112 protein-coding genes and 2 riboswitches (2 of these 114 only partly in view) are annotated in these 111,168 nt (G+C 71.9%); of the genes, 62 read left to right on the forward strand and 50 right to left on the reverse strand.

Annotated elements, in window-relative coordinates:
- The 4 genes from hisA to hisB form a co-directional block, all read right to left on the reverse strand.
- Positions 1–441, reverse strand: the 5' portion of a protein-coding gene (hisA, locus tag KZ813_RS05480; protein WP_219753964.1) for a 1-(5-phosphoribosyl)-5-[(5-phosphoribosylamino)methylideneamino]imidazole-4-carboxamide isomerase. 294 nt of this gene lie to the left of the window's left edge; 441 of the gene's 735 nt are visible here — the first part of the coding sequence; the start codon lies at positions 439–441; the stop codon falls past the left edge of the window.
- A 235-nt stretch (positions 442–676) separates the two neighbouring features.
- Positions 677–1,282 carry an imidazole glycerol phosphate synthase subunit HisH gene (gene hisH, locus KZ813_RS05485; protein ID WP_219754248.1) on the reverse strand — a complete coding sequence of 202 codons (606 nt, stop codon included), beginning with the start codon at positions 1,280–1,282 and terminating at the stop codon, positions 677–679.
- A complete protein-coding gene (locus KZ813_RS05490; protein ID WP_308461791.1) occupies positions 1,279–1,590 on the reverse strand; it encodes a YciI family protein in 312 nt (103 codons plus the stop codon). Before KZ813_RS05490 ends, hisH begins: the two co-directional genes overlap by 4 nt.
- Positions 1,587–2,174, reverse strand: coding sequence for an imidazoleglycerol-phosphate dehydratase HisB (gene hisB / locus KZ813_RS05495; protein WP_219753965.1), 588 nt, complete (start codon positions 2,172–2,174; stop codon positions 1,587–1,589). The genes KZ813_RS05490 and hisB overlap by 4 nt, the downstream gene beginning before the upstream one ends.
- Before the next feature lie 73 nt (positions 2,175–2,247).
- Between hisB and KZ813_RS05500 the strand changes: the two genes are divergently transcribed.
- Positions 2,248–2,733 (forward strand): SspB family protein, encoded by a 486-nt coding sequence (locus KZ813_RS05500; RefSeq protein ID WP_219753966.1) that lies wholly within the window; start codon positions 2,248–2,250, stop codon positions 2,731–2,733.
- On the forward strand, positions 2,730–3,143 hold the full coding sequence (locus KZ813_RS05505; protein WP_219753967.1) for a GNAT family N-acetyltransferase: 414 nt from the start codon (positions 2,730–2,732) through the stop codon (positions 3,141–3,143). The genes KZ813_RS05500 and KZ813_RS05505 overlap by 4 nt, the downstream gene beginning before the upstream one ends.
- A 137-nt stretch (positions 3,144–3,280) precedes the next feature.
- Here the strand turns inward: KZ813_RS05505 and KZ813_RS05510 are convergent, their stop codons facing one another.
- From KZ813_RS05510 to KZ813_RS05520, 3 genes are read right to left on the reverse strand one after another with little or no spacing between them, the layout of a single operon-like run.
- Positions 3,281–4,531, reverse strand: a complete 1,251-nt coding sequence (locus tag KZ813_RS05510) for an adenosylmethionine--8-amino-7-oxononanoate transaminase (RefSeq protein WP_219753968.1) — start codon at positions 4,529–4,531, stop codon at positions 3,281–3,283.
- Positions 4,528–5,148 carry a dethiobiotin synthase gene (gene bioD, locus KZ813_RS05515; RefSeq protein WP_219753969.1) on the reverse strand — a complete coding sequence of 207 codons (621 nt, stop codon included), beginning with the start codon at positions 5,146–5,148 and terminating at the stop codon, positions 4,528–4,530. The genes KZ813_RS05510 and bioD overlap by 4 nt, the downstream gene beginning before the upstream one ends.
- On the reverse strand, positions 5,145–6,266 hold the full coding sequence (locus KZ813_RS05520) for an 8-amino-7-oxononanoate synthase (RefSeq protein WP_219753970.1): 1,122 nt from the start codon (positions 6,264–6,266) through the stop codon (positions 5,145–5,147). The genes bioD and KZ813_RS05520 overlap by 4 nt, the downstream gene beginning before the upstream one ends.
- A 105-nt stretch (positions 6,267–6,371) precedes the next feature.
- On the opposite strand from KZ813_RS05520, the gene KZ813_RS05525 reads away from it, so the two are divergent.
- A complete protein-coding gene (locus KZ813_RS05525) occupies positions 6,372–7,187 on the forward strand; it encodes a DUF4336 domain-containing protein (RefSeq protein WP_219753971.1) in 816 nt (271 codons plus the stop codon).
- Positions 7,188–7,195: 8 nt separating this feature from the next.
- On the opposite strand, the gene KZ813_RS05530 is transcribed toward KZ813_RS05525, so the two are convergent.
- Complete coding sequence (locus KZ813_RS05530) at positions 7,196–8,227, reverse strand: zinc-binding alcohol dehydrogenase family protein (RefSeq protein ID WP_258046449.1); 1,032 nt, start codon at positions 8,225–8,227, stop codon at positions 7,196–7,198.
- A gap of 52 nt (positions 8,228–8,279) precedes the next feature.
- Positions 8,280–9,056 carry an IclR family transcriptional regulator gene (locus KZ813_RS05535; protein WP_308461792.1) on the reverse strand — a complete coding sequence of 259 codons (777 nt, stop codon included), beginning with the start codon at positions 9,054–9,056 and terminating at the stop codon, positions 8,280–8,282.
- Between the two features lie 382 nt (positions 9,057–9,438).
- Here KZ813_RS05535 and KZ813_RS05540 point away from each other — a divergent pair, with 382 nt between their 5' ends.
- A complete protein-coding gene (locus KZ813_RS05540; protein WP_308461793.1) occupies positions 9,439–10,965 on the forward strand; it encodes an alpha-L-fucosidase in 1,527 nt (508 codons plus the stop codon).
- A 25-nt stretch (positions 10,966–10,990) separates the two neighbouring features.
- The gene (locus KZ813_RS05545; protein ID WP_258046450.1) at positions 10,991–13,069 is read left to right on the forward strand and encodes a beta-galactosidase; all 2,079 of its coding nucleotides are present in this window, start codon (positions 10,991–10,993) and stop codon (positions 13,067–13,069) included.
- Between the two features lie 58 nt (positions 13,070–13,127).
- Here the strand turns inward: KZ813_RS05545 and KZ813_RS05550 are convergent, their stop codons facing one another.
- Both KZ813_RS05550 and KZ813_RS05555 read right to left on the reverse strand, forming a co-directional pair.
- Complete coding sequence (locus KZ813_RS05550) at positions 13,128–14,660, reverse strand: aminoacyl--tRNA ligase-related protein (protein WP_219753974.1); 1,533 nt, start codon at positions 14,658–14,660, stop codon at positions 13,128–13,130.
- A gap of 52 nt (positions 14,661–14,712) precedes the next feature.
- Positions 14,713–16,065, reverse strand: coding sequence for a DUF6683 family protein (locus KZ813_RS05555; RefSeq protein ID WP_219753975.1), 1,353 nt, complete (start codon positions 16,063–16,065; stop codon positions 14,713–14,715).
- A gap of 216 nt (positions 16,066–16,281) precedes the next feature.
- Here KZ813_RS05555 and KZ813_RS05560 point away from each other — a divergent pair, with 216 nt between their 5' ends.
- Positions 16,282–17,187 (forward strand): DMT family transporter, encoded by a 906-nt coding sequence (locus KZ813_RS05560; RefSeq protein WP_219753976.1) that lies wholly within the window; start codon positions 16,282–16,284, stop codon positions 17,185–17,187.
- A 30-nt stretch (positions 17,188–17,217) separates the two neighbouring features.
- Here the strand turns inward: KZ813_RS05560 and KZ813_RS05565 are convergent, their stop codons facing one another.
- The 5 genes from KZ813_RS05565 to gcvT all read right to left on the reverse strand — a co-directional run bounded on the left by KZ813_RS05565 (position 17,218) and on the right by gcvT (position 23,847).
- On the reverse strand, positions 17,218–19,083 hold the full coding sequence (locus KZ813_RS05565; RefSeq protein WP_219753977.1) for a methyl-accepting chemotaxis protein: 1,866 nt from the start codon (positions 19,081–19,083) through the stop codon (positions 17,218–17,220).
- Positions 19,084–19,233: 150 nt separating this feature from the next.
- Complete coding sequence (gene gcvPB / locus KZ813_RS05570) at positions 19,234–20,928, reverse strand: aminomethyl-transferring glycine dehydrogenase subunit GcvPB (RefSeq protein ID WP_219753978.1); 1,695 nt, start codon at positions 20,926–20,928, stop codon at positions 19,234–19,236.
- Positions 20,925–22,283 (reverse strand): aminomethyl-transferring glycine dehydrogenase subunit GcvPA, encoded by a 1,359-nt coding sequence (gene gcvPA / locus KZ813_RS05575; protein ID WP_219753979.1) that lies wholly within the window; start codon positions 22,281–22,283, stop codon positions 20,925–20,927. Before gcvPA ends, gcvPB begins: the two co-directional genes overlap by 4 nt.
- Positions 22,284–22,328: 45 nt before the next feature.
- The gene (gcvH, locus tag KZ813_RS05580) at positions 22,329–22,700 is read right to left on the reverse strand and encodes a glycine cleavage system protein GcvH (RefSeq protein ID WP_219753980.1); all 372 of its coding nucleotides are present in this window, start codon (positions 22,698–22,700) and stop codon (positions 22,329–22,331) included.
- 1 nt (position 22,701) lies between these two features.
- The gene (gcvT, locus tag KZ813_RS05585) at positions 22,702–23,847 is read right to left on the reverse strand and encodes a glycine cleavage system aminomethyltransferase GcvT (protein WP_219753981.1); all 1,146 of its coding nucleotides are present in this window, start codon (positions 23,845–23,847) and stop codon (positions 22,702–22,704) included.
- Positions 23,848–23,899: 52 nt separating this feature from the next.
- Positions 23,900–24,012: riboswitch (glycine riboswitch) on the reverse strand.
- A riboswitch (glycine riboswitch) is annotated at positions 24,013–24,115 on the reverse strand. It lies immediately after the preceding riboswitch.
- 141 nt (positions 24,116–24,256) lie between these two features.
- Between gcvT and KZ813_RS05590 the strand changes: the two genes are divergently transcribed.
- Complete coding sequence (locus tag KZ813_RS05590; protein ID WP_219753982.1) at positions 24,257–24,520, forward strand: hypothetical protein; 264 nt, start codon at positions 24,257–24,259, stop codon at positions 24,518–24,520.
- A gap of 215 nt (positions 24,521–24,735) precedes the next feature.
- Positions 24,736–25,293 (forward strand): PEPxxWA-CTERM sorting domain-containing protein, encoded by a 558-nt coding sequence (locus tag KZ813_RS20345; protein WP_219753983.1) that lies wholly within the window; start codon positions 24,736–24,738, stop codon positions 25,291–25,293.
- A 51-nt stretch (positions 25,294–25,344) separates the two neighbouring features.
- Here the strand turns inward: KZ813_RS20345 and KZ813_RS05600 are convergent, their stop codons facing one another.
- Positions 25,345–26,556 carry an MFS transporter gene (locus KZ813_RS05600; RefSeq protein WP_219753984.1) on the reverse strand — a complete coding sequence of 404 codons (1,212 nt, stop codon included), beginning with the start codon at positions 26,554–26,556 and terminating at the stop codon, positions 25,345–25,347.
- A 118-nt stretch (positions 26,557–26,674) separates the two neighbouring features.
- Positions 26,675–27,820 carry a PQQ-dependent sugar dehydrogenase gene (locus KZ813_RS05605; RefSeq protein ID WP_219753985.1) on the reverse strand — a complete coding sequence of 382 codons (1,146 nt, stop codon included), beginning with the start codon at positions 27,818–27,820 and terminating at the stop codon, positions 26,675–26,677.
- A gap of 261 nt (positions 27,821–28,081) precedes the next feature.
- Between KZ813_RS05605 and rimP the strand changes: the two genes are divergently transcribed.
- Genes rimP through KZ813_RS05620 form a run of 3 tightly spaced genes read left to right on the forward strand, consistent with a single transcriptional unit; the run spans position 28,082 to position 30,575 of the window.
- Complete coding sequence (rimP, locus tag KZ813_RS05610) at positions 28,082–28,666, forward strand: ribosome maturation protein RimP (protein ID WP_219753986.1); 585 nt, start codon at positions 28,082–28,084, stop codon at positions 28,664–28,666.
- The gene (gene nusA / locus KZ813_RS05615; protein ID WP_219753987.1) at positions 28,666–30,327 is read left to right on the forward strand and encodes a transcription termination factor NusA; all 1,662 of its coding nucleotides are present in this window, start codon (positions 28,666–28,668) and stop codon (positions 30,325–30,327) included. The genes rimP and nusA overlap by 1 nt, the downstream gene beginning before the upstream one ends.
- Positions 30,327–30,575 (forward strand): tautomerase family protein, encoded by a 249-nt coding sequence (locus KZ813_RS05620; protein ID WP_219753988.1) that lies wholly within the window; start codon positions 30,327–30,329, stop codon positions 30,573–30,575. The genes nusA and KZ813_RS05620 overlap by 1 nt, the downstream gene beginning before the upstream one ends.
- Before the next feature lie 154 nt (positions 30,576–30,729).
- On the opposite strand, the gene KZ813_RS05625 is transcribed toward KZ813_RS05620, so the two are convergent.
- Entirely contained in the window at positions 30,730–31,041 is a 312-nt protein-coding gene (locus KZ813_RS05625; protein WP_183928178.1) for a GIY-YIG nuclease family protein, read from the reverse strand.
- Between the two features lie 38 nt (positions 31,042–31,079).
- Between KZ813_RS05625 and KZ813_RS05630 the strand changes: the two genes are divergently transcribed.
- The 6 genes from KZ813_RS05630 to KZ813_RS05655 are packed head-to-tail and all read left to right on the forward strand — an operon-like array spanning position 31,080 to position 36,246.
- Positions 31,080–31,787, forward strand: coding sequence for a DUF448 domain-containing protein (locus tag KZ813_RS05630; protein WP_219753989.1), 708 nt, complete (start codon positions 31,080–31,082; stop codon positions 31,785–31,787).
- Positions 31,784–34,522, forward strand: coding sequence for a translation initiation factor IF-2 (infB, locus tag KZ813_RS05635; protein ID WP_219753990.1), 2,739 nt, complete (start codon positions 31,784–31,786; stop codon positions 34,520–34,522). The genes KZ813_RS05630 and infB overlap by 4 nt, the downstream gene beginning before the upstream one ends.
- A gap of 48 nt (positions 34,523–34,570) precedes the next feature.
- Complete coding sequence (gene rbfA / locus KZ813_RS05640; protein WP_219753991.1) at positions 34,571–34,966, forward strand: 30S ribosome-binding factor RbfA; 396 nt, start codon at positions 34,571–34,573, stop codon at positions 34,964–34,966.
- A gap of 31 nt (positions 34,967–34,997) precedes the next feature.
- A complete protein-coding gene (locus KZ813_RS05645; RefSeq protein WP_219753992.1) occupies positions 34,998–35,273 on the forward strand; it encodes an AbrB/MazE/SpoVT family DNA-binding domain-containing protein in 276 nt (91 codons plus the stop codon).
- Entirely contained in the window at positions 35,270–35,665 is a 396-nt protein-coding gene (locus KZ813_RS05650; RefSeq protein WP_219753993.1) for a type II toxin-antitoxin system VapC family toxin, read from the forward strand. Before KZ813_RS05645 ends, KZ813_RS05650 begins: the two co-directional genes overlap by 4 nt.
- A complete protein-coding gene (locus tag KZ813_RS05655) occupies positions 35,665–36,246 on the forward strand; it encodes a thymidine kinase (RefSeq protein ID WP_219753994.1) in 582 nt (193 codons plus the stop codon). The genes KZ813_RS05650 and KZ813_RS05655 overlap by 1 nt, the downstream gene beginning before the upstream one ends.
- Positions 36,247–36,396: 150 nt before the next feature.
- Here the strand turns inward: KZ813_RS05655 and KZ813_RS05660 are convergent, their stop codons facing one another.
- Positions 36,397–36,876 (reverse strand): P-loop nucleotide/nucleoside kinase family protein, encoded by a 480-nt coding sequence (locus KZ813_RS05660; protein WP_219753995.1) that lies wholly within the window; start codon positions 36,874–36,876, stop codon positions 36,397–36,399.
- A 93-nt stretch (positions 36,877–36,969) separates the two neighbouring features.
- Between KZ813_RS05660 and KZ813_RS05665 the strand changes: the two genes are divergently transcribed.
- The 4 genes from KZ813_RS05665 to pnp all read left to right on the forward strand — a co-directional run bounded on the left by KZ813_RS05665 (position 36,970) and on the right by pnp (position 41,518).
- Positions 36,970–37,662 carry a site-2 protease family protein gene (locus KZ813_RS05665; RefSeq protein ID WP_219753996.1) on the forward strand — a complete coding sequence of 231 codons (693 nt, stop codon included), beginning with the start codon at positions 36,970–36,972 and terminating at the stop codon, positions 37,660–37,662.
- Between the two features lie 4 nt (positions 37,663–37,666).
- Entirely contained in the window at positions 37,667–38,671 is a 1,005-nt protein-coding gene (gene truB / locus KZ813_RS05670; protein WP_219753997.1) for a tRNA pseudouridine(55) synthase TruB, read from the forward strand.
- Positions 38,672–38,696: 25 nt separating this feature from the next.
- Positions 38,697–38,966, forward strand: a complete 270-nt coding sequence (rpsO, locus tag KZ813_RS05675; RefSeq protein ID WP_219753998.1) for a 30S ribosomal protein S15 — start codon at positions 38,697–38,699, stop codon at positions 38,964–38,966.
- Between the two features lie 197 nt (positions 38,967–39,163).
- Positions 39,164–41,518: a polyribonucleotide nucleotidyltransferase gene (pnp, locus tag KZ813_RS05680; RefSeq protein ID WP_219753999.1), complete on the forward strand. Its 2,355-nt coding sequence runs from the start codon at positions 39,164–39,166 to the stop codon at positions 41,516–41,518.
- A 184-nt stretch (positions 41,519–41,702) separates the two neighbouring features.
- Here pnp and egtD read toward each other — a convergent pair whose 3' ends face one another.
- From egtD to KZ813_RS05710, 6 genes are all read right to left on the reverse strand, one after another.
- Positions 41,703–42,680 (reverse strand): L-histidine N(alpha)-methyltransferase, encoded by a 978-nt coding sequence (gene egtD / locus KZ813_RS05685; protein WP_219754000.1) that lies wholly within the window; start codon positions 42,678–42,680, stop codon positions 41,703–41,705.
- 1 nt (position 42,681) lies between these two features.
- On the reverse strand, positions 42,682–43,941 hold the full coding sequence (gene egtB / locus KZ813_RS05690) for an ergothioneine biosynthesis protein EgtB (RefSeq protein WP_219754001.1): 1,260 nt from the start codon (positions 43,939–43,941) through the stop codon (positions 42,682–42,684).
- A gap of 67 nt (positions 43,942–44,008) precedes the next feature.
- Entirely contained in the window at positions 44,009–44,566 is a 558-nt protein-coding gene (locus tag KZ813_RS05695) for a cob(I)yrinic acid a,c-diamide adenosyltransferase (protein WP_219754002.1), read from the reverse strand.
- A 9-nt stretch (positions 44,567–44,575) separates the two neighbouring features.
- Positions 44,576–44,809 carry a twin transmembrane helix small protein gene (locus KZ813_RS05700; RefSeq protein ID WP_219754003.1) on the reverse strand — a complete coding sequence of 78 codons (234 nt, stop codon included), beginning with the start codon at positions 44,807–44,809 and terminating at the stop codon, positions 44,576–44,578.
- The gene (gene gluQRS / locus KZ813_RS05705) at positions 44,806–45,651 is read right to left on the reverse strand and encodes a tRNA glutamyl-Q(34) synthetase GluQRS (RefSeq protein ID WP_219754004.1); all 846 of its coding nucleotides are present in this window, start codon (positions 45,649–45,651) and stop codon (positions 44,806–44,808) included. Before gluQRS ends, KZ813_RS05700 begins: the two co-directional genes overlap by 4 nt.
- A 107-nt stretch (positions 45,652–45,758) precedes the next feature.
- A complete protein-coding gene (locus KZ813_RS05710; protein ID WP_219754005.1) occupies positions 45,759–48,902 on the reverse strand; it encodes a TonB-dependent receptor domain-containing protein in 3,144 nt (1,047 codons plus the stop codon).
- A gap of 220 nt (positions 48,903–49,122) precedes the next feature.
- On the opposite strand from KZ813_RS05710, the gene KZ813_RS05715 reads away from it, so the two are divergent.
- A complete protein-coding gene (locus KZ813_RS05715; protein WP_219754006.1) occupies positions 49,123–49,659 on the forward strand; it encodes a hypothetical protein in 537 nt (178 codons plus the stop codon).
- 1 nt (position 49,660) lies between these two features.
- Here the strand turns inward: KZ813_RS05715 and KZ813_RS05720 are convergent, their stop codons facing one another.
- From KZ813_RS05720 to xseA, 3 genes are read right to left on the reverse strand one after another with little or no spacing between them, the layout of a single operon-like run.
- Complete coding sequence (locus KZ813_RS05720) at positions 49,661–50,539, reverse strand: M23 family metallopeptidase (protein ID WP_219754007.1); 879 nt, start codon at positions 50,537–50,539, stop codon at positions 49,661–49,663.
- 56 nt (positions 50,540–50,595) lie between these two features.
- Complete coding sequence (locus KZ813_RS05725; protein ID WP_219754008.1) at positions 50,596–50,796, reverse strand: DUF2093 domain-containing protein; 201 nt, start codon at positions 50,794–50,796, stop codon at positions 50,596–50,598.
- A gap of 11 nt (positions 50,797–50,807) precedes the next feature.
- Positions 50,808–52,217, reverse strand: a complete 1,410-nt coding sequence (xseA, locus tag KZ813_RS05730; protein WP_219754009.1) for an exodeoxyribonuclease VII large subunit — start codon at positions 52,215–52,217, stop codon at positions 50,808–50,810.
- Here xseA and purD point away from each other — a divergent pair.
- From purD to KZ813_RS05745, 3 genes are read left to right on the forward strand one after another with little or no spacing between them, the layout of a single operon-like run.
- Positions 52,216–53,475: a phosphoribosylamine--glycine ligase gene (gene purD / locus KZ813_RS05735; RefSeq protein WP_219754010.1), complete on the forward strand. Its 1,260-nt coding sequence runs from the start codon at positions 52,216–52,218 to the stop codon at positions 53,473–53,475. The two genes, xseA and purD, sit on opposite strands and share 2 nt — an antisense overlap.
- Before the next feature lie 33 nt (positions 53,476–53,508).
- Positions 53,509–54,219 carry a helix-hairpin-helix domain-containing protein gene (locus KZ813_RS05740; RefSeq protein ID WP_219754011.1) on the forward strand — a complete coding sequence of 237 codons (711 nt, stop codon included), beginning with the start codon at positions 53,509–53,511 and terminating at the stop codon, positions 54,217–54,219.
- Positions 54,216–54,674, forward strand: coding sequence for a GreA/GreB family elongation factor (locus KZ813_RS05745; protein ID WP_219754012.1), 459 nt, complete (start codon positions 54,216–54,218; stop codon positions 54,672–54,674). Before KZ813_RS05740 ends, KZ813_RS05745 begins: the two co-directional genes overlap by 4 nt.
- A 41-nt stretch (positions 54,675–54,715) precedes the next feature.
- Here the strand turns inward: KZ813_RS05745 and KZ813_RS05750 are convergent, their stop codons facing one another.
- Positions 54,716–56,011: a hemolysin family protein gene (locus KZ813_RS05750; protein ID WP_219754013.1), complete on the reverse strand. Its 1,296-nt coding sequence runs from the start codon at positions 56,009–56,011 to the stop codon at positions 54,716–54,718.
- 162 nt (positions 56,012–56,173) lie between these two features.
- On the opposite strand from KZ813_RS05750, the gene KZ813_RS05755 reads away from it, so the two are divergent.
- Complete coding sequence (locus tag KZ813_RS05755; RefSeq protein ID WP_219754014.1) at positions 56,174–56,857, forward strand: YiaD family glycine zipper/OmpA-like lipoprotein; 684 nt, start codon at positions 56,174–56,176, stop codon at positions 56,855–56,857.
- Positions 56,858–57,045: 188 nt separating this feature from the next.
- Here the strand turns inward: KZ813_RS05755 and KZ813_RS05760 are convergent, their stop codons facing one another.
- On the reverse strand, positions 57,046–57,708 hold the full coding sequence (locus KZ813_RS05760; RefSeq protein WP_219754015.1) for a hypothetical protein: 663 nt from the start codon (positions 57,706–57,708) through the stop codon (positions 57,046–57,048).
- Between the two features lie 159 nt (positions 57,709–57,867).
- Here KZ813_RS05760 and KZ813_RS05765 point away from each other — a divergent pair, with 159 nt between their 5' ends.
- Positions 57,868–60,261, forward strand: a complete 2,394-nt coding sequence (locus KZ813_RS05765) for a TonB-dependent receptor (RefSeq protein ID WP_219754016.1) — start codon at positions 57,868–57,870, stop codon at positions 60,259–60,261.
- An 86-nt stretch (positions 60,262–60,347) separates the two neighbouring features.
- Positions 60,348–62,861 carry a beta-glucosidase family protein gene (locus KZ813_RS05770; RefSeq protein ID WP_219754017.1) on the forward strand — a complete coding sequence of 838 codons (2,514 nt, stop codon included), beginning with the start codon at positions 60,348–60,350 and terminating at the stop codon, positions 62,859–62,861.
- 86 nt (positions 62,862–62,947) lie between these two features.
- Here the strand turns inward: KZ813_RS05770 and KZ813_RS05775 are convergent, their stop codons facing one another.
- On the reverse strand, positions 62,948–63,499 hold the full coding sequence (locus tag KZ813_RS05775; RefSeq protein ID WP_219754018.1) for an FxDxF family PEP-CTERM protein: 552 nt from the start codon (positions 63,497–63,499) through the stop codon (positions 62,948–62,950).
- A 621-nt stretch (positions 63,500–64,120) separates the two neighbouring features.
- Here KZ813_RS05775 and KZ813_RS05780 point away from each other — a divergent pair.
- The 5 genes from KZ813_RS05780 (at position 64,121) to KZ813_RS05800 (ending at position 68,560) form a co-directional block, all read left to right on the forward strand.
- Positions 64,121–64,867, forward strand: coding sequence for an N-acyl amino acid synthase FeeM domain-containing protein (locus tag KZ813_RS05780; RefSeq protein ID WP_219754019.1), 747 nt, complete (start codon positions 64,121–64,123; stop codon positions 64,865–64,867).
- A gap of 145 nt (positions 64,868–65,012) precedes the next feature.
- On the forward strand, positions 65,013–65,642 hold the full coding sequence (locus KZ813_RS05785; RefSeq protein WP_219754020.1) for a LysE family translocator: 630 nt from the start codon (positions 65,013–65,015) through the stop codon (positions 65,640–65,642).
- A gap of 37 nt (positions 65,643–65,679) precedes the next feature.
- Positions 65,680–66,708 carry an oxidoreductase gene (locus KZ813_RS05790; protein WP_219754021.1) on the forward strand — a complete coding sequence of 343 codons (1,029 nt, stop codon included), beginning with the start codon at positions 65,680–65,682 and terminating at the stop codon, positions 66,706–66,708.
- 62 nt (positions 66,709–66,770) lie between these two features.
- A complete protein-coding gene (locus KZ813_RS05795; protein ID WP_258046451.1) occupies positions 66,771–67,703 on the forward strand; it encodes an alpha/beta hydrolase in 933 nt (310 codons plus the stop codon).
- Positions 67,704–67,786: 83 nt separating this feature from the next.
- Entirely contained in the window at positions 67,787–68,560 is a 774-nt protein-coding gene (locus KZ813_RS05800) for an SDR family oxidoreductase (protein WP_219754022.1), read from the forward strand.
- Positions 68,561–68,588: 28 nt separating this feature from the next.
- Here KZ813_RS05800 and KZ813_RS05805 read toward each other — a convergent pair whose 3' ends face one another.
- Genes KZ813_RS05805 through KZ813_RS20055 form a run of 3 tightly spaced genes read right to left on the reverse strand, consistent with a single transcriptional unit; the run spans position 68,589 to position 71,184 of the window.
- Positions 68,589–69,083, reverse strand: a complete 495-nt coding sequence (locus tag KZ813_RS05805; protein WP_219754023.1) for a DUF427 domain-containing protein — start codon at positions 69,081–69,083, stop codon at positions 68,589–68,591.
- Positions 69,080–69,436 carry a thiol-disulfide oxidoreductase DCC family protein gene (locus KZ813_RS05810; RefSeq protein WP_219754024.1) on the reverse strand — a complete coding sequence of 119 codons (357 nt, stop codon included), beginning with the start codon at positions 69,434–69,436 and terminating at the stop codon, positions 69,080–69,082. The genes KZ813_RS05805 and KZ813_RS05810 overlap by 4 nt, the downstream gene beginning before the upstream one ends.
- A complete protein-coding gene (locus KZ813_RS20055) occupies positions 69,433–71,184 on the reverse strand; it encodes a tryptophan-rich sensory protein (protein WP_308461794.1) in 1,752 nt (583 codons plus the stop codon). The genes KZ813_RS05810 and KZ813_RS20055 overlap by 4 nt, the downstream gene beginning before the upstream one ends.
- 136 nt (positions 71,185–71,320) lie before the next feature.
- On the opposite strand from KZ813_RS20055, the gene KZ813_RS05825 reads away from it, so the two are divergent.
- Positions 71,321–71,629 carry a hypothetical protein gene (locus KZ813_RS05825; RefSeq protein WP_219754025.1) on the forward strand — a complete coding sequence of 103 codons (309 nt, stop codon included), beginning with the start codon at positions 71,321–71,323 and terminating at the stop codon, positions 71,627–71,629.
- A gap of 15 nt (positions 71,630–71,644) precedes the next feature.
- On the opposite strand, the gene KZ813_RS05830 is transcribed toward KZ813_RS05825, so the two are convergent.
- The 4 genes from KZ813_RS05830 to KZ813_RS05845 form a co-directional block, all read right to left on the reverse strand.
- Positions 71,645–73,309, reverse strand: coding sequence for an inorganic phosphate transporter (locus KZ813_RS05830; protein WP_219754026.1), 1,665 nt, complete (start codon positions 73,307–73,309; stop codon positions 71,645–71,647).
- A 60-nt stretch (positions 73,310–73,369) separates the two neighbouring features.
- Positions 73,370–74,779, reverse strand: coding sequence for an alginate export family protein (locus KZ813_RS05835; protein WP_219754027.1), 1,410 nt, complete (start codon positions 74,777–74,779; stop codon positions 73,370–73,372).
- A 100-nt stretch (positions 74,780–74,879) separates the two neighbouring features.
- Complete coding sequence (locus tag KZ813_RS05840) at positions 74,880–76,271, reverse strand: sensor histidine kinase (protein WP_219754028.1); 1,392 nt, start codon at positions 76,269–76,271, stop codon at positions 74,880–74,882.
- Entirely contained in the window at positions 76,261–76,926 is a 666-nt protein-coding gene (locus KZ813_RS05845; RefSeq protein WP_219754029.1) for a response regulator, read from the reverse strand. The genes KZ813_RS05840 and KZ813_RS05845 overlap by 11 nt, the downstream gene beginning before the upstream one ends.
- A gap of 101 nt (positions 76,927–77,027) precedes the next feature.
- Here KZ813_RS05845 and KZ813_RS05850 point away from each other — a divergent pair, with 101 nt between their 5' ends.
- From KZ813_RS05850 to KZ813_RS05865, 4 genes are read left to right on the forward strand one after another with little or no spacing between them, the layout of a single operon-like run.
- Positions 77,028–78,095, forward strand: a complete 1,068-nt coding sequence (locus tag KZ813_RS05850; RefSeq protein ID WP_219754030.1) for an ABC transporter substrate-binding protein — start codon at positions 77,028–77,030, stop codon at positions 78,093–78,095.
- Positions 78,092–79,663: an OprO/OprP family phosphate-selective porin gene (locus KZ813_RS05855; protein ID WP_219754031.1), complete on the forward strand. Its 1,572-nt coding sequence runs from the start codon at positions 78,092–78,094 to the stop codon at positions 79,661–79,663. Before KZ813_RS05850 ends, KZ813_RS05855 begins: the two co-directional genes overlap by 4 nt.
- Positions 79,664–79,690: 27 nt before the next feature.
- Complete coding sequence (locus tag KZ813_RS05860; RefSeq protein WP_219754032.1) at positions 79,691–80,992, forward strand: CitMHS family transporter; 1,302 nt, start codon at positions 79,691–79,693, stop codon at positions 80,990–80,992.
- 49 nt (positions 80,993–81,041) lie between these two features.
- Positions 81,042–81,698, forward strand: a complete 657-nt coding sequence (locus KZ813_RS05865; RefSeq protein WP_219754033.1) for an alpha/beta fold hydrolase — start codon at positions 81,042–81,044, stop codon at positions 81,696–81,698.
- Here the strand turns inward: KZ813_RS05865 and KZ813_RS05870 are convergent.
- The 3 genes from KZ813_RS05870 to KZ813_RS05880 all read right to left on the reverse strand — a co-directional run bounded on the left by KZ813_RS05870 (position 81,695) and on the right by KZ813_RS05880 (position 82,877).
- The gene (locus tag KZ813_RS05870; RefSeq protein WP_219754034.1) at positions 81,695–81,979 is read right to left on the reverse strand and encodes a helix-turn-helix domain-containing protein; all 285 of its coding nucleotides are present in this window, start codon (positions 81,977–81,979) and stop codon (positions 81,695–81,697) included. The genes KZ813_RS05865 and KZ813_RS05870 overlap by 4 nt on opposite strands.
- A gap of 83 nt (positions 81,980–82,062) precedes the next feature.
- Positions 82,063–82,590 carry a hypothetical protein gene (locus KZ813_RS05875; RefSeq protein WP_219754035.1) on the reverse strand — a complete coding sequence of 176 codons (528 nt, stop codon included), beginning with the start codon at positions 82,588–82,590 and terminating at the stop codon, positions 82,063–82,065.
- A 17-nt stretch (positions 82,591–82,607) separates the two neighbouring features.
- Positions 82,608–82,877, reverse strand: a complete 270-nt coding sequence (locus tag KZ813_RS05880) for a GlsB/YeaQ/YmgE family stress response membrane protein (protein ID WP_219754036.1) — start codon at positions 82,875–82,877, stop codon at positions 82,608–82,610.
- Between the two features lie 158 nt (positions 82,878–83,035).
- Here KZ813_RS05880 and KZ813_RS05885 point away from each other — a divergent pair, with 158 nt between their 5' ends.
- The 3 genes from KZ813_RS05885 to KZ813_RS05895 all read left to right on the forward strand — a co-directional run bounded on the left by KZ813_RS05885 (position 83,036) and on the right by KZ813_RS05895 (position 85,047).
- Positions 83,036–84,502: a PAS domain S-box protein gene (locus KZ813_RS05885; RefSeq protein WP_219754037.1), complete on the forward strand. Its 1,467-nt coding sequence runs from the start codon at positions 83,036–83,038 to the stop codon at positions 84,500–84,502.
- Positions 84,499–84,837, forward strand: coding sequence for a hypothetical protein (locus tag KZ813_RS05890; protein WP_219754038.1), 339 nt, complete (start codon positions 84,499–84,501; stop codon positions 84,835–84,837). Before KZ813_RS05885 ends, KZ813_RS05890 begins: the two co-directional genes overlap by 4 nt.
- Positions 84,838–84,903: 66 nt before the next feature.
- A complete protein-coding gene (locus KZ813_RS05895) occupies positions 84,904–85,047 on the forward strand; it encodes a hypothetical protein (protein ID WP_219754039.1) in 144 nt (47 codons plus the stop codon).
- Between the two features lie 88 nt (positions 85,048–85,135).
- Here KZ813_RS05895 and KZ813_RS05900 read toward each other — a convergent pair whose 3' ends face one another.
- Positions 85,136–85,990, reverse strand: a complete 855-nt coding sequence (locus KZ813_RS05900) for an exonuclease domain-containing protein (protein WP_219754040.1) — start codon at positions 85,988–85,990, stop codon at positions 85,136–85,138.
- Between the two features lie 228 nt (positions 85,991–86,218).
- Here KZ813_RS05900 and KZ813_RS05905 point away from each other — a divergent pair, with 228 nt between their 5' ends.
- The 15 genes from KZ813_RS05905 (at position 86,219) to KZ813_RS05975 (ending at position 96,414) form a co-directional block, all read left to right on the forward strand.
- Entirely contained in the window at positions 86,219–87,448 is a 1,230-nt protein-coding gene (locus KZ813_RS05905) for a DUF2254 domain-containing protein (protein WP_219754041.1), read from the forward strand.
- A gap of 111 nt (positions 87,449–87,559) precedes the next feature.
- Positions 87,560–87,994, forward strand: a complete 435-nt coding sequence (locus tag KZ813_RS05910; RefSeq protein ID WP_219754042.1) for a pyridoxamine 5'-phosphate oxidase family protein — start codon at positions 87,560–87,562, stop codon at positions 87,992–87,994.
- On the forward strand, positions 87,991–89,040 hold the full coding sequence (locus tag KZ813_RS05915) for a glycosyltransferase family 2 protein (protein ID WP_258046452.1): 1,050 nt from the start codon (positions 87,991–87,993) through the stop codon (positions 89,038–89,040). Before KZ813_RS05910 ends, KZ813_RS05915 begins: the two co-directional genes overlap by 4 nt.
- A complete protein-coding gene (locus KZ813_RS05920; RefSeq protein WP_219754043.1) occupies positions 89,037–90,011 on the forward strand; it encodes an acyl-CoA dehydrogenase family protein in 975 nt (324 codons plus the stop codon). Before KZ813_RS05915 ends, KZ813_RS05920 begins: the two co-directional genes overlap by 4 nt.
- Positions 90,008–90,661, forward strand: coding sequence for a PIG-L family deacetylase (locus KZ813_RS05925; protein ID WP_219754044.1), 654 nt, complete (start codon positions 90,008–90,010; stop codon positions 90,659–90,661). Before KZ813_RS05920 ends, KZ813_RS05925 begins: the two co-directional genes overlap by 4 nt.
- Positions 90,658–91,236, forward strand: coding sequence for a class I SAM-dependent methyltransferase (locus KZ813_RS05930; protein ID WP_219754045.1), 579 nt, complete (start codon positions 90,658–90,660; stop codon positions 91,234–91,236). Before KZ813_RS05925 ends, KZ813_RS05930 begins: the two co-directional genes overlap by 4 nt.
- Positions 91,237–91,529: 293 nt before the next feature.
- Positions 91,530–93,023, forward strand: coding sequence for a diguanylate cyclase domain-containing protein (locus KZ813_RS05935; protein WP_219754046.1), 1,494 nt, complete (start codon positions 91,530–91,532; stop codon positions 93,021–93,023).
- 198 nt (positions 93,024–93,221) lie between these two features.
- Positions 93,222–93,446, forward strand: coding sequence for a GCG_CRPN prefix-to-repeats domain-containing protein (locus KZ813_RS05940; RefSeq protein ID WP_219754047.1), 225 nt, complete (start codon positions 93,222–93,224; stop codon positions 93,444–93,446).
- Between the two features lie 64 nt (positions 93,447–93,510).
- Complete coding sequence (locus tag KZ813_RS05945) at positions 93,511–93,774, forward strand: hypothetical protein (protein ID WP_219754048.1); 264 nt, start codon at positions 93,511–93,513, stop codon at positions 93,772–93,774.
- A complete protein-coding gene (locus KZ813_RS05950; protein WP_219754049.1) occupies positions 93,768–94,037 on the forward strand; it encodes a hypothetical protein in 270 nt (89 codons plus the stop codon). The genes KZ813_RS05945 and KZ813_RS05950 overlap by 7 nt, the downstream gene beginning before the upstream one ends.
- A 31-nt stretch (positions 94,038–94,068) precedes the next feature.
- The gene (locus KZ813_RS05955; protein WP_219754050.1) at positions 94,069–94,626 is read left to right on the forward strand and encodes an RNA polymerase sigma factor; all 558 of its coding nucleotides are present in this window, start codon (positions 94,069–94,071) and stop codon (positions 94,624–94,626) included.
- Positions 94,619–95,023 (forward strand): hypothetical protein, encoded by a 405-nt coding sequence (locus KZ813_RS05960; protein ID WP_219754051.1) that lies wholly within the window; start codon positions 94,619–94,621, stop codon positions 95,021–95,023. The genes KZ813_RS05955 and KZ813_RS05960 overlap by 8 nt, the downstream gene beginning before the upstream one ends.
- Positions 95,020–95,457, forward strand: a complete 438-nt coding sequence (locus KZ813_RS05965) for a periplasmic heavy metal sensor (protein ID WP_219754052.1) — start codon at positions 95,020–95,022, stop codon at positions 95,455–95,457. Before KZ813_RS05960 ends, KZ813_RS05965 begins: the two co-directional genes overlap by 4 nt.
- A 126-nt stretch (positions 95,458–95,583) precedes the next feature.
- The gene (locus tag KZ813_RS05970; RefSeq protein ID WP_373369263.1) at positions 95,584–95,979 is read left to right on the forward strand and encodes a ribbon-helix-helix domain-containing protein; all 396 of its coding nucleotides are present in this window, start codon (positions 95,584–95,586) and stop codon (positions 95,977–95,979) included.
- Between the two features lie 171 nt (positions 95,980–96,150).
- Positions 96,151–96,414, forward strand: a complete 264-nt coding sequence (locus tag KZ813_RS05975; protein WP_219754054.1) for a glutathione S-transferase family protein — start codon at positions 96,151–96,153, stop codon at positions 96,412–96,414.
- A gap of 37 nt (positions 96,415–96,451) precedes the next feature.
- On the opposite strand, the gene KZ813_RS05980 is transcribed toward KZ813_RS05975, so the two are convergent.
- The 5 genes from KZ813_RS05980 to KZ813_RS06000 form a co-directional block, all read right to left on the reverse strand.
- A complete protein-coding gene (locus KZ813_RS05980; protein ID WP_219754055.1) occupies positions 96,452–96,715 on the reverse strand; it encodes a hypothetical protein in 264 nt (87 codons plus the stop codon).
- Positions 96,712–97,203, reverse strand: a complete 492-nt coding sequence (locus tag KZ813_RS05985) for a methyltransferase domain-containing protein (protein WP_219754056.1) — start codon at positions 97,201–97,203, stop codon at positions 96,712–96,714. Before KZ813_RS05985 ends, KZ813_RS05980 begins: the two co-directional genes overlap by 4 nt.
- 38 nt (positions 97,204–97,241) lie before the next feature.
- Positions 97,242–97,475: a hypothetical protein gene (locus tag KZ813_RS05990; protein ID WP_219754057.1), complete on the reverse strand. Its 234-nt coding sequence runs from the start codon at positions 97,473–97,475 to the stop codon at positions 97,242–97,244.
- Positions 97,476–98,249: 774 nt separating this feature from the next.
- Complete coding sequence (locus KZ813_RS05995; protein ID WP_219754058.1) at positions 98,250–100,544, reverse strand: putative bifunctional diguanylate cyclase/phosphodiesterase; 2,295 nt, start codon at positions 100,542–100,544, stop codon at positions 98,250–98,252.
- 256 nt (positions 100,545–100,800) lie between these two features.
- A complete protein-coding gene (locus KZ813_RS06000; protein ID WP_219754059.1) occupies positions 100,801–102,459 on the reverse strand; it encodes a ShlB/FhaC/HecB family hemolysin secretion/activation protein in 1,659 nt (552 codons plus the stop codon).
- A 158-nt stretch (positions 102,460–102,617) separates the two neighbouring features.
- Here KZ813_RS06000 and KZ813_RS06005 point away from each other — a divergent pair, with 158 nt between their 5' ends.
- The 5 genes from KZ813_RS06005 (at position 102,618) to KZ813_RS06025 (ending at position 108,511) form a co-directional block, all read left to right on the forward strand.
- Positions 102,618–104,630: a FecR domain-containing protein gene (locus KZ813_RS06005; protein WP_219754060.1), complete on the forward strand. Its 2,013-nt coding sequence runs from the start codon at positions 102,618–102,620 to the stop codon at positions 104,628–104,630.
- 548 nt (positions 104,631–105,178) lie between these two features.
- Positions 105,179–106,156 carry a ferritin-like domain-containing protein gene (locus KZ813_RS06010; protein WP_219754061.1) on the forward strand — a complete coding sequence of 326 codons (978 nt, stop codon included), beginning with the start codon at positions 105,179–105,181 and terminating at the stop codon, positions 106,154–106,156.
- A gap of 55 nt (positions 106,157–106,211) precedes the next feature.
- Entirely contained in the window at positions 106,212–107,222 is a 1,011-nt protein-coding gene (locus tag KZ813_RS06015; protein WP_219754062.1) for a ferritin-like domain-containing protein, read from the forward strand.
- Positions 107,223–107,309: 87 nt separating this feature from the next.
- Entirely contained in the window at positions 107,310–108,155 is an 846-nt protein-coding gene (locus KZ813_RS06020) for an outer membrane protein (protein ID WP_219754063.1), read from the forward strand.
- 80 nt (positions 108,156–108,235) lie between these two features.
- Positions 108,236–108,511, forward strand: coding sequence for a hypothetical protein (locus KZ813_RS06025; RefSeq protein ID WP_219754064.1), 276 nt, complete (start codon positions 108,236–108,238; stop codon positions 108,509–108,511).
- 101 nt (positions 108,512–108,612) lie between these two features.
- Here the strand turns inward: KZ813_RS06025 and KZ813_RS06030 are convergent, their stop codons facing one another.
- Positions 108,613–108,768 (reverse strand): hypothetical protein, encoded by a 156-nt coding sequence (locus KZ813_RS06030; RefSeq protein ID WP_219754065.1) that lies wholly within the window; start codon positions 108,766–108,768, stop codon positions 108,613–108,615.
- A gap of 377 nt (positions 108,769–109,145) precedes the next feature.
- On the opposite strand from KZ813_RS06030, the gene KZ813_RS06035 reads away from it, so the two are divergent.
- Complete coding sequence (locus tag KZ813_RS06035; RefSeq protein ID WP_219754066.1) at positions 109,146–109,424, forward strand: hypothetical protein; 279 nt, start codon at positions 109,146–109,148, stop codon at positions 109,422–109,424.
- Between the two features lie 133 nt (positions 109,425–109,557).
- On the opposite strand, the gene KZ813_RS06040 is transcribed toward KZ813_RS06035, so the two are convergent.
- Positions 109,558–111,168: the 3' portion of a putative bifunctional diguanylate cyclase/phosphodiesterase gene (locus KZ813_RS06040; protein WP_308461795.1), read on the reverse strand. 414 nt of this gene lie beyond the right edge of the window; 1,611 of the gene's 2,025 nt are visible here — the last part of the coding sequence; the start codon falls outside the window, past its right edge — the gene reads right to left on this strand; its stop codon occupies positions 109,558–109,560.

The following is a 111,168-nucleotide window of genomic DNA, read 5'->3' on the forward strand; positions in this document are numbered from 1 at the left end:
GGTGGAGACGTCCGCCCATCCCTTGGTCGCGACCAGGCCGTCGCGCGCGTCCACCGCCACGACGACGCCGCCGGGGAAGTCGCGCGCGGCGGCGCGCACGAAGTCCGGATCCTCCAGCGCGGCGGTGCCGATCACGACGCGCGACACGCCGAGATCGAACCAGCGCTCGACGCTCTCCCGCGTGCGGATGCCGCCGCCGAGCTGGACGTGGCCGGGGAAGCGCTCCACGATCGCGCGCACCGCCTCGCCGTTGACGCTCGCGCCGGCGAAGGCGCCGTCGAGGTCGACGACGTGGAGGTGCCCCGCGCCCGCCTCGGCGAACAGCATCGCCTGCGCGGCGGGGTCGTCGCCGTAGACGGTGGCGCGCGCCATGTCGCCCTCCGCGAGGCGGACCACCTGGCCCTGTTTCAGGTCGATCGCGGGGAAGACGATGAGGGTCATGCGGGGGTACTCGGCGAGGGAATGTGACGGGCAGGTAGCGCGAGGGGCGTGCGCGGGATCGGAGACGCCGCCCCATCATCGCCGTCCTCCCGGACTTGGTCCGGGATCCATCGTGCCGCAGACCGAGCGGCCGGCGAGTGCGCGGAGGGGTGGATCCCGGACCAAGTCCGGGAGGACGAAAGGGAGAGGCGAGCGCGGCCCGACCAGCAGTGGGGTTCCCGCGCTGCCTCCCCCCTCACGGCCGCCACGCCAGGAAGCGTTCGAGCAGCGCCAGGCCGTAGCGCTGGCTCTTCTCGGGGTGGAACTGCACGCCCATCACATTGTCGCGCGCCACCGCGGCGGTGACCGGGCCGGCGTGGTCGGTCGTCGCCACCACGCACGCGCCGGCGAAGGCGTAACTGTGGAGGAAATAGGCCTCGCCCGGCACGATCAGCGCGTGCTCCACCCGCGGCACCACGTCGTTCCAGCCCATGTGCGGCACCTTGGCGTCGGATCCGGCGACGTCGATGCGGCGCACCGCACCGTCGATCCAGCCGAGCCCGGCGTGGTGCCCGAGCTCTTCCCCGGCGGTCGCGAGCAGCTGCATGCCGACGCAGATGCCGAGGAAGGGCGCGCCCTGCTCCAGCACGCGGCGCTCGAGCGCGGGCACCAGCCCCTCGACCGCGCGCAGCGCCGCGGCGCAGGCGCCGAAGGCGCCGACGCCGGGCAGCACGACCCGGTCGGCGCGCGCCACCGCGTCGGGGTCGGCGGTGACGACGAGGTCGTCGCACCCCGCGGCGCGCAGCGCGTTGGCGACCGAGTGCAGGTTGCCCGCCTGATAGTCGATCAGCGCCAGCGTCATGCCAGCCACGCGCGCACCGCGTCGGCGGCGAAGCTGGCGTGGAACGGCACCACCTCGGCGGTCGCGGCGCCGGCGGTGACGAACGGGTCGGTCGCGGCGATCGCCTCGGCCGCGGCGCGGTCGCCGCGCACCACGACCACCCCGCCGGTGCGCGGCGCGCGCCGCCCGGCAACGAGGAACGCACCCTGCGCGAACCCAGCGTCGAGCCAGGCGACATGCGCCGCCATCAGCGAGTCGATCTCCTCGAGCGGGCGCACGTAGCTGAGCAGGATCAGGCTCAGATCGCCGGCCGCGCGGTGCCGACTCACAGCGTGCCCTTGGTCGAGGGGATCACGCCGACCTTGCGCGGGTCGATCTCGATCGCCTCGCGCAGCGCGCGCGCCAGGCCCTTGAAGGCGCTCTCGGCGATGTGATGGTTGTTGTCGCCGTACAAAGTCTCGACGTGGAGCGTGATCCCGGCGGTCTGCGCGAAGCTGTGGAACCAGTGCTGGAACAGCTCGGTGTCCATCTCGCCCAGCCGGGTCTGCGTGAAGGCGGTCTTCCACACCAGCCACGGCCGCCCCGAGATGTCGAGCGCGACTCGGGTGAGCGTCTCGTCCATCGGCGACAGCGCGTCGGCGTAGCGGCGGATACCGCGCTTCTCTCCGAGCGCCTGCGCCACCGCACTGCCGAGCGCCAGCGCGCTGTCCTCCACCGTATGGTGCTGGTCGATGTGGAGGTCGCCGTCGCAGTGGAGGGTGACGTCGATCAGCGAGTGTCGCGCGAGCTGCTCCAGCATATGATCGAAGAACCCGACCCCGGTATGGATGTCATATCGGCCGGTGCCGTCGAGGTTGACCGAGACGCTGATACGGGTCTCGCTGGTGTCGCGGCGGAGCGTGGCGGTGCGCATGGCGTCGGTCCATAACGCGCTGGCCGGTCCAAGCAACCTTGACCGCTCGGCGCACCGCGCTACCCATAAGCGCATGAATGACATGCTGCCCGACAGCCAGATCCCCTATGACGAGATCGTGCAGGAAGCGCTGCGCGCGGTCGTGGGCCGCGTGCTGGGCGTGGTCGCCGAGACCGGCGGCCTGCCGGGCCAGCACCATTTCTACATCACCTTCAAGACCCAGGCGCCCGGCGTCGACATCCCGTCGCGGCTGGTCGAGCGCTTCCCCGACGAGATGACGATCGTGCTCCAGAACCGTTTCTGGGACCTGACCGTCGACGAGGAGCGCTTCTCGGTCGGGCTCAGCTTCAACCAGGTGCCGTCCAAGCTGGTGATCCCTTACTCGGCGATCACGGGCTTCCACGACCCCGCGGTCAACTTCGAGCTGCGCTTCCAGGCGCAGGAGGGGCCGGGCGACGGCCCGGGCGGGCACGACCCTGCCGAGAACGACGGCCCGCCCGCGAGCGGCGCGGGTGACGGCTCGAACGTCGTCGCGGTGGACTTCAAGCGCAAGAAGTGATCGAGCGAGTCGCCGCACCCGACGAGGCGGTGCGCGCCGCGATCCTGGCGCCGCTGGTCGCGCACAACGACTCGGCGGTGGGGCGCACCGCGCGCGAGGAGATCGCGCTGGTGATCCGCGACGAGGCCGGCGCGATCGTCGGCGGGCTGTGGGGCGTGGCGAGCTACCGCTGGCTGTTCGTGCAATATCTCGCGCTGCCGCCGGAGCGGCGCGGCCGCGGCGAGGGCCGCGCGCTGATGCGGGCGGCGGAGGCCGAGGCGGCGCGGCTCGGCTGCGTCGGCGTGTGGCTCGATACGTTCAGCTTCCAGGCGAGGGGCTTCTACGAGAAGCTGGGCTACGCGCTATTCGGCGCGATCGACGACTATCCGCCCGGCGAGTCGCGCTACTTCCTGGCGAAGCGGATCGGCTGAGGGGCGAGCGCGATGATCCTGGAGGGTGCTGCGCCGGGTGTCGGGACGACAGCGGTGTCACCATCTCAGCCGCCATCCGATCCTGGGGGCGCGGGCGTAGCGGTACACCCTAGCTTCCACCGAGGAACGGCCTGCGCTCACCCGAACGCGGCCACCGCCTCCGCGATCACCGCGTAGACCCGGTCGAGGTCGTCCGCGCCGATGCAATAAGGCGGCATGACGTAGAGCGTGTCGCCGAGCGGGCGCAGCAGCACGTCGCGCTCGCGGAAGAAGGCCATCAGCCGCGGCGCGCGATCGGAGAGATAGCCCGCCCCCTCGCCCAGCTCGAGCGCCGCGATCGTGCCGAGCGAGCGGGTCGCGCTCACCCCCGGCAGCGCGGCGAGCGCCGCCACGCGCTCGGCCTGCGCCGCCGCCAGCGCCGCGACGCGCTCGCGCACCGGCTCGTCGCGCCAGATCGCGAGATTGGCGCAGGCGGCGGCGCAGGCGACCGGGTTGGCGGTGTAGCTCGACGAGTGGAAGAACATGCGCGCACGATCGGTGCTGCGATGCGCCTCGAACAGCGGCTCGCGCGCCATCGTCACCGCCAGTGGCACCGCCCCGCCGGTGAGCCCCTTGGAGAGGCAGAGGATGTCAGGGACCACCCCGGCCTGCTCGCACGCCAGCAACGTGCCGGTGCGGCCCCAGCCCGTCATCACCTCGTCGGCGATGAAGAGCACGCCGTGCCGCGCGCAGATCGCGCGCATCTCGGCGAGCACCGCCGCCGGGTAGAACAGCATCCCCCCGGCGCCGAGCACCAGCGGCTCGACGATGAACGCCGCCGCCCCGCTCGCGCACGCCTGCTCGAGCGACTCGAGCGCCGTCCGCTCCGCGCCGGGTGCCGGGAAGGGGATGGTGCCGACGTCGAACAGCAGCGGCGCGTACGGCCGGTTGAACACGCCGCGCGCGCCGACCGACATCGCCCCGATCGTGTCGCCGTGGTAGCTGTGCGCCATCACCAGGATGCGGGTGCGCGGCGCGCCGCGCGCGTGCCAATAGCCCAGCGCCATCTTGAGCGCGACCTCGACGCTGGTCGACCCCGAGTCGGAGAAGAAGACCCGGGTCAGCTCCGCCGGCATGATCGCGGTGAGCCCGCGCGCCAGTTCCTCGGCGGGCTCGTGCGTCCAGCCGGCGAAGATGATCTGGTCGAGCCGCTCGGCCTGGTCGCGGATCGCGGCGACGATGCGGGGGTGGTTGTGGCCGTGCGTCGTCACCCACCAGGACGAGATCGCGTCGATCACTCGGCGCCCGTCGGCGGTGTGCAGCGCCGCGCCGTCGCCGCGTGTCACGAGGGGGATGGGCTCGCCGAGACCGTGCTGGGTGAAGGGATGCCAGATCGGCGAGTCGCTCATCGGAACGCCGCCGTGTCGAAGGAGGCGGCGAAGGCCGCCGCCAGCGCGGCCGCGTCGAGCCGCGGCAGCAAGGGCAGCCGACCGAGCCGGCGCACGCCGCCGACCGCGGCGATCGTCGCCTCGCTGTCCTCCTGCGCGTCGCCGACGAAGGCGACGCCGAGCAGCGACACGCCGCGCGCGCGCAGCGCCTCGATCGAGAGCAGGCTGTGATTGATCGTGCCGAGCGCGGTGCGCGCGACCAGCACGGTGGGGCAGGCCCAGCGCGCGATCTGGTCGGCGAACAGCCAGTCGCGCGTCAGCGGCACCAGCGCGCCGCCGGCGCCCTCCACCACCAGGTAGCCGTCCATCCGAGGCAGCGCCAGCCGCGCCGGGTCGATCGCGACGCCGTCGAGCTCGGCGGCGCGGTGCGGCGAGCAGGGCGTGGTGAGCCGATAGGCCTCGGGCACGATCCGCGCGCGCGGCACGCCGAGCGTCTCGACGCTCGCCGCATCGCTGCCGTCCTCCAGCCCCGCCTGCACCGGCTTCCAGTAGGACGCGCCGAGCGCGACGGTCAGCGCCGCCGCGAACACGGTCTTGCCGACGCCGGTGTCGGTCCCGGTGACCGCGATCGCGCTCATCGCCGCGCCTCGGCCAGCGCGTCGGCGAGCGAGTCGATCTCGGCCGCGCCGACATGGAGCGTCAGCGACAGCCGCAATCGCGCACTGCCCGCGGGGACCGTCGGCGGCCGGATCGCGCGCACGTCGAAGCCCCTCTGCTGCATCGCCGCGGCTAGGTCGAGCGCGGCGCGGTCGTCGCCGATCAGCAGCGGCATGACCTGCGTGCCCGTCACGGTCGCACCGAGCGCGTGAAGTCGCGCGCCCGCGTGCGCCACCAGCGCGTGGAGCCGCGCGCGGCGCTCGGGCTCGTCGGCGAGGATCGCCAGCGCGGCGCGCGCCACCGCGGCGGCGAGCGGGGCGGGCGCGGTCGAGAAGATGAAGGGCCGCGCGCGCGCCACCAGGAAGTCGCGCACCAGCCGCGATGAACAGACCAGCGCGCCCTCGCAGCCGAGCGCCTTGCCGAAGGTCTTGAGCGTGATGACGTTGTCGCGCCCGTCGAGCGACTCGGCGAGGCCACGCCCCCGGTCGCCCCACACGCCGGTGGCGTGCGCCTCGTCGATCACGAGGATCGCGTCGTGTTGCTCGGCGACGGCGGCGAGATCGGCGAGCGGGGCGCGGTCGCCGTCCATGCTGTACAGGCTCTCCACCGCGATCCAGGGCGTGCCGGTGCCGCCGCGCGCGCGCCACCCCGCGATCGTCGCCGCTACCGCACCCGCGTCATTGTGCGCGGCCGCTACCGTCTCCGCGCGGCCCAGTCGCATCCCGTCGTGCGCGCTGGCATGGACGAGCGTGTCGTACACCACTAGGTCGCCCGCCTGCGGCAGCGCCGCGAACAGCGCGCAATTGGCGGCATAGCCGCTGCCGAAGAACAGCGCGGCGGCGCTGCCGAAGAAGCGTGCGCCCTCCTGCTCCAGTGCCTCGTGCTCGGGATCGTTGCCGCGCAGCAGCCGCGAGCCGCCCGAGCCGAGCGCCACGCCGCGCTCCAACGCCGCCGCCGCCGCCTCGCGCAGGCGCGGCGAGGAGGCGAGCGCGAGATAGTCGTTCGAGGAAAAGTCGATGCCGCGGCGCGGCGCGAGCGTGCGGAGGCGGTCGCGCGCGGCGAGGTCGGCGAGATGGTCACGGTGCGAAGCGAGCTGCATCGCGGCGCCTATAGGTCGCCGCGGCGGGCAAAGGCCAGCCGGCGCGGCGAGCCGAGGCTGCGGCGGGGCGCGGCACGACGACGCGCGCGCGACGTTCTGTCCGACATGACACGACGCTCTTATTCCGCCGCCGCGCCGGCGCTCGCCGCGGTCGCCGTCGCGGGTGCGCTGGCCGGCTATGTCTACGCCAGCCGGCGCCCCGCTGCCGCGACCTATCCGCCGCTCGACGTACCCAAGCCCTTCGCGGACGATGTCTGGCTGGTCGACAGCGGGCCCATCCACGCCGGCGGCCTGACGCTGCCCGTGCGCATGACGGTGATCCGGCTCGCCGACGGTGCGCTGCTGCTCCACTCGCCCACGCCCTACACCCCCGCGCTGGCGGCGGCGCTGGAGGCGCTCGGGCCGATACAGCACCTGGTCGCACCCAATGTGGCGCACTGGACCTATCTGCCGCGCTGGCAGCGCGCTTTCCCACGCGCCACCCTGTGGGCGGCGCCCGGCCTCGCCGAGCGCGCCCAGGTGCGCCGCGCCGGGCTGCGGATCGACGCGGTGCTCGGCGCGGCGCCGCCGGCCGCATGGGCCGGCGCGATCGACCAGGGCGTGGTCGAGGGCGGCGCCGGCTTCCGCGAGGTCTGGTTCGTCCACCGCGCGAGCCGCACCCTGGTGCTGACCGACCTGCTGCAGAACCTCGCGGCCGAGCGGCTGCCCGCGATCACCGCGCTGGTGGCGCGGGCCACTCGCGGCACCGCCGGCACCACTCCGCTCTACCTCCGCGCGGCGCTGCGGCTCGGCGGCGAGCCGATGCGCGCGGCGATCCGCGCGATGGTGGCGCTGGCGCCCGAGCGCGTGGTGATGGCGCACGGCGCGCCCTTCGACAGCGGCGGTGCGGCGCGGCTGCGACGCGCCTTCGCCTGGGTCTGAGCGGCCGATCAGTCGAAGCGGACGATCGCCTTGAGCACCGCGTCGGCCGCGTCGATCAGTTCGGGCAGGCGCCGCGGCAGGTCCGGCGCGTCGATGCTGTGGGTGTGGAGCGCCCCGGTCGCGATCGTGCCGTCGCGGATCGCCGCGATGACGCGCGCGAAATCGGCGGCGAGCGCGTTGCGGCTGGCGATCAGGGTCGTCTCGCGCTTGTGGAACTCGGGGTCGGCGAAGACCAGGTCGCCTTTGACCACGCTCACCAGCACGTAGCTGCCGCCGTGCGCGACCTGCTGGAGCCCGTCGCGCATCGCGGCGAGATTGCCGGTCGCGTCGAACACGGTCTCGAAGAAGTCGCCGCCGGTCATCGCCGCGAAGCGCGCCTGCGCGTCGTCGTCGGCGAGCACCAGCGAGTCGAAGCCGAAATCGCGCGCGGCGCGATCCAGCCGCGGCTGACGCGAGTCGCACAGCGTCACCGCGGCGCCGTCGAGCCGGGCGAAGAGCGCGGTACCGAGCCCGATCGGCCCCGCGCCCTTCACCAGCGCCCGGCTGCCCGGCCGGAGCCGCGCGCGCGCCACCGCGTGCGCGCCGATCGCGAGGAACTCGACCATCGCCGCCTGCTCGGGCGTGAGGCCGGTGGCGTCGATCGCGGCGCGCTCGGGCACCGCGATCAGCTCGGCCATGCCGCCGTCGGTATGGACGCCGAGCACCGCCACGTTGGCGCAGCAATTGGGCTTGTCGGCGCGACAGGCGACGCAGTGGCCGCAGGCGAGATAGGGGTTGATCGTCACCGCCTGTCCGGGATGGAAGGCCGAGCCTGCCGGCGCCTCGACGATCTCGCCGGCCAGCTCATGCCCCATCACGCGCGGGTAGCTGAGGAAGGGCTGATCGCCCGCGTAGATGTGGTAGTCGGTGCCGCATAGGCCGACGCGCCGGATCCGGACCAGCAGCTCGTCGCCCGCGCGTGCCGGCGGGTCACGCTCGGCGACGCGCAGCGCGAGCGGTTCGTCGCAGATGATCGTCAGCACGGCGCCAGTCTTCCTCATAGGGCCACGGTCTTGCACCTATGAAATACTGCTCACGCTCATGCAATCGCTATCATGTGCCGGACGATCCGAGCGTCGCCGAGATGTCGCCGGCGGCCGTCTGGAGCAGCGCGCGCGCCGCATCTAGGTCGACCGTCTGCGACCCGTCGATCAGCCGCAGGAAGGGGATCGTCAGCGCGGCGGCGACCAGACCGTCGAAGCCGAACACCGGATAGCTGATGTCGGTCACCCCCAGCGTGATCGGGCTCTTGCGCTGTGCGTGCCCGGCCTTGCGGATCAGTCCCAGCTGGCGGTCGAGTCCGGCGCGATCGAGCGGCGCGCCATCCTCCGCCGCGCGGGCGATCGCGGCCAGCCGCACCTCCTCGGGGCTGAAGGCCAGCAGGACCTTGCCCGAGCAGCTGCCGATCAGCTCCACGGCAGCGCCGAGCCGGAGCGCGAACCCGCGTGTGCCGGGATTATGCTCCCGCGCGATGACGAGGCCGCTGCCCTCGTTGAGGACCACGAGATGGCACGACTGGCCGGTGTCGACCGCCAGGCGCCGCATCACCGGGCGCGCCGCGTCGACGAGGTTCTCCGCCGGGGTGGAACGATAGGCCAGGTCGAGCAGCTTGTACGCCACCGAGTAGCGGTCGTCCTTGGGCGACTTACGAAGGTACCCGAGCTGCTCGACGACGACGACGATGCGGAAGAGCTCCCCCACCGACCGCTCCAGCAGGACCGCCATCTCGCTCACCAGCAGCCCGCCCGGATAGGATTCGAGCAGTTCCAGGACCTCGAACGCTTTCTCGACCGCCGGCGCCGCGTAGGTCGTCTTTGTCCCCGATGCCACTCGCCCACCCTCGCCCAGACTCTCGGCGTCATGAGAAAGCGCGATGCGGCTGTCAAATGCGACCATGGGCACGCGCCGGGGCGGCGAGGAACTGGTCGTGGCGGGGCAGCGTCGCCACGCCGCGTTCGATCACCGCGCGCATCCTCGCCAGCGACTCACGCGCGACGTCATCAACGGGATTTCATCCCCGTCGCGAGCCACACCTGGCTCCGCACCTGCGGCGATCCTTCCCGCAAAGCACCAGCGAAGCAAAGTTCGTCGGCCAGAATGGCCTTGCTCACTCCCGTCGATCGGGGTTGCCAAATGAAAGCTCGCTTGCAAGTATGATAACATAACGGGTGCCGGGGAGAGCGAGATGATCGGACTGAGCAGGCGAGATCTGGTGACGGCCTCGTTGGGGGCGACGGTCGCGGCGAGCACCGCGCGGGCGACACCGCCCGCGGATCCGCCGCCGCACCCCGATCTCGCGCCGATCACTCCCGGCCGATTCCAGCCGACGGTCGAGTCACTGCTCGGCTATCAGGCGCCCGACTGGTTCCGCGACGCGAAGTTCGGTATCTGGGCGCACTGGGGCCCGCAGGCGGTGCCGCGCCAGGGCGACTGGTACGCGCGCTTCATGTACTGCCCCGGCCACCCGCATTACGCGCATCATCTGAAGACCTACGGCCACCCATCCGAGTTCGGTTACAAGGACATCATCCCGCTGTGGACCGCGGACAAGTTCGATCCCGAGGCGCTGATGACCCGCTACGCCGCGGCGGGCGCGCGATATTTCGTGTCGATGGGCGTCCACCACGATAATTTCGACCTCTGGCGCTCGAAGCACCAGCGCTGGAACGCCACGATGATGGGACCGAAGCGCGACATCGTCGGCGCCTGGCGCGACGCGGCGCGGCGCCGCGGGCTGCGGTTCGGCGTCTCCGAGCATCTCGGCGCCAGCTACAATTGGTGGTACCCCAACCATCTATACGACCAGTTCTGGCCCAAGCTCGGCGTCAGCTACGACGGCGCCGACCCGCGCTACGCCGACCTCTACCACGACAATCGCGACGAGCCGTTCCTCGACAAGCCCGGCACCTGGTACACCAAGAACCCCGCCTATCACGCGCACTGGTACAAGCGGATCCGCGACCTCGTCGACAGCTACCAGCCCGACCTGCTCTATTCCGACGGCGGCCTGCCGTTCGGCACGGTGGGGCGATCGCTGGTGGCGCACCTCTACAACAGCAGCATCGCGCGCCATGGCCGGCTCGACGCGGTCTACGCCTCGAAGGATCTCGGCTCGGGCGAGTTCCACCGCGAATGGGGCGTGCAGGACGTCGAGCGCGGCGTGCTCAAGGGGATCAATCCCTTCCCGTGGCAGACCGACACGTCGAACGGCGACTGGTTCGAGAAGGAGGACGATCGCTACAAGACCCCCGCACAGGTGATCGCGATGCTGGCCGACATCGTCAGCAAGAACGGCAACCTGCTGCTCAACGTCGCGCTGCGCGCCGACGGCAGCCTGCCGCCTGCGTCGTCCGAGCTGCTCGACGAGCTCGCCGCCTGGATGCCGATCAACGGCGAGGCGATCCACGCCACGCGACCGTGGAAGATCTACGGCGAGGGACCGACCGAGGCCGCGGCGGGCAATTTCAAGGAGAGCGGCGACTATGTCGCGCAGGACATCCGCTTCACCGCGCGGCGCGACCGGCTCTACGCGATCACCCTGGGCGCACCGCGCGGCGAGGTGGCGATCGCCTCGCTCGCAGCGGGCAACCCGCACGAGCCGCGCCGCGTGCGCCGGGTGCGGCTCCTCGGCGGCCCGGGGAGCCTCGCGTTCCGCCAGACCGACGCGGCGCTGCTGATCACCTGCCCCGAGCGACTGCCGACGCGTCACGCCAGCGCGTTCGAGATCAGCTTCGCCTGATCGTCCGAATAGCTACCGTCACTGGATGTCGCCGCTCATGCCGCTGAAGCATATCGCCGCGCTCGCGCTCGTCTCCGCCCTGGTAGCGCCGGCCGGCGTCGCCCACGCGCAGCGCGAGGCCGCCTCCCCCGCCGCGGTGCGCACGCCCGAGCTGGACCGGCGGCTGTTCGTCGGCGCCTGCTACCAGCCGATCGACCGCTCGCCCGCGCAGATCGCCGCGGACATCGCGGTCATGAAGCGCGCCGGCTTCAATATGGTGCGGATGGGCGACCTCTCCTGGGACTCGTTCGAGCCGGCCGAGGGCCAGTATCGCCTCGAGTGGTTCGATCGCGTGCTCGACCAGATGCACGCCGCGGGGATCAAGGTGATCCTCGACGTGCCCGGCCTGCCCGCCCCCGGCTGGCTGCACCAGCGCTACCCCGGGGTCGACATCATCTCGCAGGACGGCGCGCGGCGACACGCCGCGACGCGCTACTGGGACGATCTCAGCGACCCCGATTACCGTCGCCGCGTCACCGCGCTGGCGGAAGCGATGCTGACGCGCTGGGGCAAGCACCCGGCGGTGGTGGCGGTGGGCTATGACAATGAGGTGGGCAGCTCGCCGATGTCCTACTCGCCCGGGGTCAAGCAGCGCTTCACCGCCTGGCTGAAGCAGCGCTACGGCACGATCGAGGCGCTCAACGCCGCCTGGGCGACGCAGCGCTGGTCGCGCCGCATCGCCGACTGGGACTCGATCGACCTGCCCTACGGCGAGGGCCCCGGTCCGAACGAGCGCAACCTCGACCTGCACCGCTTCTGGTCCGAGCAGACGATCGCGGCGCTGAGCGAGATCGACGCGGTGCGCGCGCGCGTCGCGCCGCAGCTGCCCGCCATCTCCAACCTGTGGCCCGAGGCGGGCGACAAGGGCTTCGACTATCTGCGCAGTTGGGAACGTTACGCCACGTTCGGCGCGCTCGGCTTCTATCCCGGCGACCCGCTGGGGGCGGCGTTTCAGGTCATGATGATGCGCGCGGGCAGTCCGCGGCCGGTGTGGTTCAACGAGTTCACCGCGGGCGGCGGCGGCGACTATGGCACGCCGGGGCGCTCGCGCATGTGGGCCTATTTCGGGCTGCTCACCTACGCCCAGACGTTCCTCGCCTGGACCTTCAACTCGCATCTCGGCGGCGAGGAGCAGTCGCTGTTCGGGCTGCTCGACCATGACGATCGGCCGTCGTGGAAAGTCGACGAGTTCGCGCGCGTCGCGACCGAGTTCCGCAAGGTGCAGACGCTCGGCTTTCCGCGCCAGGACACGCCACCGGTGGCGATCGGCTACTCCTTCCAGACCAACTGGCTGCTCACCCCGCCGCCGGGGCCGAACACGATGAAGCAGTATTTCGTCGGCAACTATCAGGAGCAGGCGAAAGCGGCGTTCCAGCCTCTGTTCGAGGACAATATCGACGCCGCGGTGATCGACGTCGCGCACGACCCGATCGATCGCTACAAGCTCGTCGTCCTACCCAGCGCCTATGTCATGGACGCGCCCACCGCGGACGCGGTGCGCCGCTACGTCGAGCGCGGCGGCACCGTGGTGATGACCGGCTATTCCGCCAAGGCCGACGTCACCGGCCAGTGGTTCGGCACGCCGCTGCCCGGCCGGCTGAGCGACGTCTTCGGGCTGCGCACCAACGCTTTCTACCGCGCCGCCGCGCCGCTTCGCGTCGCGTTCGCGGGACAGGAACTGACCGGCACGGACCCCTATTACGAGGTGCTCGAGCCGGGCAGCGCGCGCGTGCTGGCGCGTTTCAGCGGCGTGCCGGGCGACCCGGCGGCGATCACCGTCAACCGCTTCGGCAAGGGGCGCGCGATCTACCTGGCCACCGCTCCCCAGGCCACGCTGCTCGGGCCGCTGCTTCGGTCACTCTACGCCGAGCTGGGGATCGCGCGCGGCCCGGTCACGCCACCCGGCGTGGTGGCACGTGCCGTCGGCGGTCGCACCTTATACGTGAACACGCGCGACGAACCGACCACCGTGTCGCTGCCGCGAGCGGGTCGCGACCTGCTGACGGGAGAGACCGTGAGTGGAACGCACACACTCCCCGGCTACGCGGTGGCGCTGGTCGAATGAGCGACCGGCCGGTCGGGCTCGACCGTCCTGTCGAAGGCGCGCGGGGGCGCGCTCGCGTTCAATAGGCGCGACCGACCAGCACGCGCTCCGCCGCCGCCGCGCCGGTGAAGACACAGATACCGTCCGCCGGCGCCTGATCGCTCGGGGCGTTGCGCAGCGTCAGCTTGAGAGCCTTCAGTTTCTCCACCACCGCCTCGAGCGCGGCGCCGGTGGGGCGCGCCCATTGCACCTCGAGCCAGCCCGGGTTGCGCGCGTCGGCCGAGAAATGCGCCTCGACCGCGGCCCAGTCGGCCGCCGGGGTGATCCCCGCGCGCAGCCGCGCGGCCGCCTCGTCGTACAGCGCGCGCTGGATCGTCTCGAGCAGCGCGGGCGCCTCGGCGGCGAAGGCGTCACGCGCGGTACCGACACTGTCGAGCTTGCCGTCGGCGCGATACAGCCGGTCGCGCCGGATCACCGACACGGCACCCGCGGCCATGTCGCGCCCGCCCACCTCGATCACCAGCGGCGCGCCCTTCTTCACCCAGCCCCAGCGCTTGGTGGTGGACTTCACCGGCTTCAGGTCGAGCAGCGCGCGCAGCGGCTCGCCGAACGCGCTCCGGCGCGCGAGCGCCTGCTGCAGCTCACGGCAATAGGCCACCAGCGCCTCGTCCTCGGGCGAGTCGCGCAGCATCGGCACGATCACCACCTGCCAGGGCGCGACGCGCGGCGGCACGCGCATCCCATCGTCGTCGCCGTGCACCATGATCAGCGCGCCGATCGTACGGGTCGACACGCCCCAGCTGGTCGTGTTGGCGAGTTCGAGCTCGCCCGCGTTGTTCTGAAAGCGGATGTTCTGCGCGCTGGCGAAATTCGTGCCGAGGAAATGCGAGGTGCCCGCCTGGAGCGCCTTGCCGTCCTGCATCATCGCCTCGATGGAATAGGTCGCGACCGCGCCGGGAAAACGCTCGTTCTCGGGCTTCTCGCCCGCCACCACGGGCAGCGCGAGGTCGCTCTCGGCGAAGTCGCGATAGACCTCGAGCATGCGCAGCGTCTCCTCGCGCGCCTCGGCGGCCGAGGCATGCGCGGTATGCCCCTCCTGCCACAGGAACTCGGCGGTGCGCAGGAACATGCGCGTGCGCATCTCCCAGCGGACGACATTCGCCCATTGGTTGATCAGCACCGGCAGGTCGCGCCACGATTGCACCCAGCGCGCGAAGGCGTGGCCGATCACCGTCTCCGAGGTGGGACGAACCACCAGCGGTTCCTCCAACTTCGCCTCGGGATCGGGCACCAGCCCGCCCTTGCCGTCGGCGATCAGGCGGTGGTGGGTGACGACCGCCATCTCCTTGGCGAAGCCCTCGACGTGCGCCGCCTCCTGCTCGAAATAGGAGAGCGGGATGAACACGGGGAAATAGCAGTTCTCGTGGCCGGTCGCCTTGATGCGATCGTCGAGCAGGCGCTGGATCCGCTCCCAGATGCCATAGCCCCACGGCCGGATCACCATGCAGCCGCGCACGCCCGATTCCTCGGCCATGTCCGCCTCGGCGATGACGGACTGGTACCAGGCGGCGAAATCGGCCTCGCGCGTGACGGAGAGAGCGTGCTTGATCATGCGGCGGCCGTACACGCGAAGCCGGCCGCCCGTAAACCGTCGCGACGCGCGCTCAATCGTCCTTCACGAAGACGCGGTCGCCGATGAAGATCATGTCGGTGTCGAGTCGCGCCGGCGCGGCCTGGGAACCCAGAGCGAAGAACGCGCGCCGCGTCCTGCCGGCCGCGTCGGTGAAGCTGATCGTGTGGCGCGCGACGCGGTAGCGCCCGCCCGCGACGGGGCGGCGACTGTAGGCGGCGACGTTGGCCCCCGAGGCGCCCGCGCTCGAGCTGTCGCTGAAGCGACCGTCGCGGGTGAAGGCGATGTTGGTCTGCGCGGCGATCGCCATCGTGCCGCCCAGCGCCGAATCGCCTCCGCCCGACACGCGCTTGTACGGCCGCTCCAGCGCACCGCCCGCGGCCTCGGCGGGAAAGGCCTTGAAGAAGCTGCCCTGCTGCAGTCGATGATCGCTGGTGCGCCCGCGCTCGTCGGTAAGCAGGAACGTGTGTGCCTCGCGCTTCCACTGGCCCCAGGCGCGCGGCGCGCGCGCGCGGCTGGCGGCGAGGTCCACGTCCTCCAGCGCCGGCCCCTCGATCGCATAATAGCGCCCGTCGCGGAACAGCACGATCGGCTCGAAATCCTGGATCACCATGCCGCCCACGCCGAAGCTGGTATAGGATCTGAAGTACACCCCCTCCACCTGCGCCCAGTTGGCGGCGTGCGCCCCCGGCGTCTCGGGCGCGGCGGGCGCGGAGGCGACGGACGCGTCCGGCCCAGCCGCACTCCCGCCGGCGGCCGCGCCAGCGCGCGGGGTGAAGCCCGCCGCGCCCAATTCGACTTGGCGCAGGTCGACGCGCAGCAACTGCGCCGCCTCCGCGGCGATCGCGTCGCTCATCCGCCGCCGTGCCGCCGCGCCGCCGCTCGCCACCGCCTTCATCCGCGCGTCGACCACGAGCGTCTGGAGCAGCATCGTGTCGGCCAGGTCCTGCTTCTCGGCGTCGCTCAGCCGCGCGACGCTCGGGCCGAGCTTGCCCGCGATCTGCCGCGCCGCGCCTTGCACCAGCGCGGGATCGGTCTGGCGCCCGACAATGTCGTGCGCCGCCTCCCAGGCGGTGACCCAGTAAGCCGCGGTCATGTCCGCGACGTCGTCCGGGCGGATCGCCAGCCGTCGGAACTCGGGCGCGAGCAGCGTCAGCAGGTCCTGCGCGAAGGCCTTCTCGAGCGCGGTGCCGAGCGCTGGCGACCGGCGGCGATAGGCCGCGATCAGCTTGCGCTTGTTGTCCTCGAACCGCGCAGGGTCGCGCGCGAAACGAGTGGCGACGGTCGAAGCGGCGGCGATGGCCGCCGGCGGCGGCGCCACGCCGGCCAGGATCAGCGCCATCGCCGTCAAGCGCATCGCCCGTCCGGCGCCCAGTGCGATCCGCATCCGCCCCGCTCCCGTCCGTCGCCCCGCGATGCCCGTCCCCGGCGTGGCGTAGCGCGAGGGCCTTTGATAGCGCGCGGCCGGCGCGACGCGGCGCGCGGTTCGCCCGCCGCGACCGGCCGAGCCGCGCGCGACGGCACCGACCGCCGGCTGCCGCCTTTCGTCGCGACGTCGCACGCTTCCGGCCCACAGGCCGCGAATTCTCGCTAAGGCACGCGCGTGGCATCCGATCGCATCCTGCTCGCCGTGGCGCTGCGGCTCACCTCGGTGGCGCTGTTCGCGCTGATGAACACGTGCATCAAGCTCGCCGAGGCGGGCGGCGCGCATCTCGCCGAGATCCTGTTCTGGCGCCAGTGCGGCGCCGCGCTCCTGGTCACCGCGGTGGTGGGCGTCGGCCCCGGTTTCGCGACGCTGCCGACGCGGCGCTTCGGCGCGCACCTCGCGCGCGCGACGGTGGGTCTGATCTCGATGGCATTCACCTTCTACGCGCTCACCGTGTTGCCGCTGGCGAAGGCCACCACGATCGGCTTCTCGATGCCGATCTTCGCCACCGTGCTCGGCGCGCTGGTGCTGCACGAGCCGACCGGCTGGCGCCGCTGGGCGGCGGTGGCGGTGGGCTTCACCGGCGTGGTGATCGTGGCGCAGCCCGGCGGGCGCGAGATACCGCTCCACGGCGCGCTCAGCGGGCTGCTCGCGGCGGTGCTGACCGCGGTGGTGACGATCCTGCTGCGCACGATCGGGCGTACCGAGAGGCCGCTGACGACGGTGTTCTGGTTCTCGACCCTGTCGCTGGTGCCGCTCGGCATCGCCTATGCGATCTGGGCGCAGCCGCACACGCCGTGGCTGTGGGTGGTGCTGGTGTCGTGCGGGCTGCTCGGCGGCGCGGCGCAGGTGGCGATGACGAGCTCGCTCGCCTTCGGGCCAGTGTCGGCGGTGGTGCCGATGGACTATACCTCGCTGCTGTGGGCGACGCTGCTCGGCTGGCTGGTGTTCGGCCACCTGCCCGATCGCGCCACCTGGGTCGGCGCGCCGGTGATCGTCGCGGCGGGCCTGTACATCGTCTGGCGCGAGCATGTCCGCCGCCGCGAGGAGACGCGGCAGGCCACGGCGCAGGGGATCGCGTGAGCGGGCGCGGCCCGCTGCCGCGGGCCGGTCCTATCCCGCGCTTTGGCGCAAGCGCCCGGTGAAGAGCGAGGCGCTCTGCCGCAGCGTATCCGCGCGCTGATTCAGCTCGTGCGCCGCCCGGTTGACCGCGCGCGCCATGGTCTCCGACGAGCCGACCAGGCGCGTGAGGTCCGCGATCGCCACGTCGGCCTCGGCCACCTCGGCCTCGGCCGCCGAGGCGATGCGGCTGATCGCGCGGACGATCGCCGCCTGCGCGTCGAGCGCGCGGTGCGACGAGCCGGTGGCCGCGGCGGAGGCGCACATCATCTCGCCGATCGTCTCGGCGCCCGTCGCGGCGATGTCGCCCTGTCCCTTGATCTCGCGCAGCACGCCCGCGATCTGCGCCACCTGCCGCGCGGTCGACTCCGCCAGCTGCTTGACCTCGTCGGCCAGCACCGCGAAGCCCAGCCCGGCGGCACCCGCCCGGCTCGCCTCGATCCGGGCGTTGAGCGCGAGCAGGTTGATCCGCGCCGCGATCTCCGCCACCGAGGCGATCACGTCCTCGACCCCGCTGGCGTGCCCGGCGAGCTGCTGGAGACGTGCCACCAGCTCGGTGCCGACCTGCTGCGCGCGCTGCGTCACCTCCGCGGCGCGGTGGATGTCCGACTCGAGGCTGTGGGTGGCGATCTCCAGCTGCGCGCTGTCGGCGACGACGCGGCCGACCACCGCCGCGGTGGAGCGCGCGCGCTCCGAGGCGATCGCGGCGGCGCGGTCGCCCGCGACGGCCTCGCGCTCGAGCGCCGACGCCTGGCGGTCGAGCGTGTCGGCGATGGCGACGATCGGGCTCAGCACCGAGCTGAACTCGCGCTCGAACAGCGTCAGCGTGCGCGACGATTGTTCCTGCACCTCGCGCCTGTGCGAGCGCTGTTCGCGGTCGCGCTCGTCGGACAGTCGCGCCACCGCCCGCTCCTTCTCGCCCAGGCGCTGGATCAGCGACTCGGCCGCGGCCTGGGCGCTGACTGCCGCCTCGGTCGCCGCGCGACTCTTCTGCGCCTCGCGCACGGCGGCGCGCCGTTCGGCGCGCAGCAGCCGTGCCAGGTGGCGGGCGCGACCATATTGCACCACGCCGATCACCAGCGTCATCGTGACGAGCAGCAGCGTCGGCAGCGTCGCCGCGCGCAGCATGGCGCGTCCCGGGCGCGCCGCGCGCCACGTCAGCCGCCCGCGCGCGCCGGGGCGACGGAGCACGTCGACCTGCGGCGCCGCGCCCCCCGTCGCGTCGCGCACCCAGCGCAGCGCGTCGACGCTCATCGCGGCGCCGATCTCGGCGGTGACACCGCCCGCGATCGGCTGGAGCAGGATCAGGTAGCGTCCCTCTACCGTCGCTCTCTCCAGCGCGGCGGTCGTCGGCCGGATCCGCGCCACGCCGAAGAAAAAGGGATCGCCGCCGAGCTCGACCCGCGCGACCTGCGGCAGGTCGCTGCGGTCCGCCCGCGCGATCTCGCGCGCCAGGTCGATACCCGCGACGTCGCGCAGCGCGGGGGACCGTCCCTTCGACCAATAAGCGTATCGCTGCCGCTGGGCACGATCGACGATGAAGACGCCGCTCATCGGGACCGTGAAGGTCTCCCACACACCCGAGCCGAGATTGGCCTCGAGCCAGTCCATGTCGGTGCCGAGCGCGGCGTGGCGGTACAGGTCGTCCCACAGCGCATAGCCCTTGAGCCAGCTGCGGAACGCCACCGCCTTGGCACCGAGCGCCTGTTCGATCGCGCGGGTGGTGGCGGCGGTCTGCGCGCGGTCCTGGTCGCGTGCCTGGACGAGACCGAAGCCGCAGAGCGCGGCGATCAGGATGACGGCGGCGACGGCGTAGCTGAGGACGATCTGCCCCTCGAACGAGAGCTGGCGACCGCGCAACGGCCATGATCTAGCCAATGCTCGGCCTCCCCGGTCACCTCGTCGCGTGCCGGTGTACCCGCTATTGCCTAAGGAAGCTTTTACCCACCGGGGCCTGAGCACCGGGACCGCGCGCGATGGGGCGGGGCGACCGGGGCCGCCCCGGCTCCCTTATTCCGCCGCCTGCGCCTCGGCGACCGGTGGCTTCCACACCAGCACCGGCTTGCGCGCGGCGAGCGTCTCGTCGAGCCGCGCGCGCGGGGCGAAATGCGGCGCGGTCTTGAGCGCCGCGTCGCCCGCCTTGGCGCGCTCCGCCACCGAGCGCAGCGCGCCGATGAACTGGTCGAGCGCCGCCTTGCTCTCCGTCTCGGTCGGCTCCACCAGCATGGCGCCGTGGACGACCAGGGGGAAATACATGGTCATCGGGTGATAGCCCTCGTCGATCAGCGCCTTGGCGATGTCGATCGTGGAGAAGCCGGGCGCCAGCCCGCGGTCCGAGAAGATCGCCTCGTGCATGCAGGGCCCCGAGCCGGCGAACGGCGCGTCCAGCGTGTCCTCCAGCCGGCGCAGCACGTAATTGGCGTTGAGCACCGCGTCCTCGGCGACCTGCTGGAGCCCGTCCGCGCCGTGGCTGAGGATATAGGTCAGCGCGCGCGTGAACATCCCCATCTGGCCGTGGAAGGCCGTCATCCGGCCGAACGTGTCGGGGTGATCGTCGCCGGCGGTCTCCTCCTCGATCAGCGCGATATGGCCATCCGCCATCCGCGCGGTGAACGGCAGCGGGCCGAACGGCGCGAGCGCCTCGGACAGCACCACCGGCCCCGAGCCCGGACCGCCGCCGCCGTGCGGCGTGGAGAAGGTCTTGTGCAGGTTGATGTGCATCGCGTCGACGCCGAGGTCACCCGGGCGCACCTTGCCGACGATCGCGTTGAAGTTGGCGCCGTCGCAGTAGACGTAGCCGCCCGCGGCGTGGACCGCGTCCGAGATCGCCTTGAGATCGCGCTCGAACAACCCGCAGGTGTTGGGGTTGGTGATCATCACCGCCGCGATGTCGGGGCCGAGCCGCGCCCGGAGCGCGGCGAGGTCGACGCGGCCGTCGACGGTGGCGGGGATATCCTCCACCGTGAAGCCGGCGAAGGCGGCGGTGGCGGGATTGGTGCCGTGCGCGCTCTCGGGCACGAGCACGACCTTGCGATGCCCCTCCCCGCGCTTCTCCAGCGCGGCCTTGATGCACAGGATGCCGCACAGCTCGCCGTGCGCGCCCGCCTTGGGGCTCATGGCGACCCCGTACATGCCGGTCAGCTTGATCAGCCACACCGCCAGCTCGTTGATCACCGCCAGCGCTCCCTGCACCGTGTCGACCGGCTGGAGCGGGTGCACGTCGGCGAAGCCGGGCAGCCGCGCGACCTTCTCGTTGAGCCGCGGATTGTGCTTCATCGTGCACGAGCCGAGCGGGAAGAGGCCGAGGTCGATCGCGTAATTCTGCCGGCTGAGGCGGGTATAATGCCGCACCGTCTCGGGCTCGGACAGACCCGGGAGTCCGATCGACGCGGTGCGCGCGAGCCCACCCAGACGATCCTCCCCGGCACGGGGAGCGGCACCGCCCGGCGCAGCCGGGTGGTGGAGGGGGGCCTCCGCGGACGCTGCGCCATGAGGCGAGCCCCCTCCACCACCGGCCTGCGGCCGGCGGTCCCCCTCCCCGCGAGCGGGGAGGATGAAGTCGACACCCGTGGTCTGGTCGTCGCCGATCTCGAAGATCAGCGGCTCCTCCAGCATCAGGGCCTTGTTGCCGGTGAAGGTCGTGCCCGCCGCGTCGCCGCGACCCGCGGGCGCGGTCGGCTTCCAGCCGCTCTGGTTGATCGTCATGCCAGCACCTCCGTCAGCGCCGTCGCCAGCGCCTCCACATCCTCGTCGGTCACCGTCTCGGTCACCGCCACCACCAGGCCGTTCTCGAGCGCCGCCTCGCCGGGGTAGAGCCGCCCGAGCGACACGCCCGCGAGCACGCCGCGCTCCGCCAGCGTGCGCACGATCGGCCGCGCCTCCTGCCCGAGGTCGAGCGTGAACTCGTTGAAGAACGCCCGGTTGATCACGCGCACGCCCGGCACCTGCGCGAGCCGGTCGGCGGCGCGACACGCCGCCGCATGGTTGATCGCGGCGAGCCCGCGAAGCCCCTTCTCGCCCAGCAGGGTCATGTGGATCGAGAAGGCCAGCGCGCACAGCCCCGAGTTGGTGCAGATGTTGCTGGTCGCCTTCTCGCGCCGGATATGCTGCTCGCGCGTGGAGAGCGTCAGAACGAAGCCGCGGCGGCCGTCCGCGTCCACCGTCTCGCCGCACAGCCGCCCGGGCATCTGGCGGACATATTTGTCCTTGCAGCCGAACAGGCCGACATAGGGCCCCCCGAACTGGAGTCCGACGCCGATCGACTGGCCCTCGCCGACGACGATGTCGGCGCCCATCTCGCCCGGCGCGCGCAGCGCGCCCAGCGCGACCGGCTCGGTCACCACCGCGATCAGCAGCGCCTTGTTGGCCTGGCACGCCTCGGCGAGCGGCGTCAGATCGGCGACGCGGCCGAGGATGTCGGGATATTGCACCACCACGCACGACGTGTCGGCGTCGATCGCGGCGATCAGCCGATCGAGGTCGGTGTCGGCGGTCAGCGCGGGTGCGCCGGTCTCGAGCAGGTCGCCGGTGTAGCGCGCCATCGTCCTGGCGACCGAGACGTAGTGCGGGTGCAGCCCGGACGAGAGGATCGCCTTGCCGCGCCGGGTGATCCGCCGCGCCATGCCGATCGCCTCCCAGCAGGCGGTCGAGCCGTCGTACATGCTGGCGTTGGCCACGTCGGTCCCGAGCAGGCGCGCGACCTGCGTCTGGAACTCGAACAGCATCTGCAGCGTGCCCTGCGCGATCTCGGGCTGATAGGGCGTGTAGGCGGTGAGGAACTCGCCGCGCTGGATCAGATGATCGACCGTGGCCGGCACATGGTGGCGATAGGCGCCGGCGCCGAGGAAGAAGGGCACCTCGCCCGCCACGGTGTTCTGGCGCGCCAGCGCGGTCATGTGGCGCTCGACCGCCAGCTCGCTGGCGTGGAGCGGCAGGTCGTGGACCGGGCCGTCGAGCCGCGCCGCCTCGGGCACGTCGACGAACAGGTCGTCGATCGAGGAGGCGCCGATCACCGCCAGCATCTCGCTGCGATCGGCCGGGGTGAGCGGTAGGTAGCGCATGATCGGGTCTCTCCCCCTCCCCTCCCGTCCGGGAGGGGAGTCACATCACAGTTTGGCGACGAAGGCGGCGTAGGCGGTCTCGTCCATCAGCGACTCGAGCTCGCTCGGGTCGCTGAGCGTCAGCTTGAAGAACCAGCCCTCGCCCTCGGGATCCGAGTTGACCAGCGACGGCTCGTCGGCGAGCGCGGGATTGCCCTCGGTCACCGTGCCCGAGACCGGCGCGTAGACGTCCGAGGCGGCCTTGACGCTCTCGACCACCGCGGCCTCGTCGCCCTTGCCCAAGCTGCGCCCTGAGTCAGGCGCCTCGACGAAGACGATGTCGCCGAGCTGCCCCTGCGCATAGTCGCTGATGCCGACGGTGCCGGTCTGGCCCTCGACCTCGATCCACTCGTGATCCTCGGTGAAATAGCGGCTCATCTCACTTCACTCCTCGGAAGTAACGGTGGGGAACGAACGGCATCGGCGCGACGGTGGCGCGGTGCGGCTTGCCGCGCTGCGACAACGTCACCGCCGTGCCGGGTGCGGCGAGCGCCGCCGGAACATAGGCCATCGCGATCGGCGCGCCGACGCTCGGCGCGAAACCGCCGCTGGTGACGCGACCGACGGCCGCGCCCGACTCGTCGACCACGCTCGCGCCCTCGCGCACCGGCTGGCGCCCCTCGACCAGGAGGCCGACGCGGCGCAGCGCGGCACCCGCCTCGCGCTCGGCGAGCACGCGCGCGGCACCCGGGAAATCCGCCGCCTCGCGCCGCCGCTTCGCGAGCGCGAAGCCGAGATCGGCCATCACCGGCGTGGTCGTGGGATCGAGGTCGTGCCCGTAGAGCGGCAGCCCCGCCTCGAGCCGCAGCGAGTCGCGCGCGCCCAGACCGATCGGCCTCACCTCGGGCTGCGCCACGAGGGCGTCCGCCAGCGCCACCGCGGCCTCGGCGGGGACCGAGATCTCGACGCCGTCCTCGCCGGTGTAGCCCGAACGGCTGATCCACAGCGGATGCCCCTGCCACTCGAACGCGCCCGCCTGCATGAACACCAGCGCGTCGACGCCAGGGACCAACCGCGCGACCGCGGCGACCGCCTCGGGACCCTGCACCGCGAGCAGCGCGTGCTCCTCCATCAGGTTGAGCGTGATCTCGTCGGGCAGGCGCTCGATCATGTGAGCGACGTCGTCGTACTTGGTCGCGCCGTTGACGACCATGTAGACGCGGTCCGCCGCCTGGGGAGTCAGCATCAGGTCGTCGAGCACGCCGCCCTGATCGTCGAGCAGCAGCGAGTAGCGCGCCTTGTCGAGCGGCGCGTCGCCGATCGCGGCGGGCATCAGCGCCTCCAGCGCGGTCGCCACGCCCGGGCCGGTGATGCTGAGCTGGCCCATGTGGCTGACGTCGAACAGCCCGGCGTGCTCGCGCGTCCAGAGATGCTCGGCCATGATGCCCTCGTACTGGACGGGCATGTGATAGCCGGCGAACTCGACCATGCGCGCGCCTTGCCGGCGGTGCCAGGCGTCGAGCGGGAGGGTGAGGATCTCGATCGGCTCGAGGTCGTCGTCGGTGTCCAGGACCGGGTCGCTCATGATCATGTCCGTACGTGCGAGGGCGTATCGCGCCGGCTGCCCGACACCGATCCGTTCCCCCTCTGTCACGGGACCTGAGAGCTTTCCCCGGTCAACACCGGGTTACCCCTTCGGTGGGTGGCGCGACCTCACGGGAGCGCGCCGCCGCTTTCCAGAGCGTCGATACAGGCCGGCGCGGTCCCTGCTGCCTGAGAGATTCCGGGGTGGTTGCTCCTTCGGCGGCGGCTCGCGGCCTCGAAGGCCAGCCGCACTCTCCCGCGCCTGCCCATGCCGGTCGCCCGGCATCGACGTCCCGCTGCTCTACGGCAAGCGCGGGCTGTGTCAATCGCGTTCGCGGCGCGACGGCGACCGCGCGGCGGGGCCGTGCTCGTGCTACGGTGTTTGCACAACAGGAGAAGGAGCAGCTCGCATGGACACCGCCACCTCGCCCGCCGTCGATCGCATCGCGCGCGTGCTCGCCGGGCAGCATCTCAGCGCCAACGGCCACGGCGAGTCCGAGTCGGCCTCGGCGCAGGTAGCGGCCACGTGGCGGGACTATCGCGACGACGCCATCGCGGTGCTGCACACGCTGCGCGCGCCCAGCCCGGCGATGGCGGCGGCGGGCGATGTCGCCGTGTGGGAGCGGATGGTGCTCGCCGCGATCGCCGAGGCGAAACCCGGTATCGTCATGTGACACCGACTTCCCGGATCCGCCACCAAGGATAACATCAGGATAGAATGCTCATCAAAGCATCGATCGCAGATCCGCCGACAATTAACTGAATAGGCGAGCCGAAATACAATAAGTCCCGGCCGCCTCTCGCCTACCCTCCATCCGCTCTACATTGGAGCGCGTCGATCCGACGTGCGTCAACGGAGGATGAAGTGGGAAGAAGAAGGCGTTCTTACGTGGTCGCGGCATTCGCAATCGTGGCGACACCGGCTTGTGCGACGGATATCAAATTCTCATTCGAGGGCACCCAGCTGACAGGCGTGTTGTATGGCCTGACCGACGGCGGCACGTCGACGCCGACAAACGTCGTCTTCACCTCGGCGCCCTACAACATCACGCTCGACAAGCAGCTTAAGTTATACAACGGCCGTCCCACCGCCAAATTTCCCGGGGTCACGCTCAGCGGCGGGGCTGTCACCGCTGCCCAGGTGAAATTGAGCATGAGTGACGAGAATCAGTCCAGGGTGACCTTGCTGATGAAATCGACGACGACGCCCGGAGAGATCATGGGCGATCTGGACTTCAGCGAGCATTATAGTGACGGCACCGACGGCGGCTGGAAGATGGTTCATGCCCCGGTTCACTTCACCGTGCTCGGCTCCTCGGGCACTCAACCGCTCCGGTCGGCTGTTCCCGAGCCGTCGAGCTGGACCCTCATGATCCTCGGCTTCGGGATCATCGGTTACACGAGCCGCTACCGCGGCCAGCGCCGTCGCGGTACGCAGCTGGCCTGAGGGAACCGGTCGTCGAGGGAGAGGAACCGACGACGGGGCGAGAGGAGCGCGCTACGACGCCGGGCAGGCGCGGGAGCCGCGCGCCGCGCCACGTCGCTCCACCGCCGCCGAGAGCCCCAGGACTGCCAGCCCGCATACCGCCAGCAGCGCGCCGACCCAGCCGGTCGAGGTCCAACCGTAACCGGCGGCGATGACGATGCCGCCGAGCCACGGCCCCAGTGCGTTGGCCGTGTTGAACGCCGAGTGGTTGAGCGCGGCCGCCAGCGCCTGCGCGTCGCCCGCCACGTCCATCAGCCGGGTCTGCAGCACGCTGCCGAGCGAACCGCCCACGCCGATCGCGAACATCACGACCAGCACCGCCCAGAGATGCGGCGCGGCGAGCGGCCAGAGCAGCAGCGCGACCAGGCTCCACACCAGCACCGCCGCGGCGGTGGGCAGCAGCGCGCGATCGGCGAAGCGCGGGACGACGATGTTGCCCAGCGTCATGCCGACGCCGAAGGTCATCAGCGCGAGCGGCACCAACCGCGGCCCGACCTGGGTCACCGCCGCCATCGTGTCGGCCAGATAGGTGTAGACCGCGAACAGGCCGCCGAAGCCGATCGCGCCGATGCCGAGCGTCAGCCACACCTGAGGGCGACGCAGCGCGCCCAGCTCGCGCAGCGGGCTCGCCGCCGGGTCGCCGCGGTCGCGCGGCGCGAAGGCGGCGACCAACCCCGCGGTCAGCCCCGCCAGCGCGGCGACGACGATGAAGCAGGAGCGCCAGCCGATCACCTGCCCCATCAGGTTGGCGAGCGGGACGCCGACGATCGTCGCCACCGTCAGGCCGAGCATCACCCGCGCCACCGCCTGGGTTCGCTTGCCCTGCTCCACCAGCGAGGCGGCGACCAGCATGGCGATGCCGAAATAGGCGCCGTGCGGCAGCCCGGCGAGGAAGCGCGCGACCATCATGGTCGAGTAGCTCGGGGCGATCGCCGACAGCGCGTTGCCGAGTGCGAACAGCGTCATCAGCGCGATCAGCAGCGTGCGCCGCGCCAGCCGCGCGCCCAGCACCGCGAGCGTCGGCGCGCCCACCACCACACCCAAAGCGTAAGCGCTGATGACGTGACCGGCGGTCGGCGCGTCGACGTGGAGGCTGCGCGCCATGTCGGGCAACAGGCTCATCGTCGCGAACTCGGTCGTGCCGATCGCGAACCCGCCGACCGCGAGCGACAGATGGATCAGGCCGACGGGCGCGCGGCGCACATCGGTGATGGCGGTCGCCATGTAGAGTCCCCGGTTGATGATGCTGTGTCCGGGTCAGCTGGCGATTGTGCAGTGCAGCGTCAAGAGCGATGAGCGATCGCCGGGTCGACGCGGCCGCGGCGGCGCTTCTCGCCAAACGTCACCCCTCTCTTTCCTTCGGCGTGAGCTTCAGCAGCCGCCCCTCACCTTTGTCGCCGCCGTCCTCAAGCACCCAGATCGCGCCGTCCGGCCCCTGCTCCACCTCGCGGATCCGCGCGCCCATGCGCCACTGGTCGCCCTTGCGCGCGGCGGTGCCGTCCACGTCGACGCGCACCAGCGACTGGGACGAGAGCCCGCCGATGAAGGCGTCGCCGCGCCACTGCGGGAACAGCGCGCCCGAGTAGATCATCAGCCCGCCCGGCGAGATCACCGGGTTCCACCAGACCTTGGGCGCCTCATAGCCGTCGCCGGCGCGATGGTCGGGGATGTCGCGCCCGTCATAGTGCGAGCCGTTCGAGGCATGAGGCCAACCGTAATTGCGCCCCGGCAGCACCAGATTGACCTCGTCGCCGCCCTTGGGGCCCATCTCCTGCTGCCACAGGTTGCCGGCGCGATCGAACGCGAGGCCGAGCAGGTTGCGATGGCCGTAGCTCCACACCTCCGGCAGGAAGCCCTGCGCCGCGAGCGGGTTGCCCGGCGCGGGCGCGCCATCCGGTGTGAGCCGCAGCACCTTGCCGAGCGAGGCGCGCTTGTCCTGCGCGGGTGTGAACTTCTGTCGGTCGCCCGCGGTGAAGAACAGATAGCGGCCGTCGGGCGAGAAGGCGATCCGACCCGAGAAATGCCCGTCGCCCTCGACCAGCGGCGTGGCGCGGTAGAGCGTCTCGATGCGGGTCAGCTGCTCCGCGCCCGCGGCGCCCGACAGCGTGCCGCGCGCGAGCACCACGCCCTTGCCGCCCGCGCCCACGGCGGAATAGCTGAGGTAGACGCGGCGGCTGCGCGCGAAGTCGGGCGCGAGCACCACGTCCATGAGGCCGCCCTGCCCCGCGGAACTGACCGGCAGCGTCGCGATCGTCCGGCGCGCCGCGCCGTCGGCGGCGACCAGCAGGAGCTGCCCCGCTTTCTCGGTCACCAGCATCCGCCCGTCGGGCAGGAAGGTCATCGCCCAGGGCGAGTCGAAGTCGGCCACCGGCGTGACCGTGAAGGGCGGCGTGTCCTGCGCCGCGGCGGACGCGGCGCTCGCCGGCAGCGCGAGGGCGAGGGCCAGGACGGTGAGGGCGGGGGCGGGGGCGGGGCAACTTCTGGTCATCTGAGATCTCCCGGTTCACCGGCGAGAGCGGCGCCCGCGGCGAGAAGCGGACGTAGCCGAGTGCACGGCGCCACTTAAGCGGCCGGTGCGCCTGGCCACGCTTCGTTACAGGAGGGCGGGATTTTACCGGCGTGTCACCCTCGTGCTTGCGACACGGCGGAGACGCCGCTATATCCGTCGTGCTTTCTCTTACATCGTGAGGTGCAAGGGGCTGCGGGGCTCGCTCCGCGGCGGCGAACAACGCATGTCCGGCAGGTGCACTTGAGCGACAACGACGCCCTCTACCGACTGATCGAGCCCGAGGCGCAGACGCTGGGCTTCGCGCTGGTGCGCGTGCGGCTGTTCGGCAGGGACGACGAGCGCACGCTCCAGGTGATGGCCGAGCGCCCCGACACGCGCCAGCTGACGATCGACGACTGCGCCGAGTTGTCGCGGCGACTATCAGACAAGCTCGACGAGCTTGAGGCGGAGGAGCGCGATCCGATCGAGGGCGCGTATCGGCTGGAGGTGTCATCCCCCGGCATCGACCGGCCGCTGACCCGTCGCCAGGACTTCGCCGACTGGTCGGGCCATGAGGCACGGATCGTGCTCACCGAGGCGGTCGACGGGCAGAAGCAGTTCAAGGGCGAGCTGGAAGGCATCGACGTCGACGGCTCGATCGCGATCCGCCACCCGCGCACCGGCGAGGTGGCGCAGGTGCCCTTCGCGCTGATCGCCGACGCCAAGCTGGTGCTCACCGACCGGCTGATCGCCGCGACCGTGCCGCTCTCGATGGAGGGCGCCGACGAAGAGATAGAGGACATGTCCGCGGACGCGGACACCGTGGAAGAAGAGGAATCGAACTGATGGCCACCGGGGTCACCGCCAACCGTGCCGAGCTGATCGCGATCGCCAACTCGGTCGCGTCGGAGAAGATGATCGACAAGGCGATCGTCATCGAGGCGATGGAGGACGCGATCCAACGCGCCGCGCGGACGCGCTACGGCCAGGAGATGGACATCCGCGCCAAGCTCGATCCCAACAACGGCGACCTGCGACTGTGGCGCGTCGTCGAGGTGGTCGAGCTGGTCGACGACATCTACAAGCAGGTCGACGTCGCCGGCGCGCAGAAGCTGCAGCCGGGCGCGAGCGTCGGCGACTATCTGGTCGACCCGCTGCCGCCGATCGAGTTCGGCCGCATCCAGGCGCAGGCCGCCAAGCAGACGATCTTCCAGAAGGTGCGCGACGCTGAGCGCGAGCGCCAATACGAGGAGTTCAAGGACCGCGCCGGCGAGATCATCACCGGCGTCGTCAAGCGGGTCGAGTTCGGCCATATCGTCGTCGACCTCGGCCGCGCCGAGGGCGTGATCCGCCGCGACGCGCAGATCCCGCGCGAGGTGGTGCGCGTCAACGACCGCATCCGCTCGCTGATCCTGAAGGTGGTGCGCGAGAACCGCGGTCCGCAGATCTTCCTCAGCCGCGCGCACCCGGACTTCATGAAGAAGCTGTTCGCGCAGGAAGTGCCCGAGATCTACGACGGCATCATCGAGATCAAGGCCGCCGCGCGCGATCCGGGCAGCCGCGCCAAGATCGGCGTGATCTCGCACGATTCGAGCATCGACCCGGTCGGCGCGTGCGTCGGCATGAAGGGCAGCCGCGTGCAGGCGGTGGTGCAGGAGATGCAGGGCGAGAAGATCGACATCATCCCCTGGTCGCCGGATACCGCCACGTTCGTCGTCAACGCGCTCCAGCCGGCCAACGTCGCGCGCGTGGTGATCGACGAGGAGGAGGACCGCATCGAGGTGGTCGTGCCCGACGATCAGCTGAGCCTCGCGATCGGCCGCCGCGGCCAGAACGTTCGGCTCGCCTCGCAGCTCACCGCCAAGGCGATCGACATCCTCACCGAGACCGACGCCAGCGAGAAGCGCCAGCAGGAGTTCGTGAAGAATTCCGAGCTGTTCCAGAACGAGCTCGACGTCGACGAGACGCTGGCGCAGCTGCTGGTGGCCGAGGGCTTCGGCGCGCTGGAAGAGGTCGCCTATGTCGAGCTCGACGAGCTCGCCGGGATCGAGGGCTTCGACGAGGATCTCGCGCAGGAGTTGCAAAGCCGCGCGCAGGAGGCGCTCGACCGTCGCGAGCAGGCCGCGCGCGAGGAGCGCCAGGCGCTGGGCGTCGAGGACGCGCTGGCCGAGCTGCCGTATCTCACCGAGGCGATGCTGGTCACGCTCGGCAAGGCCGGCATCAAGACGCTCGACGACCTGGCGGACCTCGCCACCGACGAGCTGGTCGAGAAGAAGCGCGCCGAGCCGCGCCGGCGCAACGACGAGGCGCCGCGCCGCGACTCGCGCAACGACGGCCGCGGCAACGGCGGCGTGCTGGGCGAATATGGGCTGAGCGACGAGCAGGGCAATGAGATCATCATGGCCGCGCGCGCGCATTGGTTCGAGGACGAGGGCGGCGCGGCGGATGGGTCGGCCGACGCCGACGCCGCCGGCGACGAGCATGCCGAGCAGGAGACGGAGGCCTGATGCCGTTCGTCTCGATCCGATTGGCGGGAAGCGCGACGCGCGAGCAGAAGGCGGGGATCGTGGCCGATGTCACGTCCTCGCTGGTGACGCGGCTGGGCAAGAACCCGGCCGCGGTGCAGGTCGTGATCGAGGAAGTGTCGACCGAGAATTACGGCGCGGGCGGGCAGCTGCTCGCCGACCGCGACGCGGGCGCGGCACCTGCCGCGTCTTCCAACCAGGGAGACGCGCATGCGGCACCCGGGCAATGAGACTCTAGGCGGTCTCGCGCAGTCGCTGGCTCACCCGTCATCCCGGCCTTGTGCCGGGATCTACCGTGCCGCGCGCCCGCCGGCGGAGGCGCACGCGGACAAGTGGGCCCCGGAACAAGTCCGGGGTGACGGCGCGAGTTGGGCTGACCGACTCTCACCCACGCAGCGGCGGCAAACCCAGACCGGCTGCCAAATCATCCCAATGCGGATTGTCGCGCTCGATGAGGTTGAACTTCCACTGACGTGGCCATCGTTTGATGCGCTTCTCGGCGGCGATCGCGTCGACCATCATCTCGGCCGTCTCATACCAGACGAGCCGCGTCACTTCGTGTCGCTTGGTGAAGCTGTCAGCGTTTCCGCAACGATGCTGCGCGACCCGCGCCGCCAACGCCGCCGTCACGCCGACGTACAGAGTGCCATGACGCGCGCTCGCCAGCAGGTACACGCAGGGCACGCGTTCGCGCATCGATGGGCCTCCCTCTTCATTATGGAGGAGGCGCTCGCATGAGCGAACCCGTCCGCTCCTGCGTGCTCACGCGCGAGCGCGCCGACCCGGCGCGGCTGATCCGCCTCGCGCTCGCGCCGGACGGGCGCGTGCTGCCCGACGTGCGCGCCAAGGCACCCGGCCGCGGCGCCTGGATCGGCGTGGCGCGTCCCGCACTCGAGCAGGCGATCGCCAAGGGCAAGCTGCGCGGCGCGCTCGCGCGCGCGTTCAAGACCGGCGACCTCACCCTGCCCGACGACCTGCCGGACCTGATCGCCGCCGCGCTGGAGCGCAACGCGCTCGACCGACTCGGGCTCGAGGCGCGCGCCGGCACGATCGCCACGGGCGCGGAGCGGATCGAGACCGCGGCACGTTCGGGCAAACTCCACGCTCTGTACCACGCCGCCGACGCGAGCGAGGACGGCCGCCGCAAGCTGGCCCAGGCGTGGCGCGTCGGCAGCGAACGCGAAGGAAGTGACCTCAAGGGCTTGGCGTTGCCGGTCGCGCGCCCCATATTGTCGTTGGCGCTGGGCCGCGAGAATGTGGTACATATAGGCGTCATTGACCGCACCGCGGCCGGACGATTGGGCGAGGCGCTCGATCGCTGGCTGCACTTTATCGGCCCTGAACTGACCCCCGCACCTTGCGCTACGGCCGCGCAAGGCGCATCGGCGCCCGGCACTGCCGGGCCCGTTTCGGCCGTGAGATTGCACGAGGAATTTGAGTGAGCGAGACCGACAACGACAAGCCGAAACTCGGGATGCGCGCGCCGCTGGGGCTGAAGCGCACGGTCGAGACCGGCAAGGTGAAGCAGAGCTTCAGTCACGGCCGTAGCAACACGGTGGTGGTCGAGGTGAAGCGTCGCCGCGTGCTCGGTCCGCAGGGCACGCCCGAGCCGACCTCGGCGCCGGCCCCCGAGCCGGTCGCGGCCACGCCGCCCCCCGCCCCGGCGCGCCCCGCGCCGCGCCCGCCGGTCTCCAACGAGACCGCGCAGGAGCGTCAGGCGCGCCTGCTGCGCGAGGCCGAGGACCAGCGCATGCACGCGCTGGAGGAGGCCCGTCGCCGCGAGGAGGCCGAGCGCCAGCGCGCCGTCGAGGACGAGCGACGCCGCGTCGAGGAGCGCGCGCGCGTCGAGGCGGAAGCGCGCGCCCTCGCGGCCGAGCCGACGCCCGAGCCGGCGCCTACGCCCGCGGCAGCGCCCGCGGCGGCGGAGCCGTCGCCGGCGCCTGAGCCCACCCCGGCGGCGCCGAGCACCGAGGCGCCGACGCCGGTGCCCGTCTCACGCGCGACGCCCGAGCCTGCGCCCGCGGCGCCGTCGACGCTCGAGCTGGCGCGCGACCCGGCGATGCCGGCGCCGCGGCGCTTCTCGCCGGTCGCCCGGCCCGAGATCCCCAAGCCGCAGCCCAAGCCCGAGCCGAAGCCGGTCGCCGCCCAGGCGCCCGCGGCGGGGGCACCCGCCCCTGCCGGTGGTGCGGCGAGCGGCCCCGCGCGCGCCCTGCCCAGCGGCCAGTCGACGCCGCGCAACGCCGCTCCGGCGCGTCCGCAGCAGCGCGACCGCAAGGGCGACGAGCGCCGCGGCGGCAAGCTGACCGTCACCCGCGCGCTCAACGAGGACGGCGCGCGCGCGCGCAGCCTCGCCGCGCTGAAGCGCGCGCGCGAGAAGGAGAAGCGCGGCTTCTCCGGTCCGCGCGAGCCGCAGGCCAAGCAGGTCCGCGACGTGCAGGTGCCCGAGGCGATCACCGTGCAGGAGCTCGCCAACCGCATGGCCGAGCGCGGCGCCGACCTGGTCAAGACGCTGTTCAAGATGGGCATGCCCGTCACCATGACGCAGACGATCGACCAGGACACCGCCGAGCTGCTGGTGACCGAGTTCGGTCACAACATCGTTCGCGTGTCCGATTCGGACGTCGATCTCGCGCTCGACACCACCGAGGATTCGTCGGACCAGCTCCAGCCGCGTCCCCCGGTCGTCACGATCATGGGCCATGTCGACCACGGCAAGACCAGCCTGCTCGACGCGCTGCGCGGCACCGACGTCGCCAAGGGCGAGGCCGGCGGCATCACGCAGCATATCGGCGCCTATCAGGTGACGTTGAAGGACAAGTCGAAGGTCACCTTCCTCGACACGCCGGGCCACGAGGCATTCACCGCGATGCGCGCGCGCGGCGCCGACGTGACCGACATCGTGGTGCTGGTGGTCGCCGCCGACGACGGGCTGATGCCGCAGACGATCGAGGCGATCAACCACACCAAGGCGGCGGGCAAGCCGATGATCGTGGCGATCAACAAGATCGACAAGCACGACGCCAACCCGCAGCGGGTGCGCGAGCGCCTGCTCGAGCACGACGTCCAGGTCGAGATGATGGGCGGCGAGACGCAGGACGTCGAGGTCTCGGCGCTCAAGCGCACGGGGCTGGACGAGCTGATCGAGAAGATCCAGCTCCAGGCCGAGCTGCTCGACCTCACCGCCAACCCCGATCGCGCCGCCGAGGGCAGCGTGATCGAGGCCAAGCTCGACAAGGGCCGCGGCCCGGTCGCGACCGTGCTCGTCACGCGCGGCACGCTCAAGGTCGGCGACGTCTTCGTCGTCGGTGCCGAGAGCGGCAAGGTGCGCGCGCTGGTCGACGACAAGGGGCGCCAGCTCAAGGAAGCGGGTCCGTCAACCCCGGTCGAGGTGCTCGGCCTGTCCGGCACGCCGTCGGCGGGTGACCAGCTCCAGGTCGTCGAGAACGAGGCGCGCGCGCGCGAGGTGGCGGAATATCGCCAGGGCGTCCTGCTCCAGAAGCGCACCACCGCGGCACCGACCAGCCTCGAGAACATGTTCTCCGCACTGCGCGCCAATGCCGCGATCGAGTATCCGCTCGTGGTGAAGGCCGACACGCAGGGCACGGTCGAGGCGATCGTCGCGTCGATCAACAAGATCTCGACCGATCTCATCAAGGCGCGGGTGCTGCACTCGGGCGTGGGCGGGATCACCGAGAGCGACGTGACGCTCGCGGGGGCGTCGGGGGCGCCGATCATCGGCTTCCACGTCCGCGCCAACGCCAAGGCGCGCGAGATCGCCGAGCGGCAGAAGGTGGCGCTGAAATATTATGACGTCATCTACGACCTGATCGACGAGATCCGCGCCGGCATGGCGGGCGAGCTCGGTCCGGAGGCGTTCGAGACGGTGGTCGGCCGCGCCGAGATCCGCGAGGTCTTCTCCGCGGGCAAGCACGGCAAGGCGGCGGGTCTGCTCGTCACCGAGGGCGTCATCCGCAAGGCGCTCAAGGCACGCATCACGCGCAACGACGTCATCATCTACCAGGGTGAGATCGCGTCGCTGCGCCGCTTCAAGGACGACGTCGCCGAGGTGCGCGCCGGCCTGGAGTGCGGCGTGACGTTCACGCAGAACTTCGTGGACATCAAGGCGGGCGACTATCTCGAGACGTACGAGGTCGAGCTGCGCGAGCGCACGCTGTAACGAGCGACAGAGGGCCCTCTTCCCGGCGGGGAGAGGGTCAGGGACGAGATGAACCAGCCCCAGGAAAAATCGGTCCGCACGCTGCGCGTCGGCGAGCAGGTGCGCCACGTGCTGTCGGAGATCCTCCAGCGCGGCGACGTGCACGACGACACGCTCACGTCGCACATGGTGAGCATCACCGAGGTGCGCATGTCGCCCGATCTGCGCCATGCCACCGTGTTCGTGAAGCCGCTGCTCGGGCGCGACGAGGACGCGGTGCTCAAGGCGTTGCGTACCAACACCGCCTATCTCCAGCGCGAGGTGGCGCACCGCGTGCGGACCAAATATGCCGCCAAGCTCAAGTTTCTGGCGGACGAGAGCTTCGACGAGGGCAGCCACATCGACTCGCTGCTGCGCCGCCCTGAGGTGGCGCGCGACCTGCCCGCCGAGGGCGAGGACGATTGACGCTCGCGCGGGTAAGACGCATCTTACCGGCATGAACGCGACCACGCGACTCTCCGACAAGGGCCAGGTCGTCGTCCCCAAGGCGATCCGCGACCTGAAGGGCTGGGCGCCGGGGCTCGACCTCGAGGTGGTCGACGCCGGTGACGGGGTGCTGCTGCGGCCGCGACGTCGGATCAAGACGGTGACGCCGTCCGAGGCGGTGGCGCGCTTCAAGGAAATCTACCAGCACCAGGGTCCGCCCGTCACGCTCGAGGAGATGGACGAGGCGATCGCCGAGGAAGCCGCCCGCCGCGCCGAGCGACGGTGACCACTGCGGTCGACACGAACGTGGTCCTGCGATGGATCACGCGCGACGATCCGGTGCAGTCCCCGCTCGCCGATCCCATCTTCGACAAGCCTGTCGTGATCACGACGACGGTATTGCTTGAGACCGAGTGGGTCTTACGCGGGCGACGATACGCGATGCGGCGCGACACCATCGCGACCCTGCTCGAGCAGATCGCCGACACGACGACGGTGACGATCGAGCACGAGGAAGGGGTGCGTTGGGCGATCGGGCGATATCGCCTGGGCGCCGACCTCGCCGACATGATCCACCTCGTCGTGCCGATGGACGCCACACGTTTCGTCACCTTTGACCGCCGCCTCGCGCAGCACGCCGGCAGCGACGCGCCGCTCGCGATCGAGACGCTCGCCTGATGGCCAAGCTGTATTTCTACTACGCCAGCATGAACGCGGGGAAGTCGACCAACCTGCTCCAGGCCGACTTCAACTATCGCGAGCGCGGCATGCGCACGATGCTGTTCACGGCCGCGGTGGACGATCGCTTCGCCGCGGGGACGATCACCTCGAGGATCGGCCTCTCGGCGACCGCGACGATGTTCGACGCGGCGACCGACCTCGCCGCGCTGGTCGCCTCCGAGCACGCGCGCGCGCCGGTGGCGTGCGTGCTGGTGGACGAGGCGCAGTTCCTCACCGCCGCACAGGTCGACCAGCTCGCCTGGCTCGCCGACACCGCCGACGTGCCCGTGCTCGCCTACGGCCTGCGCACCGACTTCCTGGGCGAGCTCTTCGCCGGCTCGGCGCGGCTGCTCGCGCTCGCCGACTCGCTGGAGGAGATCAAGTCGGTGTGCGCGTGCGGGCGCAAGGCGACGATGAACCTGCGCGTCGACGCCGAGGGCCGCCCGGTCGCGGCGGGCCGCCAGACCGAGATCGGCGGCAACGATCGCTATGTCGCGCTGTGCCGCCGCCATTTCAGCGCGGCGCTGGCGGAGGGGTGAGCGCCCTCCCTACCGCGCAGTGAGAACCGCCAACGCCGCGCCCGTGCTCCGGCGAACGCCGGAGCCCAGGGTCGCGCGAATGACGTTCGTGGCCCTGGGCTCCTGCGTTCGCAGAGGCATGCTGGCGGTGACAACATGCTGAGCCGGATCTTAGATTGAGACCTCCACATGCGGCTCGTCGTCGCCGAGCGGCTCGAAGCGGACGTACAGCGTGTCGTACGTCGTGGGTGAGATGGAGAGACCGTCGGTCTCGCATCGAGCCCGCCGTGCCAACCGCGCTCGTGCGACCTCGTCGGGACAGGAGAGGCGATACAGGATCGCCTTGCCCCCGCATTCGGCGACGCGCGCCGCGGCAGCGGCACGCTCGGCCCTCGACCAGAAGCCATAGTCGAGCACCACGCTCGTCCCGACGATCAGGCAGCGCGTCCAGGTCTCCTCCATGGTCGCTGTCACGCGCGCGGCCAGTTCCGGGAAGAGTGCCGCGGGTGGATCCTGACCGTAGAGACGCACCATCCACTCGTCGTGCGTGAAGCGCACCGCTCGCTCGCGTTGGGCGAGCTCCCGCGCGAACGTCGTCTTGCCGACGCCGAGAAAGCCGTGAAGCAGATGAGCGGTGGGCGTGGTCGGCACCGCTGCGACACAACACAGGCGGCACGCCCCGGCAAGCACGGGATCGCTCCCCCCACCTAGCCGAACCGTCTGCCCTCGCCTATCTCGCGCACCATGGACCCCACCGGCATCATCTGGCGGGCGGCAGTGTGGATCATCCCGCTGGTGCTCGCGATCGTCTTCCACGAGGTGAGCCACGGCCTCGCCGCGCGCGCGCTCGGCGACCCCACTGCCGCCGAGCAGCGCCGGCTGTCGCTCAACCCGCTCCGCCACGTCGACCCGGTCGGCACCGTGATCCTGCCGCTGCTGCTCGCGCTCGCCAAGGCGCCGGTGTTCGGCTGGGCCAAGCCGGTGCCGGTCGACTCGCGCCGCCTGCCGCACCCGCGCCGTGACATGATGCTGGTCGCGCTCGCCGGGCCGGGGTCGAACCTGGTGCTGGCGCTGGTCGGCGCGGTGCTGCTCGGCGCGCTGACCCCCAGCCTCTACGGCATCGCGCCCGGCAGCCTCACCGCCTTCGTCGCGGCCAACCTGCTCAACTTCGTCATCATCAACGTTTTCCTCGCGATCTTCAACCTGATCCCGCTGCCGCCGTTCGACGGCGGGCACGTCGTCGCCGGGCTGCTGCCGGAGCGGCTGGCGCAGCGCTGGGATCAGCTGGCGCGCTACGGGCTGCTGCTGTTCATCCTGCTACTGCTGGTGTTGCCGTCGATCGTGCCCGGCGCCAATGTCGTCCAGCGGCTGGTGGCACCGCCGGCGCAGGCGCTGACCGAATGGTACCTCGGCCTCGCCCAGTTGATCGCGGGCTGAGCGCGTGCACGGCTGGCTGATCCTCGACAAGCCGCTCGGACTCGGCTCGACCCAGGGGGTCGCCGCGGTGAAGCGCGCGCTGCGCACCGCCGGCGCGCCGAAGCTGAAGGTCGGGCACGGCGGGACGCTCGACCCGCTCGCCACCGGCGTGCTGCCGATCGCGATCGGCGAGGCGACCAAGCTCGCCGGGCGGATGCTCGACGGCGACAAGGTGTACGACTTCACGATCCGCTTCGGCGAGCAGACCGACACGCTCGACGCCGAGGGCGCGGTAGTCGCGACGAGCGACGTGCGCCCGACGCTGCCGGCGGTGGCGGCGGTGCTGGCGCGCTTCACCGGTCCGATCGCGCAGGTGCCGCCGGCCTATTCGGCGCTCAAGGTGGACGGCGCGCGCGCCTATGACCTGGCGCGCGCGGGCGAGGAGGTGGTGCTCGCCACACGCGACGTGACGGTGCATGGGCTCGACGTCCTTAAATCCTCCTCGGCACCGGGAGGGAGACCATCGCGCAGCGATGGTGGAGGGAGGCCCGCCACGAGCGGCCCGCGCGCGGAGAGCCCCCTCCACCGGCCTGCGGCCGGTCCCCCTCCCCGTCCCGGGGAGGAGCTAGCCCACGTCACCCTCACCGCGCACGTCTCCAAGGGCACCTACATCCGCAGCCTGGCGCGCGACATCGCGCTGGCGCTCGGCACGGTCGGCCACGTCACCTATCTGCGCCGCACGCGCGCCGGCCCGTTCACGCTCGCCGAGGCGATATCGCTGGACAAACTCGACGAACTCGCTAAGGCGCGCGGTCTTGAACACTCCCTTCTGCCGCTGGGCGCGGGGCTGGACGACATCCCGGCTCTATCGCTCACTCCCGACCAGGCAGGGGCGCTCCGTCAGGGGCGAGTGCTGGCCGGGATCGCCGCCGACGACGGCCAGGCTTTCGCGCTGCTGGGTGAGACACCCGTCGCGCTGGTCGAGATGGAGAGCGGGCTCGCCCGCGTCGTCCGCGGCTTCAACCTGTAACACATAGATGTCGCTAGGAAATGTAATGACGATCACCGCTGAGCGCCGCCAGGAAGTCATCAAGGATCACGCCCGCGCCGATGGCGACACCGGGTCGGTCGAGGTCCAGGTCGCGATCCTGACCGAGCGGATCAAGAATCTGACCGAGCATTTCAAGGGCCATGCGAAGGACAACCACTCCCGCCGCGGCCTGCTGATGATGGTCAACAAGCGGCGCTCGCTGCTCGACTATCTCCGCAAGCGCGACGGCGACCGCTACGTCGCCCTGATCGCGAAGCTCGGTCTTCGTAAGTGAGATAAAGGCGCCGCGAGGCGCCTTTATTTCATCCCGGACGCCGATCCGGGATCCAGCAAGAAGGGGCGCGGGAGCGCCCGGCCGGTCCGCTGGAGCCGGCGTGGGAGGACGGACAATAAGGTCCGCCCTTCCCTGGGCCGCTACTGGCCCACTCGCAGGCCCCCCGGTGATCCGCATCGGGGAGTGAAGGAAACCATATGTTCGATACCAAGAAAGTGGAAATCCAGTGGGGCGGCAAGACGCTGACCCTGGAGACCGGCCGCGTCGCGCGCCAGGCCGACGGCGCCGTGATCGCGACGCTGGGCGAGACGGTCGTGCTCTGCGCGGTGACCGCCGCCAAGACGGTCAAGGAGGGGCAGGACTTCTTCCCGCTCACCGTCCACTATCAGGAGAAATTCTCCGCCAGCGGCCGCATCCCCGGCGGCTTCTTCAAGCGCGAGCGCGGCGCGACCGAGCGCGAGACGCTGATCAGCCGTCTCATCGACCGCCCGATCCGCCCGCTGTTCCCCGAGGGCTTCTACAACGAAATCAACTGCATCGCGCAGGTGCTCTCGTATGACGGCGAGAATGAGCCCGACATCGTCGCGATGGTCGCGGCCTCGGCCGCGCTGACCATCTCGGGCGTGCCCTTCATGGGCCCGATCGGCTGCGCGCGCGTCGGCTACAAGGACGGCGAGTATCAGCTCAACCCGACCGACGGCGAAGTCGCCGAGGGCGAGCTCGACCTGGTCGTCGCCGCGACGCACGACGCGGTGATGATGGTCGAGTCCGAGGCCAAGGAGCTGTCGGAAGAGGTGATGCTGGGCGCGGTGATGTTCGCGCACAAGGCGTCGCAGCAGGTGATCGACGCGATCATCGACCTCGCCGAGCAGTCGGCCAAGGACCCGTGGGAGCTCGCCCCGGTCGACGACAAGTCGGCGACCATGGCCAAGCTGAAGAAGGCGATCGGCAAGGACGTCGAGGCGGCCTACAAGCTGACCGACAAGCAGGCGCGCCAGAACGCGCTGAACGCCGCGCGCACCAAGGCGCGCGAGGCCTTCGCCGACCTCAAGGAGAGCGACCCGGCGCAGTATCTCGGCACGCTCAAGCTGGTGAAGAAGCTCGAGGCCGACATCGTCCGCGGCGCGATCCTCAAGAGCGGCCGCCGCATCGACGGGCGCGACACCAAGACGGTGCGCCCGATCGCGGCGGAGGTCCACTTCCTGCCGCGCGCGCACGGCTCGGCGCTGTTCACCCGCGGCGAGACCCAGACGATCGCCACCACGACGCTGGGCACGCGCGACGCCGAGCAGATGATCGACGGGCTCAACGGCCTGTCGTACCAGCACTTCATGCTGCACTATAACTTCCCGCCCTATTCGGTCGGCGAAGTGGGCCGCTTCGGCGCGCCGGGCCGTCGCGAGATCGGTCATGGCAAGCTGGCGTGGCGCGCGCTGCACCCGGTGCTGCCGACGAAGGAGGAGTTCCCCTACACGATCCGCGTCACCAGCGACATCACCGAGAGCAACGGCTCCTCATCGATGGCGACGGTGTGCGGCGGCAGCCTGGCGCTGATGGACGCCGGCGTGCCGCTCAAGCGCCCGGTCTCGGGCATCGCGATGGGCCTCATCCTCGAGGGCAAGGACTATGCGGTTCTCAGCGACATCCTCGGCGACGAGGATCACCTCGGCGACATGGACTTCAAGGTGGCGGGCACGTCCGAGGGCATCACCAGCCTGCAGATGGACATCAAGATCGCCGGCATCACCGAGGAGATCATGAAGGTCGCGCTGGCGCAGGCCAAGGACGGCCGCGCGCACATCCTCGCCGAGATGAACAAAGCGCTGGGTGAGACCCGCACCGAGCTGTCGGCGCACGCGCCGCGGATCGAGACGATGCAGATCGACAAGTCGAAAATCCGCGACGTCATCGGCACCGGCGGCAAGGTGATCCGCGAGATCGTCGCCACCACCGGCGCCAAGGTCGACATCGACGACGAGGGCGTGATCAAGATCAGCTCGTCGGACGGCGCGCAGATCGAGGCGGCGATGAACTGGATCAAGGGCATCGTCGAGGAAGCCGAGGTCGGCAAGATCTACAACGGCAAGGTCGTCAACATCGTCGACTTCGGCGCCTTCGTGAACTTCATGGGTGGCAAGGACGGTCTCGTCCACGTCTCCGAGATGAAGAACGAGCGCGTCGAGAAGCCGGGCGACGTCGTGTCCGAGGGCCAGGAAGTGAAGGTCAAGGTCCTCGAGATCGACCCGCGCGGCAAGGTCCGCCTGTCGATGCGCGTCGTCGACCAGGAGACCGGCGCCGAGCTGGAGGACACCCGCCCGGCGCGCGAGCCGCGCGGCGAGCGCAGCGACCGCGGCCCGCGCCGCGAGGGCGGTGGGCGTGACGGCGGCCGCGGCGGTGACCGGGGCGGCGATCGCGGTGGTGACCGGGGTGGTGACCGGGGCCCGCGCCGCGAGGGCCGTGGGCCGCGCCGCGAGGGTGGCGCCAAGGAAGGCGGCGACGAGGGCGACGCCCCCGCGTTCGCCCCGGCCTTCCTGACGGGCGATCGCGACTGAGCGACCGTCGTGCTCCTGCGGACGCAGGAGCCCGGGGCCAGGGGCGTCCGCGCTCGTCGCCCTGGGCTCCGGCCTTCGCCGGAGCACGGTCCCACTTGACGAGCGACCGCTACGTCACGAACCAGAACGGCCCCGGCAGCGATGCCGGGGCCGTTATCGTGTCACCGTCGCGGCGATCACCGCCTCACGGCGCCGGCCGCTCGGGCTGGGCCTCGGCCAGGATCACCGCGAAGAGCCCCTTGTCGTCGGTCCACTCGCGCACCGGGGTCCAGCCGCCGCTACGAAGCAGGATACGCGCGTCGCGCTCGCCGTATTTGTGGCTGTTCTCGGTGTGGATCGTCTCGCCCTCGGCCATGTCGAAGGCACGCTCGTCGACCTCGAACGCCACGTCGCGCCGCGCCTCCAGGTGCATCTCGACTCGCGCGCGATCGTCGTTCCACACCGCGCAGTGGCGGAAAGCGTCGATCGGGATCGTGCCGTCGAGCTCCCGGTTGATCCGCTCGAGCAGGTTGAGGTTGAACGCCGCGGTGACGCCCTGCGCGTCGTCATAGGCGGGCAGCAGCACGTCGGCGCGCTTGATCCGGTCCATCCCGATCAGCAGCATCGCCCCCTCGCCCAGCGAGGCGCGCATCGCGCGCAGCAGATCGACCGCGGCGAGCGGGATCAGGTTGCCGATCGTCGATCCCGGGAAGAAGCCGAGCTTCGGTAGGTCGGCCACCTGCGCGGGCAGCGTCAGCGGGCGCGTGAAATCACCCTCGAACGGCAGCACCGGCAGCCCGGGGAAGGCCTGCGCCAGCGCCTGCGCCGACTCGCGGAGGAAGTCGCCCGAGATGTCGATCGGCACATAAGCGGCGGGCTCGACGCAGCGCAGCACCGTGGGCGTCTTGGTCGACGAGCCCGAGCCGAACTCGACCACCGCGCGACCCGGTCCGGCGAGCCGGCGCAGCTCGGGGCAGAGGTCGTGGAGCAGCGCCGTCTCGGTGCGCGTGGGATAATATTCGGGCAGCTCGGTGATCTGCTCGAACAGCTGCGAGCCGCGATGGTCGTAGAACCAGCGCGCCGGGATCGCGCGCGGGCGGCGCGCCAGCCCCGCGAGCACGTCGGCGCGGAACTGGGGATCGGCGAGGCTGGCCTGGCCGTCGTCGATCTCGGGCTTGAGCATGTCAGAGGTCCTTCGCGAGACGAACGCCGGTGAACTGCCAGCGCTGATGGGGGTAGAAGAAGTTGCGGTAGCTGGCGCGGACGTGGCCGCGCGGCGTGGCGCAGCTGCCGCCGCGCAGCACGAACTGCCCACTCATGAACTTGCCGTTATACTCGCCGACCGCGCCCGCGACCGGACGGAAGCCGGGATAGGGTCGGTAGGCCGAGCCGGTCCACTCCCACACGTCGCCGAAGAAGGCGGGGCCGTCCCCCGCGGGACGCGGCTCGAGCGCACCCGCGCGGTCGAGCTGGTTGCCACCCGCGGGGTCATAGGACGCGGCCGCCGCCTCCCACTCGAACTCGGTCGGCAACCGCGCGCCGGCCCAGCTGGCGTAGGCGTCGGCCTCGTAGAAACTGACATGGGTCACAGGCGCGGCGGGATCGAGCGCGCGGCGGCCGTCCAGCCCCAGGCGGGTCCACACGCCGTCGCGCTGCTCCCAGTAGAGCGGCGCGTCGACGCCCTCGCGCTGCACCCAGGCCCAGCCGTCCGCCAGCCACCAGCGCGGGTCACGGTAGCCGCCGTCCGCGACGAAGGCGGCCCATTCGTCATTGGTGACGGTGCGGTCGGCGAGCGCGTGCGGCGCGAGCAGCGCGCAATGGCGCGGTCCCTCGCAGTCGAAGGCGAAGCCCTCGCCGCCGTGACCGATCTCGACCACGCCCTCGCCGCGCTCGATCCAGCCGATCGGCGCGGGCATCGCCACGGGCACCTTGCGCGCCGCCGGCCATATCGCGGGCTCGAGCGGGTTCTCGCCGAAGAGGTGGAGCATGTCGGTGACCAGCAGTTCCTGGTGCTGCTCCTCGTGGTGGCAGCCGAGCGCGATCAGCTCGCGCGCGGTCACCGGCAGCCGCGGCAGCGCGGCGAGCAGCGCGCGATCGACCGCGGCGCGATAGCCGCGCACCTCGTCGAGCGTCGGGCGCGTGATCATGCCGCGCCGCGCGCGCGCGTGGCGTCGCCCCTCGGCCTCGTAATAGCTGTTGAACAGGAAGGGGAAGCGCTCGTCGTGGCGCTGATAGCCGGCGACATGGTCGCGCAGCACGAAGGTCTCGAAGAACCAGGTGGTGTGCGCCAGGTGCCATTTGGCCGGGCTGGCGTCGTCCATCGACTGGACCGTCGCGTCGGCGTCGGAGAGCGGCGCTACCAGCGCCTCGCTCAGCGCGCGGACGCGGCCGTAGCGCTCGGCCAGCGGCTCGCCGCCGGTCAGCAGGTCAGGCAGCGCTGCCATCGGATCGTCTCCCACCCGTCGCGCCCGACCCCACGCCCGCGCGACGTTCGCCAGGGACTATCCTAAGTTAGCGATTGGCCCCCGCGACCCACAGAACGTCGCCACCCGCGCTTTTGTTCACCGCGCGACACAGGACGAAGAGGAAATCGGACAAGCGGTTCAGATACATGACCGCAGCGGGGTTGGCGTGGGGCAGCAGCGCCACGGCGGCGCGCTCGGCGCGACGGACGATCGCCCGCGCGAGGTGCAGCGACGCCGCGGCCCCGCCGGGCAGCACGAAGCTGGTCAGCGGCGGCAGGTCGGCGTTGATCGAGTCGATCTCGCGCTCCAGCCGCTCCACCTGCGCCGGCACGATCCGCAGCACCATCTCGGACGGGGTGAAATCGTCGCCGGGCGTCGCGAGATCGGCGCCGAGGTCGAACAGATCGTTCTGGACCCGGCGCAGCGCCGCCACGAACAGGGCGTCGGGGAGCGTCTCGGCAGCCACGCCGATCGCGCTGTTGGCCTCGTCGACGTCGCCGATCGCGGCCATCCGCGCGTCGTCCTTGCGCACGCGGCTGCCGTCGACCAGCCCGGTCGTGCCCGCGTCACCGGTGCGCGTGTAGATTCGGTTGAGCTTGACCAAGGCGGCGGATCAGGTCCGACCGGCGGCGAAGAGCAACACCACCACGATCAGCACCGCCAGCGCCTGGAACAGGATGCGCTGCTGCATCATCCGGTTGCTCTTGAGCTGCGCCGCGGTCGGCCCGCCGCCCTCGCCGCGCGCGTCGGCCGACGCCTCCTGGAGGAAGGAGATGATGCCGCGCACCAGTGCGACCACGGTGGCGATCATCGCCGCCACCAGCAGGATCACGAGGAAGGTGTTCATGAGGTGAAGGTAGGGACTGCGACCGCCTTTGGGAAGTCGCCCGTGCGCAGCCGCTCGGCCAGCTCGCGCCCGTCCTCGCCGCGCTCGCGCAGCGCCGCCAGGGCGGGCGCGCCGTGGCGCTTGGCCAGCCGCTCGCCGTCGGCGCCGGCGAGCAGCGCGTGATGGTGCCAGCGCGGCACCGGCAGGTCGAGCAGCGCTTGGAGCAGGCGGTGGACGTGGGTGGCCTCGAACAGGTCGACGCCGCGCACCACGTCGGTGACGCCCTGCGCGGCGTCGTCGACCGTCACCGCGAGATGGTAGCTGGCGGGCGCGTCCTTGCGCGCGAGCACGACGTCGCCCTGCGCGAGCGGGTCGGCGGGAACGGGGCGGCCCGCGTCGCTCCACTCGAGCGCGCCGGCGCGTGCCACCGCCGCCGTCATGTCGAGCCGCCAGCAATGCGGGTGCGCGAGGTCGGGGGCCTCGATAGACCGGCAGGTGCCGGGATAGACCGGGGTCGCGCCGTGGGGCGCGGCCATCGCCCCGGCGATCTCGGCGCGCGTGCAGAAACAGGGGTATAGAAGCCCCATCGCGCGCAGCCGATCGAGCGCGGCGGCGTAAAGGTCGAGCCGCTGCGACTGGTGGACCACGTCACCGTCCCATGTCAGCCCGAGCCAGGCGAGGTCGGCGAGGATCGTGGCGACATGCTCGGGGCGGCTGCGCGTCCCGTCGATGTCCTCGATCCGCAGCAGGAAGCGCCCGCCGCGCGCGCGCGCGTGATCGTGCGCGCGGATCGCCGAGTAAGCGTGGCCGAGATGGAGCCGCCCCGTCGGCGAGGGCGCGAAGCGGGTGACCACCGGGTCCATGCGCGGTGATGTGCGCGCCGGCGCGCCGCCGCGCAAGGATGACGCTCATGGACAAAAAAAGGGGCGGGCCGAAGCCCACCCCTTCGCTGTCTCGTCGACGGGCGCGATCAGAACTTGAAGCGCGCACCCACGGTGAAGCGGCGGCCGAGCGCGTCATAGGTCGACGGATAGGTGTTGCCGCTGTTGAACGACACCGATCCGATCGACCCGCCGACGAGCGGCGGCTGCTTGTCGAACAGGTTCGTCACGGTCAGTGTCAGGTCGACCTGCTCGCCCACGCCGACCCGCGTCGCCAGGTCGAAATAGTTGAACGCCTTGATCTTGCTGAAGTCGACCGCGACGCCGTCGAGCGCACCACCCGACAGGTTGCCGACGAAGCGCGCCGGCTGATCGTCGCCCGGCTCCGCCTCCAGCCCGCTGAGGTGACGCCACAGCAGCGAGATGTCGGCCGGCCCGAACGAGAACGTCGTGCGCTGGTTCCAGGTGAACTCCGGCTGGAGCGAGCCCGGCGCCGAGCTCGGACCCGCCGAACCCGGCGAGCCGCAGTTGACGCTGTAATAGCCGATGCACTCGCGGTTGACCGAGGTCGGCGTCGCCTGGAACTCGGCGCGGTTGGTCCAGTTGCCCTGGAAGCTCAGGTTGATCTTGGCGAAGCCAAGATCGCGGCGGTAGTTGACGTTGAGGTCAATACCGTCGGTCTTGATCGTGCCCAGGTTGGACGCCGCGAGCAGCAGGCCGGGCGTGGTCGCCGGGCTGCCGTCGAGACCGCCCGTGTCCGGATTACGCCGGATCTGAGTGCACGCGGCGCTCGCCGCACTGGCGGAGGTGATGTTGCCGAAGCAGGCGGCGATCGCGTCGCTCACGGTCGGCTGCGAGATCGCGTCCTGGATCTTGATGTTATAGTAATCGACCGTGATCGACAGACCCGGGACGAAGCGCGGCTGCAGCACCAGGCCGATCGTGTAGCTGTCCGACTTCTCGGGCTTCAGGTTGAGGTTGCCGCCCGTGGTCGCGTTGATCTGCGAGGCGCTCGGCTGCTCGATGATGCCGATCGTGCCCGCGGGCGCGCCCTGAGCGATGCAGATCGCCCGCAGGTTGGCGTTGGAGCTAGGTGCGGTGCCAGCGCACGGATCGGCCGAGAGGCTGGTCAGGCCGGTGTTCTGCGGCGAGAACAGCTCCGAGATATTCGGGGCACGCACCGCGCGCTGGTAGTTGCCGCGCAGCTTGATGCCGTCGACCGGCTCCCAGCTGCCGCCGCCCTTGTAGGTCGTCGAGTTGTACGAGGGCGAACCGGCCGCGAAGACCTTGTAGTCGGAGTAGCGGATACCGCCCTCGACCGTCAGGCTCTTGAAGAAGGGCGCGTCGGCGACGAGCGGCGCGATGAGCTCGCCGTACGCCTCCTTGACCTCATAGCCGCCCGACACGTTCGGCGTCGCGCCGCCGGTGCCGCTGAGCTCGCCGGCCTGCTGCGAGAGGATGTCGGCGGTCTGCGAGGCACGATACTTGCGGTACTCGGCACCGGCCGCGAAACCGATCGGCTCCGACGCCCAGGGCAGCGTCGCGCCAAAATCGCCCGAGAGCAGCGCACGCGCCTGCGCCAGCGACGTCTTCGTCGTCACCTGGCTATCCGCGGTGACGAAGCCGAGCATGTCGGAGTTGATGCTGCCTTCCGGTCCGAACAGGTTGATCGGCACGCAGTTGTTCGACGCATCGATGCACGCGGTGGTGCTATTCGCCAGCAGCGCCTGCTGAATACGCGAGCGACGCAGGTAGCCAGTGATGACCTGGTCGTTCTGGCTCTCGCCGTACGCGCCGGTGAGGTCGAGGCCGATCTTCTCGGTCAGCCCGATCTTCACGCCGGCGCGATAGTCGAAGATCTGAGTGGTATAGTCCGTGATGCGCGAGCCGGCCTCGGTGGTGCGGCGCGCGACCGTGCTGTTGACGGTGCGGTAGTTCGGGTCGTTCGGCCCGGTCGCGGTCGCCGCCGCGGCGCACTCGGCCGGCGTGAAGCGCGGGGTGTAGGCGCTACGCGTGCCGTCCGCGCCGACCGGAGCGACGTTGAGCGCGCAGAACTGCTGGCGCACGGTCGAGGGCAAATACGGGTTGTTGAGGTTGATCGTCAGCGACTCACCGAACAGGCCAGCGGGCGCGAGCACGGTGGTGACGGTGTTCTTGGAGAACAGCCCGCGCGAGTAGACCTGAATGCTGTCCGAGATGTCGTAATGACCCGCACCGTACATGTTGAAACGCTCGAACGGCGTCTGGAAGATGTTGTACGGGTTGAAGTTAAACGCGTCACGCGAGGCGGTGTAGCCCCGCAGCGCGCCCGTGGTCGGGTTGTAAATGCGGTTCGCCGACAGATAGTTGGGATCGTCGAAATTGGTCGGTGTGCCGGTCCCCAGCGCCGCGCCGGTGAAGCGCGACGGGATGGTCGTGCCGGAGCCGCCGATGCCGCCGGAGGTCGACGTGTAGTTGTTGCGCGAGAAATCGCGCGCGCCCTGGTAGACCGGGTCGGCCTGCTGGTAGCCGATCGAGAAGACCGCGTTGCCGCGCCCGTCGTCGAAGTTGGCGCCCACGGTCAGATCGGCGCGGAAATAGGCGCCGTCACCGCGCTCGGTGATCGAGTTCGACACCGACGCCTCGACGCCCGAGAAGTCCGAGCGGGTGATGAAGTTGACCACGCCAGACACCGCGTCGGCACCGTAGGTCACCGCGGCGCCGCCGGTCAGGCTGTCGACTCGCTCGACCAGCGCGAGCGGGATGTTGTTGAGGTCGACGCGGCCGACCAGCCCCGAGGGGGCGATGCGCGCGCCGTCGAGCAGCACCACGTTGCGGAAATTGCCGAGGCCGCGAAGGTCGACGTAGGAGGCGCCGCCGTTGCCGTTGTTGACGGCCGAGCCGATGCTCGGGGTCAGGCCGGGCAGGTCGCGCAGCAGCTCCTCCGCCGTGTTCTTCTGGCGCAGCGTGATCTCCTCCTGGCCGACCACGGTGACCGGGCTGGACGAGACCAGGTTGGGGTTGCGGATCAGCGTGCCGGTGACGACGATGTCGCCGGAGCTGGTCTCACCCGCGGGCGGGGCGGCCTCCTGGCTCGAGACGCCGGCGGCGGGCGCGTTGGGATCGGTGCTCTGCACGCCCGTCTTGGGCTGGCTGGCGGGATCGGCGGTCTGCGCGGTCGCCGGAGCGGCGATCACCGCCGCACTGATCAGCAGCGTCGAGGTGAGCAGGCGCGAACGATAGGCGTTCAGCATTGAGTCAGTCCCCTTTTGTGGCCGGTTTTCCAGCATTCACAACATGTGCTCCGGCCGGCGCGGCCGCCCGGGATGCCGATGGCTACCGTGAAGCCACGCTGCACAGCAACATGGCACGCCTGTTACATCGCGTTTTTGAAAGAGTGTAACTTCAACGACACAGATTGAAGAATCAGCCCGCGCCTGCTTGGGCTTGGGCTCGAGCAGCGCGGGTGTGATGATGCGGCAGCAGTGGATGGCGATGGGGATGGTGGCGGCACTGGCCGCCGCGCCCGCGAGCGCGCAGCAGGGAAGCGGTGCGCAACGCGTGCTCGACGGCTTCGCGGCCTGTCGCGCGATCGCCGACGGTGCCGAGCGGCTCGCCTGCTACGACAGGGCGAGTGCCGCGCTCGAGCAGGCCGTCAAGCAGAACGACCTGCGGATCGTCGACCGCGCCGAGGTGCGGCGCGCGCGGCGCTCGCTGTTCGGGCTCAACCTGCCCGACCTCGGCCTCCTGGGCGGCGGGGCCGACCGTGGCGAGCCCGACCAGCGCGAGACGTTCAGCGAGATCAACACGACCGTGCGTAGCGCGCGCGCCGGCGCCAACGGCCGCGGCGAGATCACGCTGGCGGACGAGGGCAGCCCGGTGTGGCAGACCACCGACCCGATGCCGTTCCCGCCGAGGGCCGGCACCAAGGTGCGCATCCGCAAGGGCGCGATGGGCGCGTTCTTCCTCAACGTCGACGGCCGCAGCTATCGCGCGCTGCGGCTGCGCTGAGTCACCCCGCCGGCATCGACCCGGCGAGCGGCTGCGGGTCGATCCGTGCGCCGCGCCACGTCATCGCCCAGTGCAGGTGCGGCCCCGAGGCACGACCGGTGCGGCCGACCAGCCCGATCGGCTCGCCCTGGCGCACGTGCTGGCCCACGCGCACGTCGATCCGTGAGAGATGGAGGAAGGCGCTGGTCAGCCCTGCGCCATGGTCGAGGATCAGCAGCCTCCCCTCCAGCGTGAAGGGCGGGTCGGCGGCGAGCGTCACCACGCCGTCGGCGGGGGCGACCACCGGCGTGCCCTCGCCGCGCGCGAGGTCGACTCCGCCGTGATAGCTGCCCGGCTCGCCGCGATAGATCCGCTGCGCGCCGAACAGCCCCGAGATGCGCCCCGTCACCGGCCAGCGGAAGCGCTGGCGCCAGCCGTCCGCGGCGGCGTCGACGGCGCGCGCGGCGGCGATCTGCCTCAGCTCGGCGGGGCGCCGACGCGCGAAGTCGGCGTCGGGCACGGGCACCTTGGCGACCTGGTCGAGCCGCTCGATCCGCCACGCGCGCGGAGTCACCGGCAGCGACGCGGTGAGCGTGCGCGCGCCGGGCAGTGCGGCGGTGAGCGTCATCGGGCCGCCGGCGTCGCGATCGGCCGCGACCAGGAACCGCCCGTCGGACGCGAGCACGACGGGCGCACCGTCGAGCGTCAGCCGGGTCGTTCCCGCGGGCGCGGTGCCGAGCGCCACACCACCTTGCGCGATCGTCGCGGGCAGACCGAGCCGAGCGGGCGCGACCAGTTCGGGGGGCGGCGGCAGCGCCGGTCGCGGCGCCGCGACCGGTGCGGGCGCGGGCGCGGGCGCGGCGCGCGGCACGGCCGGCGCGGCGGGGCGGGCCGCGGGCACGCAGCCGACAACGGCGAGCGCCCCCGCCCCCACCAGCGCTGCCCTCCGCGTGACGCTCACCGCGGTGCCAGCGCCTCGGTCGCGATCGCTGCGGTCGCGAAAGGGCGCTGCGTCGCCGCGTCCCAGTAGCGCAGGTCCTCGAGCGGGATGCGCGCGCCGGACACCGCGCACACCACGTGGTCGCCCGGCACCAGCACGCGGAAGCCGTTGGCGAGATAGTGGAGCTTGGCGGGTCGGTCGGTGTGGCTCATCAGCATCGGGGCAACTCTCAGAACAGGCGCGGCTGGTCGGGCTTCTCAGGATAGGCACGCGACGGCCGGGCCTCAAGCTTGGCCGCGCGCGGGGCGAGCGCCGCCTCCCCCACCTGCGCCGGCAGCGCGCCGTCGCGGAAGTGGAGCAGCAGCGCCCCCGCGGCGCGCGCGGCGTCCGCGCTGGTCACCGTGCCACCCGCCGCGGCCTCCACCCGTACATAGCCGCGGTCCAGCAGCTTGTCGGGGTTGAGGCTCTCCACCAGCCGGCCCAGATCGGTGAGCCGGGCGCGCCCCGCCTCCAGCCGGCGCTCCAGCGCGGCGGGGCGGATCGCGCCGGCGGTGCGGTCGAGCTGCGCGCGCGCGCGCGTGACGCGCCGCTCCAGCCCGAGATCGAGACGCGCGCCCAGCTCGTCGAGCCGCTGGCGCTGCGGGCCGAGCAGCCGGTCGCGCGCCGGCATCACGCGCGCCAGCGCGTCGAGCCGCTCGCGCCCGCGCTCGACATGGCGGCGCGCGCAGCGCTCGGAACGCTGGCGCATCGCGTCGAGCGACAGCCGCAGCTCGGCGAGCACCGGTACGGCGAGCTCGGCCGCCGCCGTCGGGGTGGGCGCGCGCAGGTCGGCGGCATGGTCGCACAGGCTGGTGTCGGTCTCGTGCCCGACCGCGGAGATGATCGGGATCGAGCAGTCGGCGACCGCGCGCACCACGACCTCCTCGTTGAAGGCCCACAGGTCCTCGATCGAGCCCCCGCCGCGCGCGACGATCACCAGGTCGGGGCGGCGCACCGGGCCGTCGTCGGGCAGCGAGTCGAAGCCGCGCACCGCCGCCGCCACCTCGTCCGCGGCACCCGCGCCCTGCACCTTGACCGGCCAGACGATGACGTGGGTGGGGCAGCGGTCCTCCAGCCGGTGGAGGATGTCGCGGATCACCGCGCCGGTCGGCGAGGTGACGACGCCGATGGTGCGCGGCATGAACGGCAGCGGCTTCTTGCGCTCGCGGTCGAACAGCCCCTCGCCCGCCAGCTTGAGGCGAAGCTTCTCGAGCAGTGCCATCAGCGCGCCCGCGCCCGCCAGCTCCATCCGCTCTATCACGATCTGGTATTTGGAACGTCCCGGATAGGTCGTCAGCCGCCCGGTCGCGACCACCTCGATCCCGTCCTCGGGGCGGAAGGCGAGCCCGGCGGCGCTGCCCTTCCACATCACGCCGTCGATCACCGCGGCATCGTCCTTGAGGCACAGATAGGCGTGGCCCGAGGCGGCGCGCTTGTAGCCCGAGATCTCGCCGCGCAGCCGGACATGGCCGAACTCACCCTCGACCATCCGCTTCAGCCGCCCCGACAGCTCGCTGACGCTGACCGCCATCGCATTGTCGCCGGGCGTGGCCTCGGCTACCAGCCGGCCCGCCTGAGTATCGTAGAGGGGGTCGGCCATGAACATCCTGCTGGTGGGATCGGGGGGACGCGAGCACGCACTCGCGTGGAAACTGGCGCAATCTCCCCGTCTCGATACGCTCTTCGCCGCGCCGGGCAACCCCGGGATCGCGCGCCACGCCAGGATCGCAGAGCTCGATGTCGACGACCATCGCGCGGTGATCGACTTCGTCCGCCGCCATCAGATCGGGCTGGTCGTGGTCGGTCCCGAGGTGCCGCTGGTGCGCGGACTCGCCGACAATATCCGCGCGATCGGCGTGCCGGTGTTCGGCCCCGGGCGCGAGGCGGCGAAGCTGGAGGGCTCGAAGGGCTTCACCAAGGACCTGTGCGCGCGCGTCGGCATCCCCACCGCGCGCTATTTCAAGGTGACCACGCGCGACGGCGCGCTCGCCTGCCTCGACGATTTCGGCGCGACCTGCGTGATCAAGGCCGACGGGCTCGCCGCGGGCAAGGGCGTGGTGGTCGCGATGTCGCGCGACGAGGCCGAGGCGGCGATCCGGGATCTTTACGCGCAGGGGCCGATCGAGGCGGTGATCGAGGAGCGGCTCGAGGGACCGGAGGCCAGCCTCTTCGTGCTGAGCGACGGCACCACCACCGCCTCGTTCGGCTCGGCGCAGGACCACAAGCGCGTCGGCGAGGGCGACACCGGCCCCAATACCGGCGGCATGGGCGCCTATAGCCCGGCACTGGTGCTCACCCCCGCGCTGGAGGAGCAGGCGCTCGGCGAGATCGTGCGGCCGACGATCGACGCGCTCGCCGCGGCGGGAACGCCCTATGTCGGCGTGCTCTACGCCGGGCTGATGCTCACCGCGGACGGGCCCAAGCTGATCGAGTATAACGTCCGTTTCGGCGATCCCGAGTGCCAGGTGCTGATGGCACGCTTCGCCGGCGACCTGGTCGAGGTGCTGCTCGCAGTGGCCGAGGGTCGGCTCGCCGACCTCCCCGCGCCCGCCTTCGCCGACGACGCCGCGCTGACGGTGGTGATGGCGGCCGAGGGCTATCCCGGCGCACCGCGCACCGGCGGCACGATCGGCGGCATCGACGCCGCCGAGTCGACCGGCGCGACCGTCTTCCAGGCGGGCACGCGGCGGGACGGCGAGGCGCTGGTGGCGAGCGGCGGGCGCGTGCTCGCGGTGACCGCGACCGGCGCCGACGTCGCCGCCGCGCGCGCCGCCGCCTATCGCGCGGTCGAGGCGATCGACTTCCCCACCGGCTTCTTCCGGCGCGACATCGGAGCGAAGGCGCACGCCGATGGTTGATCCGTCGATGCTGCCCGACGCTAGGACTCGCCGATGAACTCTTCCAGCTACGCCCTGGAACCGATCTCGCAGGATCAGGTGCTCGTCACGATCGCGCTCGCGCTGGTGGCGGTGCTGGCGGTGCTCACCGTGATCGCCATGCTGTGGGGCGCGCGGCTCAAGGCCAAGCGCCGCGCCGCCGAGGCGGAGGAACAGCAGCGGATCGAGGAGCTGAAGGCCGACGGCGTCGAGGCGACCAACACCGCCGACGGGACGTCGTCGCTGCTGCGCGACGCCGGACCGCCGCGTGAGGATCGGCACGACGGCGCCCGCGTCGAGGAGGCAGGGCCAAGCTCGCAGCCGACGCCCCGACCCGCCGCCGCCCCGGCCGAGCCTCGCGTCGACGAGGCGCCACCCGAGCCGCCGCTCGCCGACGAGCCGATCGTTGCCGCGGCGCCGCTCGACGCCTCGCCGGCCAGCGCCGCGGCGGACGCGCCGCGCGCGGGAGAGGACACCGCGCCCGGCGCGCAGCCGATCACGCTGCTCAAGGGCCTCGGCCCCAAGATCGCGACGCAGCTCGGCGAGCTCGGCATCACGCGGGTCGACCAGCTCGCCTGGCTCGACGACGCCGAGGCGGCGCAGCTCGACGCGCGGCTCGGCGTGTTCACCGGGCGGATGGAGCGCGACCGCTGGCGCGAGCAGGCGCGACTGCTCGCGCAGGGCGACCGGGCCGGCTACGAGGCGCAGTTCGGGAAGCTCGGATGAGCGTCGCCTTCCGCCGCGAGAGCGACGACGAGCATCTCGAGCCGCGGTTCGAGCTGCCGATCCCGCCGGGCCCCAATCTGGTGACCGCGCGCGGGCGCACGCTGATCGACGAGCGCGTCGCCGCGCTCGAGGCGTCGTTCGCCGCCGCCGTCGACGAGGAGGTGCGCAAGGCGGTGGCGCGCGACCTACGCTATTGGAAGACGCGGCGCGCCACCGCGATCGAGACCGCCGCGCGCGCGGACGGCGTGGTGGGTTTCGGCACCACCGTGACCTTCGCGCTCGACGGGCGCGAGCGACGCGTCACGATCGTGGGCGACGACGAGGCCGATCCCGCCGCCGGGCTGCTCGCGCTATCGGCGCCGCTCGCGCGCGCGCTGCTCGGCGCGAGCGAGGGCGAACTGCTCGCCTTCAACGACCGCGAGGACGCGATCGAGGTGCTCCGGACGGGCGACTGAGACGCGGCGTGGCGGCTCGTGCCTGCCCGCTCAGACGTCGCTCACGCCTCGCTGACGAGCAATTTGTCGATGCGGCGGCCGTCGAGGTCGACCACCTCGAACTTCCAGCCCTGCTCCTCGAAGCTCTCGCCCTCGGCGGGAAGCTTGCGGAACACCGCCAGCGCCAGCCCGGCCACGGTGGCATAGTCGCGGTCCTCGGGCAGGTCGATGCCGAGCCGCTCCGCCAGCGCGTCGGCCGCCATCGTGCCGGCCACCAGCAGCGAGCCGTCGTCGCGCTCGACCACGTTGGGGGCCTCGTCGGGGTCGGCGTCGGAGACGAACTCACCCGCGATCGCGGCGAGCAGGTCGGCCGGGGTGACGATCCCCTCGAAATGGCCGTATTCGTCGTGGATCAGCGCCATCGGCACCTCGGCGCGGCGCAGCGCGTCCAGCGCGTCCATCGCGTCGATCTGGTCGACCACCACCGGCGCGCGGCGCATCAGCCGCGTCACGTCGAGCGTCTCGCCGCGGAAGAGCGCCATCGCCACGTCGCGCGCCTGCACCACGCCGATGACCGAGTCGATCGACCCTTCCGCCACCGGTAGCCGACTATGCGCGGTGTCGAGCAGCTTGGCGCGGATCGCGGCGTCGTCGAGCGACACGTCGATCCATTCAACCTCGGTGCGCGGCGTCATCACCTCCCGGACCGGCCGGTCGGCGAGCCGCACCACGCCCGAGATGATCGAGCGCTCATGCTCCTCGATCACCCCCGACTTGCTCGCCTCGGCGACGATGAGGTGCAGCTCCTCGGCGGTGACCTGGTCCTCGTTCTCGCGCGTCAGACCGAGCAGCTTGAAGGCGAGCGCACTGGTCGAGTCGAGCAGCCACACGATCGGCTTGGTGAAGCGCGCCAGATACGCCATCGGCAGCGCGACCAGCGCCGCCACGGTCTCGGGCTTGCGCAGGGCGAACTGCTTGGGGACGAGCTCGCCGATGATCAGCGAGGCGTAGGTGGTGAGCCCGATCACCAGGATATAGCCGAGCCGCTCGGCCGCGGCATGGCCGAGCCCGAGCGCCTCGAGCCGCGCCGCGGTGGGCGTGCCGAGGCTCGCGCCCGAGTACGCGCCGGCGACGATGCCGATCAGCGTGATGCCGATCTGGACGGCGGAGAGGAACTTGCCCGGGTCGGCGGCGAGCTCGATCGCGGTGGCGGCGCCGCGACGGCCGCTCCGCGCCATCGCCTCCAGCCGCGCCTTGCGCGCCGACACGATCGCCAGCTCGCTCATCGCGAACACGCCGTTGAGCGCGACCAGCGCCAGGATGATGACGACGTCGATCCAGGGGAACGGCGGTAGCATGTTCGTGGCGCCCCTCTTGGCGGCAAAGCGCGCGCGCGACAATCCGCAAAGTGGCGCGCGGCCGCGTCATCGCGCATTCAGCGCCGCCGCGCCATGAGCGCGCCAGGAACAATGGTCGCCGGCGTCGGGTTGTCCGGCATCGATCTGGGGAAAGGGAACATCATGAAGCTCTCGTCGAAGCTGGTCGCGGCCGCGTCCGCGCTGTCGCTGGTATCGGTCGCGGCCTGCACCACCGATCCGGAGACGGGCGAGCGACGCGTGTCGAAGACCGCGATCGGCGGGCTGGGCGGCGCGCTCGGCGGCTATCTGCTCGGCGACCTCGTCGGTGGGCGACGCGACCGCACCGAGAAGATCCTGGGCGCGGGCATCGGCGGCCTCGCCGGCGCGGGGATCGGCGCGTACATGGACAAGCAGGAGCGCGAGATGCGCGAGCGCACCCGCGGCACCGACGTGCAGGTGACTCGCCAGGGTGACGACCTGCTGCTCAACATCCCGTCGGGGATCAACTTCGCGTACAATTCGGCGAACGTGCAGCCGCAGTTCCGCGGCACGCTCGACAAGGTGGCGAGCGTGCTGGCGGATTACCCGCAGACCTATATCGACGTGTACGGCCACACCGACTCGACCGGCAGCGACTCGTACAACCAGGACCTGTCGGAGCGGCGCGCGACCTCGGTGGCGGATTATCTGTCGAGCCACGGGGTGCAGGCGGCACGGATCGCCACGCGCGGCTTCGGCGAGACCCAGCCGATCGAGACCAACGACACCGAGCAGGGCCGCGCCGCCAACCGCCGCGTGGAGATCAAGGTGGTGCCGATCTCGCAGAACGACGTGCCGCCGCGCTGAGGCGCGCGGGCCCGAGCGACGCGATCGGTGCGGTCGGCGCGCGCGGCGGGGCCCGACGGGTGAGCGACGCGCCGCGACCGCGTCCTCCCGCATAGGCGAGAGCCCAGGGTGACAGCGCACGGCGCGCGAGGCCCCGGGCTCCGGCATGCGGCGGATCACGCCGTCCGCCAACGGCGCGGGACGGCACGTCAGCGCGCGGGCAGCAGCCTCGCCCATCGCGCGTCGAGCCGCGCCTGCGCGCTCGCGCGCGGCACGCGCGTCACGAGCGAGAGCCCGCGCAGGCTGATGCTGTGGCCGCTGAACAGATGGCCGCTGATCGAATAGCCGATGTCGTAGAGCGCGACGTCCTCGTGCGACGCGCCGTCGACGAGGTAGCGGGTGACGATCGCGACCGGCATCTGCTCGTCGCCGCGGCTGTCGTCGGGGCGGTGCGCGGCCGAGCGCGCCTTCTTCAGCGCGCCCTCGAACCAGTCGCCCTCGACCCGCGGCTCGCCCGTGGTCTCGACCGGGTCGAGCCCCAACCCTGAGGGGAACAGCAATGTCTGGCTCTGCACCGACTGCGCGTCCGAGGCCGGCCGCAGCGTGATACGGTCCTTCGACGCGGCCGAGGCCACCAGCGTCAGCGTGGTGGCGCGCGAGGAGGCGCGGGTCGATTCCTCGGCCTTGGCGACCTTGTCGTCCTGACGGTCGCTCCAGTTGCTCCACAGCGTCAGCGCCGAGATCACCACCGCGACCAGCGCGAGCACCTCACCCAATGTGATCCAGCGGCGCCGGATCGCCGCCGCCTCGACCGCGCGCTTCTCGGCGCGGGTGCCGGCGTCACTGTTCTCGTTCGATGGAAGCTCGCTCATGCCCGCCTTCGATCATCGCGCACGGCTCTGGTCAAGACGCTGCGGCGCGACGGGCGACCCGTGCCGGCTCGTCGGCCATGCTATATACGGCCGTATATAGCCGCGCTATGGCCGCGCGGGCGGACGGGGCGAAACCCGCCGCCGAAAGGGTGCTACTCCATGTCGATCCGTCTCTCCGCCCTGCTCCTCACCGCGGCGGCGCCGCTGCTGGCGCCCTCCGCCGGCGCCCAGTCGCTGCCCGCGCCCGCCGGTCCTGCCGCCGGCGCCGAGGACGATGCCGACGGCCTGCCCGACGTCACCGTCACCGCGCGACGGCGCGCCGAGAACGCACAGCGCGTGCCCGCGGCGCTGTCGGTGGTGGGCGGCGCGCTGCTCGACCAGAGCTACACGGTGAACACCCAGGGGCTGACGACGCTGATCCCGAGCCTGAACTATTCCTCCGCCAACCCGCGCAACACCGCCTTCACGATCCGCGGGCTCGGCTCCAGCGTGGTCGCGGTGAGCCAGGCCAATGACGGGCTGGAGCCCGGCGTCGGCTTCTACGTCGACCAGGTCTATCACGCGCGTCCCGCCACCGCCGCGTTCGATTTCGCCGACATCGAGCAGGTCGAGGAGTTGCGCGGGCCGCAGGGCACGCTCTTCGGCAAGAACACGACCGCGGGCGCGCTCAACGTCACCACGCGCGCGCCCAGCTTCACGCAGGAGGGCTTCGCCGAGCTGTCCTATGGCAGCTACGATCTCGTCCAGGCCAAGGGCTGGGTCTCGGGGCCGATCAACGACAGCATCGCCTATCGCCTCTCCGCCGTCGCGACCCGACGCGACGGCGTGCTCGACAACGTGCGTAGCGGGCGGGACGCCAACACGCTCGGCACCCAGGCGGTGCGGGGACAGCTGCTGTTCAGGCCCGACGACACGATCCAGATGCGCCTGATCGCCGATTTCACCAACTTCCAGGCCTATTGCTGTACCCAGGTCTACCTGCGCACGGGGCAGAGCCTCCGCGCCGCCGCCCGCCAGTTCGGTGGCGCAAATGGCCTCGCCGCGCAGTTCGGCTATGCCCCCGCCAGCACCAACCCCTATGATCGCAGGACCGACATCGACGGGCCGCTCGGCGTCGACACCAACGAGGGCGGCGTGAGCGCGATCACCGACTGGAACCTCGGTTTCGCCACGCTCACCTCGGTCACCGCTTGGCGCTTCTGGAACTGGGACGCGGAGAACGACCGCGACTATACCGGCCTGGCGGTGCAGCTGTCGCAGCACATCCCCTCGCGCCAGGACCAGTACAGCCAGGAGCTGCGGCTCGCCTCGAGCGGCGACGGGCCACTGTCCTACGTCGCCGGTCTCTACGGCTTCCGCCAGCGGCTGACCGGCCGGCCGATCAGCATCTACGGGCCCGCCGCCGCGCGCTACCTGATCGGCACCACCACCGGCGCCAACAACACGCCGGTGCCGTCCAACCTGCTCGACGGCTACGGTCAGGACGGGCGCACCGACTTCCGCAGTCTCAGCTACGCCGCCTTCGGCGAGGTCAACTACCGGATCGTCCCCGCGGTCACCGCCACGCTCGGTCTACGCTACACGCAGGAGGAGAAGGACGGTTACTACACCACCACCGTCTCCGGCGGTCCCGCGACCAGCAGCACCGCGCTGATCAACGCGCGGCTCGGCGTGCTGCGGCCGCAACGTTACGAGGCCCACGACAGCGACGGCAGCCTCTCGGGCCGCGGCAATCTCGCCTGGCAGGTGACCGAGCGGACCATGGCCTATGCGAGCTACGCGCGCGGCTTCAAATCGGGCGGGATCAACATGTCGGGTCTGCCGCTCGACAACAGCAATCAGCCGGTGCTCGCCACCGCGGTGGTGCGCCCCGAGCGCAACGAGACCTATGAGGTCGGCGTCAAGAACACGCTGTTCGACCGCCGGCTGATCCTCAACGTCGACGCCTTCTACACGAAGGTTCACGACTTCCAGGCGACCGTGGTGGAGAACTCGCTGACCCAGACGGTGCAGCTGCGCGGCTATCTCTCGAACATCCCGGAGGTGACCGTGAAGGGCGTCGAGGCCGATCTCACCGCGCTGATCCTGCCCGGGCTGAGCGCGCGCACCAGCGCGGCCTATTCGGAGGGCCGCTACAGCGACTATCCCGCCGGCCCCTGCCCGCTCGAGGCGCAGAGCGCGGCGACGACGCAGTGCAGCCTGACCGGGCGCCGCCTCGCCTCGCTCCCGCGCCTCGCGATCACCGCGGGGCTCGATTATGTCCGCCCGATCGGTGCCGGCGCGCTGACGTTGCACGTCGATACCGCCTCGCGCAGCGGCTATAACGGTGACCCGAGCCTGTCGCGTTACACCTACATACGCGGCTACAATCTCACCAACGCCAACATCGGCTACCGCTTCGCCGATGGGCTGGAGCTGCTCGTCTGGGCACGCAACCTGCTCGACGCCGACTATATCCAGAACCTGACGATCCAGGCGGGAAACTCGGGGCTGATCCTGGGCACGCCGAGCGACCCGCGCACGATCGGCGGCACGCTGCGCCTCCGTCTCTGATCGCGCCGCGGACGCTGGGCAACCTCCCTGACATCTGGTAAGGCCAATACCGATCGGCATAGCCGACGGTGACAGGGAGGATGAGGATGGCGGCATGGTCTCGTCGCGGCGCGCTGGCGCTGCTGGTCTCGTCGGCGCTCTCGGGGCCGATCGCGGCGCAGGCGCCGGCCTCGCTCGCCTGGATGGCGCCCGCACTCGTCGAGCAGCAGCGCGCGGGCCAGTCCGACGACGCGCGCGAGGCGGTGGCGCGCGAGCGTGCCCGCGCGCTGGTGGGCGCGATGACGCTGCCGCAGAAGATGCAGCAGCTCACCGGCAGCCCGCCCTCGGTGCTGCCCGAGCTGCCGACCTGCTTCGGCGCGCGCCACGTCGACGGCATCGCCGCGCTGGCGATCCCCACGTTCCGCATCACCAACGGTCCGGTCGGCGTCGGCCAGAACGACTGCGTGTCGCTGGCGGTGCGCGACTCGATGACCTCGGATCGGCGATCCATGTTCCGCGCCTACACCGATCCCAGCTCGGCCAAGGCGACCGCCCTGCCCTCGGCGATGGCGGTCGCCGCCTCGTTCGACCCGCGGGTCGCGAGCGATTTCGGCGCGGTGATCGCGCGCGAGATGAACGATCTGGCGCTCCACGTCTTCGAGGCGCCGGGCATGAACCTGGCCAGGCTGCCGATCCTGGGCCGCAACTTCGAGTATTTCGGCGAGGACCCTTATCTCGCCGGCACGATGGCGGTGGCCGAGATCCGCGCCGTCCAGGCCGGCAACATCATCGCCATGGCCAAGCATTTCGTCGCCAACGAGCAGGAGACGAACCGCATGACGATCCAGGAGAGCGTCGACGAGCAGGTGCTGCGCGAGCTGTACCTGATCCCGTTCGAGATGAGCGTGAGGGACGCCAAGGTCGCCGCGGTCATGTGCTCGTACAATTTCCTCAACGGGCTGCAGGCCTGCGCCAACAAGCCGATGCTGACCGGCGTGCTGCGCGACGACTGGGGCTTCACCGGCTACGTCCAGACCGACTTCTTCGCGCAGAAGAGCACCGCGCCCGCGCTCGACGCCGGGCTCGACCATGAGATGCCGACCCCGATCCACTGGGCGCCCGAGAAGCTGACCGCGGCGCTCGCCGAGAATGCGATCGCGCCGGCGCAGATCGACCGTGCGCTGGAGCGCCGCTACACGCAGGTGTTCAAGGCGGGCATCTTCGACCGACCCCTGCGCCAGACGCCGATCGACTATGCCGCGGGCGGCCGCGCCGCGCGCTCGATCGGCGCGCGCGCCGCGGTGCTGCTGCAGAACAACGGCGCGCTGCCGCTGGCGCCCACCGCGCGCACGATCGCGCTGGTCGGCAAGGCGACCCAGCCCTACGCGCAGCAGGCGATCGCGGGCGGCGCGATCCTGGGCAGGCCGATGGGCGCGGGCGGCGGCAGCTCCGACGTGGTGCCCGACTATACGGTGACGCCGCTCGACGGCCTGCGCGCCGGATTGCGCGCGGCGGGGCGCGCCGACGCCGCCGTCAGCCTGATCCTGGTCGACGACGCCAACCGCACCGCGACGATCGACGGCGCCACGGCCTCCTTCGACGAGGCGCTCGCGCGGATCGCCGCGGCGGACGCGGTGGTGGTGATGGCGGGGACCAACGCCGAGGAGGGCGCCGATCGCGCCAGCTTCACCGGCAAGGACGGCCACCGGCTCGCCCAGCCCGCGTCGGCCGGCCTGTCACTCGACTGGTATGTCGCCAAGCCGAGCGCGATCGCCACCGCCGACGGCGAGCAACCCAACCCGGCGCGGTCGAGCGGCACGGGGGCGATGCTGTCCGCCATCCTCGCGGCGCGCTCCACCACCGCCGCGGCGATGCCGGCGAAGACGGTGCTGGTGCTCAAGGACAATGCCAGCGTCGCGCTCGATCCCGCGCTGCTCGGCGCGCGCGGCCCGTCCATCCTCGAGGTCTGGTTCCCCGGCCAGGAGGACGGCAACATCGTCGCCGACCTGCTGCTCGGCCGCGCCGAGCCGACCGGGCGGCTGCCCGTCACCTTCCCGCTCGCCGGGCGCGGCTTCCTCGACTCGATCGCGCCAGCACAATTTCCCGGGATCCCGGCGGGCGACGGTCGGACGCAGACGGTCACCTACAGCGAGGGGCTGGCGATCGGCTATCGCTGGTACGATTCGCGTTGCAAGTCGACGCTTTGTGTCGCCTTCCCGTTCGGGCATGGCCTGTCGTACACGCGCTTCAGTGCGAGCGCGCCGCGGCTCGAACCTGCCGGCGCGGACGGCACGCTGCGCGCGAGCGTCACGGTGCGCAACACCGGCGCACGCGCGGGGACCGAGGTGGTGCAGGCCTATCTCACGCTGCCGCCGAGCGCGGACGCGCTGGGCCTGTCGCAGCCGCCACGGCGGCTGGTCGGTTTCGAGCGAGTCACGCTCGCACCCGGCGAGACGCGACGGGTGACGATCGCGGTCGATCCGGCGGCCAGCCACCACCCGATGAGCGTGTGGAGCAAGACGCAGCACGCCTGGATCACGCCGCGCGGCCGCTACGTGCTGCGGCTCGGCACCTCGTCGGCGCTGGGCGACCTCGTCGAGGCGGGTAGCGTCACGCGCTGAGCCGCCCTTAACGCAGAAGGAGGACGGCGCCGCGCGGCGTCGTCCTCCCTCGCTTCAGCTATCGGCGGGGTTACCGCCGACGCCGATCAGATGGCCTGGCTGAAGCGCACCGCGGTGCGGCGGCGACGCATCGCGTAGCCGACCACGCCGAAGCCCATGATCATCATCGCCCAGGTGGCGGGCTCAGGCACCGCCGCCGGGGTGAAGGTCGCCTGGCCGCCGTACGCGCCGTTGCCGCGCGACAGGCCGTTGACGACGAGGCGGTTCAGCTGACCCGCGACGATCGGCACGTTGTTGACGAAAGCGACCTCGAAGCGGCCCTCTTCCGTCTTCGTGATCTTGGCGGCAGAGCCGTTGATCGTCACGGAGGTGAAATCGAGGTCGTTGACCGAACCGAGGTCGGTGACGCTGGTGGTCACCGTGCCGCTGCCCAGACCGTCGGACGGCAGCGTGAAGGTGAAGGTGTCCGAGAACTCGCCGGCGGCGATGCCGGTGTTCTTGAACGCACCCGAGAAGGTGCCGCCGGCGCCGGCGGTCGCGGTGAAGTTCGGCGAGCCGACCGGGAAGGTGGCCGCCTCGGCCGAGACGGCACCCAGCGCCGCAGCGGCCGCCATGGTGATGGCAACGAGCTTTTTCATAGGAACTCCCTTTGCTTCGAGTCGGCTGATGTCATGTGCCTAGCGTCGCTATGACACAGCCCCCCCGAAGGGATGAACAAAAAATTAACGATAGCTGCTCCCATTCGGGGCAATCGCATTGCAACAAAAAAGCATTGCATCGCGGAACTTTGGTGGAGGCGATCGCAGCGTCCATCCGAGAAATCGCACGACTCACCTTTCGCCGCCTCGGACCGACTAGGACCTGTTAACTAAATCTGCTCTAGCGAGGATGCCGTTACGAACTCGCTCAACGTGCTGATGAAACACGAACGATAAAACTAGGGGTCCAAGTTAGTTCAGACGCGGATCAGTCGCGCGCCAGTCCTGGTGCCGGTTGAGAGGATTAGCCTGTCAGTGATGTACGTGCGGTATCTGGCATGACTGCTGGATTCCGAGCGGGATAATGTGTCTGCGGCGATCATCGCGGCCGCGGCGGTGATCGCACGTGTCCAAAATCCGACTGTCGAAAACGGTTCCTCGATCCAAAGGTGATGTATGCCGCCACGCTCCCTTGACCTGGGCCGACACATGGACGGCTCATCTTCTGCTCTGCTTGAGAACGCCCTGGCTCCACTGCGTCAGGCGTTCCATTTCTCGACCATGATCCCCGGCAACGACGGCCAGAAGCACGCGCTGGTGATCAAGGTCGCCGCCGGCGAGGCCGACCGCGCTGCAGCACGATCGCTGCTCAACAAGCGTTACGGCTGGCGCGGGTACGGCGAGACTCACAGCATCCCGACCAGCGCGACCCATTCGACCTTCACCGCCTTCATCGACGGTGAACTGGTCGGCACGCTGACGCTCGGGGTGGACTCGCCCGCCGGGATGGAGATCGACCACACCTTCCGCAACGAGCTCAACACCTACCGCCGCGTGCCGGGCGCGCAGTTGTGCGAGCTCACCAAATTCGCCTTCGAGACGTCGGTGCAGTCGAAGGCGATCCTCGCCGCCTTCTTCCACTTCATCTTCATCTACGGTGAGTGCCGCTACGACTGCACCGACCTGTTCATCGAGGTGAACCCGCGTCACCGCCGCTTCTACGAGGCGATGCTCGGCTTCGATCGCGTGGGCGGGCTGAAGGAGAACGCCGACGTCGGCGCGCCGTCGCAGCTGATGCACCTCGAGGTCGCGCAGATCCGCGCGCAGGTCGACGAGTACACGCGCTCGGCCAGCGGCGTCAGCGAGCGGTCGCTCTACCCCTTCTTCCTCTCGGGCGAGATCGAGAGCGACGTGCGGCTGAAGATGGAGCGCGGCGGCCTCTCCGCCGCACAGGCGCACCGCGCCGCGGTCGCGAGCCAGCGCCAGCCCAACGCGATCGACGCCGGCGTCGCGCTCGGCCACGCCTGATCCGCGGCCGGCGGCGGGTGCGATGAAGCGGGGCGTTCGCCCCGCCGCGCCGACGGGGCGACGGAGATGAGGCGGGACAAGGACCTCGATCTCGACGCGATCGCGCGCTAGGCCGCGACGGTCGGGTGACGGGGAAGGACGAGGGTTGGCGCTTCACACCTGGTGGCTCTTCGTCGGGGCGGTGTTCCTGCTCTCCGGTACCCCCGGGCCGAACATGCTCCACGTGATGACGCGCTCGCTGCAGTTCGGGCTGCGGCGCAGCGTCGCGGCGATGGCGGGATGCCTCGCCGCGGTCGTGTCGGTGCTGGCCGCCTCCGCAGCCGGGCTCACCACGCTGCTGCTCGCGGTGCCCGGGGCGTTCGCGGCGCTGCGCTACGCCGGCGCCGCCTATCTGGTGTATCTCGGGATCAGGGCGTGGCGCGCCGAGGCGGCGCCGCTCGACGTCGGCGCGGGCGAGCTGGCGCCGCGGTGGTCGCGCGCGGCGCTCTTCCGCGGCGGCTTCGCGATCGGCATCAGCAACCCCAAGCTGATCCTGTTCGCCGCCGCGTTCCTGCCGCAGTTCATCGATCCGGCGCGGGCCAAGCCGCCGCAGTTCCTCGTCCTCGTACTGAGCTTCGCGGCGGTCGAGGCGGGGTGGTACGCGGCCTATGCGCTCGGCGGACGGTCGCTGGCACGTCATCTGACGCGCCCGGCGATCCGCCGCGGCTTCGACCGCCTCACCGGCACGATCTTCATCGGCTTCGGCCTCGCACTGCTGAGCGTGAAGCCGGCCTGATCGGGACGAATCATCCACGGTACTCGGAGCGACGCGCATGGCGGACATGATCGGGGTCGGACTGGTCGGCTACGGCCTCGGCGGGCGCGCCTTCCACGCGCCCTATGTCACGACCACGCCGGGGCTGGCACTGCGCGGCATCGTCTCGCGCGACCCCGCCAAGGTCCACGCCGACCTGCCCGAGGCGCGCGTCCTGCCCAGCGTCGAGGCGCTGCTCGCCGACGACGCGATCGCGCTGGTGATCGTCTCCAGCCCCGATTCGCTCCATGCCGCGCACGCGCGCGCCGCGCTGGCGGGGGGCAAGCACGTGCTGGTCGATAAGCCGTTCGCGACCGCGCTCACCGACGCGCGCGCGCTCGTCGCGGCCGCGGAGAGCGCCGGGCGCCTGCTCACCGTCTTCCACAACCGTCGCTGGGACGCGGACTTCCTCACGCTGCGCGGGCTGATCGCGGCGGGCACGCTGGGCGAGGTGGTGAGCTACGAGAGCCGCTTCGATCGCTGGCGCCCGATCCCGGCGACGACCTGGAAGGAAGCGCGCGCGGGGGGATCGTGGCTCGATCTCGGTCCTCACCTGGTCGATCAGGCGCTGCTGCTGTTCGGCCGCCCGTGCGCGATCGCCGCTGACATCGCGACGCTGCGCCGCGACGCGCCAGCCCCCGACTATTTCCAGGCCACGCTGCGCTATCCCGACCGGCGCGTGACGCTTCACTCGAGCAAGCTCGCCGCCGACCACGGCCTGCGCCTGGCGGTCCACGGCACGCGCGGCAGCTGGGTCAAGCACGGGCTCGACCCGCAGGAGGCGGCGACGGTCGCCGGGCGGCGCCCGGGCGGCGACGACTGGGGCCACGACCCGGTCGAGGGGCTGCTCACGCCCGGCGCGGCGGGGGTCGCCGCCACGCGCGTGCCCAACCGGCGCGGCGACTATCGGCTGTTCTGGTCGGCGCTGGCGGCGGCGATCCGCGGCGAGGGACCGAACCCGGTGCCGCCGCACGAGGCACTCGCGGTGATGGAAGTGCTCGACGCCGGGCTGCGCAGCGCGGCGGAGCGGCGCGAGATCACGCTCTAGCGCGGCGCCGTCGCTTCCTTCCCCCGGTCACTCTGCTAGGCTGCAGCGGACCAGGAGGGGCGATGCGCACGATCCGGATCACGGCGATGCTGGCGATGGCGGCGGGGAGCCTCGCCGCCTCTGCCGCCCCCGCTCCTCTCCCCACCGGCGCGGTCAGGCTGGAGGGGCCGTTCGAGCTCCACTCGCGCGTCTATCCGGGCACCGTGCGGCGGTACTGGGTCTATGTTCCGCCCGGTTACGATCCGGCGCGCCCGCCCAACCTGCTGCTCTTCCAGGATGGTCAGCGCGCGACCAACCCGACCGGCTCGCTCAAGGTCCCGGCGGTGCTCGACACGCTGATCCGCGGCGGTGCGCTGCCGCCGACGCTCGGCGTCTTCGTCACCCCCGGACACCGCGCCGCCACCTACCCGACCGACCTGGGCATGCAGAACCCCGACCATCGCGTCGAGGAATATGACGCCCTCTCGGACGATTACGCGCGGATGACGCTCGACGAGCTGCTGCCGGCGGTCTCACGCCGCTGGCGCTTCACCGCGGAACCCCGTCGCCGCGCGATCGGCGGCACCTCGAGCGGCGCGATCGCCGCCTGGACGGTGGCGTGGCGGCATCCCGAGGCGTTCGGCGACGTCATCAGCTTCATCGGCAGCTATACGTCGATCGGCCTCCGTCTCGGTCCGGACGGCACGCCGGTGACGCTCGGCGGGGACGTCTATCCCGGGCTGATCCGCAAGTCGCCGATCCGCCCGCTCCGCGTCTTCTTCCAGGACGGCAGCGCCGACCTCGACAACGAGCACGGCAACTGGTTCCTCGCGAACCAGCAGATGGTCAAGGCGCTCGCCTGGGCCAACGGCCATGCCGACGCGCAGCGCCAGCCCGGCCCGCGCTACGACGTCCGCTACCGGTGGACGGCGGGCGGCCACTCGGACGCGGACGGCGGCGCGCTGCTGCCCGCGGCGCTCCGGTGGATCTGGCGGGACCAGCCGGTCGCGCGATGAGCGTCGCCGCCCCGCCGTGAACGATCCGCCGCGCCGATCATTGTGCGGCGGTCCTTCCCCTCGCGATCCGGAGCGAACCCACCATGAAGAGCAGCGGCAACACGATCCTGATGACCGGCGGCGGCAGCGGCATCGGCGAGGCGCTCGCGCATCGTTTCCACGACCGCGGCGACACCGTCATCATCGCGGGGCGTCGGCGTGACGCGCTCGAGCAGGCCGCGGCGGGGCGCGAGCGGATCCACGTCGTCACGCTCGACGTCGAGGACCCCGGCGCGATCGACGCCTTCGCGCGCCAGGTCGTCGCCGATTTCCCCGCGCTCAACGTGCTGTTCAACAACGCCGGGATCATGAAGTTCGAGGACCTCACCGCGCGCCGCGACCTCGCCGACGCCGAGGCGACGGTCGCGATCAACCTGCTCGGCCCGATCCGGCTGACCGACGCGCTGGTCGAGCATCTCAGCGCGCAGCCCGACGCCGCGATCGTCACCGTCACCTCGGGCCTCGCCTATGTGCCGCTGGTGGCGGCGCCGACCTATTCGGCGACCAAGGCGGCGATCCACTCCTACACGGTCTCGCTGCGCACGCAGCTGGCCGGCAAGGTGGAGGTGATCGAGCTGGCGCCGCCCGGGGTGCGGACCGACCTCACGCCGGGCCAGGCCAATCGACCCGGCTATATGCCGCTCGAGGCCTTCGCCGACGCGGTCGCGGCGCAGTTCGCGCAGCAGCCGACGCCGCGCGAGATCCTGGTCGACGAGGTGCAGTTTTTGCGTCAGGCCGAGCGCGAGGGCCGCTTCGACGAGACGCTGAAGACGCTGACCGAGCGCGCCGCGCAGCAGCGCGCCGCGGGCGGCTCCTGATCGCGCCCCGCGGCATGGGCCGGTGATCTCACCAGCCCATGCTGCCGGGCACGCCCTTGAACGGCCCGGCGACGTCGGGCGTGATCCAGCCGCCGTAGAAGCCGCCCGGCTGCGGGGTGACCACCTCGCCGTCCACCGTGCAGCGGTCCAGCGGCGCGGCGTAGAAAGCGAGGTGATCGCGCAGCAGCGCGAAGCCGGGCGTCGGGTCAGGGTAGCTCCAAGCGACGTCGCGCAGCAGCTCGTCGCCGACCGCGAGGTGCCAGTAGACCGCCTCGCCCTTCAACTCGCAGAACGAGCGCCGCGCCGACGGGCGCAGCAATGCCAGATTGACGTCGGCGGGCGGCAGGTACCAGCTCGGCGGGTGGCTCGTCTCCAGCGTCCGCGCCGCCGCGCGCGTGTCGGCCACGACCTCGCCGCGGTGATCGACACGGACGTGGCGGCGACTCGGCGCCGCGACGGCGGGGCGCGGATAGTCCCACACGCTCTCCTGGCCGGGCCCGACCGGCGCGCGCACCGGCCTCATGCCGCGGCGCGCCCGGCCCAGCGCTGCAATCGCGGCCGGACCCGCAGAAAGCGTCGGTAGAGCCGCTCCAGCAGCGCCAGCACCGCGGGGCGGCGCGCCGCCAGACCGAGCGGGCGCAGCAGCGGGATCGCGCGCCACATCGTCGCGAACGCCTCGGCGCCCGAGACGATCGGGCCTCCGGCCTCCTGCGCGTGGAAGCGCGCGAGCATCGTCGCGCGGTCGAGCGGGCACGTTCCGGCCGTCGTCGCGTCGACGAAGCGGATCCGCCCGCGCCGGTCGAGCCGACGCATCAGCGCGACCTCGCGCTGGCACAGCGGGCAGGCGCCGTCGTGCCAGACGGTGACCCGGCTCATCGCCCGCGCGCCGGATTGTCGCGGCGGATCCGTTCGGCGAGCAGCGTGGCGAAGCCGAGCCAGCCGACATAGGGCACCGCCAGCGCCGCCGCGGGCCGATCGACCCGCGCCGCGGCGGCGACGAGCGCCGCGCCCGAGGCGACCATCGCGCCCGAGGCCGCGGCGCTGGCGCCGAGTCGCCGGCGCCGGAAGAACAGCTCGCTCCACCCGCCGATCATCGCCGTGTTGGCCAGCCACAGCGCGACCGCGGCGTCACGACGCGCGCCCGCAGGCCGGCGCAGCAGCCGATAACCGCCGATCGCGAGTCCCACCTCGAGCGCCGGCCAGACCGCGCCGAACACCGCGTCCGGCGGCGTGAAGCCGGGCTTGTCGAGCCGGCGATACCAGCGACGGATCGTCGGGTGCGTGGGATCAGGCGCGTTGCGGCGGCCCAGCACCGCGCTCGCGCCGAGCACCACCCCGACGAGCGCCAGCGCCGCCACGGGCGACCAGGCGCCGGTGCCGGGCGGCGCGGCGACCTCGCCCCGCTCCGACGCGGCGGGCGCGTCGAGGGCGCCCGGCGCCGGGTAGCGCGTCAGGTCGGGCGCCGAGTCGTCGCCCCCGCCGAACAGCCGCCCCGCCGCCGCGGTCACCGCGGGCTGACTGGCGAACGCCATCACCGCGTGGAGCACGCGGATCCCGGTGCGGCTGTGCGGGTTGGCGAGCCGCGGCGCCAGCTTCGGCACACCCTGCGCCTTCTTCACCATCGGCCGCATCGCGCGCTCATAGGCGGCGAAGGCGGCGGCGACGTCGCGCGCGCGGCCCAGCTCCCCCGCCAGCACGCGCGCGCCGGTGACCGCGAGCGTGGTGCCGACGCCGCCGAGCGGGGTGACGCACCAGGCCGAGTCGCCGCACAGCGCGACCCGACCCGACGACCAGCGCGGCATCCGCGCCTGGCGGAGCACGTCGAAGTAGAAGTCGGACGTGTCCCGCATCCCGGCGAGCACGCGCGGCGCCTGCCAGCCGGCGTCGGCGAAGGTCTCGCCCAGCCACGCTCGCTGTCGATCGCCGTCCCACTCCTGCTCGCCCTCGGGCCGCTTCTGCACCGTCAGCATCGCGCGCGTCGTGCCGTGGCGATCGGGGCGGAGCGAGACACTGCGGCCGCCCGGCGCGTGATACCAGCGCCACAGCCGATCGTCCTCGTCCGAGCGCGGGATGGTGAAATAGGCGATCGTCATGTCCATCCAGCGCGGCCGGTTCTCGCCCGGGAAGACGAGCTCGCGCGTGGCCGAGCCGACGCCCTCGGCGACGATCACCGCGTCGTAGCGCTCGCGCGCGCCGCCGGCGAAGCGGACGTCGGCCGCGTCGTCGTCCTGGGCGATCTCGATGACATGGTCGCCGAAGCGATACCGCGCGCGGTCCCGCGCGCCGTCGTACAGCAGCCGCGCGAGGTCGCCGCGCAGGATCTCCATCTCCGCGGTCGGGCCGTCGCGCCCGAGCTCATCGGTGAGGAAGCGCGCGGCGATGCGCCCGTCCGCCTCGACCCAGGCGGTTCCCTCCTCGCCGGTGCCGTGCGCGAGCGCGGCCTGCTCCAGCCCCATCTGTCGCATCACCTCGCGTCCGACACCGCGGACGTCGACGTTCTGGCCGCCGTCGCGGAACGCGGGCGCGCGCTCGACCACCGTGACCTCGAACCCGGCGCGCCCGAGCCACCAGGCGAGCGTGTTGCCGGCGACGCTCGCGCCGGTGATCAGGACCTTGTTGGCCACGCGGTCTTCTCCTTCGCGCCGCTAACGCGGGAGCGCGCGAAAGGGGCCGCGACGCGACCGCGATCCCGGCCGTCGCGCGGCGGACGCAGCGGAGGCCTGCGTTCGCGCGTTGGGGGTGACGGAGAGGAGAGGTCGAATGTCATCGATCGACAAGCAGAAGCGACTGCACTTCGACATGGTCAACGTCGGCCTGCGCGCGCAGGCCACCGCGGTGGGGCTGGTCCAGCTCTGCGTCGAGCTGCGCGACGCCGGCGTGCTGCCGGAAGCCGCGCTGACCCGGATCAAGGACGCGATCGCCGACGAGGTGTCGGTCGCCGGGCCGCGCCGCCGCGGCCAGCACGACTATCGTCGCGAGGTGCGCGAGCGGCTCGACCAGCTGTTCGCCGGCGAGACCAAGGTCGGCTCGGCGGAGGCGCTCTCGTTCGGCGAGCAGCCGGAGGCCTGAGCCGGCGGTCGCGGCTCAGCTCAGCCCGAGCCCGCGCACCACTGCGAGCAGCAGCGCGTAGAGCACGCCCGCGAGCAGCATCGCCGCGGGCAGCGTCATGATCCACGCCAGCGCGATGTTGCGCACGGTGCTGCGCTGCAGCCCGGCGCCGTCCGCCACCATCGTGCCGGCGACGCCGCTGGAGAGGATGTGCGTGGTCGAGACCGGCATGCCCTTCACCTGGGCGAGCAGGATCGTGCTCGCCGCGACCAGCTCGGCCGCCGCGCCCATGCCATAGGTGAGGTGCGTCTTGCCGATCTTCTCGCCGACGGTGACGACGATGCGCTTCCACCCGATCATCGTGCCGAGCCCGAGCGCCAGCGCCACCGCCACCTTGACCCAGGTCGGGATGTAACGCGTGCCCTTCTCGAGCAGGTGCTGGTAGCCACTGAGCGCCTTGTCGCCGCCATTCGGGAAGCGCTGCGCCGCCGCCTCCTTGTCCTCGGTCATCAAACGTAGATTATCGTATACAAGGTACATCTCGTTGCGGACGTTCTTGGTCTGCGCCGCGGGCACCTTGCGGAGCGAGCCGTAGTTGCGCAGATCGCTCGCGATCTCGGTGGAGACGGTGTCGAGCGCGGCATAGACGCGCGGCGTGTCGGTCGTCTTGGTGCGCAACGCGTCCTGCAGCACCGCGCGCGCGCGCTCGGGCGCGACCTCGGTACCCGCGGCCTTGGCGCGGAACACGCGCTGCGCGCTCGCCGCCGACTGGATGAAGGCGGGGGTCGAGCTGTCGGGCATGGTGCGGTTGAGCGCATAGGCGGTCGGCGCCACGCCGATCAGGATCAGCATGATCAGTCCCATGCCCTTCTGCCCGTCGTTGCTGCCGTGCGCGAAGCTCACCGCGGTGCAGGTGAACACCAGCAGCGCGCGGATGTGGAACGGGGGCGGCCGGTCCGCCTCGGGCTCCTCGTAGAGCTGACGGTCGGGCAGCACGCGCTTCATCGCCCACAGCAGCAGCATCGCGCCGACGAAGCCGATCACCGGGCTGACCAGGAGCGCCAGCAGCACGCTCTCGGCCTGGCCCCACTCCACCCCCGAGGCGCCGCCCGGGCCCGACGACAGCCATTGGTTGGCGACGCCGACGCCCAGCACCGAGCCGATCAGCGCGTGGCTCGACGAGTTGGGCAGCCCCAGCATCCAGGTGCCGAGGTTCCACAGCACCGCCGCGATCAGCAGCGCGAAGATCATCGCATAGCCGCCCGCGCTGCCGACGTTGAGGATCAGGTCGACCGGCAGCAGCGTGATGATGCTGTACGCCACCGCCCCGGTGGAGACCATCACGCCGATGAAGTTCCAGCTGCCCGACCAGATCACCGCCACCAGCGGCTTGAGTGAGTGGGTGTAGATCACCGTCGCCACGGCGTTGGCGGTGTCGTGGAAGCCGTTGACGAATTCGAAGCCGAGCGCGATCAGCAGCGCCAGCCCGAGGAACAGGAAGGCGCCGATCGCGAGCGGCTCGCCGACGCGCTGCGTGTCGAGCACGATGCTGGTGCCGGCATAGGCCAGCCCCGCCAGCAGCACGACGAGGAAGCCGATCGCCGCGGCCGGATGCACCTTGCGATCGAGGTGGATCCGCGGGCCCGACGCCGTCGCGGGGTCACCGCGATCGATCGCCGTGGATGTCGTCGCTGCCGTCATCGCGCCCTGCTCCTGCTTCGATCGCTGCCGATACGCCTGGACCTGCCGTTCGCTCCGGAATCAGAAGGTCGCCTGAAGATTAACCTCGAACAGACGCACCTGGTCGCGGTCGCGCGCCAGCGCCGCGGGCGCGTCCTTGAGGAAGCCGCCCTTGAACAGCAGCGCGAAATTGCTCTCCAGCCGCAGATGCTCGGGCACCAGCCACAGCCGCGCGCGGCCGGAGAGCTGCTGCCCGGCGAAGCGGCCCGACCCGCCGGTCGCGTCGGTGACGTTGAAGAAGCGGTCGGTGCGCGAGGCGAGCCATAGGCCGCGATAGTCGGCGAGCAGCTCGACCCGCTTGCCCGGCTTGGCGTCGAGGCGCACGCCCGGCGCGCTCAGGTTCTCGCGCGCCACCCCCGAGTAGGTGCCCGAGGGGCCGAGGTCGTCGCGCCGGCTGCCGAACAGCGTGTCGAAACGGTTGAAGCGCCCGCCGTCGCGGTCGCCGCTCGCGTAATCGTAGAACAGCGCGAGCCGCGGCTTCCACGCCGCGTCGAAGGTGTAGCCGACCGCCAGGTGCGCGAAGCCCGCGGCGACGCGCGCGTTCCTGGCGTCCGCCATCGTCGAGGCGCTGGCGCGGCCGACCTGATAGGCCCCCTCCGCGTCATAGTCGATCACGCGCGCGGCGGGCTCGCGCACGACGCGCAGGTCGAGCGTGGTGAGGTGCCGGTCGGCGGTCGAGCGGCCGGGCGAGTCGCGCTCGACCAACCGGTAGACGCCGAGCTCCAGCTGCGCCCCGCCGAACAGCCCCTTGCGCCGGGCCCAGGCGCCGAACAGCACGTCGCGGAAGGTCTCGCGGTCGAGCTGGACCTTGTTGCGGCGGATCTCGGCCGCGACGTCGGGCAGGCGCTCCTGCGGCAGGACGTAGAACAGCGTCAGCGCGCGCTCGCGATCCGGGTCCACCTCCACCTGGATGCCGGTGAAGCCGTTGACGGTGTTGCGGTACTCGTCGGTGGCGACGAGCCGGCCGGAGCCCAGGTTGAGCAGGAAGCGACCCGCCTGCACCGCCAGCCGCCCGCCGATCCCGGGCGTGTCGTCGACCCGCCACTTGAGATAGGCCTGGGGCAGTTCGAGCGCGTTGACGTCGTCGCGCCCGATCTGCGTGCCGGAGCCGAGGTCGTAGCCGCGGCTGTCGATCAGCTCGGCGCCGATCGCGAGCGGGCCCGGCCCGTACTCGATCGCGACGCCAGTGCGCAGCAGCACCGCGTCCTCCGCGGTGGCCTCGTCGGGGCGCGGACGGCCGTCGACCGTCTCGTAGCGCAGCCGGCTCGAGGCGGTGACGATCAGCCCGCTCGAGTCCTCCTTGGGGGCGGTCTCCTCCTTGCCCGGCTTCTCCACCGAAGAGGCGGGCGAGGCCGGGAGCGACTGCGCCGCCGCGGTGCCGGTGCCGGCGAGCAGCGCCGCGAGCGCGAGGAGCCGGGAGGCGTGCGTCATCAGACACGTTTGGAAACAATTAACGTCTGTTTAATGACAATAGTCGAGTTTTCTTCGCTTCATCGCGAGGCTGGAGACGAGAGGCACGCCGCCGGACCGCTCAGCGCCCGCCGTGATCCGCGCCCGCCAAGCGAAGCGTCACGCGCAGGCCGGGACGCGTGTTCTCGATCTCGACCGCCGCGCCGAGCCGCTGCGCCGCCGAGCGCACGATCGCCAGCCCCAACCCGCTGCCGTCCCGCCCGGCGCTGCTCGTCAGCCGCACGAAGCGCTCCCCTGCCCGCGCGATGTCCGCGTCCGACAGGCCGGGGCCGTCGTCGGCGACCGACAGCGCGACCCCCGACGAGTCGCGCTCGATCGCGATCATCACGTTGCCGCCGCGGCGATGGTAGCGGATCGCGTTGTCGACCAGGTTGGACAGGATCTCGAAGAGCAAGGTGCGGTGGCTGGCGATCGTCACGCCCTCCGCCGGCGCGCGCAGGTCGACCTCGACACCCGCCTCGATCGCCTGCGCGATGCGGCGGTTGAGCACCGCGATCGCGAGCGCGCGCAGCTCGACCGGCTCGAGCGGCGGCGAGGTGCCCGCCTCCTCGGCGCGCGCGAGCGCCAGCAGCTGCGCGACGAGATGCTCGAGCCGGTCGGCGGCGTCGGCGATCTCGGGAAGTGCGGCGGGGTCGCCGCGCCGCGCCAGCGCGACCTGGATCTTGAGCACCGACAAGGGCGTGCGCATCTGATGCGAGGCGTCGGCGGTGAAGCGACGCATCCCGGCGGTCGCGACGTCCAGCCGCGCGAGCAGGTTGTCGAACGCGTCGGCGAGCGGCAGCAGCTCGGCGGGCAGCGGCCCGGGTTCGAGCGGCGACAGGTCGGGCGTGGCGCGCGTGTCACGCGCGGCGACCGCACCGCGCAGCCGCGACAGCGGGCGCAGGCTCCACGCGAGCGCGGGACGGATCAGCAGCAGCGCCATTCCCACCAGCACCGCCTCGCCGCCCAGCAGCGCGCCGAGCAGGCGACGGCGCAGCGCGGCGCGACTGTCCAGCGTCTCGGCCACCTGCACGATCACCGGCGCGTCGACGCGCGGCAGCTCGCGGCGCACCTCGGCGATCCGCACGTCCTGCCCGCGGAAGCGCGCGTAGCGGAAGCGCGGCGTGTCGGCCACCTCCGCCCCGGCGGGCGGCGCGGGCAGGTCGCCGTAGCCGGTGAGCAGGCGCTCGCCGACCGCGATACGGTAGTAGACGTTGTCGCGCTCATTGTTCTCCAGCATGCCGAACGCCGCCGCGGGGAGGTCGAGCGTCACCTCGCCGCGCTCCACCTGCACCGTCTCGGCGATCGCGCCGAGCGCGCCGCCCAGCACGCGATCGTTGGTCCGCCGCACCACGTCGGCGATCAGCGCCGCGCCGGCGACCCCGAGCAGCACCGCGATCGCCAGCAGCGGCGCCAGCAGCGCGGCGAGCAGCCGCGTGCGCAGCGCCACCGCGCGCGGACGGTCAGCCCGCATCCAAGATATACCCTATCCCGCGGACCGTGCGGATCGCCGGCCCGTCCGGTGCCAGCTTGCCGCGCAGACGCGTGATATTGACCTCGAGCGCATTGGGCCCGACCGGCTCGTCGAAGCCGAACACCTCCGCCAGCAGCGTCTCGCGCGGCACGATCTGGCCGGCGCGCGTCGCCAGCGCGTCGAGCACCGCCCACTCGCGCCGCCGCAGGTCGAGCGCGCGCCCCGTGACCTGTGCCTCGCCGCTCGAGCGGTTGAGCGTCAGCGCGCCGACCACCAGCTCGGGCGTGGGATCGCCGCCGCGGCGTCGTCCCAGCGCGCGGATCCGTGCCTCCAGCTCGACCGGCGCGAACGGCTTGCGCAGATAATCGTCGGCGCCGAGGTCGAGCCCGCGCACGCGGTCGTCGAGCGCGTCGCGCGCGGTCAGCATCAGCACCGGCACGCGCTCGCCACGCCGCCGCAGCGCCTGCAACACCGCGAAACCGTCCTGCCCCGGAAGGCCGACGTCGAGCACCACCAGCGCGTAGGGCTCCCCCGCGGTGACCATCAGCGCGTCCTCGCCGGTGGCGACATGGTCGACCGCGTGGCCGGCGCCGCGCAGCAACGCCACCAGGCTGCGCGCGAGCGCGGCATCGTCCTCCACGATCAGGATGCGCACGATCGCGGCGCGCGCTGAAAGGTTGCTGACAGGTTGAGGACGTAGCCCATGATCGGTCAGCTTACCCGAACGCAGAGGCGGGAAGCGAGAGGAGCTTCGAGATGCGCGTGGCGCTGTTCATCCTATCCCTTCTGGCGCTCGCGGCGCCCGGCGCGGCGCAGCGGCCCGCCGGCTACCCGCGCTCCTACGACGCGCTGATCGCGGAGGCGCGCGCCGAGGGCGGCGTGCGCGTCTACGGCAACGCCGATGCCGCGTCGATGCGGGCGGTGATCGCCGCCTTCCGGCAGCGCTACCCGGGCGTGGCGGTCGCCTATCACGACCTAGAATCGCGCGAGATCTACCGCCGCGTCGTGACCGAGCGCCGCGCCGGCGTGGCGCGCGCGGACCTGATCTGGTCCTCGGCGATGGACCTGCAGGTCAAGCTCATCAACGACGGTTACGGCCAGGCCTATCAGAGCCCCGAGAAGCCCGCGCTGCCCGCCGCGGCGGTGTGGAAGAACATCGGCTACGGCATCACCGCCGAGCCGGTCGCGCTGGTCTATAACCGCCGCCAGGTCGCGCGCGCCGACGTGCCACGGACGCACGAGGCGCTCGAGCGCTTCCTCCGCGCCGACCCCGCGCACCGCCGCGTCGCCACCTATGACCCGGCGCGCTCGAACGTCGGCTATCTCTACCTCGCCGAGGACTGGGCGACCACCAACGACACGCGCTCGCTGCTCGCGGCGATCGCGGCGACCCGCCCGCTGCTCGCGGCCACCGTCAGCCCCACGCTCGACGCGGTCGCGGAGGGGCGCGCGGCGATCGGCTACAACGTGGTGGGCGCCTACGCGCTCGCGCGCGCCCAGCGCGACCCGCGGCTCGGCGTCGCCTTCTTCCGCGACTATTCGATCATCGCCTCGCGCGTCGCCTTCGTCGGCCGCGACGCGCCGCATCCCGCCGCGGCGCGGCTGTTCCTCGATTTCCTGCTGTCGCGCGCGGGGCAGACGCTGCTCGCGCGCGCCTGGCTGCTGCCGGTCCGCACCGACGTGCGCGCGCCGCGGCTGAACCCGGCACATCTCCGCCCGATCCGCGTCGGCCCGCAGCTGCTGGTCAACCTCGACACCATCAAGCGCCGGCGGTTCCTCGCCGAGTGGCGCACCACCCTCGCCCAGGAAGCCCCCCGCCCGTGACGACCTTCACCACCGCCAGCGCGCTCGTCGCGCTCCTCGCCGCCGCGCCCGCGACCGCGCAGACCGCCGGCCAGGGCGACCTGGAAGCACTGGTGCGCGCCCAGGCCGCCGAGATCGCCTTGCTCAAGGCGCGGCTCGACCGGCTCGAGGCCGATCCATCCCACACCGGCCATGCTCCGGCGAACGCCGCAGCGCAGGGCCAAGGGGACGGCGCTGGTGGCCCTGGGCTTCTGCCGTCGCAGGAGCGCGCTGACGGGTCGGGCGCGATGGATCGCCCCGCGGTGACAAGCCTACCCGCGCCGACGCAGCTGGCGCAGCGCGACCGGCCGATCGTCACCTCCCCCTACGCGCCGCAGCTGGTGCCGCCCGGCCCGGCCGAGCGCGACGTCGCGCGCGCGCGCGAGGCGAACGAGGCCGGGGTGACCACCGAATGGGGCTCGGGCCTGCCCGTCTTCCACTCCGCCGACGGCATCTACACGTTCAAGCCGCGCGGGCGCATCCTCGCCGACGTCAGCTCGTCGTTCGGCTCGCGCGACAAGGGCCGCAACATCACCACCACCGGGATGCGCGCGCTCCGCCTCGGCATCGAGGGCGGCGTCGGCACACACTTCTTCTACCAGTTCGAGACCGACTTCTCCGAGAACGAGGTCGATATCGTCACCGCCTTCATCGGCTGGCGCGACCGGATCGCGCGCGGGCTCGATTACGACGTGCGCGCCGGCCACCTGTTCAACGACCGCGCCTTCGAGGGCTCGACCGGCTCCGACTCGACGCCCTTCCTCGAGCGCAGCACCGTCTCCACCGCGATCATCCCGCAGCGTGGCTTCTACGGCATCGGCGTCATGCCGCGACTGTTCTGGCGATCGGGTCACGCCTCGCTGACCGTCACGGGCGACCGCGTCGACGGCAACCAGTCGGTCAGCGACAGCCGCACCGTGCTCGGGCGCGCGCACTGGAACCCGGTCAAGAGCGACCGCGGCGTGCTCCACCTGGGCCTGTGGGGCTTCGACGAGGGGCTGTCCTCCGCCGCCACGACGCTGACGCGCAACACCGTGATCGGCGGCCGCTTCAACGGGGCGCTGCGGGTCGCCACCGGGCCGCTCACCGGCGGCACCGGCACCACCGGCTACGGCGCGGAGCTGGGCGGGTATCTGGGCCCGGTGTGGCTGATGGGCGAGGCCGGCGAGCGCCACGCCCGGCTCGACGGTGGCCGGCCCGACTTCGTGAGCAAGGCCTATAGCCTGTCGGGCGGCTGGTTCATCACCGGCGACCTGCCGCCGTACAACCCGCGTCTGGGCAGCTTCGGCCAGCCGCGCGTGCTGCGCCCGATCTTCGAGGGCGGCCCCGGCGCGATCGAGCTGACCGCGCGCTACGAGAACCTCGACTATACTGATCTGGCGACCGGCGGCCGCGGCTGGGCCGCGACGCTGGGCGCCAACTGGTATCTCAACAGCTTCACCCGCATCCAGGTCAACGCGATCCATTGGGACACCGACAACCGCGCCGGCGCGGTCACCGGCGCCGACGACGGCGAGACCGTCAGCGCGCGCGTCGCCGTCACCTTCTGATCGCCTCCGCACACAGGATCTCCCGCGATGAACCTCGCCCTGCTCGGCTTCCTGATGGTGGCCACCTTCATGACGCTGATCATGACCAAGCGGATGACCCCGCTGGTCGCGCTGATCGTCGTCCCCACCGCGTTCGCGCTGATCGCCGGCTTCGCCGCGGGCCTCGGCGAGATGATGATCGACGGCATCAAGAACCTCGCGCCGACCGGCGTGATGCTGCTGTTCGCGATCCTGTTCTTCTCGACCATGACCGACACCGGCCTGTTCGATCCCCTGGTCAACCGACTGCTGCGGCTGGTGCACGGCGATCCGCTGAAGATCCTGGTCGGCACGGTCGCGCTGTGCGCGATGGTGAGCCTCGACGGTGACGGCTCGACCACGTACATCATCACGATCGCCGCGCTGCTGCCGCTGTACAAGCGCTACGACATGAACCGCCTGTACCTGTGCTGCCTGCTGATGACGACCAGCGGCATCATGAACCTGACGCCCTGGGGCGGGCCGACCGCGCGCGCCGCGAGCGCGCTCAAGCTCGATCCCGCCACGCTGTTCCTGCCGCTGATCCCGGGGATGATCGCCGGGCTGGCCGGGCTGGTCGCGCTCGCGGTCTATTTCGGGCGCAAGGAGCGCCGCCGCATCGGCCAGCTCCCGGTCGACGAGACGACGGGCTTCACCGGCATGGCGGTGTCGCAGTTCCCCGAGGCGCGGCGCCCGCGGCTGCGCTGGTTCAACGCGGCGCTGACCGTGGCGCTGCTCGCCGGGCTGGTCTCGGGCGTGCTGCCGCTGTCGGTGCTGATGATGCTGGCCTTCGCGGTGGCGATGATCGTCAACTACCCGCAGGTCGCCGAGCAGAAGGAACGCATCGCGGCCCACGCGGGCAACGTGCTGTCGGTGGTCTCGCTGATCTTCGCCGCGGGCATCTTCACCGGCATCCTGTCGGGCACCGGGATGGTGGAGGCCATGAGCAAGGAGGTGGTGGGCGTGATCCCGCCGGTGCTCGGCCCCTATATGGCCCCGATCGCGGCCGCGCTCAGCCTGCCCTTCACCTTCTTCATCTCCAACGACGCCTTCTACTTCGGCATGCTGCCGATCCTGGCCGAGGCAGGCGCGCATTACGGCGTCGAGCCGATGGCGATCGCGCGCGCCTCGCTGATGGGCCAGCCGGTCCACCTGCTCAGCCCGCTGGTGCCCTCGACCTACCTGCTGGTGAGCCTCGCCGGGATCGACCTGGCCGACCACCAGCGCTTCACGCTGATCCCGGCCGCTCTGGTGTGCGCGCTGATGACGATCGTCGGCATGCTGGTGCTCGCCTTCCCGCTGGTCGGCTGACGCCGCGGCGCGCCACTTCCCCTCGTCGTCCCGCATCGGAGAACCGATCATGACCGTCAAGCCGATCCCGCTCGTCCTGCTGCCGGCGATGGGGTGCGACGGCCAGCTCTGGGCGCGCCAGGTGACCGACCTCGCCGAGCTCGCGCATCCCGAGCTGGGCGACCTGACGGTGGACGACACGCTCGAGGCGATGGCGGCGCGCGTGCTCGCGCATGCGCCGCCGCGGATCGCGGTCGCCGGGGTGAGCCTCGGCGGCTATGTCGCGCTGGAGATGATCCGCCAGGCGCCCGACCGCGTCGCGCGCCTCGCCTTGTTCGGCACACGCGGCTCGATGCAGATGCGACCGCGCAGCGTGCGCGAGCAGGGCCTGCTCGCCACCGCGCCGCACGCCGACCCGACGCTCACGCCGATCGTCAGCGGCCCGGTCCAGGCGATGGCCGAGCGCGTCGGCGCGGCCACCTTCGAGCGCCAGCAGCGCGCGCTGCTCGCGCGCCCCGACATCGCCCCCGCGATCGCGGCGGTGCGCGTGCCGACCCTCGTGGCGGTGGGAGACCGCGACCGCATCTGCCTGCCCGAGGATGCGCGATCACTCGCCGAGCGGATCCCCGGCGCGCGCTTCCACACGATCCGTCAGTGCGGCCATCTCGCGCCGATGGAGCGTCCGGGCGAGGTGACGATGCTGCTGCGCGAGTGGCTGCGGCGCTAGCCGCGATCGCCGTCGCCGCCGACGAGATACCACACGCCGTCGATCAGCCGGACGCTCGTCGGCGCCGTCGCGCGGCGCGCGGCGCGCGCCGCCGGCTGGCGCGGCATGACGTCCACCTCGATCTCGAAGCGCTTGATCAGCCGGTACAGCGTCGTCCGTCCGACGCGGAGCTGGCGCGCGGCGTGCGAGAGGTTGCAGTGATTGTCGCGCAGCGCGGCCTCCACGGCCGAGCGTTGCGCGAACGCCATCGTGCCCTCGACCTGGCATTCCTTCGTCGTCATGTTGATCCTTGCATCGCCGCCGGCTCGGGCCGCGCCGCGCCGCGCCGCAGCGTGTCAGCCTGTCGCTCGAGAGCGCCGGACGCTCACTCGAGCACCGAGTTTCCCGGACGGCGCGTGTCATGGCCGCCGTTCCGGTACATGATGTCGGCGATCGTCGTCGCCGGTACCGCCGCGCCGCTGCCGACCCAGAGCAGCACACCGCCGCGCGACAGGTGACGGTCGTAATAGGCCGCCTCCTCCGCCCCCAGGCCATGCGGCGCCAGCAGCTCGGCGAGCGTGCCGGCAGTCGCCCCGGCCACCGCGCCGAGCGCCATCGCGCCCGGTACCGCGGAGGCGGCGATCGCGCCGGCCGCCACCAGCGGGCCGACACCGGGGAGCGCGAGGGTCGCCACACCCAGGCCGGCTCCGAACGCGCCACCACCCAGAATCGCGCGCAGCACGGCGCCACGATCCTCAGCGCCGGCCGCGCGCGAGCCGACAGGATCGTCCACCGCGCCGCGCCGAGTCACGACCGACATCTCGCTGTCGCGAACGCCGGCGCCACGCAGGTCGGACACGGCGTGATGCGCGTCCGCCTGCGTGTCGAAGATGGCCGAGGCCACTCGAAGCATCGGGCGCGCCGCCTGCCTCAGCGCACCGTGCCGCGGCGAAAGAGGTTGACGATCCCGAGCAGCACGATCGCGCCGAGCAGCGAGACGAGCACCGACTGGACGCTGATCACGCCGCTGGTGATCGGCGCGCCGCCGATCAGCGGGGTGACGATGAAGCCGGCGAGCACCGCGCCGACGATACCGACGACGACGTTGAGGAAGATGCCCTGCTGGCCGTCGGTCCGCATGATCACGCTGGCCAGCCAGCCGATCACGCCGCCGACCACGAGAAGTACGATGAAACCCATGGCGATTACTCCGATAGTGTGTTGGTGCAGCCTCAACGGCAGGCCCCGCCGACAAGTTCAGCGAGGAGGCCGGCACGCCGCCGCGCGACTAGTGCGGGCGCACTAGTCGCGCTGATGCCGTCCCGGGAACGCGAGGGGGGTGACACGGTTGATGGCGGATGCCGACGGCAGCTCCACTCTCCGCCCAGCCGACCCTCCGCCACCTCGAGCAGCTGATCGCGCAGCTGCTCGACGGCGTGATCCTGCTGGATCCGACCGGGACGCTGCTCACCGCCAACGCCGCCGCGCTCGCGATGCACGGCGTGACCGAGGTGAGCGAGCTGGGCGCGACCGCCGACGAATACGCCCGGCGCTTCACCATGTGGGGCGCCGAGCACCGGCTGCTCAGGCACCGCGAATATCCGCTCTTCCGCGTCCTGGCGGGCGAAGCGATGCCCGACCTGATCGTCGAGGTCGCGCCGGCGGGCTGCGACGAGGCGCGCTGGGTCCATCAGGTGCGCGACGTCGTCATGGACGTCGACGGCGGCGAGCCCGACTATCTCGCGGTGGTGCTGTGCGACGTGTCGAAGAGGTTCGACGCCGAGGCCCGCTTCCGCGCCATGTTCCGCGCCAATCCAGCGCCGGCGCTGATCGTGCGGCAGCGCGATCTGAGGATCGCCAACGCCAACCCCGGTTTCCTCTCGCTCACCGGCTTCGCGCGCGAGCAGCTGGTCGAGCGCTCGCTGTTCGGGCTCGGCCTGCTCGGCGGCGTGCCCAGCCGCGCCGAGGTGCGCGGCCTGATCGACGCGGGCGCGGTGATCCCGCAGACCGAGGCCGAGTTGCTCTGCGCCGACGGCGGTCGGCGACTCGTCATCTTCGCCGGCCAGCCGATCGACGTGACCGAGGAGGACGCGCTGCTGCTCACCTTCGCCGATCTGCAGCCGCGGCGCGAGGCGGAGCGCTCGCTGGCATCGAGCGAACGCGACCTCGAGGCGGTCTTCGACATGGCGCCGGTGGCGATGGTGATCGCCGATTCGGCGCATCGCGTGCTGCGCGTGAACGCCGCCTTCGGCGCGCTCTCGGGTCTCGCGGTCGTGCCCGGCGCGGGCGTGCCGGTCGGCGAGCTCGGCTGGTGGCAGAACGACGAGGCACGCGAGACACTCGAGCGCGACGTCGCGGAGCATGGCGCGGTCCGCGCCGGGGAGGCCGAGTTCGTGGCGCGCGACGGGAGCGAGCTGCGCTGCAGCGTCGCCGCGGAGCGGATCGGCACCGGCGATGCGACACGCGTGATCTGGGTGTATCAGGACGTGACGGAGCGCCGCCGCAGCGAGGCGGAGCTCGCCGACGCGATCGACGCGGTGCTGAAGGACACGCGCTGGCTCAGCCGCTCGATCCTCGACAAGCTCGCCACGCTGCGCCGGCCCACGCCGCAGCTGGCGCCCGCCGATCTCACCGCGCGCGAGCGCCAGGTGCTCGATCTGATCTGCGACGATCTCGACGACGCCGAGATCGCGGAGCGGCTGGCGATCACGCGCAACACGGTGCGCAACCACGTGGCGCGTATCTACGAGAAGACCGGCGCGACCCGCCGCAGCGGTGCCGTCGTCTGGGGGCGGGAGCGCGGCATGGGAACGCATCGCGCGTGACCGACGATCGGGCGAGCCGCGCGGAGGGCATCACCGTCGGCGCGATCGGCGCCGAGGGATCATCGTCCAGTGAAAGGGGTAGGTCGGTGAGCACGATCTGGGACGAACATGCGGTCGCGTCGATGATGGGCGTCGACGGCTATCGCGTCATCGTCGACGAGGGGCGGCTCGATCGCGTGGTCGACCGGATCCTGCGGGAGCGACTCAGCCCGCGCGACATCCGGGTGTCGCTGCCGAACTGCCAGCGTCGCCCGTCGAGCTTCTGCGACGGCGAGCTGGCCGAACTGGTCCGGCGGCGGCGCATGTCGCTGGCCGAGCGAGACCGTGCCGGATGAGAGTGCCGAGACCGCAACGACGATCCGCCTAGCGCGTTCGGGCCGGGTCACCCTAGGAGCGCCACCATGACGGAGAAGAAGGGTAAGGGCAGCGCCACCGCGCAGAAGGCCAACGCCAAGGCCGCCAAGGAGGGCGAGAAGAACCCGCGGAAATCGTCCGCGGCGCAGGCCGAACTGGGCAAGAAGGGCGGTAGGTCGAAGACGTCCTAGGACTCACTCGGCGCTGGCCGAGAGCGTGCGGGCCGACCGCGCCGAGCGCCGACTTGCCTGGGTTCCGGCGCGATGCGCCACACCGCCGTCACGCGCCGGCGAGGCGTGCCAGCAGCTCGTCCTCGGTGACGATCTCGATCGACCGGCCCATGAGACGCAGCTCCTCCGCCCGGCGGTACTCGGCATGCGCGTGGACGAAGCGCCCGAACGGCTGCGTGCTGCTGATCACGAGGAGATGCGAGGTCGCCCCGACCGCGGCGGTGATGCGCGCGCCCTGCGCCGCGAGCCGGTGCGCGAGCGTGCCGTCGCGCGCCGCGCCCAGGATCGCGACCCGTTGGCCCGCCAGCGGCCCCGCGCTCGCCGCACGCGGGGCCGCGCGGCCCCGCTGAGCCGCGGGCGCGAGCCAGCCGGCGAGATCGATCCCCGTATGCGCGGTGGCCTTCACGACGACCATGCCCGCGACGCGCGCGTCGCTCAGCGCGTCATGATGCTTGTGGCGCAGCCTGAGATGCCGGGCGAGCAGGTTGAGGCGGTGGCTCGGCAGCTCGGGCCACGCGCGCTTCGCGACCCGCACGCTGTCGAGCCACGTGCACTCGATCGGCGGCAGGTCATGGGCCCGGCACGCGGCGGCGATCGCCCCCTTGTCGAAGAGCGAGTGTGCCACCACGGTCCGCCCCGCCAGACAGGCCGCGATCGCGGCGTGCGCGTCGGCGAAGCTGGGCTGGCCGACCACGTGGTCACAGCTGATGCCGTGGACGCGCATGTTGGACGGGGCGAACTCGTCGCGCGGGTCGATCAGGCTCTGCCACGCGAACACCTCGGCGCCGTCCTTGAAGCCGACGACGCCGATCTGGCAGATGCTGCTGACGCGCGCGCACGCGGTCTCCACGTCGACGGCGACGAAGTCGACGGGCGGGAGGCTGGCGGTCGGATCGGCGTGCACGCGCGGCCCCTATCAGATCGGCGGCCGCGTGGCACGTCCGCGCCGCCCCGTCGGAGTATCGCGACCCGGCGGTAGGGCCGGGACGTGCCGCCTGCGCCCCGGAGGCCCCGCGGCGAACGCCGGCCTCCGGCGGCCCGGAACCACTCGCCCCGGTAGTCGCTAGAACGCTCGACAAGGGGAACGGCATTGACGCGATGGCAATGGCTCCTCCGCCTGCTCACGCGCAGGATGTGGTTCCGGGCGGCGCTGGTCTGCGCGTTCGGGGGCGCGCTGGCGCTGGCGAGCGCACTGATCGGGCACACGATCTCCTACCAGTTCGCCGCGACCATCGGGGCCAAGTCGGTCGACGGCATCCTCACCATCTTGGCGTCGAGCATGCTGGCGGTCACCACCTTCTCGCTGACCGCGATGGTATCGGCCTATTCGGGCGCGACCAGCACGATCACGCCGCGCGCCGTCCAGCTCCTCATCGACGACAGCACGGCGCAGAACACGCTCGCGACGTTCCTCGGCAGCTTCCTGTTCGCGATCGTCGGCATCGTCGCGCTGTCGACCGGGCTCTACGGCGAGACCGGACGAGTCATACTCCTGTTCGGCACGATCGTCGTCATCCTCTTCATCGTCGTGACGCTGCTGCGCTGGATCGAGCACATCGCGCGGTTCGGCCGCGTCTCCGACACGATCGATCGGGTCGAGCGCGCCGCGATGCGCGCGGTCGAGACGGTGGCCGTGCCGCTGGACCTGGGGCCCGGGACGGCCGCGCCGGACCGTCGTGGCATGACGCCGGTGAAGCCGACGACGATGGCGCGAGTCACGCACGTCGACGTCGCGGTACTGGGTGACGTCGCGGAGGCGATCGACGCGGACATTCACGTCCTCGCACTGCCCGGTAAACTCGTCGAGCCCGGGACGCCGATGGCGCTGGTCGCGGGCGACTGTGACAGCGCCGCGATCGACGAGATTCGGCAGGCGTTCACCTTGTCCCATCACCGCACCTTCGACCACGATCCGCGCTTCGGCCTGGTGGTGCTGTCCGAGATCGCCTCGCGCGCATTGTCGCCGGCGGTCAACGATCCGGGCACGGCGATCGCGGCAATCGAGGCCAGCGCCCGCGTGATGCTGCGCCTCACGGACCGGCGGTCGTCGACCGATGCGGCCCCGCCCGCCCGGGTCCATGTTCCACCGATCCGGCTCACCGAGCTGCTCGACGACTGGTGTCGCCCGATCGCGCGCGACGGTGCCGCGATCGTCGAGGTCGGCGTCAGGCTGCAGAAAGCGCTGGCCGCGCTGGCCCGCCACGCCGAGGCGGCGCGTCCGCTCATCGACCGCGAGGCGCGGGACGCGGCGGCGCGCGCCGGAGCGGCCATGACGAGCGAGGCGGATCGCGCCCTGATCGAGCGGACCTACCAGGCCGGCTTCGCGGTCGCCCCGTCGGAACCTCGGCCGAACACCGGATGAGGGGATCGCCGCCGATCGCGACCGTTGAACTAGAACGCAGGTAAGTCGTTACGATGCTGATGAAAATCGACGGGCTCAGGTGATGCCCGCGCACATGAGACGGGAGGTCGCATGGCCGAGCTGACGATGGACGAGCTGTCGCGCAAGATGGCGAAGCTGGATTATGCCATGCTCACGACGCGGTCCGGCGCGGGCGTGCTCACGGCGCGGCCGATGAGCAACAACGGCGACGTCGCGTACGAGGGGACAAGCTACTTCTTCGCCTACGCCGACTCGCGCAAGGTCTCGGACATACGCGCCGATGCGGCGGTCACGCTGGGCTATACCGGCGCGGCCGGAATGCTCGGCGGACCGCCGCTGTTCGTGTCGGTCGAGGGCCGGGCGGCGCTGATCGACGACAAGGCGCAGTTCGAGGCACATTGGACCAAGGACCTCGACCGCTATTTCCCCCAGGGCATCGACACGCCCGGGATCGTCATGATCGCGGTCGGCGCCGGTCGCATCCGCTACTGGGACGGCGGCGACGAAGGCGAGATCGGCGCTTGAGCCGCGTCGCCGGACGGGGCGACGCGCCGGCCGCACTCGCGATCTGCGTTCCCGCGCGCGACGAGGCGGCGCGGCTGCCGCGGCTGTTCGAGGGCCTCGAGCGGCTGACCGTGCCGCCCGGCGCCGCGGTGCACCTGTGCCTGCTCCTCGACGGTTGCATCGATCGCAGCGCCGCGATCGCGGCCGCCTACGCGCGGTGCAGTGTGCATCGGGTCCACGTCGGCTCGATGCCGCGGTCGGTACCCAACGCCGGGATCGCTCGCCACGCCGCGATGCTGCTGGGGGCGGCCGTGCTCGGGCGTGACGGTGGAGTCCTGCTCACCACCGACGCCGATAGCTGGCCCAGCGCCGACTGGCTCGACGTCACGCTCGCCGCGCTGCACCAGGCCGACGTGATCGCCGGCGACCTCGTCCGCCCCGGCGCGCCCGGCGACGATCAAGCGCAGGACCGTATCGAACATTATTACGCGCGGCTCCACGCACTGCGCCGGCGGGTCGACCCGGTCGCCTGGGAGGCACCGATGACTCACCACCGCGTCAGCGGCGCCAACATGGCCCTGCGAACCGAGACCTATGCGGCGCTGGGCGGCTTCGCGCCGCTCGCCAGCGGGGAGGACGCGCGGCTGGTGGACGATGCCGCGCGCGCCGGGCTGCGCGTCCGCCGTGACGCCGCCAGCGTGGTCCATACCTCGGCGCGGCGGCGCGGCCGCGCGCGCGGCGGGCTCGCCTCGGGGCTGCGCGCGCTCGATCGCGCCGGCATCGCGGGCGTGCGCGTCGCCCACCCGGCCGACCAGCTGTGGCAGTATGAGCGCCACGCGCTCGCGCGCCGCACCCATGCCGCCGGCGACCTCGCCGTGCTGACCGCGGAGATCGGACTCGACGCGGACCATCTGCGCGGCGTCGCGCGCGACTGCCCCAACGGCGAGGCCTTCGCGATGCGGGTCGTGCCGGTCGGGCCGGACGGGATGCGCCAGGTGCCGCTCGCCGTGGCCGAGGCGGCGCTGGCCACGCTGCTGACCGATCCGACCCCCGCGATCGCCGCGTGACCGCGCTGCGCGCCCGGCTCGCCGAGCTCCAGCGCGAGCGCGGGAGTGTCGCCGACCCGCGGGACGCCACCGCGATGCTGACGCTGCTGCGCCTGCTCTACCGCGTCGGACGCGAGGACCTGCCGCTCGGTCGGCTGTTCGAGGGACACGTCGACGCCACGCAGATCGTCGCGCGCTACGGCGATGCCGCGCAGCGCGAGCGGCTGGGGGCGGCGGTGCGCGACGGCGCCGCGCTGGGCGTATGGAACGCCGACCTGCCCGGCGAACCGCTGCGGATCGACGGCGGCCGACTGAGCGGCGGGAAGAGCTTCGCCTCGGGCGCGGGGGTGCTGTCGCACGCGCTGGTCACGATCGACGCGGCGGGTGGGCGTCAGCTCGCGCTGCTCGATCTCGCCGCCGTATCGCCCGCGGTCGACCGGAGCGTCTGGCACGTGGTCGGCATGCAGCGCTCCGAGACGCACGTCGTACGCTGGCGCGACGTGCCGCTCGACGCCTCCGCGCTGGTCGGCGCGCCGGGCGACTATGTCCGCGAGCCGTGGTTCAGCGGCGGCGCGCTCCGCTTCGCCGCGGTGCAGGCGGGCGGCGTGGCGCGGCTGGTCGACGAGGTGCGCGACCATCTCGTCGCGGCGGGGCGCGCCGCCGACCCGCATCAGGCCGGGCGGTTGGCGCGGCTGTACGCGCTGGCGGAGGGCGCCGCGGCGGCGGTACGACGCGCCTCTGAGGGCTGGTTCGGGGCGGAGTCCGCGCGGCTGCCGCTCGTCGCCGCGGCGCGCGCCGCGGTCTATGCCGCGGGCGGCGAGGCGCTGGGCCTGGCGCAGGAGGCGGTCGGCGTCCAGGCGCTGTTCCGCGATCACCCGCTCGCCGCGACCCTCACCGACCTCGCCATGTACCTGCGCCAGCCCGGCCCCGACGCGCAGCGGATGGCGGTCGGCGCGGCCGTCGCGGCGGGCGCGCTGAGCCCGGCGCTGTGAGGGCGCACGTCGGCCGCCCGCGCGCACTGCTGGTGGTGGCGCCGCACCCGGACGACGAGGCGATCGCGGCGCACGCGCTGATCACCCGGCTGGCGCGCCGCGGCACGCGGGTCGCGATCCTGGTGGTGAGCGACGGCGCCGCCTCTCATCCGGGCAGCCGCACGTGGCCACGCGACCGGCTGGTGCACGAGCGCCGGCGCGAGACGCGCCGCGCGATGCGTCGCCTCGGCGTCGCCGCGGGCGCGGTCACCTTCCTCGACTTGCCCGACGGTCGGCTCGCCGAACGGGCAGCGTCGGTAAGACGCGGCGTCCGACGGGCCGCCCGCGCGCTGCCCGCCCCGCTGCTCGCGCTGGCACCGTCGGACGACGACGCGCATCCCGACCACCGCGTCGTCGCCGCCGCGGCGTGTCGCGCCCCGGGGGTGCGCTGGTGGCGCTACCCGGTGTGGCCCGCGGGGCAGCGGCTGCGCGGCGCGCGGTCGCTGCCGCTGAGCGCGCAGGAGCGGCTGGCGAAGCGGCACGCGATCCGCGGCTATCGCACCCAGGCGGGGCGGATCACCGACGACCCGACCGGCTTCGCGATGACGCGGGGCCAGATCGCCGCGTTCAGCCGCCCGCGCGAGCTGTTCGCCGCGGCGACGACGTCGTGAGCGCGATCACGCTGGCTGGGTTCGAGCAGACCTTCGCCGCCGATCCCGATCCGTGGCGCACCTTCTCGGACCGCGACGAGGCGGTGAAGCGCGACGCGATCGTCCACGCGCTGGGCGCCGGCGCGCACGGCCGCGTGCTCGAGCTGGCGGCGGGCAACGGCTCGAACAGTCGCGCTCTGGCCGCGCGCGCGCTGCGGCTCGACGCCACCGAGGCGACCGCGGCGGGTACGCGGCTGGTCGCAGCGGCGCTGGCGGGCCGCGGCGCGCGCGCGCGCGCGGTCCGGCTGGCGGTGCCGGCGCGCTTCCCGCGCGCGCGCTACGACGCGGTGATCGTCGCCGAGCTGCTCTACTATCTCACGCCGCGCGCGATGGAGCGGACCGCGCGCGACCTCGCGCGCGCGCTGCGGCCCGGCGGCACGCTCGTGCTGGCGCACCATCGCGTCGACTTCCACGATTTCGCGCAGCACGCCGCGGACCTCCAGCGCGTGTTCCTGCGTCGGACGGGACGGCCTTGGCAGGTGAGGACCGTGCGGCGGACGGGTCGGTGGATCGTGCTGGCGTGTCGCGCGGCCTGATCGCCGCAGCTTCTGCGGTGGCGGGGCGACCGCGGATCGCCCGCGCCATCCCGGCGGCGAGGCAGGTGCTCGACCGCTCCGCCGGTGCGCGGCGACGCTACGACGCCGCGGCCATGATCGCCCCCGCGCGCCTCCCGTCGACTCGTCGGAACGTCAGGCCTGATCGTCGCGTCGGTCCGCATCGTCGGCGGCGGTGACGCTACACGTCGATCGGCTCGCTCGACCCAGCTCGTCTCGTGATCGCCCGAGAATGATGCGATGAACCGTTAACTATCGTGCGACAAGGATGAGACATGGACAGGACCTCTCTTCTGGCGCAGGTGCGCGAGGCCGATCGGCTCGACAAGCTGAAGAGCTTCTCGATCATCGACACGCCCGGGGAGCATGAGTTCGACTCGATCGTACTGCTCGCGCAGCGCCTGCTGAACGTGCCGATCGCGCTGGTGTCGCTGCTGGACGACACGCGTCAGTGGTTCAAGGCGCGCTGCGGCATCGGCGTGACGGAGACCGGTCGAGGCGAGGCGCTGTGTTCCCACGCGATCCACGTCGACGACATGATGGTCGTCGAGGACGCGCTGCAGGACCAGCGCTTCGTCGACAACGCTCTCGTCCTCGGCCCCCCTTACCTGCGCTTCTACGCGGGCGTGCCGCTCCGCCCCTCCGCGCCGGGCCACTCGGACGATCTCGCCGGGATCGGTACCCTGTGCGTGATCGACACCGCGCCGCGCCGCTTCACCGACGACGATCGCGCGGTGCTGCGGCAGCTGGCGGCGCTCGTCAGCGCGCTGATCAGCGCGCGGTCCAGCGCCGCGACCGCGATGCGGCTGTCGCAGGAGGCGCAGCGTCACGCCGAGATGCTGGAACGCCAGCAGCTCCAGCTGGGTCAGGCCGAGCGGATGGCGGGTTTGGGCTCGTGGCGGCTCGATCTCGCCGACATGAGCCTCCACTGGTCGGACCAGGTCTATGCCATCTACGGCGTTCCCCTGGGTCAGATGCCGTCGATCGAGGAAGGGCTGAGCTTCTACCCGCAGGAGCGGCGCGCGGAGTTCAAGGCGCTCATCGAGCGCGCCGCGTCCACCGGCGAGTCGTTCGATCTCGAGAGCGACTTCCGGACCGCGGACGGCCGCGATCGGCGAGTCCGCTCGATCGGCGAGGCGCAGCTGCACGAGGGGCGGCCGACCGCGCTCATCGGCGTCTTCCAGGACGTGACCGATCGCCACGCGCGCGAGCAGACGCTGCGGCTCAGCGCCGACACCGATCGCCTGACGGGGCTGCCCAACCGCAGCTGTTTCGAGCAGCGACTGGGCGAGACCTTCGCGCGCGCGCGCGGGCGGGCGGAGCCGCTGTGTCTGCTCCTGCTCGATCTGGACGGCTTCAAGGACGTGAACGACACCTTCGGGCACGCCGCCGGCGACGAGGTGCTGCGCGTGATGGCCGATCGCCTGCGCCGCATCACCGCGCCGAACGCCTTCGCCGCCCGGCTCGGCGGGGACGAGTTCGTGGTGTTGCTGACCCGACCGCGCGATTGCGCGCGGGCCGAGGAGGCGATCCTCTCCCTTCTCCAGTCGCTTCGCCATCTCGTGGACAAGGATGGGCAACGGCGCGGCGTGTCGGCGACTGTCGGCGCGGCCTTCCTCGACGACGACATCGTCGAGCCGAGCGAGCTGACGCATCGCGCCGACCTCGCGCTCTACGAGGCCAAGCGCGTGCAGCGCGGGACCGGCCAGATCCACGGCGCGAAGCGCCCGGTGACGCTCGGGGCGGCGCTGCACGCGGCGCGCGGCTGAGGCACGCGACGATCCCTCCCCACGAGCGCGCGGCGCTTGCTCGGCGACGACGCGCGTCCTGAGGCTCCGCGCTGACTCTGGCGAGCGATCGCGTCGCGTCCCGCGCCAGTGCTGATCGTTCGCGACGGAATGTCGCCGCTGCCGCGTTGAAGTCAGCGGCCGCTCAATCCCCGGCGGTGACTCTCGTCAGGAGAAGGTATGAAGCTGATGATCCTCGCGGCCGCCGCGGCCGGCATGGTCATGGTCGCCGCACCGCCGGCGGCCGAGGCCCGACAGGGTTGCGGCCGCGGCTTCCACCGCGGGCCGGCGGGCGCGTGCCGCCCCAACGTCCGGGGCGCTTACTATCGCGGCTTCGGCTATTGGGACGGCCACCGCTACTGGAAGAGCCGCTACCGCCATCGTGGCGGCTGGCGCTACCGCTGAGGCCTAACCGCGGGCGCGGCATCGCCGTCGCGCCCGCCCGCCCGCACCATCGCGAGGACCCAGGATGACCCGATTATCGCTCTTCGCCGCTACCGCGATGCTCCTTCTCTCCGCCAGCGCCTGCACCACGCGCGCGGACGTGCGACGCGCCCGGCTCGACCTGCAGGACGCGCGCCGCGACGCGCGCGACGCGGACCGCTACGGCGACGCCGCCGACCGGCGGCAGGCCCGCGACGAGCAGCGCGAGGCACGACGCGACCTGCGCCGCACGCGGCGCGCCTATGAGGACGATCATCGCTGCGGCCCGCGCTACGGGCGTCCGTGCTGATGGTCGCGCTCGCCGCGCGACAGGCGCGACGGCTCCCGCTCGACGGTGACGGCGACGGTCGCGAAGGGCGCGCCGAGTCCCACGCCGGCGAGACGTCGCGCCGGCGCGGTCCGGGAACGCGCCTCGCCGCGCTCGACCGCGCCGGGCGCCGCGCCGCCGTGGCGCGATGCTCCGCACCGCTGGACTCCGACGGCGACGGCATGCTCTCCTCGGCCGAGCGGGCGCGCCGCGCCGGCACGGCGGAGGCGCCTCGCTCGAACTGACGGCGGGCGCCGATGACGACGGGGTTCGCGATTGAGCGATCACGATCCGGACGCGGCCCTGGTGGCGCGCGTGGGGCGCGGCGACCGTGCCGCGGCGCGGCTGCTGATCACCGCCAAGCTGCCGCGCGTGCTCGCCTTGGCGACGCGGCTGCTGCGCGATCGCGGCGCCGCCGAGGAGGTCGCGCAGGAGACGTTCCTGCGCGCGTGGCGCGGCGCGGGCGACTGGCGGACGGGGCGAGCGCGCTACGACACGTGGCTCCACACGGTGGTGCTCAACCTCTGCCGCGACCGGCTGCGCCGGCGTCGCGAGCTGACCGGCGAGCCGGTGCCCGACCGCGCCGACCCCACGCCCGACGCCGAGCAGACGCTGCTGACCGCGGAGCGCGCGCGGCGCGTCGCGGACGCGATCGCGGCGTTGCCCGAGCGCCAGCGCGAGGCCATCGTGCTGGTCCATTATCAGGACCTCAGCGGCGCGGAGGCGGCCGCCGCGCTGGAGGTGAGCGTCGAGGCGCTGGAGTCGCTGCTGGCGCGCGCGCGGCGCACGCTGCGCGCGCGGTTCGCCGCGGAACAGGAGGCGGAGCGTGACTGATCCACGGGTGGCCGAGCGCTATCGCGCGCTCGCCGAGGTCTATGGCGGCACGATCGCGCGCTGGCCCGCCGCGGAGCGTGCCGCGGCGGCGCGCTGGGCGACGACGCCGGACGGCGCGCGCGCGCTGGCCCAGGCCGAGAAGCTCGACCGGCACCTCGATCTCTGGTCGATCGCGATCGCGCCCGAGGCCGTGGCGAGCCGGATCGCGGCGCGCGCGCCCGCGCCGTCCGTGCTCATGCGGGCGCGCTGGTGGTGGTCGGGCCTCGGGATCGCCGCCGCGCTGGCCGGGGCGGTCGCCGGCACCGCGGGCGCGGCGTTCGTCGGCGCGCCGCGCGACCTCGTCGTCGAGGGCGGCACCGCGTTCGGCGAACTCGGCCTCGCGGAGGAGGGATCGTGAACCGCTGGCACGTCGGGCTGATCGTCTCACTGATCCTCAACCTGTTCCTCGCCGGCGCGCTCGCGGCGGGCTATGTCTCGCTGCGCTACGGACGCGGCATGATCGCCGCGGGTTCGCTCCGGATCGCCGGCGCCGAGCTGCCGCCGGACCAGCGGCGTGCCTATCGCGCCGCGCTCCGCGAGACCCGCCGCGCGATGCGGCCGACCGTGCTGGCCGCTCGGGAGGCCAAGGCGCAGGCGGCGGCGCTGCTCGCCCGTCCGCGCGTTGACCAAGCGGCGGTGCTGGCCGCGCTGGATCGCGCCCGCGTCGCGGACGCCGCGGTGCGCGCGGCGGTGGAGCGTCGCGCGGTCGCCTTCGCCGCCACGCTGCCGCCGGCACAGCGCGCGCGGTTGGCCGAGGCGATGCGGCGGCGCGCCGCCCGGGGGACACAGTAGGCCGCGGCGGGACCGACGGATCGTTCTCGGCGAGGATAGCGTCGGCCCCACGCCACCTTGCGTGACGAACGGGACGCCCTGCTGTACCATCCAAGTGGATGGTGGAGCGAGAACGTGCCGCAGCAGGTGACCAAGGCGCCGGACCGCGAGAAGATCACGATCAATCTCGGCTACGTCGATCTCGGCCAGGTTGACCTGCTCGTCCGGGAAGGCTTCTACAGCAACCGGACGGATTTCATCCGCACGGCCATCCGGCACCAGCTGGAGCGGCATGGCGAGGCGGCGCGTGAATCGGTCAGGCGGCGGCAGCTCCAGCTCGGCCTGTGCCACTTCTCGGCCCATGATCTAGAAGCGGCGCGCGCCGCGGGTGAGGTCCTGGACATCCGCGTGCTGGGCCTGGCCACCATCGCGTCCGACGTCACCCCCGAGCTCGCGCGCGCGGCCATCGGCTCGCTGACCGTGCTGGGCGCGCTCCACGGCGACCCCGCGGTCAAGGCCGCGCTGGCCGATCGCATCGCCTGAGACGGAGAGCGCCCATGACCTTACAGACTGTGATGGCGGAGGCGCTTCAGCGGACCCGGTCCGGCGACCTGATGGGGGCGACGGCGCTGATCCGCGGAGCGGTGGGCGGCGGCGCGGATCCAGCGCCGGTCGTCGAGCCGCGCGATCTCATCATCGATCTCGAGCGCGCTCGTGCCGCGGCCGAGCCCCAGCGTGGGGAACTGCCGCGGGCTGGCGGACGAACTCGGCGTCCTGGTCGCCTATCCACGTCAGACCCAGGCACTACACCCGTTCGGCCAGATCCCGACCTACGAGGACGGCCCGCTCGTCCTGTTCGAGACCGGCGCGATCGTCCTTCACATCGGCGAACGACACGCCGGCCTCCTGCCCGCCGAGCCCGACGCGCGTGCGGTGGAGGGGGATCGTGTCGCCGCCGTCGCGACGCTCGGCAGGTGAGGACCCTCCCGCGACGCGCCAGCCACGGCTTTGTCGCTCACAGGCCGAAGCCGTCGCTGTTCTGCCCGCGCCGCCGCACGCGAGCGGCACGGACCGCGGTCGCGGTATGATAATGGCCGCGCCGCTCGGCGCGGAACACCTGTGCGACGCGCTTGCCGTGGACCATCAGCGGCAGCCCGAGGAGCGCCACGACGAAGAGCGGCACCATCAGCGGCGAACGGTCCAGAGCGAGGCAGGCGGCGCATGCGCCGACGAACAGCGCGAGGCCGGTGGCTCTCCACGCGAGGTCGCGACGGGTCACGGGAACACGCCTCTGATCGACGCCGCGGCAGGGTCGCCGACCACGCGGTCGCCCGCCGCCGAGAGCAGCGCGCCGAGGCCCGCGCGATGATCGTCGCGCGAGGTGCCGTGCCACAGCACGATATCGGCCGGAAAAACCGCTTCCTGCGCGAGCGCCTGCGCCATGTCGACCTGGTCGAAGGTGAGGCCGATCGCGCGATCACGCAGCATGCCCGCGGCTGACCGCGCCCGCGCGATCATCGCCGGTGAGCCGTCGATGCCGCGCGCCTCGATCGCGGTGAAGCCGAGGGCGCGCGCCTCGCGCGCTGCCTCGATCAGCAAGGCGCCGCTGCCGCAATCGGCATCGACGATCCGCACGGAGCAGCGGTGCCGCTGGCGGAGGTCGGCGAGCGCCGCGAGCAGCGGCAGCCAGCGCGGGTCGTCGCGGACCGTGTGCGGGCCAGACACCACCCAGTCGCGCGCCGGGCGGGGATCATCGATGGCCGACATGCCGGCCTTCCTCATCGTCGCTGTCATGCTGGATCTCCTCAGGCCGCGAGCATCAGCGCGCGCTCGCCGGCCGCGTCGGGGTCGAACGGCATGGCGGGGTCGATGGCACGCCCGGCGTGCGCGAAGCTCCGTGCGGCGGGCTGCGAGACGAGGCGGCGGTCGCGTTTGCCCGCGTCATCACGGACGCGCCGTTGGTCGACGTGATCCTGGCCGACGCGGATGACCGGCGCGCGTTCGTCGGGCTGCGCGGGAGCTTCGGACGACATGATCATGGCTGATGCCTTCGATGAACGGGCATCGCGTACCCGCCGAGATCAGCTACGCGCCCTCCCATAGTCTTTCGAGATCGATCCCCGGGATCGGCATAGTGGCGACATAGAGGTGCCGACGACTCGTCGCATGTGGTCGCTCGCTCGCCGAGGGACCGTCAGGCACGGGCCGAGCGAATCCGGGTCAGCCCCTTGGGGAGCGCGGCCCGGGCGGCGGACAGACGCGCGAACCGTGGGTCGGACGCGAGCCCGTCTCCACGCGACGCATCGCCGCCCTCGCGAGCCGCCGACCAGCGGTCGACGGCGGCTTGTCTCAAGACGACACAGGTGCGTCTCGACGTGGGACATCAACCTAGCAGGGGAAGGAGGCCGCGTTTATCTTGCGTGACGGATCCGACGACGTCCGTGGTGCAACGATGAACGATGCCGCCTTCTTCCTCGAATTGGCCGAGCATCTGAGAGACCTGATCGTCGAACATTCCGTCCGCGTCGCCGCTTGGTTCCGCGCATAGTCTCGCCGTGCAGGCCTCGCCTGTCCCGGCATTCGCCGCAGCGACAGCCCGGCCCTTTTTCTGCAGGCGCGTCACTCCAGGCGTAGCCGCGCGCGGGAAAAGCGGTGCGCTCGTGTCGAGCGGCAGGTCCTGGGTGAGGTCCTCCGCCAGCGAGGGGTCGCCCGGTCGCCGCGTGAGGAAAGCGATGAGCGGTAGCCGCAGGCCACGCGCTCGCGCGAGCGGGTCCTCATCGGAGAAGCTCGGTGATCGGTCCCCGATCCAGCCTCTAAGCGGCCAAGCTCGTCTCCAGCGACGCCACGAAGACATCCGACGCCATCGGCCGACCGATCAGATAGCCCTGTGCCATGTCGCAGCCCGCGTCGCGGAGCAGCGCGAGACAGCCGGGCTCCTCGATCCCCTCCGCCACCACCTTGAGCCCGAGCCCGTGCGCGAGGTCGATCGTCGAGCGTACCATCAGCGCGTCGGCCGGGTTGAGGTGCGCGTGCTGGACGAAGCTGCGGTCGATCTTGAGCTCGGACAGCGGCAGCTCGCGCAGATAGGTCAGCGTCGACTGGCCGGTGCCGTAATCGTCCATCGAGATCGCCACTCCTTTGGCGCGGAAGTGGCGCAGGTGCGCCGCGGCGCGCTCGGGGTCGGCCAGCGTGGCCGACTCGGTCACCTCGAAGATCAGCCGGTCGGCCGGCACCGCGCCCGAGTCGAGCAGCGCGTCGACCGCGGTGCTGAACGCCGGCTCGGCGATCAGCATCGCGGAGAGATTGATCGCGACCGAGACGTCGTGCCCCCGCGCGCGCCACGCAGCGAGGTCGGCGACCGCGCGCGCGAGCACGTGAAGCGTCAGCGCGGCGATACGGTCGGCCTGCTCGGCCAGCGGGATGAACAGGTCCGGCCGGATCATCCCGCGCACGGGGTGGCGCCAACGCACCAGCGCCTCGGCGCTGGCGACGCGGTCGGTCGCGAGCGCGAGCTTGGGCTGGTAATGCACCTCGATCTCGCCGTTGGCGATCGCCTGGTCTAGCTCGCCCATCAGCACCAGCCGTCGCTCCAGCGCCTCGGCGTCGACGTGCGCGTGGCGCCAGAAGGCGCCCGCCGCGGCGGCGGCGTCGGCGGCGCGGGTCGCGCTCACCAGCCGGTCGTGGATCGTGCCCTCGCCCGCCGACACGCCGAGATGGACCGCGGCGTCGGCGCGGCGGCCGAGGATCTCGACGGGCTCGGTCAGCGTCGCGCGCAGCGCCGCCACCAGCGCCTCGACGTCGTCCCCCGCCGCCCCCACCGCGAGCAGCCGCTCGCCGACGCGGTAGACCGTGCCGCCCGCGGTGGCGCTCAGCCGGTCGGCGACGCGCAGCAGCAGGTCGTGCCCGGCGCGTTCGCCCAACAGCGTGACGAGCGCGTCGGCGTTGCCCAGCGACGCCACCAGGAGCGGCCGCGGCCCGGCACCGTCCCCGTCGTGGAGCAGCGCGCGGCGGTTGGGCAGGCCGGTGTCCTCGTCGACGCGGCGCTGGCGCTCGAAGCGGCGCGCGAGGTCGAGTGCGACGCGCGCCAGCCCCGCTGCGCCCACCAGCACCAGCGCCGGAGCGAGCGGGAAGACCGACTGCCACGCCACCTGCGCCCACACCGACAGCGTGAACAAGATGATCGGGGCGACCAGCGCGAGCGCCGCCGCGCCCGCGCCGCGCCGCACCAGCAGCATCGGCGCGGCGAGCAGCAGCGCCATCAGCAGCGGCAGCGCACTGCCGCGCTCGCCCGGCACGCCCGCGAGCAGCGTCTCCGCGGCGAGCGCCTGCACCACCACGCCGGGGATCACGCCCCAGTGCGGCGTGGCGTAGCGGTCACCCATCTCGATCGCGGTGGCGCCGATCAGCACGTCGCGCCCGCGCACCGCGGCCGGGTCGAAGCGGCCGTCGCGCACCGCGACGAAGCTCAGCCGCGGCAGCCGCGCCGGGTCGATCCCGCCGTCGATCGGGAAGAAGCTGTCGGCCGCGCCCGAGCGATGCGCGATCAGCGCGGAGAGCGACGGCCGCGGCGTGCCCGCGGTGACGGTGCCGAACGGCGCGCGGCGGACGATCCCGTCGGAGTCGGGCTGCATGCTGACCGAGGCGAGCGCGGCACCCGCGCGCAACGCGGGCAGCGGCAGCGAGTCGATCGTGCGCCGGTCGCCCGAGCGCGCGCGCTGCGCGAAGGTGGGCAGCGCGACCAGGCCGGGCGCACGCGTGATGGCCCGCGCCAGCGCGGCGTCGCCCGCGCCAGGGCCGGCCGAGGAGAAATCGACGTCGAAGGTGATCGACGCGGCGCCCGCGGCGCGGAGCCGGTCGACCGCGTGCGCGTAATGGTCGCGCGACCACGGCCACTCGCGGATCGCGGCGACGCTGGCGGCGTCCATCTCGACGACGACGACCTGCCCGCTCGGCGCGCGCACCCACGCCGCGGCACGCAGCGGGTCGAGCAGCCGGTCGATCCGCTCGCCGATCCCGCTGAGCGCGGTGAGCAGCGCCAGCGCGAGCGCGGCGGCGAGCGCGAGCGCACGGCGGTGGCGCAGCAGCGGTCGGACGCGGGGATTCAGCATGCGAAGGGAGGCTGGCAGGTGATGGGAAGGGGCGCTCCCGTCCCGACCGCGAGAAGGGCAGCTTGACCTGAATCGTCGGCTTTCCCCCGCGCACCACCCCGGCGCACGCCGGGGTCCAGTTGGGCGGACCTCCGTGAATCTAGCCCAGCGTGTCCCACCTCGACCGCGGCGTTCGCCGGGGCGGCAGCCGCGGGAAGGAGATGGCGCCCTGCCACGCTCGCGTCCGTGCCCGCCGCAACGTGCCTACCGTTAGGCATCAGAACACCCGCGACAGCCGCAGCGAGATGCGCGGCCGGCGATTGCCAGTGTCGAACCGGTCGGCGTTGAGCGGGAAGGCGACCTCGACCATGCCGTCGAGCCGACCCGTGCCGCCACGCACGCCCAGCCCGGTCGACGCTAACGTCCCGCCGCCGAACCCGTCGCGCAGGTTGCCGACATGGCCGCCGTCGACGAAGGCATAGCCCTGCGCGCGGTCGATCACGCCGGGCAGCACGCGACCGGCGTCGGCGCGCAGCTCGGCCGAGGCCATCGCCCCCTGGTCGCCGGTGCGCTCGGCATAATCATAGCCGCGCGCGAAGCCCGGCCCGCCCAGCCCGATCTCGGCGGTGGCGAGCAGCGGGCGCGAGGCGAGCTGCGCCGCGCCCGCCAGCACCGCGCTGAACGGGCCGCCGAGCCGCCGCGTATAGTCCATCTGCCACGTCGCCAGCACGAAGCGCGCGTCGCCGTCGGCGCGCGACAGCAGCGCGTCGCCGGCCCGGCTCACCCCCGCGAGCGGCAGCCCGACCACGCCGGCCAGCTCGCCGCGCAGCGCGCCGCCCGCCACCTCCGCCTGGCCGTTGAGCGAGGCGGTGGCGGTGGCGAGTCGATCCCGCCGCAGCCGTACGCCCCTGAGCGTCTGCGTCACCGTCACCGCGCGCAGCTCGGCGCTGCCCCACAGGCTGCGCGCGCGTGTGCGCACCAGCGCGCGCGCGTAGCTCACGGACAGGTCGCCGCTGCGGCCGACCACGTCGAGCGGCGTCAGCGCGGCGCCCGGGTGCGAACGCGCGATCGAGCCGGCCACCGCCACCACCGACCCGGCCGAGTCGACCGGCGCGGCGTAGCGCGCGCGCAGGAAGGCGAACTCGCTCGGCTCGAACGGCGTCTGCGCGACGATCAGCGACAGCTCGTCGCCGTTCCCCGCCAGCCCGCGCAGGCTGGCGAGCAACGTGGAACGCACCGGGCCGACCTCGGCGCTGCCGCGGTTGTCGAGCTGCGCATAGGCGCTGGCGCGGTCGCTCGCGATCGTCACCAGCAGGATGCCGAAGCCGTCCTGGCGGACGTAGCGGGTCTCGGTCACGCGCACGCCGGGCACGTCGCCGACCAGCAGCAGCGCGCGCTCGAGCATCTTCTGGGTGACCGCGCCGCGTCCGGTGAGCGCGTGGACCAGCAGCGTGTCGGCCGCCTCGCTGCGCGCCCCGATCACGCGCACCGCGTCGATCCGGCCGAGCTCGGCCTCGACCTGGAGCACGCCGTCCGCCATCGGCTGCGCCGCGACCGAGGCCGTGGCGAAGGGATAGCCGCGCGCGCGCACCGCGCCCGCGATCTGGCCGGCGAGCGTCGCCAGCGCGCCGCGGTCGAGCGCGCGGCCGATCACCGGCGCGGTCGCGGCGGCGAAGGCCGTGTCGGGGATACCCGCGGCGCCGCTCACCCGCACCGCGCGCACGGGCGGAGTGAGCGTCGTTCCCGCGGCGGCGCGGCTGGCGGCGTCTACCTCTGTCGGCGCCGCGCGCTCGGGCTGCTCGAGCGAGGGGCGCGGCAGCGCGCGCGCCGCGATCGTCGGGTCGGCGCGGTCGAGCGCGGTCTGCGCCGCCGCGGGTGCGCCCGCCAGCGCGGCGCTCCCCAGGAGCGTCAGACGGATCGTGGAAGTAGCTCGCATGCGGACGCCCCTGTTGTCGCGGCGGACCTAGGCGGGGGCGGGTTCCGATTTGGTTACGACAACGGCGGCATTTCGCTAACCATCCGCTCTAAGTTGTTCGCAACGCTCTCCTTCTACTCGGCTGAGTCGGCACGCATGGCGCGCCGAGGGAGATTCACATGCGTAAGCCGATCCTGGCGCTGCTCGCCGCATCCACCGCGGGCATCGCGACCGCCGCGAGCGCCGGCCCTGCCGGCTGGCGGATCAGCGAGGCGATGGGCGACGTGCAGGTGACCCGCGCGGGCGTCTCCACGGTCGCGACGCGCGGCAGTGCGATCGCGGCGGGCGACACCGTCACCACCGCCAAGGGAGCGCGCGCGGTGCTGGTGCGCGGGACCGAGTTCATGCTGGTCGCGCCGGGCTCGCGGCTGACGCTGCCCGCCGCGACCGAGGCCAAGGGGATGACGCGGATCGTCGAGGAGTTCGGCAACGTCGTCTTCATGATCAAGAAGAAGATGACGCCGCACTTCGAGGTGCAGACGCCGTATCTCGCCGCGGTGGTGAAGGGGACGACCTTCAGCGTGAGCGTCGGCGGCGGCGGCAGCGCGCTGCAGGTGATCGAGGGCGCGGTCGAGGTCGCCACCAGCGACGGCGGCGCGCACGACCTGCTCACCCCCGGCGCGGTGGCGCAGGTGGGCGCGGGCGACCGCTTCCGCATGGCGATCGAGCGAGACGGCGTGCGCCGCGTGCTGGACTCGCCGGCGCGACCGCGCGAGACGCCCGCCCCCGCGCTGCCCGCGGCGGTGGAGATCGCCGCGGCGCCCGCGCCCAGCGACACCGCGCCGGACACCGCCGCCGCGGTCTCCGCGCCGACGCCGGTCGCCGCCCCCGCGCTCGCCGCCGCCGACCCGGTGGCCGCGCCCGCGGCGACCGACACGGTGGCCGCGCCCGCGACGGTCATCGCGGTGGCGGAGACGGTCTATGCCGCGCCGGTGGCGCTGGCCGACACCACGGGCGGGCTGGTCAAGGGCACCACGGCGCCGAGCGGCGGCGCGTCCGCGGCGCTCGCCGCGGTGGCGAGCGCGACCCGCACCGCGACCGAGGCGTCCACCGCGGCGGTGAAGGTGGTGGAGGTCGCCGCGGCGGTCGTGACCACGCGCGCCGAGCAGGCGAGCGCGAGCGCGACGGCGGCCAGGAGCGCGGCCGAGACCGCCGCCGCGGCCGAGGCCAAAGCGGGCGCCGAGCGCGCCGCGGCCGAGGCGGCGGCGCAGGCACAGGCGACCGAGGCGGCCGCCAAGGCCTCCGCGCTGGCCGCGGCGCAGGCCGGCGCGGAGCAGGAGCAGGCCGCGGCGGCGCGCGCGGCGGCGGCGTCTCAGGCCGAGGAGAGCGCCAGGGCGGCCCAGGCGGCGCAGGCGGCGCAGCAGCAGGTCGCCGCCGAGCAGGCGGCGCAGGCCGAGGCGCAGGCGCGCGCGATCGCCGACCAGGTAGCGGCAGCGGCGGCACAGGCGCAGGCCGAGGCGTCGGCGGCGTCTTCGGCGCAGGCAGCGCAGGCGGCGCAGCAGGCGGCGGCGGACGCGGCGGCGCGCGCCGCGGTGGCGGTGGCGCAGCAGAGCGCCGCGGAGGCGGCGGGCGATGCCGCGGCGCAGGCGACCGCTGCCCAGGCGGCGCAGGCAGCACAGGCCGCCGCGGCGGCGGCGCAGGCCCAGGCGGCGCAGGCGCAGACGCACGCCGAGGCCGAGGCCAAGGGCGCCGGCAACGCCGCCGCCGCGGCGCTCCAGGCGGCGATCCAGAAGGCCGCGCGCGACGCCGCCAAGGCACTCGCCGACGTCGCCGCGCAGAAGGCGGCGCAGGACGCCGCCCGCGCCGCGGACCAGGCGCAGAAGGCCGCCGACCAGGCCGCCAAGGCGGCCGCCGATCAGGCCGCCAAGGATGCCGAGAAGGCCGCGCGCGACGCCGACAAGGCCGCCAAGGACGCGGACAAGGCCGTGAAGGAGGCCGCGGACAAGGCTGCCAAGGCCGCGGCGGACGCCGCCAAGGAGCAGGAGAAGGCCGCGCGCGACGCGCAGAAGGCAGCCGACGACGCGGCGAAGGCCGCGCAGAAGGCAGCCGAGGACGCCGCCAAGAAGCCGCTTCCCGGCCCGCTCGATCCGCTCAAGCAGGTGGTGGACCTCTTGTTACCCAAGAAGCCCTGACGTCGATATACACCTGGAGCGATGGCGCCGACCGCCCCTCCGGCGGAGGTCGGTGACCCGGTAGCCGCGCGTCGACACCACGTCGTGCGCTGACGAGGGCGGCTCGAGCCGGTCACTGACCTTCTCCATCCCGGCCGCCATCGCGTCGCCGGCCTGTCGATGCCCGTGAAGGTCAGCGATTGTCCGGCATCGGCTCCGACAGCGTCGGCGCTCCCCACGCGGCGTCAGCCTCGAACATGGCGCATCCACGCTCCCGAAACATCTCTAACGCGATCGGGCGAATGAACGCGCACGAGCACGGCCGACGGCCCGAAGGGGCTCCGATGCGCCTCCTGTCATGGTCGAGATGCGCAAGTTCTGGCAGATCGCCCGACGACGATCACTCGCCCTTCATCTCTGCCTGAGCGACCGCTTCGCCCATCTCCCAAAAGTTCCGAGCACGCACGAATATTTAGTTTCATTGCGCCGTGCATCCGCCCGCGGGCGGCGGCCGTAGCTCCGCTCGCCTGCGCCACAAGAAGGCACGTGGGCCAAGGGAGGTGCCGAACATGACACAGCAGGACCTGGTGATCGAGGCGCTCGACGCGCGCAGTCAGCGACGCACCGACAGGCGCGCGCTCTTCACCGCAGCGCTCGGCGTGGCCGCCGTGGGCTCTGCGTTCGCCTACGCTAACCCTGCTCTGGCGCAGACCAGCGTCACGGACGCCGACGTACTGAACTTCGCGCTCAACCTCGAGTATCTCGAGGCGCAATTCTACCTGTACGCGGTCAACGGCACCGGACTGCCATCGACCCTGACCGGCAGCGGCAGCACCGCCGGCGGCACCGTGACGGGCGGCGCCAAGGTGGACTTCTCGGGCGATCCCAACGTCGGCGCCTATGCGCGCGAGATCGCGGCGGACGAGCAGGCGCACGTCAACTTCCTGCGCACCGCGCTCGGGTCGTCGGCGGTGGCGATGCCCAACATCAACATCTCCGGCGAGGCCGACGGCCCGTTCACCGCGGCGGCGCGCGCCGCCGGCGTGGTCGGCGCGAACGCGACCTTCAACCCCTATGCCGACCCGACCAGCTTCCTGCTCGGCGCCTTCATCTTCGAGGACGTCGGCGTGACCGCCTACAAGGGCGCCGCGCCGCTGCTGAGCAACAAGACCTTCCTGGAGGCCGCGGCGGGCATCCTCGCGGTCGAGGCCTATCACGCCGCGATCGTCCGCACGACGCTGTACGCCAAGGGCGTGCCCGCGCTGATCCAGGCGACCGAGCAGATCTCGGGGGCGCGCGACGCGCTCGACGGCAGCCCGACCGAGGATCAGGTCCGCGGCATCGCCCCCGACGACGACCAGGGCATCGCGCCGACCGGCAGCGGCGCCACGCTGACCTCGAACATCGTGCCGCTGAACGCCAACGGCCTCGCCTACAGCCGAACCACCGGACAGGTGCTCAACATCGTCTACCTCGACGCCGGCACCGCGACCATGGGCGGGTTCTTCCCCAACGGCGTCAACGGCAACATCCGATCGACCACGTGAGCGTGGGGCCGCTTCCCGGCATCCCCGTCTCTCCTCCATCACAGGAACCACGCACATGATCGATCATCGCAAGGCCCTCGACCTGCTCGCCGCGGCGGACACGCGCCGCGCGGCGCGGCGCCGCTTCCTCAAGGTGGCGGGCGGCGGCACGCTCGCGCTCGGCAGCGCCAGCCTGCTGGCCGGCTGCTTCGACTCCGAGGAGGACGACGCTCCCAGTCCCACGCCGACGCCGACCCCCACCCCCGCCGCGGTGACGGACAGCGACATCCTCAACCTCGCGCTCAACCTCGAATATCTCGAGGCGCAATATTATCTGTTCGCCGTCAACGGCAGCGGGCTGGCGGCCAACCTGACCGCGAGCGGCACGGGCACCGCGGGCGGCAGCGTCACCGGCGGCGCGAAGGTGGACTTCTCGGGGGACGCCCTCGTCGGCGCCTATGCCCGCGAGATCGCGGCGGACGAGGCGGCGCACGTCAATTTCCTTCGCGCGGCGCTCGGCTCCGCCGCGATCGCCATGCCCAACATCAACATCTCCGGTGACTCGAGCGGGGCGTTCACCGCCGCGGCGCGGGCGGCGGGCGTGATCGGCTCGAGCGAGACCTTCAACCCTTATTCCTCGCCCGAGAACTTCCTGCTGGGAGCGTATCTGTTCGAGGACGTCGGCGTCACCGCCTACAAGGGCGCCGCGCCGCTGCTCTCGAGCAAGGTCTTCCTCGAGGCCGCCGCGGGCATCCTCGCCGCCGAGGCCTATCACGCCGGCCTGGTGCGGACGGTCCTCTACGCCAAGGGCATCTCCACCCCCGCGCTGATCACGGCGACCACCAAGATCTCCGACGCGCGCGACGCGCTCGACCAGGGGAGCGACACGGACCAGGGCCTCGTCGGAACGAACGGCGCCGCCAATCTCGTGCCCGCCGACGCGGACGCGATCGCCTACAGCCGCAACAGCCGCCAGGTGCACAACATCGTCTACCTCAACGCCACCGGCGCCAATCTGAACGGCGGCGGTTTCTTCCCCAACGGGACGAACAACCCCAACCCGACGCTGCGAGTGGGCCTGCCCTGAGCCGGGGCGCTCGCCGACGACGGACATGATGACGGTGCGGGGGGAGGCAGCGGCCTCCTCCCGATCACGATTTCAAGGGAGTGAGACATGAAGGTGATCGGATTGACGGGTGCGGCGCTGCTCGCCGCCTTCGCGGTGCCGGCGACGGCGCAGGAGAGCGACGGCGGCTTCAACGGCATCTATGTCGGCGCGGCCGGCGGCTACGACGTCCAGCCCAATGACGGCGGCACCTCACGCGTGCTGTTCGACCGCAACCTGGACGGGCAATATGGCGATGTCGTGCGCACCGGCTCGGGCGCCGACGCGTTCGGCCCGGGCTTCTGCGGCGGCCAGGCCGCCAACCAGCTCAGCCCGGCGAACGGCGGTCGCTGCACCAACGACAAGGACGACTGGGCCTATTACGGGCGGATCGGCTTCGACGCGCAGCGCGGCCGCGTCGTCGTCGGCGTGGTGGGCGAGTTCGGCACGACGAACATCACCGATGGCGTGAGCGCCTTCTCCAGCACGCCCGCGAGCTACGTGTTCAACCGTGGCATCGACTGGGAGGCAGGCGTCCGCGCCCGCGCGGGCTACACGCCGAACGACACCACGCTGTTCTACGGGGCGTTCGGCCCGGGCTACGCGCGGATCGATCGCGCGTTCGGCTCGACCAACGCGACCAACACGTTCGATGGCACCGGCAAGCGCAACCAGTTCGGCTTCCAGGCGGGTGGCGGCATCGAGCAGCGGCTCGGCCGGCATTTCTCGGTCGGGCTGGAATATATCTACCATCAGTATCGTGACGACGATTACGTCGTCCGCGCCGCCGGCCCCGCGGGCACGCCCTTCACCAACGCCAACAACGGCGGCAGCGCGTCGGGCACGGACTTCATCCGCAGCGACGACAAGTTCCGCTGGCACTCGCTGCGCGCCACCGCCGCTTTCCGCTTCTGACAACGGCCGAGCACGCCGCTGCGCCCCCGCGGGTCGCGGCGGCGCTCGGCCGGGCGCGCGTCTCTCGAAAGGCCGGTCCGTTGAGCCGATATCGCGTCAAACGCAAGCTTCTGCTCGACGGCGGCCGCCGGGTGCTGCTGTACTTCTGGGGCCATGAGACCGCGGCGCGGATCCACAACCTGGAATGCCTCGACGAGAAGAACGAGCTGGTCTGGCGCGCCGCGCTGCCGCCCTCCGAGATCCCCGACTGTTTCGTGTCGATCGAACGCGACGGAGACGCGTTAGCGGCTCACACGTTCAGCGGACATCGCCTGATCATCTGTTCGACGTCGGGAGCGACCTTGGCGTCGGCGTGACGGGTGCCGCGGACGACGATCGCGTTCAGCAGAAGCGCATCAGGGACGACGACGATCAGATATCGAGCGTAGCTCGAATGATCGACGCCGACACCTGATCATCAGAAGTCGAGACCTCGCCGCTCCACCTCGGCTGCAAGAAGATCCAGGCGGGGATCATGCGACTCGTAGGTCAGCTTCATCCATTCGGTGAGCAGCTCCTGATCGGTCCAGCCGGCAAGCTCGTCGGAGGTTGGCACTGATACGGGGTCTTCCATCGAGCCACCCTAGGCCAGATTCCCTCCGACGCAAGAACGGCGTCCCGCGCCCGGTCGCGACACGGATGAGGCCGCGACGATCGACGGCAGCCTCGGGAGGTGACCTCCCGGACGCCAACTGGTTGGTCACAGGCGGGAGACCCACCTGGATTAATCCCTGCCCGTCTTTACCTGTCACGTTCCGGCACATACCGCCAGGACGTAGCCCACCTCGCGCCTGGCCGCCGAGGGCGCCGGCCTTTCCAGCCGGCGACGTGCTCCCGACCGTGCGCCCGCCGTCCTCCCCCCTCCGCGCGAGACAGCTGCGCCGGGAACAAAGCCGCGTTCACGACGCTCAACTCATGAGCGGGCGGTCGTGACGGAGGACGTCAATGATTATGTCTCGCCTGACCATGGGTGCCGTTGCCACCCTACCGTTCGTCGTCGCGATGCCGGCCTGCGCGGAGAGTGGTCCGTTCGGTGTCGCGCCGGTCGCCGCCGTGGAGCTGCACGACGCACGCGGGGGCTATTCCCTCACACGAGGCGAGGTGCGGCAGATGGTGCGCGACCAGCTCGCGGCCTATGATCGACAGACTGGCCAGATCGCGGTGGTCACGTTCGACAATTGGTCGTTCGACGTCGGGCTGCCGCTGATCGCGGCCAATATCGGCAGATAGCCGAGCTGGTGAACGCCGCGGGATCGATCGCGGGCGAGCGCGCCTCATATCGCCGATGATGAGCGCGTGCGGGACACACGCCGTGCGGTCCCGCAGCCTCTCCGGGGCACGCGGCGATCGGGGCGTCACGTCCTCAGCAAACGGCCAGTTTCGCGAAGGCTTCCGCGTTGACCTCGGCACGTCCGTAGCGAAACCCCTGTCCCATGTCGCAGCCCATGCGCTGCAACAGCTCCTCCTGTTCGACCGTCTCGATCCCCTCGGCGATCACCGTCATGCCCATGGTGCGGGCCAAATTCAGGATGGCCTGAATGATGCCGCGGCTCTTGCCGCTGTCGTCCATCGCCGCGACGAACGACCGGTCGATCTTCAAGGCGTCGAACGGCAGCGACTGGAGGTAGCTGAGTGAGGAGAAGCCGGTCCCGAAGTCGTCGAGGCTGGTCTTCACGCCCCAGGCTCTGATCTCCTCGAGGATCGCCGATGTCCGCGCGGCATCCATGATCGCCACGCCCTCCGTCACCTCCAGCCGCACGGCCGCCGGCGTCACGCCCGTCTCCATCAGCACGGCATGGACCCGGGCGACGAACTCCGGCTGGAGGAACTGTTGCGGCGAGATGTTGATGCTGACGAACGGCAACCGCTCGCCACCGGTCCGCCAATGCCAGGAGGCGGCCTGCGCGCACGCCTCGCGGAGTACCCAGTCGCCGATGAAGAGGATCAGCCCGGTCTCCTCGGCGACGTCGATGAACTCCGCTGGCGACAGCAGACCGCGCACGGGATGGTTCCAGCGGATGAGCGCCTCGAAGCCGCAGATACTATCGGGATCGTCCAGTGAGACGATCGGTTGGTAGTGGAGCACGAACTGCCGCTCGGCGATCGCCTTGCGCAGTTCGTGCTCGACCTGGGTGCGTTGACGCACCTGCGTTCCGAGCTGCTCGGTGAAGGTGACGGACTGTCCGCGACCCTGCGACTTGGCACGGTACATCGCGAGATCGGCGTCCCGCAGCATCTGCTCGACATCGGCATAGGTGGGGTTGCTGAAGGCGATGCCGACGGAGGCCTGGCAGCGCATGTGCGTGCCGGCGAGGACGCTGGGCGCAGCGAGGCAGCGGTGGATCGCCTCGGCCAACCGACCGACCGCGGCGCCGTCGACGACATCGTCGACCAGGACGTTGAACTCGTCGCCGCCTACCCGCGCGAGCGTCGCTCGCCAGCTCGCGCCGACGTCTCGGGCCGCCTCTTCCGCGGCGGCGATGCAGGCCTGCATCCGGGTCGCGACATCGATGAGAAGCGCGTCGCCGGCCTGGTGGCCGAGCGAGTCGTTGACCGACTTGAAGCCGTCGAGATCGACGACCATCACCGCCATGCAGGCGTGCGGGTTCGCCTTCATGCGAACGAAGGCGTTCTCGGCCCGCTCCATGAACAGGGTGCGGTTCGGCAGCCGCGTCATCGCGTCGTGCAGCGCGTCGTGGATCAGCCCGCGACGGGCACGGTCCCGCTCGATGACCCGGCCGAGCTGCGTGCCGATCTGACCCATGATGCCGAGCAGATCCTCGTCGGGGACGATCAGCCGTCGCGCGAAGAACTCGAGCACGCCCGCCACCTCGTCGCCCACCATCACCGGGAAAGCGCAGGCTGCCGCGAGTCCACAGTGCGCCGCGACGGGCAGGCGGGGGAAGTTGGCGTCCGCCGTCACGTCGTCGATCCAGTGCGGGCGAACGTCGGCGAGTATCCTCCCCGGCAGTCC

Source organism: Sphingomonas folli (assembly GCF_019429525.1).
Classification (GTDB): Bacteria; Pseudomonadota; Alphaproteobacteria; order Sphingomonadales; family Sphingomonadaceae; genus Sphingomonas; species Sphingomonas folii.

What these genes read in the sequence shown, in the direction of transcription:
- KZ813_RS05715 (WP_219754006.1), top strand. Translation starts at nt 49,123, where the DNA reads ATGCGGCAGCAGTGGATGGCGATGGGGATGGTGGCGGCACTGGCCGCC.
- KZ813_RS06005 (WP_219754060.1), top strand. Translation starts at nt 102,618, where the DNA reads ATGCGTAAGCCGATCCTGGCGCTGCTCGCCGCATCCACCGCGGGCATC.
- rpsO (WP_219753998.1), top strand. Translation starts at nt 38,697, where the DNA reads ATGACGATCACCGCTGAGCGCCGCCAGGAAGTCATCAAGGATCACGCC.
- KZ813_RS05910 (WP_219754042.1), top strand. Translation starts at nt 87,560, where the DNA reads ATGGCCGAGCTGACGATGGACGAGCTGTCGCGCAAGATGGCGAAGCTG.
- KZ813_RS05525 (WP_219753971.1), top strand. Translation starts at nt 6,372, where the DNA reads ATGACACGACGCTCTTATTCCGCCGCCGCGCCGGCGCTCGCCGCGGTC.
- KZ813_RS05625 (WP_183928178.1), bottom strand. Translation starts at nt 31,041, where the DNA reads ATGCGCGAACGCGTGCCCTGCGTGTACCTGCTGGCGAGCGCGCGTCAT.
- KZ813_RS05600 (WP_219753984.1), bottom strand. Translation starts at nt 26,556, where the DNA reads ATGGCGACCGCCATCACCGATGTGCGCCGCGCGCCCGTCGGCCTGATC.
- KZ813_RS05550 (WP_219753974.1), bottom strand. Translation starts at nt 14,660, where the DNA reads ATGATCAAGCACGCTCTCTCCGTCACGCGCGAGGCCGATTTCGCCGCC.
- KZ813_RS06015 (WP_219754062.1), top strand. Translation starts at nt 106,212, where the DNA reads ATGATCGATCATCGCAAGGCCCTCGACCTGCTCGCCGCGGCGGACACG.
- xseA (WP_219754009.1), bottom strand. Translation starts at nt 52,217, where the DNA reads ATGGCCGACCCCCTCTACGATACTCAGGCGGGCCGGCTGGTAGCCGAG.
- KZ813_RS05740 (WP_219754011.1), top strand. Translation starts at nt 53,509, where the DNA reads ATGAACTCTTCCAGCTACGCCCTGGAACCGATCTCGCAGGATCAGGTG.
- KZ813_RS05985 (WP_219754056.1), bottom strand. Translation starts at nt 97,203, where the DNA reads ATGTCGGCCATCGATGATCCCCGCCCGGCGCGCGACTGGGTGGTGTCT.
- KZ813_RS05895 (WP_219754039.1), top strand. Translation starts at nt 84,904, where the DNA reads ATGACGGAGAAGAAGGGTAAGGGCAGCGCCACCGCGCAGAAGGCCAAC.
- gcvT (WP_219753981.1), bottom strand. Translation starts at nt 23,847, where the DNA reads ATGAGCGACCCGGTCCTGGACACCGACGACGACCTCGAGCCGATCGAG.
- KZ813_RS05520 (WP_219753970.1), bottom strand. Translation starts at nt 6,266, where the DNA reads ATGCAGCTCGCTTCGCACCGTGACCATCTCGCCGACCTCGCCGCGCGC.
- KZ813_RS05880 (WP_219754036.1), bottom strand. Translation starts at nt 82,877, where the DNA reads ATGGGTTTCATCGTACTTCTCGTGGTCGGCGGCGTGATCGGCTGGCTG.
- KZ813_RS05865 (WP_219754033.1), top strand. Translation starts at nt 81,042, where the DNA reads ATGACCGTCAAGCCGATCCCGCTCGTCCTGCTGCCGGCGATGGGGTGC.
- KZ813_RS05875 (WP_219754035.1), bottom strand. Translation starts at nt 82,590, where the DNA reads ATGCTTCGAGTGGCCTCGGCCATCTTCGACACGCAGGCGGACGCGCAT.
- KZ813_RS05995 (WP_219754058.1), bottom strand. Translation starts at nt 100,544, where the DNA reads ATGCTGAATCCCCGCGTCCGACCGCTGCTGCGCCACCGCCGTGCGCTC.
- KZ813_RS06010 (WP_219754061.1), top strand. Translation starts at nt 105,179, where the DNA reads ATGACACAGCAGGACCTGGTGATCGAGGCGCTCGACGCGCGCAGTCAG.
- KZ813_RS05780 (WP_219754019.1), top strand. Translation starts at nt 64,121, where the DNA reads ATGATCCCCGGCAACGACGGCCAGAAGCACGCGCTGGTGATCAAGGTC.
- KZ813_RS05700 (WP_219754003.1), bottom strand. Translation starts at nt 44,809, where the DNA reads ATGAACACCTTCCTCGTGATCCTGCTGGTGGCGGCGATGATCGCCACC.
- KZ813_RS05765 (WP_219754016.1), top strand. Translation starts at nt 57,868, where the DNA reads ATGTCGATCCGTCTCTCCGCCCTGCTCCTCACCGCGGCGGCGCCGCTG.
- bioD (WP_219753969.1), bottom strand. Translation starts at nt 5,148, where the DNA reads ATGAGCGCGATCGCGGTCACCGGGACCGACACCGGCGTCGGCAAGACC.
- KZ813_RS05810 (WP_219754024.1), bottom strand. Translation starts at nt 69,436, where the DNA reads ATGAGCCGGGTCACCGTCTGGCACGACGGCGCCTGCCCGCTGTGCCAG.
- KZ813_RS05905 (WP_219754041.1), top strand. Translation starts at nt 86,219, where the DNA reads ATGTGGTTCCGGGCGGCGCTGGTCTGCGCGTTCGGGGGCGCGCTGGCG.
- KZ813_RS05510 (WP_219753968.1), bottom strand. Translation starts at nt 4,531, where the DNA reads ATGAGCGACTCGCCGATCTGGCATCCCTTCACCCAGCACGGTCTCGGC.
- purD (WP_219754010.1), top strand. Translation starts at nt 52,216, where the DNA reads ATGAACATCCTGCTGGTGGGATCGGGGGGACGCGAGCACGCACTCGCG.
- gcvH (WP_219753980.1), bottom strand. Translation starts at nt 22,700, where the DNA reads ATGAGCCGCTATTTCACCGAGGATCACGAGTGGATCGAGGTCGAGGGC.
- KZ813_RS05605 (WP_219753985.1), bottom strand. Translation starts at nt 27,820, where the DNA reads ATGACCAGAAGTTGCCCCGCCCCCGCCCCCGCCCTCACCGTCCTGGCC.
- KZ813_RS05805 (WP_219754023.1), bottom strand. Translation starts at nt 69,083, where the DNA reads ATGAGGCCGGTGCGCGCGCCGGTCGGGCCCGGCCAGGAGAGCGTGTGG.
- KZ813_RS05870 (WP_219754034.1), bottom strand. Translation starts at nt 81,979, where the DNA reads ATGACGACGAAGGAATGCCAGGTCGAGGGCACGATGGCGTTCGCGCAA.
- egtD (WP_219754000.1), bottom strand. Translation starts at nt 42,680, where the DNA reads ATGCTCAAGCCCGAGATCGACGACGGCCAGGCCAGCCTCGCCGATCCC.
- KZ813_RS05835 (WP_219754027.1), bottom strand. Translation starts at nt 74,779, where the DNA reads ATGACGCACGCCTCCCGGCTCCTCGCGCTCGCGGCGCTGCTCGCCGGC.
- KZ813_RS05745 (WP_219754012.1), top strand. Translation starts at nt 54,216, where the DNA reads ATGAGCGTCGCCTTCCGCCGCGAGAGCGACGACGAGCATCTCGAGCCG.
- KZ813_RS06000 (WP_219754059.1), bottom strand. Translation starts at nt 102,459, where the DNA reads ATGCGAGCTACTTCCACGATCCGTCTGACGCTCCTGGGGAGCGCCGCG.
- KZ813_RS05770 (WP_219754017.1), top strand. Translation starts at nt 60,348, where the DNA reads ATGGCGGCATGGTCTCGTCGCGGCGCGCTGGCGCTGCTGGTCTCGTCG.
- KZ813_RS05840 (WP_219754028.1), bottom strand. Translation starts at nt 76,271, where the DNA reads ATGCGGGCTGACCGTCCGCGCGCGGTGGCGCTGCGCACGCGGCTGCTC.
- KZ813_RS06035 (WP_219754066.1), top strand. Translation starts at nt 109,146, where the DNA reads ATGTCTCGCCTGACCATGGGTGCCGTTGCCACCCTACCGTTCGTCGTC.
- KZ813_RS05760 (WP_219754015.1), bottom strand. Translation starts at nt 57,708, where the DNA reads ATGAGCGAGCTTCCATCGAACGAGAACAGTGACGCCGGCACCCGCGCC.
- gcvPA (WP_219753979.1), bottom strand. Translation starts at nt 22,283, where the DNA reads ATGCGCTACCTACCGCTCACCCCGGCCGATCGCAGCGAGATGCTGGCG.
- KZ813_RS05935 (WP_219754046.1), top strand. Translation starts at nt 91,530, where the DNA reads ATGGACAGGACCTCTCTTCTGGCGCAGGTGCGCGAGGCCGATCGGCTC.
- KZ813_RS06020 (WP_219754063.1), top strand. Translation starts at nt 107,310, where the DNA reads ATGAAGGTGATCGGATTGACGGGTGCGGCGCTGCTCGCCGCCTTCGCG.
- KZ813_RS05725 (WP_219754008.1), bottom strand. Translation starts at nt 50,796, where the DNA reads ATGCTGATGAGCCACACCGACCGACCCGCCAAGCTCCACTATCTCGCC.
- KZ813_RS05990 (WP_219754057.1), bottom strand. Translation starts at nt 97,475, where the DNA reads ATGATCATGTCGTCCGAAGCTCCCGCGCAGCCCGACGAACGCGCGCCG.
- KZ813_RS05825 (WP_219754025.1), top strand. Translation starts at nt 71,321, where the DNA reads ATGTCATCGATCGACAAGCAGAAGCGACTGCACTTCGACATGGTCAAC.
- KZ813_RS05885 (WP_219754037.1), top strand. Translation starts at nt 83,036, where the DNA reads ATGCCGACGGCAGCTCCACTCTCCGCCCAGCCGACCCTCCGCCACCTC.
- KZ813_RS05945 (WP_219754048.1), top strand. Translation starts at nt 93,511, where the DNA reads ATGACCCGATTATCGCTCTTCGCCGCTACCGCGATGCTCCTTCTCTCC.
- KZ813_RS06030 (WP_219754065.1), bottom strand. Translation starts at nt 108,768, where the DNA reads ATGGAAGACCCCGTATCAGTGCCAACCTCCGACGAGCTTGCCGGCTGG.
- pnp (WP_219753999.1), top strand. Translation starts at nt 39,164, where the DNA reads ATGTTCGATACCAAGAAAGTGGAAATCCAGTGGGGCGGCAAGACGCTG.
- KZ813_RS05710 (WP_219754005.1), bottom strand. Translation starts at nt 48,902, where the DNA reads ATGCTGAACGCCTATCGTTCGCGCCTGCTCACCTCGACGCTGCTGATC.
- KZ813_RS05530 (WP_258046449.1), bottom strand. Translation starts at nt 8,227, where the DNA reads ATGAGGAAGACTGGCGCCGTGCTGACGATCATCTGCGACGAACCGCTC.
- gluQRS (WP_219754004.1), bottom strand. Translation starts at nt 45,651, where the DNA reads ATGGACCCGGTGGTCACCCGCTTCGCGCCCTCGCCGACGGGGCGGCTC.
- KZ813_RS05665 (WP_219753996.1), top strand. Translation starts at nt 36,970, where the DNA reads ATGGACCCCACCGGCATCATCTGGCGGGCGGCAGTGTGGATCATCCCG.
- KZ813_RS05795 (WP_258046451.1), top strand. Translation starts at nt 66,771, where the DNA reads ATGCGCACGATCCGGATCACGGCGATGCTGGCGATGGCGGCGGGGAGC.
- rbfA (WP_219753991.1), top strand. Translation starts at nt 34,571, where the DNA reads ATGAACCAGCCCCAGGAAAAATCGGTCCGCACGCTGCGCGTCGGCGAG.
- KZ813_RS05860 (WP_219754032.1), top strand. Translation starts at nt 79,691, where the DNA reads ATGAACCTCGCCCTGCTCGGCTTCCTGATGGTGGCCACCTTCATGACG.
- KZ813_RS05755 (WP_219754014.1), top strand. Translation starts at nt 56,174, where the DNA reads ATGAAGCTCTCGTCGAAGCTGGTCGCGGCCGCGTCCGCGCTGTCGCTG.
- KZ813_RS05830 (WP_219754026.1), bottom strand. Translation starts at nt 73,309, where the DNA reads ATGACGGCAGCGACGACATCCACGGCGATCGATCGCGGTGACCCCGCG.
- KZ813_RS05630 (WP_219753989.1), top strand. Translation starts at nt 31,080, where the DNA reads ATGAGCGAACCCGTCCGCTCCTGCGTGCTCACGCGCGAGCGCGCCGAC.
- KZ813_RS05775 (WP_219754018.1), bottom strand. Translation starts at nt 63,499, where the DNA reads ATGAAAAAGCTCGTTGCCATCACCATGGCGGCCGCTGCGGCGCTGGGT.
- KZ813_RS05940 (WP_219754047.1), top strand. Translation starts at nt 93,222, where the DNA reads ATGAAGCTGATGATCCTCGCGGCCGCCGCGGCCGGCATGGTCATGGTC.
- KZ813_RS05800 (WP_219754022.1), top strand. Translation starts at nt 67,787, where the DNA reads ATGAAGAGCAGCGGCAACACGATCCTGATGACCGGCGGCGGCAGCGGC.
- KZ813_RS05790 (WP_219754021.1), top strand. Translation starts at nt 65,680, where the DNA reads ATGGCGGACATGATCGGGGTCGGACTGGTCGGCTACGGCCTCGGCGGG.
- egtB (WP_219754001.1), bottom strand. Translation starts at nt 43,941, where the DNA reads ATGGCAGCGCTGCCTGACCTGCTGACCGGCGGCGAGCCGCTGGCCGAG.
- KZ813_RS05620 (WP_219753988.1), top strand. Translation starts at nt 30,327, where the DNA reads ATGCCGTTCGTCTCGATCCGATTGGCGGGAAGCGCGACGCGCGAGCAG.
- KZ813_RS05645 (WP_219753992.1), top strand. Translation starts at nt 34,998, where the DNA reads ATGAACGCGACCACGCGACTCTCCGACAAGGGCCAGGTCGTCGTCCCC.
- KZ813_RS05590 (WP_219753982.1), top strand. Translation starts at nt 24,257, where the DNA reads ATGGACACCGCCACCTCGCCCGCCGTCGATCGCATCGCGCGCGTGCTC.
- KZ813_RS05545 (WP_258046450.1), top strand. Translation starts at nt 10,991, where the DNA reads ATGTCGCCGCTCATGCCGCTGAAGCATATCGCCGCGCTCGCGCTCGTC.
- KZ813_RS05500 (WP_219753966.1), top strand. Translation starts at nt 2,248, where the DNA reads ATGAATGACATGCTGCCCGACAGCCAGATCCCCTATGACGAGATCGTG.
- nusA (WP_219753987.1), top strand. Translation starts at nt 28,666, where the DNA reads ATGGCCACCGGGGTCACCGCCAACCGTGCCGAGCTGATCGCGATCGCC.
- KZ813_RS05655 (WP_219753994.1), top strand. Translation starts at nt 35,665, where the DNA reads ATGGCCAAGCTGTATTTCTACTACGCCAGCATGAACGCGGGGAAGTCG.
- KZ813_RS05555 (WP_219753975.1), bottom strand. Translation starts at nt 16,065, where the DNA reads ATGCGGATCGCACTGGGCGCCGGACGGGCGATGCGCTTGACGGCGATG.
- KZ813_RS05750 (WP_219754013.1), bottom strand. Translation starts at nt 56,011, where the DNA reads ATGCTACCGCCGTTCCCCTGGATCGACGTCGTCATCATCCTGGCGCTG.
- hisH (WP_219754248.1), bottom strand. Translation starts at nt 1,282, where the DNA reads ATGACGCTGGCGCTGATCGACTATCAGGCGGGCAACCTGCACTCGGTC.
- KZ813_RS05850 (WP_219754030.1), top strand. Translation starts at nt 77,028, where the DNA reads ATGCGCGTGGCGCTGTTCATCCTATCCCTTCTGGCGCTCGCGGCGCCC.
- gcvPB (WP_219753978.1), bottom strand. Translation starts at nt 20,928, where the DNA reads ATGACGATCAACCAGAGCGGCTGGAAGCCGACCGCGCCCGCGGGTCGC.
- hisB (WP_219753965.1), bottom strand. Translation starts at nt 2,174, where the DNA reads ATGCGCACCGCCACGCTCCGCCGCGACACCAGCGAGACCCGTATCAGC.